The sequence below is a fragment of the Nostoc sp. UIC 10630 genome (assembly GCF_010747425.1).
Taxonomy (GTDB): Bacteria; Cyanobacteriota; Cyanobacteriia; order Cyanobacteriales; family Nostocaceae; genus Nostoc.
Genome location: NZ_JAAGOG010000001.1, coordinates 1 through 114,002, shown reverse-complemented (window position 1 = coordinate 114,002; position 114,002 = coordinate 1). Strand labels below are relative to the sequence as shown.

Annotated in this window: 128 protein-coding genes and 3 tRNA genes (1 of these 131 running past the window's edge); 71 read left to right on the top strand and 60 right to left on the bottom strand. The window is 42.1% G+C overall.

Annotated elements, in window-relative coordinates; translation table 11 throughout:
- Window positions 1-1,850 carry the 3' portion of a DUF4157 domain-containing protein gene (locus tag G1O98_RS00650; protein ID WP_163926698.1) on the top strand. It extends 196 nt beyond the left edge of the window, so only the last 1,850 of its 2,046 coding nucleotides appear in the window; the start codon falls outside the window, past its left edge; it ends in the stop codon at window positions 1,848-1,850.
- A gap of 41 nt (window positions 1,851-1,891) precedes the next feature.
- Here G1O98_RS00650 and G1O98_RS00645 read toward each other — a convergent pair whose 3' ends face one another.
- The 6 genes from G1O98_RS00645 to G1O98_RS00620 all read right to left on the bottom strand — a co-directional run bounded on the left by G1O98_RS00645 (window position 1,892) and on the right by G1O98_RS00620 (window position 7,858).
- On the bottom strand, window positions 1,892-2,815 hold the full coding sequence (locus G1O98_RS00645; RefSeq protein ID WP_243458307.1) for a TolC family protein: 924 nt from the start codon (window positions 2,813-2,815) through the stop codon (window positions 1,892-1,894).
- 13 nt (window positions 2,816-2,828) lie between these two features.
- Window positions 2,829-4,034: a hypothetical protein gene (locus G1O98_RS00640; protein ID WP_163926696.1), complete on the bottom strand. Its 1,206-nt coding sequence runs from the start codon at window positions 4,032-4,034 to the stop codon at window positions 2,829-2,831.
- The gene (locus G1O98_RS00635) at window positions 4,021-5,106 is read right to left on the bottom strand and encodes a DUF87 domain-containing protein (protein ID WP_163926695.1); all 1,086 of its coding nucleotides are present in this window, start codon (window positions 5,104-5,106) and stop codon (window positions 4,021-4,023) included. Before G1O98_RS00635 ends, G1O98_RS00640 begins: the two co-directional genes overlap by 14 nt.
- 138 nt (window positions 5,107-5,244) lie before the next feature.
- Window positions 5,245-6,288: a metal-dependent hydrolase gene (locus tag G1O98_RS00630; RefSeq protein WP_163926694.1), complete on the bottom strand. Its 1,044-nt coding sequence runs from the start codon at window positions 6,286-6,288 to the stop codon at window positions 5,245-5,247.
- Window positions 6,288-7,259 (bottom strand): AAA family ATPase, encoded by a 972-nt coding sequence (locus G1O98_RS00625; protein WP_163926693.1) that lies wholly within the window; start codon window positions 7,257-7,259, stop codon window positions 6,288-6,290. Before G1O98_RS00625 ends, G1O98_RS00630 begins: the two co-directional genes overlap by 1 nt.
- An 11-nt stretch (window positions 7,260-7,270) precedes the next feature.
- The gene (locus tag G1O98_RS00620) at window positions 7,271-7,858 is read right to left on the bottom strand and encodes a hypothetical protein (protein WP_175586446.1); all 588 of its coding nucleotides are present in this window, start codon (window positions 7,856-7,858) and stop codon (window positions 7,271-7,273) included.
- Window positions 7,859-8,228: 370 nt separating this feature from the next.
- Between G1O98_RS00620 and G1O98_RS00615 the strand changes: the two genes are divergently transcribed.
- From G1O98_RS00615 to G1O98_RS39580, 5 genes are all read left to right on the top strand, one after another.
- Window positions 8,229-9,470 carry a hypothetical protein gene (locus G1O98_RS00615; protein ID WP_163926692.1) on the top strand — a complete coding sequence of 414 codons (1,242 nt, stop codon included), beginning with the start codon at window positions 8,229-8,231 and terminating at the stop codon, window positions 9,468-9,470.
- A gap of 66 nt (window positions 9,471-9,536) precedes the next feature.
- Window positions 9,537-9,923 carry a hypothetical protein gene (locus G1O98_RS00610; protein WP_163926691.1) on the top strand — a complete coding sequence of 129 codons (387 nt, stop codon included), beginning with the start codon at window positions 9,537-9,539 and terminating at the stop codon, window positions 9,921-9,923.
- A gap of 255 nt (window positions 9,924-10,178) precedes the next feature.
- A complete protein-coding gene (locus G1O98_RS00605) occupies window positions 10,179-10,823 on the top strand; it encodes an AAA family ATPase (RefSeq protein ID WP_163926690.1) in 645 nt (214 codons plus the stop codon).
- Window positions 10,820-11,224, top strand: a complete 405-nt coding sequence (locus tag G1O98_RS00600; protein WP_163926689.1) for a CopG family transcriptional regulator — start codon at window positions 10,820-10,822, stop codon at window positions 11,222-11,224. Before G1O98_RS00605 ends, G1O98_RS00600 begins: the two co-directional genes overlap by 4 nt.
- A gap of 651 nt (window positions 11,225-11,875) precedes the next feature.
- Entirely contained in the window at window positions 11,876-12,367 is a 492-nt protein-coding gene (locus G1O98_RS39580; RefSeq protein WP_243458306.1) for a hypothetical protein, read from the top strand.
- Between the two features lie 511 nt (window positions 12,368-12,878).
- On the opposite strand, the gene G1O98_RS00590 is transcribed toward G1O98_RS39580, so the two are convergent.
- The 7 genes from G1O98_RS00590 to G1O98_RS00560 form a co-directional block, all read right to left on the bottom strand.
- Window positions 12,879-13,025: a hypothetical protein gene (locus G1O98_RS00590; protein ID WP_163926688.1), complete on the bottom strand. Its 147-nt coding sequence runs from the start codon at window positions 13,023-13,025 to the stop codon at window positions 12,879-12,881.
- Window positions 13,026-13,270: 245 nt separating this feature from the next.
- Window positions 13,271-13,447 carry a hypothetical protein gene (locus G1O98_RS00585; RefSeq protein ID WP_163926687.1) on the bottom strand — a complete coding sequence of 59 codons (177 nt, stop codon included), beginning with the start codon at window positions 13,445-13,447 and terminating at the stop codon, window positions 13,271-13,273.
- Window positions 13,435-13,620 carry a hypothetical protein gene (locus G1O98_RS00580; RefSeq protein ID WP_163926686.1) on the bottom strand — a complete coding sequence of 62 codons (186 nt, stop codon included), beginning with the start codon at window positions 13,618-13,620 and terminating at the stop codon, window positions 13,435-13,437. The genes G1O98_RS00585 and G1O98_RS00580 overlap by 13 nt, the downstream gene beginning before the upstream one ends.
- Window positions 13,621-13,709: 89 nt before the next feature.
- Window positions 13,710-13,919 (bottom strand): hypothetical protein, encoded by a 210-nt coding sequence (locus G1O98_RS00575; protein ID WP_163926685.1) that lies wholly within the window; start codon window positions 13,917-13,919, stop codon window positions 13,710-13,712.
- 53 nt (window positions 13,920-13,972) lie between these two features.
- On the bottom strand, window positions 13,973-14,155 hold the full coding sequence (locus G1O98_RS00570; protein ID WP_163926684.1) for a hypothetical protein: 183 nt from the start codon (window positions 14,153-14,155) through the stop codon (window positions 13,973-13,975).
- A gap of 1 nt (window position 14,156) precedes the next feature.
- The gene (locus G1O98_RS00565) at window positions 14,157-14,486 is read right to left on the bottom strand and encodes a hypothetical protein (protein WP_163926683.1); all 330 of its coding nucleotides are present in this window, start codon (window positions 14,484-14,486) and stop codon (window positions 14,157-14,159) included.
- A gap of 1 nt (window position 14,487) precedes the next feature.
- Complete coding sequence (locus G1O98_RS00560; protein ID WP_163926682.1) at window positions 14,488-15,006, bottom strand: transposase; 519 nt, start codon at window positions 15,004-15,006, stop codon at window positions 14,488-14,490.
- Between the two features lie 107 nt (window positions 15,007-15,113).
- Here G1O98_RS00560 and G1O98_RS00555 point away from each other — a divergent pair, with 107 nt between their 5' ends.
- The 11 genes from G1O98_RS00555 to G1O98_RS00505 all read left to right on the top strand — a co-directional run bounded on the left by G1O98_RS00555 (window position 15,114) and on the right by G1O98_RS00505 (window position 22,565).
- Window positions 15,114-15,395, top strand: a complete 282-nt coding sequence (locus tag G1O98_RS00555; protein WP_207794489.1) for a hypothetical protein — start codon at window positions 15,114-15,116, stop codon at window positions 15,393-15,395.
- Window positions 15,396-15,672: 277 nt separating this feature from the next.
- The gene (locus G1O98_RS00550; protein WP_163926680.1) at window positions 15,673-16,131 is read left to right on the top strand and encodes a hypothetical protein; all 459 of its coding nucleotides are present in this window, start codon (window positions 15,673-15,675) and stop codon (window positions 16,129-16,131) included.
- A complete protein-coding gene (locus G1O98_RS00545) occupies window positions 16,124-16,825 on the top strand; it encodes a hypothetical protein (protein WP_163926679.1) in 702 nt (233 codons plus the stop codon). Before G1O98_RS00550 ends, G1O98_RS00545 begins: the two co-directional genes overlap by 8 nt.
- Window positions 16,826-16,959: 134 nt before the next feature.
- The gene (locus tag G1O98_RS00540) at window positions 16,960-17,610 is read left to right on the top strand and encodes a hypothetical protein (protein ID WP_163926678.1); all 651 of its coding nucleotides are present in this window, start codon (window positions 16,960-16,962) and stop codon (window positions 17,608-17,610) included.
- A gap of 125 nt (window positions 17,611-17,735) precedes the next feature.
- Complete coding sequence (locus G1O98_RS00535) at window positions 17,736-18,314, top strand: hypothetical protein (protein WP_163926677.1); 579 nt, start codon at window positions 17,736-17,738, stop codon at window positions 18,312-18,314.
- Between the two features lie 3 nt (window positions 18,315-18,317).
- Window positions 18,318-19,946 carry an ATP-binding protein gene (locus tag G1O98_RS00530; RefSeq protein ID WP_163926676.1) on the top strand — a complete coding sequence of 543 codons (1,629 nt, stop codon included), beginning with the start codon at window positions 18,318-18,320 and terminating at the stop codon, window positions 19,944-19,946.
- A complete protein-coding gene (locus G1O98_RS00525; protein ID WP_163926675.1) occupies window positions 19,874-20,257 on the top strand; it encodes a hypothetical protein in 384 nt (127 codons plus the stop codon). The genes G1O98_RS00530 and G1O98_RS00525 overlap by 73 nt, the downstream gene beginning before the upstream one ends.
- A 115-nt stretch (window positions 20,258-20,372) precedes the next feature.
- A complete protein-coding gene (locus G1O98_RS00520; RefSeq protein ID WP_163926674.1) occupies window positions 20,373-20,669 on the top strand; it encodes a hypothetical protein in 297 nt (98 codons plus the stop codon).
- Window positions 20,670-20,745: 76 nt separating this feature from the next.
- A complete protein-coding gene (locus tag G1O98_RS00515) occupies window positions 20,746-20,931 on the top strand; it encodes a hypothetical protein (protein WP_163926673.1) in 186 nt (61 codons plus the stop codon).
- A 107-nt stretch (window positions 20,932-21,038) separates the two neighbouring features.
- A complete protein-coding gene (locus G1O98_RS00510) occupies window positions 21,039-21,437 on the top strand; it encodes a hypothetical protein (RefSeq protein WP_163926672.1) in 399 nt (132 codons plus the stop codon).
- A 765-nt stretch (window positions 21,438-22,202) separates the two neighbouring features.
- Window positions 22,203-22,565 (top strand): hypothetical protein, encoded by a 363-nt coding sequence (locus G1O98_RS00505; protein ID WP_163926671.1) that lies wholly within the window; start codon window positions 22,203-22,205, stop codon window positions 22,563-22,565.
- A 109-nt stretch (window positions 22,566-22,674) separates the two neighbouring features.
- Here the strand turns inward: G1O98_RS00505 and G1O98_RS38895 are convergent, their stop codons facing one another.
- Entirely contained in the window at window positions 22,675-23,760 is a 1,086-nt protein-coding gene (locus G1O98_RS38895) for a site-specific integrase (protein ID WP_175586445.1), read from the bottom strand.
- On the bottom strand, window positions 23,747-23,995 hold the full coding sequence (locus tag G1O98_RS00495) for a hypothetical protein (protein ID WP_163926670.1): 249 nt from the start codon (window positions 23,993-23,995) through the stop codon (window positions 23,747-23,749). Before G1O98_RS00495 ends, G1O98_RS38895 begins: the two co-directional genes overlap by 14 nt.
- A gap of 49 nt (window positions 23,996-24,044) precedes the next feature.
- Here G1O98_RS00495 and G1O98_RS00490 point away from each other — a divergent pair, with 49 nt between their 5' ends.
- Together G1O98_RS00490 and G1O98_RS00485 are read left to right on the top strand one after the other, a co-directional pair.
- A complete protein-coding gene (locus G1O98_RS00490) occupies window positions 24,045-24,647 on the top strand; it encodes a hypothetical protein (RefSeq protein WP_163926669.1) in 603 nt (200 codons plus the stop codon).
- A 226-nt stretch (window positions 24,648-24,873) separates the two neighbouring features.
- Window positions 24,874-25,743, top strand: a complete 870-nt coding sequence (locus G1O98_RS00485) for a DNA/RNA non-specific endonuclease (RefSeq protein WP_163926668.1) — start codon at window positions 24,874-24,876, stop codon at window positions 25,741-25,743.
- Between the two features lie 5 nt (window positions 25,744-25,748).
- Here G1O98_RS00485 and G1O98_RS00480 read toward each other — a convergent pair whose 3' ends face one another.
- On the bottom strand, window positions 25,749-26,153 hold the full coding sequence (locus tag G1O98_RS00480) for a nuclease A inhibitor family protein (protein ID WP_163926667.1): 405 nt from the start codon (window positions 26,151-26,153) through the stop codon (window positions 25,749-25,751).
- A 175-nt stretch (window positions 26,154-26,328) separates the two neighbouring features.
- Between G1O98_RS00480 and G1O98_RS00475 the strand changes: the two genes are divergently transcribed.
- A complete protein-coding gene (locus G1O98_RS00475; RefSeq protein WP_163926666.1) occupies window positions 26,329-26,733 on the top strand; it encodes a DUF4112 domain-containing protein in 405 nt (134 codons plus the stop codon).
- A 23-nt stretch (window positions 26,734-26,756) separates the two neighbouring features.
- On the opposite strand, the gene G1O98_RS00470 is transcribed toward G1O98_RS00475, so the two are convergent.
- A complete protein-coding gene (locus G1O98_RS00470; RefSeq protein WP_163926665.1) occupies window positions 26,757-27,107 on the bottom strand; it encodes a hydrogenase maturation nickel metallochaperone HypA in 351 nt (116 codons plus the stop codon).
- 205 nt (window positions 27,108-27,312) lie between these two features.
- Between G1O98_RS00470 and G1O98_RS00465 the strand changes: the two genes are divergently transcribed.
- A complete protein-coding gene (locus G1O98_RS00465; RefSeq protein ID WP_163926664.1) occupies window positions 27,313-27,585 on the top strand; it encodes a hypothetical protein in 273 nt (90 codons plus the stop codon).
- Between the two features lie 186 nt (window positions 27,586-27,771).
- Window positions 27,772-28,194 (top strand): hypothetical protein, encoded by a 423-nt coding sequence (locus G1O98_RS00460; protein ID WP_163926663.1) that lies wholly within the window; start codon window positions 27,772-27,774, stop codon window positions 28,192-28,194.
- Window positions 28,195-28,474: 280 nt separating this feature from the next.
- On the opposite strand, the gene G1O98_RS00455 is transcribed toward G1O98_RS00460, so the two are convergent.
- The 3 genes from G1O98_RS00455 to G1O98_RS00445 form a co-directional block, all read right to left on the bottom strand.
- Window positions 28,475-29,437 carry a S1/P1 nuclease gene (locus G1O98_RS00455; protein ID WP_163926662.1) on the bottom strand — a complete coding sequence of 321 codons (963 nt, stop codon included), beginning with the start codon at window positions 29,435-29,437 and terminating at the stop codon, window positions 28,475-28,477.
- Between the two features lie 251 nt (window positions 29,438-29,688).
- Window positions 29,689-30,177 carry a DUF4174 domain-containing protein gene (locus G1O98_RS00450; protein ID WP_163926661.1) on the bottom strand — a complete coding sequence of 163 codons (489 nt, stop codon included), beginning with the start codon at window positions 30,175-30,177 and terminating at the stop codon, window positions 29,689-29,691.
- A gap of 234 nt (window positions 30,178-30,411) precedes the next feature.
- Entirely contained in the window at window positions 30,412-30,684 is a 273-nt protein-coding gene (locus tag G1O98_RS00445) for a GlsB/YeaQ/YmgE family stress response membrane protein (protein WP_163926660.1), read from the bottom strand.
- A gap of 335 nt (window positions 30,685-31,019) precedes the next feature.
- On the opposite strand from G1O98_RS00445, the gene G1O98_RS00440 reads away from it, so the two are divergent.
- Complete coding sequence (locus G1O98_RS00440; protein ID WP_163926659.1) at window positions 31,020-31,388, top strand: S-layer homology domain-containing protein; 369 nt, start codon at window positions 31,020-31,022, stop codon at window positions 31,386-31,388.
- Window positions 31,389-31,474: 86 nt separating this feature from the next.
- Here the strand turns inward: G1O98_RS00440 and G1O98_RS00435 are convergent, their stop codons facing one another.
- The 4 genes from G1O98_RS00435 to G1O98_RS00420 all read right to left on the bottom strand — a co-directional run bounded on the left by G1O98_RS00435 (window position 31,475) and on the right by G1O98_RS00420 (window position 34,338).
- Window positions 31,475-31,921 carry a hypothetical protein gene (locus tag G1O98_RS00435; RefSeq protein WP_243458304.1) on the bottom strand — a complete coding sequence of 149 codons (447 nt, stop codon included), beginning with the start codon at window positions 31,919-31,921 and terminating at the stop codon, window positions 31,475-31,477.
- 127 nt (window positions 31,922-32,048) lie between these two features.
- The gene (locus G1O98_RS00430) at window positions 32,049-32,486 is read right to left on the bottom strand and encodes a low molecular weight phosphatase family protein (RefSeq protein ID WP_163926658.1); all 438 of its coding nucleotides are present in this window, start codon (window positions 32,484-32,486) and stop codon (window positions 32,049-32,051) included.
- 451 nt (window positions 32,487-32,937) lie between these two features.
- Window positions 32,938-33,951 carry a transposase gene (locus tag G1O98_RS00425; RefSeq protein WP_163926657.1) on the bottom strand — a complete coding sequence of 338 codons (1,014 nt, stop codon included), beginning with the start codon at window positions 33,949-33,951 and terminating at the stop codon, window positions 32,938-32,940.
- A gap of 135 nt (window positions 33,952-34,086) precedes the next feature.
- Window positions 34,087-34,338 carry a hypothetical protein gene (locus tag G1O98_RS00420; protein ID WP_163926656.1) on the bottom strand — a complete coding sequence of 84 codons (252 nt, stop codon included), beginning with the start codon at window positions 34,336-34,338 and terminating at the stop codon, window positions 34,087-34,089.
- Between the two features lie 97 nt (window positions 34,339-34,435).
- Between G1O98_RS00420 and G1O98_RS00415 the strand changes: the two genes are divergently transcribed.
- The 5 genes from G1O98_RS00415 to G1O98_RS00395 all read left to right on the top strand — a co-directional run bounded on the left by G1O98_RS00415 (window position 34,436) and on the right by G1O98_RS00395 (window position 41,745).
- Window positions 34,436-34,927, top strand: coding sequence for a hypothetical protein (locus G1O98_RS00415; RefSeq protein WP_163926655.1), 492 nt, complete (start codon window positions 34,436-34,438; stop codon window positions 34,925-34,927).
- A gap of 331 nt (window positions 34,928-35,258) precedes the next feature.
- Window positions 35,259-35,507, top strand: coding sequence for a helix-turn-helix transcriptional regulator (locus tag G1O98_RS00410; protein ID WP_163926654.1), 249 nt, complete (start codon window positions 35,259-35,261; stop codon window positions 35,505-35,507).
- A 146-nt stretch (window positions 35,508-35,653) separates the two neighbouring features.
- Window positions 35,654-39,781 (top strand): AAA domain-containing protein, encoded by a 4,128-nt coding sequence (locus G1O98_RS00405; protein ID WP_202985772.1) that lies wholly within the window; start codon window positions 35,654-35,656, stop codon window positions 39,779-39,781.
- Entirely contained in the window at window positions 39,762-39,908 is a 147-nt protein-coding gene (locus G1O98_RS00400; RefSeq protein WP_163926591.1) for a hypothetical protein, read from the top strand. The genes G1O98_RS00405 and G1O98_RS00400 overlap by 20 nt, the downstream gene beginning before the upstream one ends.
- A gap of 7 nt (window positions 39,909-39,915) precedes the next feature.
- Window positions 39,916-41,745 carry a 3'-5' exonuclease gene (locus tag G1O98_RS00395; protein WP_243458303.1) on the top strand — a complete coding sequence of 610 codons (1,830 nt, stop codon included), beginning with the start codon at window positions 39,916-39,918 and terminating at the stop codon, window positions 41,743-41,745.
- Window positions 41,746-41,934: 189 nt separating this feature from the next.
- Here the strand turns inward: G1O98_RS00395 and G1O98_RS00390 are convergent, their stop codons facing one another.
- Window positions 41,935-42,252 carry a YciI family protein gene (locus G1O98_RS00390; RefSeq protein ID WP_163926652.1) on the bottom strand — a complete coding sequence of 106 codons (318 nt, stop codon included), beginning with the start codon at window positions 42,250-42,252 and terminating at the stop codon, window positions 41,935-41,937.
- 53 nt (window positions 42,253-42,305) lie between these two features.
- Between G1O98_RS00390 and G1O98_RS00385 the strand changes: the two genes are divergently transcribed.
- The 4 genes from G1O98_RS00385 (at window position 42,306) to G1O98_RS00370 (ending at window position 44,455) form a co-directional block, all read left to right on the top strand.
- A complete protein-coding gene (locus G1O98_RS00385; RefSeq protein WP_163926651.1) occupies window positions 42,306-42,485 on the top strand; it encodes a hypothetical protein in 180 nt (59 codons plus the stop codon).
- A gap of 149 nt (window positions 42,486-42,634) precedes the next feature.
- The gene (locus tag G1O98_RS00380; protein WP_163926650.1) at window positions 42,635-43,237 is read left to right on the top strand and encodes a CDP-alcohol phosphatidyltransferase family protein; all 603 of its coding nucleotides are present in this window, start codon (window positions 42,635-42,637) and stop codon (window positions 43,235-43,237) included.
- Window positions 43,238-43,241: 4 nt separating this feature from the next.
- On the top strand, window positions 43,242-43,904 hold the full coding sequence (locus G1O98_RS00375; protein ID WP_163926649.1) for a TVP38/TMEM64 family protein: 663 nt from the start codon (window positions 43,242-43,244) through the stop codon (window positions 43,902-43,904).
- On the top strand, window positions 43,889-44,455 hold the full coding sequence (locus tag G1O98_RS00370; protein ID WP_345940512.1) for a hypothetical protein: 567 nt from the start codon (window positions 43,889-43,891) through the stop codon (window positions 44,453-44,455). Before G1O98_RS00375 ends, G1O98_RS00370 begins: the two co-directional genes overlap by 16 nt.
- 91 nt (window positions 44,456-44,546) lie before the next feature.
- Here the strand turns inward: G1O98_RS00370 and G1O98_RS00365 are convergent, their stop codons facing one another.
- The 6 genes from G1O98_RS00365 to G1O98_RS00340 form a co-directional block, all read right to left on the bottom strand.
- A complete protein-coding gene (locus tag G1O98_RS00365) occupies window positions 44,547-44,888 on the bottom strand; it encodes a hypothetical protein (protein WP_163926648.1) in 342 nt (113 codons plus the stop codon).
- A gap of 4 nt (window positions 44,889-44,892) precedes the next feature.
- A complete protein-coding gene (locus G1O98_RS00360) occupies window positions 44,893-45,978 on the bottom strand; it encodes a DUF3696 domain-containing protein (protein ID WP_163926647.1) in 1,086 nt (361 codons plus the stop codon).
- 79 nt (window positions 45,979-46,057) lie between these two features.
- Window positions 46,058-46,444 (bottom strand): hypothetical protein, encoded by a 387-nt coding sequence (locus G1O98_RS00355; RefSeq protein ID WP_167306165.1) that lies wholly within the window; start codon window positions 46,442-46,444, stop codon window positions 46,058-46,060.
- Window positions 46,445-46,448: 4 nt separating this feature from the next.
- The gene (locus tag G1O98_RS00350) at window positions 46,449-46,748 is read right to left on the bottom strand and encodes a hypothetical protein (RefSeq protein WP_163926645.1); all 300 of its coding nucleotides are present in this window, start codon (window positions 46,746-46,748) and stop codon (window positions 46,449-46,451) included.
- Window positions 46,723-46,989: a hypothetical protein gene (locus G1O98_RS00345; RefSeq protein ID WP_163926590.1), complete on the bottom strand. Its 267-nt coding sequence runs from the start codon at window positions 46,987-46,989 to the stop codon at window positions 46,723-46,725. Before G1O98_RS00345 ends, G1O98_RS00350 begins: the two co-directional genes overlap by 26 nt.
- Window positions 46,990-46,997: 8 nt before the next feature.
- Window positions 46,998-48,035 carry an HNH endonuclease domain-containing protein gene (locus G1O98_RS00340; protein ID WP_163926644.1) on the bottom strand — a complete coding sequence of 346 codons (1,038 nt, stop codon included), beginning with the start codon at window positions 48,033-48,035 and terminating at the stop codon, window positions 46,998-47,000.
- A 42-nt stretch (window positions 48,036-48,077) separates the two neighbouring features.
- Here G1O98_RS00340 and G1O98_RS00335 point away from each other — a divergent pair, with 42 nt between their 5' ends.
- The 11 genes from G1O98_RS00335 to G1O98_RS00285 all read left to right on the top strand — a co-directional run bounded on the left by G1O98_RS00335 (window position 48,078) and on the right by G1O98_RS00285 (window position 53,885).
- Window positions 48,078-48,614, top strand: a complete 537-nt coding sequence (locus G1O98_RS00335; protein WP_163926643.1) for a hypothetical protein — start codon at window positions 48,078-48,080, stop codon at window positions 48,612-48,614.
- A gap of 52 nt (window positions 48,615-48,666) precedes the next feature.
- The gene (locus tag G1O98_RS00330; protein ID WP_163926642.1) at window positions 48,667-49,617 is read left to right on the top strand and encodes an HNH endonuclease; all 951 of its coding nucleotides are present in this window, start codon (window positions 48,667-48,669) and stop codon (window positions 49,615-49,617) included.
- On the top strand, window positions 49,614-50,474 hold the full coding sequence (locus tag G1O98_RS00325) for a hypothetical protein (protein ID WP_163926641.1): 861 nt from the start codon (window positions 49,614-49,616) through the stop codon (window positions 50,472-50,474). Before G1O98_RS00330 ends, G1O98_RS00325 begins: the two co-directional genes overlap by 4 nt.
- Window positions 50,471-50,965: a DUF262 domain-containing protein gene (locus G1O98_RS00320; protein ID WP_163926640.1), complete on the top strand. Its 495-nt coding sequence runs from the start codon at window positions 50,471-50,473 to the stop codon at window positions 50,963-50,965. The genes G1O98_RS00325 and G1O98_RS00320 overlap by 4 nt, the downstream gene beginning before the upstream one ends.
- Before the next feature lie 171 nt (window positions 50,966-51,136).
- The gene (locus G1O98_RS00315; RefSeq protein WP_163926639.1) at window positions 51,137-51,517 is read left to right on the top strand and encodes a hypothetical protein; all 381 of its coding nucleotides are present in this window, start codon (window positions 51,137-51,139) and stop codon (window positions 51,515-51,517) included.
- Window positions 51,518-51,528: 11 nt separating this feature from the next.
- On the top strand, window positions 51,529-51,828 hold the full coding sequence (locus G1O98_RS00310; RefSeq protein ID WP_163926638.1) for a hypothetical protein: 300 nt from the start codon (window positions 51,529-51,531) through the stop codon (window positions 51,826-51,828).
- 9 nt (window positions 51,829-51,837) lie between these two features.
- Window positions 51,838-52,281 carry a hypothetical protein gene (locus tag G1O98_RS00305; protein ID WP_163926637.1) on the top strand — a complete coding sequence of 148 codons (444 nt, stop codon included), beginning with the start codon at window positions 51,838-51,840 and terminating at the stop codon, window positions 52,279-52,281.
- Window positions 52,282-52,316: 35 nt separating this feature from the next.
- Complete coding sequence (locus G1O98_RS00300) at window positions 52,317-52,532, top strand: hypothetical protein (RefSeq protein ID WP_163926636.1); 216 nt, start codon at window positions 52,317-52,319, stop codon at window positions 52,530-52,532.
- 35 nt (window positions 52,533-52,567) lie between these two features.
- The gene (locus G1O98_RS00295) at window positions 52,568-53,038 is read left to right on the top strand and encodes a hypothetical protein (protein WP_163926635.1); all 471 of its coding nucleotides are present in this window, start codon (window positions 52,568-52,570) and stop codon (window positions 53,036-53,038) included.
- A gap of 4 nt (window positions 53,039-53,042) precedes the next feature.
- Window positions 53,043-53,339 carry a hypothetical protein gene (locus G1O98_RS00290; RefSeq protein ID WP_163926634.1) on the top strand — a complete coding sequence of 99 codons (297 nt, stop codon included), beginning with the start codon at window positions 53,043-53,045 and terminating at the stop codon, window positions 53,337-53,339.
- A 45-nt stretch (window positions 53,340-53,384) separates the two neighbouring features.
- Window positions 53,385-53,885 (top strand): hypothetical protein, encoded by a 501-nt coding sequence (locus G1O98_RS00285; RefSeq protein WP_163926633.1) that lies wholly within the window; start codon window positions 53,385-53,387, stop codon window positions 53,883-53,885.
- 136 nt (window positions 53,886-54,021) lie between these two features.
- Here the strand turns inward: G1O98_RS00285 and G1O98_RS00280 are convergent, their stop codons facing one another.
- From G1O98_RS00280 to G1O98_RS00260, 5 genes are all read right to left on the bottom strand, one after another.
- Complete coding sequence (locus tag G1O98_RS00280; RefSeq protein ID WP_163926632.1) at window positions 54,022-55,149, bottom strand: hypothetical protein; 1,128 nt, start codon at window positions 55,147-55,149, stop codon at window positions 54,022-54,024.
- 279 nt (window positions 55,150-55,428) lie between these two features.
- Entirely contained in the window at window positions 55,429-55,881 is a 453-nt protein-coding gene (locus G1O98_RS00275) for an Hsp20/alpha crystallin family protein (RefSeq protein WP_163926631.1), read from the bottom strand.
- 338 nt (window positions 55,882-56,219) lie between these two features.
- On the bottom strand, window positions 56,220-56,423 hold the full coding sequence (locus tag G1O98_RS00270; protein WP_163926630.1) for a hypothetical protein: 204 nt from the start codon (window positions 56,421-56,423) through the stop codon (window positions 56,220-56,222).
- 20 nt (window positions 56,424-56,443) lie between these two features.
- Window positions 56,444-57,013, bottom strand: a complete 570-nt coding sequence (locus G1O98_RS00265; protein ID WP_345940511.1) for a GIY-YIG nuclease family protein — start codon at window positions 57,011-57,013, stop codon at window positions 56,444-56,446.
- Window positions 57,014-57,055: 42 nt separating this feature from the next.
- Entirely contained in the window at window positions 57,056-57,733 is a 678-nt protein-coding gene (locus G1O98_RS00260; RefSeq protein WP_163926746.1) for a class I SAM-dependent methyltransferase, read from the bottom strand.
- A gap of 216 nt (window positions 57,734-57,949) precedes the next feature.
- Between G1O98_RS00260 and G1O98_RS00255 the strand changes: the two genes are divergently transcribed.
- Window positions 57,950-58,882: a GIY-YIG nuclease family protein gene (locus tag G1O98_RS00255; protein WP_163926629.1), complete on the top strand. Its 933-nt coding sequence runs from the start codon at window positions 57,950-57,952 to the stop codon at window positions 58,880-58,882.
- A 265-nt stretch (window positions 58,883-59,147) separates the two neighbouring features.
- On the opposite strand, the gene psbA is transcribed toward G1O98_RS00255, so the two are convergent.
- From psbA to G1O98_RS00235, 4 genes are all read right to left on the bottom strand, one after another.
- Window positions 59,148-60,230, bottom strand: coding sequence for a photosystem II q(b) protein (gene psbA / locus G1O98_RS00250; RefSeq protein WP_159402515.1), 1,083 nt, complete (start codon window positions 60,228-60,230; stop codon window positions 59,148-59,150).
- 735 nt (window positions 60,231-60,965) lie between these two features.
- Window positions 60,966-61,643, bottom strand: a complete 678-nt coding sequence (locus G1O98_RS00245; RefSeq protein WP_163926628.1) for a DUF2834 domain-containing protein — start codon at window positions 61,641-61,643, stop codon at window positions 60,966-60,968.
- A 113-nt stretch (window positions 61,644-61,756) separates the two neighbouring features.
- On the bottom strand, window positions 61,757-62,887 hold the full coding sequence (gene hrcA, locus G1O98_RS00240; protein ID WP_163926627.1) for a heat-inducible transcriptional repressor HrcA: 1,131 nt from the start codon (window positions 62,885-62,887) through the stop codon (window positions 61,757-61,759).
- Window positions 62,888-63,333: 446 nt separating this feature from the next.
- Complete coding sequence (locus G1O98_RS00235; protein ID WP_012411996.1) at window positions 63,334-63,666, bottom strand: rhodanese-like domain-containing protein; 333 nt, start codon at window positions 63,664-63,666, stop codon at window positions 63,334-63,336.
- Between the two features lie 157 nt (window positions 63,667-63,823).
- On the opposite strand from G1O98_RS00235, the gene G1O98_RS00230 reads away from it, so the two are divergent.
- The 3 genes from G1O98_RS00230 to cysE all read left to right on the top strand — a co-directional run bounded on the left by G1O98_RS00230 (window position 63,824) and on the right by cysE (window position 67,247).
- The gene (locus G1O98_RS00230; protein ID WP_163926626.1) at window positions 63,824-65,482 is read left to right on the top strand and encodes a DUF3352 domain-containing protein; all 1,659 of its coding nucleotides are present in this window, start codon (window positions 63,824-63,826) and stop codon (window positions 65,480-65,482) included.
- A 356-nt stretch (window positions 65,483-65,838) separates the two neighbouring features.
- Complete coding sequence (locus G1O98_RS00225) at window positions 65,839-66,333, top strand: hypothetical protein (protein ID WP_163926625.1); 495 nt, start codon at window positions 65,839-65,841, stop codon at window positions 66,331-66,333.
- 149 nt (window positions 66,334-66,482) lie between these two features.
- Window positions 66,483-67,247, top strand: coding sequence for a serine O-acetyltransferase (gene cysE, locus G1O98_RS00220; protein ID WP_163926624.1), 765 nt, complete (start codon window positions 66,483-66,485; stop codon window positions 67,245-67,247).
- Window positions 67,248-67,292: 45 nt separating this feature from the next.
- Here the strand turns inward: cysE and G1O98_RS00215 are convergent, their stop codons facing one another.
- A complete protein-coding gene (locus tag G1O98_RS00215) occupies window positions 67,293-67,877 on the bottom strand; it encodes an Npun_F5749 family FMN-dependent PPOX-type flavoprotein (RefSeq protein ID WP_163926623.1) in 585 nt (194 codons plus the stop codon).
- A gap of 206 nt (window positions 67,878-68,083) precedes the next feature.
- Between G1O98_RS00215 and G1O98_RS00210 the strand changes: the two genes are divergently transcribed.
- From G1O98_RS00210 to G1O98_RS00195, 4 genes are all read left to right on the top strand, one after another.
- Complete coding sequence (locus G1O98_RS00210; RefSeq protein ID WP_163926622.1) at window positions 68,084-68,410, top strand: hypothetical protein; 327 nt, start codon at window positions 68,084-68,086, stop codon at window positions 68,408-68,410.
- Window position 68,411: 1 nt separating this feature from the next.
- A complete protein-coding gene (locus G1O98_RS00205; protein WP_163926621.1) occupies window positions 68,412-71,468 on the top strand; it encodes a tetratricopeptide repeat protein in 3,057 nt (1,018 codons plus the stop codon).
- Window positions 71,443-72,003: a tetratricopeptide repeat protein gene (locus G1O98_RS41025; RefSeq protein WP_345940510.1), complete on the top strand. Its 561-nt coding sequence runs from the start codon at window positions 71,443-71,445 to the stop codon at window positions 72,001-72,003. The genes G1O98_RS00205 and G1O98_RS41025 overlap by 26 nt, the downstream gene beginning before the upstream one ends.
- Window positions 72,004-72,253: 250 nt before the next feature.
- A complete protein-coding gene (locus tag G1O98_RS00195; RefSeq protein WP_163926620.1) occupies window positions 72,254-72,619 on the top strand; it encodes a hypothetical protein in 366 nt (121 codons plus the stop codon).
- Between the two features lie 118 nt (window positions 72,620-72,737).
- On the opposite strand, the gene G1O98_RS00190 is transcribed toward G1O98_RS00195, so the two are convergent.
- The 3 genes from G1O98_RS00190 to G1O98_RS00180 form a co-directional block, all read right to left on the bottom strand.
- A complete protein-coding gene (locus G1O98_RS00190) occupies window positions 72,738-73,439 on the bottom strand; it encodes a Uma2 family endonuclease (protein WP_163926619.1) in 702 nt (233 codons plus the stop codon).
- A 191-nt stretch (window positions 73,440-73,630) separates the two neighbouring features.
- A complete protein-coding gene (locus G1O98_RS00185; RefSeq protein ID WP_163926618.1) occupies window positions 73,631-74,473 on the bottom strand; it encodes a tetratricopeptide repeat protein in 843 nt (280 codons plus the stop codon).
- A 368-nt stretch (window positions 74,474-74,841) separates the two neighbouring features.
- Window positions 74,842-75,762 carry a ribonuclease D gene (locus G1O98_RS00180; RefSeq protein ID WP_163926617.1) on the bottom strand — a complete coding sequence of 307 codons (921 nt, stop codon included), beginning with the start codon at window positions 75,760-75,762 and terminating at the stop codon, window positions 74,842-74,844.
- A gap of 465 nt (window positions 75,763-76,227) precedes the next feature.
- Between G1O98_RS00180 and G1O98_RS00175 the strand changes: the two genes are divergently transcribed.
- The 5 genes from G1O98_RS00175 to G1O98_RS00155 all read left to right on the top strand — a co-directional run bounded on the left by G1O98_RS00175 (window position 76,228) and on the right by G1O98_RS00155 (window position 84,793).
- Window positions 76,228-76,686, top strand: a complete 459-nt coding sequence (locus tag G1O98_RS00175; RefSeq protein WP_163926616.1) for a BON domain-containing protein — start codon at window positions 76,228-76,230, stop codon at window positions 76,684-76,686.
- Between the two features lie 334 nt (window positions 76,687-77,020).
- A complete protein-coding gene (gene smc / locus G1O98_RS00170) occupies window positions 77,021-80,680 on the top strand; it encodes a chromosome segregation protein SMC (RefSeq protein WP_163926615.1) in 3,660 nt (1,219 codons plus the stop codon).
- Between the two features lie 58 nt (window positions 80,681-80,738).
- Entirely contained in the window at window positions 80,739-81,734 is a 996-nt protein-coding gene (locus G1O98_RS00165) for a PRC-barrel domain-containing protein (RefSeq protein ID WP_163926614.1), read from the top strand.
- 529 nt (window positions 81,735-82,263) lie between these two features.
- The gene (locus tag G1O98_RS00160; RefSeq protein WP_163926613.1) at window positions 82,264-83,988 is read left to right on the top strand and encodes an ABC transporter ATP-binding protein; all 1,725 of its coding nucleotides are present in this window, start codon (window positions 82,264-82,266) and stop codon (window positions 83,986-83,988) included.
- Window positions 83,989-84,154: 166 nt separating this feature from the next.
- On the top strand, window positions 84,155-84,793 hold the full coding sequence (locus tag G1O98_RS00155) for a histidine phosphatase family protein (RefSeq protein WP_163926612.1): 639 nt from the start codon (window positions 84,155-84,157) through the stop codon (window positions 84,791-84,793).
- Window positions 84,794-85,030: 237 nt separating this feature from the next.
- Here the strand turns inward: G1O98_RS00155 and G1O98_RS00150 are convergent, their stop codons facing one another.
- On the bottom strand, window positions 85,031-85,861 hold the full coding sequence (locus G1O98_RS00150) for a toll/interleukin-1 receptor domain-containing protein (protein WP_243458302.1): 831 nt from the start codon (window positions 85,859-85,861) through the stop codon (window positions 85,031-85,033).
- 405 nt (window positions 85,862-86,266) lie between these two features.
- Window positions 86,267-87,724, bottom strand: coding sequence for a YdiU family protein (locus G1O98_RS00145; protein WP_163926610.1), 1,458 nt, complete (start codon window positions 87,722-87,724; stop codon window positions 86,267-86,269).
- 122 nt (window positions 87,725-87,846) lie between these two features.
- Between G1O98_RS00145 and G1O98_RS00140 the strand changes: the two genes are divergently transcribed.
- Window positions 87,847-88,506: an SMI1/KNR4 family protein gene (locus G1O98_RS00140; protein WP_163926609.1), complete on the top strand. Its 660-nt coding sequence runs from the start codon at window positions 87,847-87,849 to the stop codon at window positions 88,504-88,506.
- A gap of 25 nt (window positions 88,507-88,531) precedes the next feature.
- Here G1O98_RS00140 and G1O98_RS00135 read toward each other — a convergent pair whose 3' ends face one another.
- Window positions 88,532-89,017, bottom strand: coding sequence for a hypothetical protein (locus G1O98_RS00135; protein ID WP_163926608.1), 486 nt, complete (start codon window positions 89,015-89,017; stop codon window positions 88,532-88,534).
- 244 nt (window positions 89,018-89,261) lie between these two features.
- Window positions 89,262-89,837 (bottom strand): GNAT family N-acetyltransferase, encoded by a 576-nt coding sequence (locus G1O98_RS00130; RefSeq protein WP_163926607.1) that lies wholly within the window; start codon window positions 89,835-89,837, stop codon window positions 89,262-89,264.
- Window positions 89,838-90,187: 350 nt separating this feature from the next.
- Between G1O98_RS00130 and bioB the strand changes: the two genes are divergently transcribed.
- Complete coding sequence (gene bioB / locus G1O98_RS00125; protein ID WP_194144442.1) at window positions 90,188-91,195, top strand: biotin synthase BioB; 1,008 nt, start codon at window positions 90,188-90,190, stop codon at window positions 91,193-91,195.
- Between the two features lie 77 nt (window positions 91,196-91,272).
- Here the strand turns inward: bioB and G1O98_RS00120 are convergent, their stop codons facing one another.
- Window positions 91,273-91,368, bottom strand: a complete 96-nt coding sequence (locus tag G1O98_RS00120) for a cytochrome b6-f complex subunit PetL (RefSeq protein WP_094332720.1) — start codon at window positions 91,366-91,368, stop codon at window positions 91,273-91,275.
- A gap of 164 nt (window positions 91,369-91,532) precedes the next feature.
- Between G1O98_RS00120 and aroB the strand changes: the two genes are divergently transcribed.
- Entirely contained in the window at window positions 91,533-92,624 is a 1,092-nt protein-coding gene (gene aroB / locus G1O98_RS00115; protein ID WP_163926606.1) for a 3-dehydroquinate synthase, read from the top strand.
- Between the two features lie 87 nt (window positions 92,625-92,711).
- Window positions 92,712-93,290, top strand: a complete 579-nt coding sequence (locus G1O98_RS00110) for a Uma2 family endonuclease (RefSeq protein WP_163926605.1) — start codon at window positions 92,712-92,714, stop codon at window positions 93,288-93,290.
- Here G1O98_RS00110 and G1O98_RS00105 read toward each other — a convergent pair.
- From G1O98_RS00105 to G1O98_RS38675, 3 genes are all read right to left on the bottom strand, one after another.
- Window positions 93,276-93,797: an NUDIX domain-containing protein gene (locus G1O98_RS00105; protein ID WP_163926604.1), complete on the bottom strand. Its 522-nt coding sequence runs from the start codon at window positions 93,795-93,797 to the stop codon at window positions 93,276-93,278. The genes G1O98_RS00110 and G1O98_RS00105 overlap by 15 nt on opposite strands.
- Before the next feature lie 43 nt (window positions 93,798-93,840).
- Window positions 93,841-94,155 (bottom strand): S-layer protein, encoded by a 315-nt coding sequence (locus tag G1O98_RS00100; protein WP_163926603.1) that lies wholly within the window; start codon window positions 94,153-94,155, stop codon window positions 93,841-93,843.
- Window positions 94,156-94,227: 72 nt separating this feature from the next.
- Entirely contained in the window at window positions 94,228-94,365 is a 138-nt protein-coding gene (locus G1O98_RS38675) for a hypothetical protein (protein WP_167306164.1), read from the bottom strand.
- 430 nt (window positions 94,366-94,795) lie between these two features.
- Here G1O98_RS38675 and G1O98_RS00095 point away from each other — a divergent pair, with 430 nt between their 5' ends.
- Window positions 94,796-95,035: a hypothetical protein gene (locus G1O98_RS00095; RefSeq protein WP_163926602.1), complete on the top strand. Its 240-nt coding sequence runs from the start codon at window positions 94,796-94,798 to the stop codon at window positions 95,033-95,035.
- A gap of 92 nt (window positions 95,036-95,127) precedes the next feature.
- On the top strand, window positions 95,128-96,531 hold the full coding sequence (locus tag G1O98_RS00090) for a tyrosine phenol-lyase (RefSeq protein ID WP_163926601.1): 1,404 nt from the start codon (window positions 95,128-95,130) through the stop codon (window positions 96,529-96,531).
- Between the two features lie 73 nt (window positions 96,532-96,604).
- On the opposite strand, the gene G1O98_RS00085 is transcribed toward G1O98_RS00090, so the two are convergent.
- Window positions 96,605-97,456 carry a CmcJ/NvfI family oxidoreductase gene (locus G1O98_RS00085; protein ID WP_163926600.1) on the bottom strand — a complete coding sequence of 284 codons (852 nt, stop codon included), beginning with the start codon at window positions 97,454-97,456 and terminating at the stop codon, window positions 96,605-96,607.
- Window positions 97,457-97,522: 66 nt separating this feature from the next.
- Window positions 97,523-98,206 carry a glutathione S-transferase family protein gene (locus G1O98_RS00080; protein ID WP_163926599.1) on the bottom strand — a complete coding sequence of 228 codons (684 nt, stop codon included), beginning with the start codon at window positions 98,204-98,206 and terminating at the stop codon, window positions 97,523-97,525.
- A 53-nt stretch (window positions 98,207-98,259) separates the two neighbouring features.
- Between G1O98_RS00080 and G1O98_RS41020 the strand changes: the two genes are divergently transcribed.
- A complete protein-coding gene (locus tag G1O98_RS41020) occupies window positions 98,260-98,802 on the top strand; it encodes a hypothetical protein (protein ID WP_345940509.1) in 543 nt (180 codons plus the stop codon).
- Between the two features lie 24 nt (window positions 98,803-98,826).
- On the opposite strand, the gene G1O98_RS00070 is transcribed toward G1O98_RS41020, so the two are convergent.
- Window positions 98,827-99,615, bottom strand: coding sequence for an RNA methyltransferase (locus G1O98_RS00070; RefSeq protein ID WP_163926598.1), 789 nt, complete (start codon window positions 99,613-99,615; stop codon window positions 98,827-98,829).
- A 79-nt stretch (window positions 99,616-99,694) separates the two neighbouring features.
- Window positions 99,695-99,776, bottom strand: a tRNA-Leu gene (locus G1O98_RS00065).
- Between the two features lie 410 nt (window positions 99,777-100,186).
- Here G1O98_RS00065 and murA point away from each other — a divergent pair.
- The 7 genes from murA to G1O98_RS00030 all read left to right on the top strand — a co-directional run bounded on the left by murA (window position 100,187) and on the right by G1O98_RS00030 (window position 106,495).
- Window positions 100,187-101,554 (top strand): UDP-N-acetylglucosamine 1-carboxyvinyltransferase, encoded by a 1,368-nt coding sequence (gene murA / locus G1O98_RS00060; RefSeq protein WP_114084512.1) that lies wholly within the window; start codon window positions 100,187-100,189, stop codon window positions 101,552-101,554.
- Between the two features lie 581 nt (window positions 101,555-102,135).
- Window positions 102,136-103,014: a M48 family metallopeptidase gene (locus G1O98_RS00055; RefSeq protein ID WP_163926597.1), complete on the top strand. Its 879-nt coding sequence runs from the start codon at window positions 102,136-102,138 to the stop codon at window positions 103,012-103,014.
- Between the two features lie 115 nt (window positions 103,015-103,129).
- Window positions 103,130-104,251 carry an alpha-hydroxy acid oxidase gene (locus G1O98_RS00050; protein ID WP_163926596.1) on the top strand — a complete coding sequence of 374 codons (1,122 nt, stop codon included), beginning with the start codon at window positions 103,130-103,132 and terminating at the stop codon, window positions 104,249-104,251.
- A gap of 110 nt (window positions 104,252-104,361) precedes the next feature.
- Window positions 104,362-104,445 (top strand) — tRNA-Leu (locus tag G1O98_RS00045).
- A 39-nt stretch (window positions 104,446-104,484) separates the two neighbouring features.
- Window positions 104,485-104,754, top strand: a complete 270-nt coding sequence (locus tag G1O98_RS00040) for a hypothetical protein (protein WP_243458301.1) — start codon at window positions 104,485-104,487, stop codon at window positions 104,752-104,754.
- Window positions 104,755-105,104: 350 nt separating this feature from the next.
- Window positions 105,105-105,902, top strand: coding sequence for a WecB/TagA/CpsF family glycosyltransferase (locus G1O98_RS00035; RefSeq protein ID WP_163926595.1), 798 nt, complete (start codon window positions 105,105-105,107; stop codon window positions 105,900-105,902).
- 521 nt (window positions 105,903-106,423) lie between these two features.
- A tRNA-Gln gene (locus tag G1O98_RS00030) sits at window positions 106,424-106,495 on the top strand.
- A 90-nt stretch (window positions 106,496-106,585) separates the two neighbouring features.
- Here G1O98_RS00030 and G1O98_RS00025 read toward each other — a convergent pair.
- The gene (locus G1O98_RS00025; protein WP_012411525.1) at window positions 106,586-107,065 is read right to left on the bottom strand and encodes a hypothetical protein; all 480 of its coding nucleotides are present in this window, start codon (window positions 107,063-107,065) and stop codon (window positions 106,586-106,588) included.
- Between the two features lie 216 nt (window positions 107,066-107,281).
- Between G1O98_RS00025 and G1O98_RS00020 the strand changes: the two genes are divergently transcribed.
- Entirely contained in the window at window positions 107,282-108,580 is a 1,299-nt protein-coding gene (locus tag G1O98_RS00020) for a hypothetical protein (protein WP_163926594.1), read from the top strand.
- Between the two features lie 83 nt (window positions 108,581-108,663).
- Here G1O98_RS00020 and G1O98_RS00015 read toward each other — a convergent pair whose 3' ends face one another.
- The 3 genes from G1O98_RS00015 to G1O98_RS00005 all read right to left on the bottom strand — a co-directional run bounded on the left by G1O98_RS00015 (window position 108,664) and on the right by G1O98_RS00005 (window position 113,775).
- Window positions 108,664-109,809: a SpoIID/LytB domain-containing protein gene (locus tag G1O98_RS00015; RefSeq protein ID WP_163926593.1), complete on the bottom strand. Its 1,146-nt coding sequence runs from the start codon at window positions 109,807-109,809 to the stop codon at window positions 108,664-108,666.
- A gap of 228 nt (window positions 109,810-110,037) precedes the next feature.
- Window positions 110,038-112,254: a polysaccharide biosynthesis tyrosine autokinase gene (locus G1O98_RS00010; RefSeq protein WP_345940508.1), complete on the bottom strand. Its 2,217-nt coding sequence runs from the start codon at window positions 112,252-112,254 to the stop codon at window positions 110,038-110,040.
- 561 nt (window positions 112,255-112,815) lie between these two features.
- Window positions 112,816-113,775, bottom strand: coding sequence for a ribonuclease Z (locus tag G1O98_RS00005; protein WP_163926592.1), 960 nt, complete (start codon window positions 113,773-113,775; stop codon window positions 112,816-112,818).
- Between the last annotated feature and the right edge of the window lie 227 nt (window positions 113,776-114,002).

Here is a 114,002-nt window from a genome sequence, read left to right as displayed (position 1 = left end):
TATTACAAGCCCTTGAGCAACCGTCTTTTGGTCATGATATTAGCCGCATAGCATTGCGTCGTCCCCAAGCAAAATTGACGGTGGGAGAACCAGGGGACAAATATGAGCAGGAAGCGGATTGGATGGCAAATCAGGTAATGCGGATGGTTGTGCCAGATAAAGTTAACGCTCAAAGTGTACAGTCTGTACAAGATTCCTTGCAGCGCAAATGTGCAGCCTGTGAACAGGAAGAAGACAAAGTACAAACTAAACCATCCATACAAACGGCTACTGATGGTGGCTTACAGGCAGGGAGTAATATTGAAAGTCGGCTCAATAGCAGTAAAGGTGGGGGCAGCCCGCTACCGGATGAGGTGCGATCGTTCATGGAACCCCGCTTTGGCGCTGATTTCAGCCAGGTGCGGGTGCATACAGGCAGCGAAGCCGTGCAGATGAACCAGGATTTGAATGCTCAAGCATTTACCCACAAGCAGGATGTTTACTTTGGTGCGGGGAAGGCTCCTGCGAAGGATGCTTTGACTGCTCATGAGTTGACCCATGTGGTGCAGCAAACGGGTGCAGTTCAGACAAAACAAATTTCTGAACAGCCAATTGTTCAGTTAAAGTGTTCAGCTTGCGAAAACGAGGAAGCGGAAGTACAAAGGTCTCCCAATGTATCAGCAATTTCTGAGCCTGGGATACAAAGGTGGTCACTTTTTGAAGATGACGAAGAAAAGAAAGAATTAGAAGGTAGTTCAGGCGGGGGTGTTTTAGACTGGGCGAAAGAGAAAGCCAGTGGAGCGGTTGATTCTGTTAGCCAAGCTGGAGGTGATGCCGTTGATTGGGCGAAAGAGAAAGGTGGTGCAGCCGTAGATACCGTTACTCAAGCTGGAGGTGATGCCGTTGATTGGGCGAAGCAGAAAGGTGGTGCAGTAGTAGATACTGTCACCCAAGCGGGTAGTGATGCCGTTGATTGGGCGAAGCAGAAAGGTGGTGCAGCCGTCGATACTGTCACTCAAGCGGGTAGTGATATTTATAACTGGGCAAAAGAGAAAGCCAGCGCACTTGTGCAGATTAGTGGAGCAATTCAGAAAATTTCTGGGCAAGAGTTCCTCTCTTTAACAGACAACCAAATAGCAACTTTAAATGGGTATTTTGCAACATTGCGTGAAAAATCACAAGGTTCAATAAACCTGCCTGGAATTGTTGCACAAACAGATTCCGTACTTTCCGCAACTACTCCCGGAAGAAACTTAGTTTCGGTATCTACCATCGAATCTATTTTGCTAAATTTGCAGTCATCAATCTCTGCTCCTTTTTTGTCTCCTGATCCAGTCTCTAGCGCTTCTGATTCAGGGATTGCTCAAGATAGCATTCAACGAACCGTCCTCGCTCCGCCACTTGTAGGTGCAGGAATAGGTGCAGGAGTAGGTGGGCCTCCAGGTGCAGTTATTGGATTTGTCATAGGTATTATAGTTTTAATTATTATGATAATCGTGGCCGCGCCCTTGATAGCGAAAAAGATAGAAGACGATAAAGATAAAGAAAAGGAAAAGGAAAAAGAGAAAGAGGAAAAGAAAAAGAAGAGTCAAAAGTGTTCGGACGAAGTTGTTACCACTCTTAATCAGGAATTGCACGAATCGTGCGATAAAAAAAGAAGCTGTTCACTTCAAGGTGATGACTGTACTTCTGCCACAGCCAAGGTTTCAGCAGGCATGGGTTGTGTTGCTGGACGGACAGCGCTTCAGCAAAAGTGCTTCTCAAAAGACGATCCAGGTTTTGGAGATCACATGAAACAGATAGCTGAGGCTAGTGCTTCCCTTCGGAACTGCATAGAAGTAATGCATGAGAAGTGTGGCGATCGCAAATGAAAAACGGAGGGAGGTGGTGGGCATATTTTCGTCCATCCCCCTCAAATCTCCGCATCCTTGACACTCAGCACAAGCAACTTGATTTCAAATAAACTACGTCTCATCTTCGCCCAGGCTCTATAAGTTTGGGCTTTTGTATTGTCTAAAGAATTCTGTCTCGTCAGGTAACTTTCAGTATCACTATTACCTCTTACATAGCGTAGTTCAAACACTTTGAACTGATCAACTGCCCTACTTGCTACTACCTGGGCGGTTTGAAAGTCTGTCCTTGCCTCATCAAAGCTGATAAGTGATTGGGCTACTTTATCCCTGATAGTATCTGCCAATTGTGCGCGGCTGCGTTGAAGTTCTGCTACCTTTACCTGTAAATCAGAAATTTGAATTGCTCGACTTTGTGCTTGATCATTGCCACCTTGAATACCTTGAAAAAGGGGTATACCAATCACATTCAACAACCCATTAATTAAGTTTGTTTTACCACTAAATATCCCGGCCAAATTATCAATTAATCCTGTACCTGCCGCTTGTGGTTGCCCTGCTGTGGGAGTAGGGCCTAAAAGATATTGCAGCGCCGGAGTAAGAATTGCTAGCCGGATAGATTTTTGATTTCCCGCTTTCGCCTCATTAATCCGGTCATTAGCTTCGGTGATGCGGGTATCAATTTCTTTTAGTAGGGGACTTTGTGCGATCGCTTTCTCCTGAAGTTGCTGTAAGCACACAGCCGACGTTTCAAGACACGGCAACCCCCCGCGTAGTAGCCGCCACATATCATCATTCATTTCCCTCTCAAGAATCACATCAATGCTGGGCTTATTAAAAGGATTTTGCTCAGGTTTTGGAAGTTTAGAATCAGCATCCTGATCAGCCTGCTGTGCCTCCTCTGGCGTTAATTCCTCCTGTGGCTGAACTTCAGGGGTTGTCTTGTCCGGTGTCTCGGAATTTTCCCCACTTGGCGCTGTTGGCAAGGTTTTCGGGCTTTTAGTGGCTGGTACTTTGATTGGGACTGGTGGGGGTGACTGTGCTTGTACTTCCCCCATTCTTAGAGGAAACAGTAGCAGCGCTAATAGTAATAGTTGTGGTGTACTTGCCATTTACCCCAGTCCACGGTTTTATGCGCTTAATGTAACCATTACGGGGCGATCGCAACATCGGGATTTGTGCTAGTTTATCCTCGATTGTGGCTAGGGAAATATTGAGTTGAGCTAGTTGGTAATCCCTATCTCTTACAGACTGAGCATATTGCTGCTGTTGCCGTGAATATTCTTGCTGTGTCTGATTCTCTTGCTGTTGCCGTCTCGCCTCGTTGAGATTTGCATCATATTCTGTTAATTGACGACGGTTTTGGGCAGCAACTAAGCGAGACTCTGCAACCTCCAAATCAGACTGCGCCAATCTTACATTTATCTGAAGCTGTTGTAATTCCTGCTGCTGGAGGATAGCAGAAGCGTTGAGCTTGGCTTTGCTCTGGTCAAGCGCGGAGTTAGCCTGATCCATTTCCGATTGCAACTGCTTTAATTTAGCCTCCTCATGTTGCAGAATTTCAGTTGAAAGTTTCATATCACGCATCGACTGAATCATTTGCTCTTGTTCTGCAACCTTTTGGGATGCAATCTGAAATCCCGCTTCAGCATTTTCAGATTCAGCCCGTCGCTCTGGATTATCAGTTTTTAATAGCTCTGTACGTGCTTCCAGTAAGGATTGAGCCTGGGATAACTTCATTTTAGATTGTGCGATCGCTGCACTTTCCTCTGAGAAAATAGCTGGTGGTAACGGCTTTAGCCCTAGTGCTTGGGTAGGTTTGAAGGGTTCAGGAATGACCTTGCTTTTAAGATTATCAATTTGCAACTTGACAGATTTTTTCTGTTTATCCAAGCGATCGCGCTCTGTGGAGTTATCAGATATTACATCACCTTTTTTAATTTCTTGATTAAGTTTGACCTTGAAAAATGAGGGATTATCAACACTAATACTCATTCTTAAAGGGCGGTTCTGCTGAAGGATTGAAATAGCAGAATCGTCTACTTCTTCCTCTACTGCATCAGGCTTAGTAGTTTCAACAACAGCCTTTTTATTAGATTCTGCAACTGCTGTTTGATTCTGGGGATAATATTTAGTTGTAAAAATTAGTCCAGCTAGCCCAATGCAAAGATAAGTAATTAAATTATTGATATTAAATTCTTTCATAATATGGTTTTATATTAACTTGGTATCCATCCTTGCCCATTCTCACCAAGGCTTGAAGTGGTTGCAAATTACCTACTAAACTATCAGAAAAGCGAAAACATGATGCAACCGCCTTAACTTCTGTCTGATCGACAGGTAAAACAATCTTAGTTGCACTATTTGCAATAATTTCTTTACTCATTTGCTCTTTTAGCTGAGAAGCCACTCCAGCACAAAGCCCATATTTACGGCCATCTCCAAAAACAATATTTAAAGTTCTAGATGACTTAAGTTCTTTGACTTCATCAATAAATGTGTACGTCCTGGGAATTTTTCCTTCAATTTCCCCCATGATGCGGTGAGCATCCATTACTTGTTTGATAATGGCTTCAGATGCGATCGCACCTAATCCAGGAACCTTACCCAATGCTGACAAATCAAACCTGATAATCTGAGCATCTAGCGACGGTTGCGGACGAGTGAAGATACCATACTCAAACATCGCCGCTAGCTTAAGGGCAAGTTTAGAAGATTCTTTGCAGCCGTCCTCAATTCTATTTTCTATCTCCTCTCGCACATCAGCGAATGTTGGAGGTTCACGCCTCCAGGTGGCGGGTTCATCTTGAATAATTCCCCTTTGTTTGTAACAAGTGGTCAGGATGTCGATGATTAGCCCTTCCTGGTTCACGCCCATTGTGAGCGCTTTTTTGAGGATGGCTGCAACTGCGATCGCTTGTAGTGATGGCCCCCCGCCTTTAGTATCTAAATCAATTATTAAAGGGTTGATGCCATAGGGTGATTCCATGTTGAGGGGATAGCATACCTCATTTGGTAGCCCTAAATCCCCATGAAAATCTATGCTTATGCAGCGTACACTCGGATAGAAGCGCGGGAGTTCATAAGCGATCGCTTTCAGAGTTTGGGTTTTCCCAGAGCCAGAAGCGCCAATGATAGCAAAGTGACCATTAGGTAAATTCGCAGGATTCCAGTAAACTTTGTCACCCAACAAAATACCGTCTGTTGCTGATTCTGTAGTACTTTTCTTAGATTGATTAGGCTTTAAGGTGGCTGCTGGTAGTGGTTTAGGGGGCATCGGGTTATTAAGTTAGGAGTAGGGAATAGAGAATGGGGAATTAGGATTTAGATTTTAGATTTTAGATTTTGGAGTTAGACATTAGGCATTGGGCATTGGGCATAAGGTATGAGTAAAAAGGGAAGTGGGGAGTGGGGACTATTGACTACTGCTATTAATCACCCTTATTTGTAGCTGGCCTGTTGCGAATTCCTCACCTAGCTTACTTTGGACAATTGCAAGGGGTGCAGCTTCTAGAGTGATGCTGGTATCAGTGGCCTTAATAACAGGGAATTGATACGGGTCGCGTGGTAAACCTGAAGTTTCCAGCCCATCAACCGTTAGCTGTCCAGTTACAAAAACCATTGCCCCAGTGCGGTTGAATTGTGCGATCGCACTCCCAATCGGCTCATCTTCCAAGGTCAACGCCTCAATATTAGTAATGGCAGGTCGTCCCACATCGGCGGTGATTTCCTCTAAGAAAATCTGTGCGTCCGGTTCAGTTGAAGCTTTGTAAATCCTCCCGTCGTCACTCTGTACCAAAAATCCAGTTCCCTGCACCTGGATAATTAGATATTGCCCATTTACCTTAGAGCGATCGCCCGTCCGCACCCCGCGAATATTTGCTTTAATCAAATGAGTTGAACCCGATTCATTAAAAATGTGCTGTACACCAGAGGGGGAAGCGATTAAGCGGTTAAATTGGGTTAAAATTCCGCCTGAGTTATTTACGTTAAAAACTGCCAGAGCGATCGCAACCAACATCACTAAAATGAAGTACTCAGCATTGCTCCCAGTCCTCAGCCTCAAGTTCCTGTTACCTGGGCAGACGCACCGCACAGGGCTAGGCCAAAACATCTCAACCCCGCCACGGGTGAAAACATCCGCGAACCACCCGAAGAAGTACCCGATACTTAAGGCATGAATGAGATTAAAAAAAGAAGGATTAAACAGCGCTGCACCATATCCAACAACTGCGATCGCACCACTGGCAACCAAACTATGAGTGCAGCTGCGGTGGGGCATTCTGCTCTCAAAGAAGCTACTCACCCACGGGAGAACACGACCAGCCGGGGATGTGGAAATGTCAATGTCTGGGAGAAGACCTGCGATCGCACCCACAGCAATCATCGTCGGGCTAGCTGTTCCCAGTAATAGGCTTGTGGCAGTACCACTAATTAATAGATGCGAAATGCCTAGCATTACCGTATCCTCCTGTCTTCTGGTGGCAGATTATACAGAAGGCGAGAAAGTCCGAGGAATACCGCCGCCGCGATACCTCCAAAAATGTACAAGGCTTGATCGCCGGTTCCCAACCCGATGAACCTCATAATCACAAAGGCAATTCCCGCCAGGAGTATTAAAGGTGTGATGTCAAAATAGCGACGATGGTCGCCTGATTCGACATCTAACCCTAGATATTCCTCGTCCACTGCACGAGCCGCCAGCATGGGATTACCCCCAGCGCGTTCTTGGAGCTTGGCAAGTTCGGAGGGTTTGAGGGCGATCGCTCTTTCCGCCGCAGCCTGAATCATAATCTCCCGAATTGCGTACTCTGGCAGGGGCCGCAGTTCAATTCGGGGAATATTTATAAAAATGTCGGTACGTGGAGGGTCGGTGGCTAAAAGCAGCATAGGAGCGCCACCCCGTCGCAACTGCTTAAGCCACATTCTAAATTTGGCATCGCAACAGTGAGCGTCATCGAGGATTAGGAAAGCTGTGTTTTCCTCTAAGAAACTGGCGATCGCCCTTTTGAGTTTGTCAGCCGTCAGTGACTTACCCTCTAAATCTTCAGTGGGTATCTCGAACTGATGGGCAATCTCCAAAAGCATCTGCTTAGGCGTAGCCGGTTCAACATACGCCACCATAAACCCGTCAGCTTGTAGCTTCTCCACAACAGCACTGGCTAGTACAGACTTACCACTACCATCTTCACCAGCAATGAGGATAGCCCCATCTGCTAGCAGTGAGGCTGTTGTGCGGTTGAGTTCGGCTTGTCTGTAGATTTTGAATTCCCCCGGTATTATTTCTGGTTCAGTTGGTGCTGCCTCATTCTTAGAGGAAACTTTGGGGGTGAGTTTAGGGGTGATCGCTAATATTCCCCCTATACCCAATGTCAGCATTGATAAGGGATTTAGCCCGTTAACAGCAACAATTACCCCAGTTGTCACCATACCGAGAAATTTTAGGCCGCGGTGATAAAACCCATTGCGATATTGATCAATGAGTCCGCGTATGCGAAAGGGTCAATACCTGGCATCTGTGCAGATTCTTTAATCTTGGTTTTTAGCTCGTCTGGTAACAGGTCTGGGTTTTGAATGAAGTGTTGAGCCAATACATTCTCAGCTATTAAAGTCCCAGCCGCTTTGTTTTGTGCGCTGTTGACTATGGCTGCTACATCATCTTGTGGTGAAGACTGCGATCGCTTCTGTTTGGGTGTGTAATTTGGGGCTGTAACTTGCTGAGTCTCGGCGACTGCCAAGGTAGTTGTAGTTGCTGGCTGCTCGTCTTCGATTGGCCCAGATGCTGGCGGTACTGGGTAGCCTTCCATACGTCCAGTTGATTTGATATGGTCGTGTAGTGCATCCATGTGAGCTACTTGATCGGCATACAAGTAAGCCTTACCTGACAGCTTCCAAGTCTTTATCTGCAAGTATCTCATTCGAGCGTACAAAGGATCTCGACCAATTCCATATTTTTCTTGCAATTCTAATATGGAAATTTTGGAATTTTCTACATCATTTTGAGTGGTATCTGGTTGGTTGTCTGCCATAGTCCGCTTGTTGTCTGCCAGTTTTTATACCATTGTCGGGCATACAATCCGGCAGACTGTACGGTAAACTTACTGATTGTATTGTGAAGTTTTGGCAGACAACTTTACCAATCATAATCACCGCATTTATAACTAGCTTCCTTTGCCTGTTGATAAGCAGCGTTGATTGCAGCCATTCGATCAGTAAAACTGCCGTTATCTGGATGATGCTCACTCACCACTAAGTCTTTTGATAGAAACTCTTATCTACAGATAGAAAGATAAATATTTTATAGAAAACAGCGTTAATAGTGATGTGTAGATATTGAGAGGGTACTAGACGGGAATATAGCTCGGTTCGGCTACTAATCAACAGAAGGAAGGTGTCACCATGCAAACGTTTAAGCACAAGGAACCGCGACCATGGCCTGCTGCTGTGCGTGAGTTTGTGCAGGAAGAGCAGGAGGATGCATACCGTCTCTTGGCCATCGATCTGGGACTAGGCCAAGACCCTGCGAAGGCATTTGCTCATCTGAATAAAGATTTGCCCCCGGGCCCCGATATTTTACCGCAGACATGGAAGAACCAGCTCGGCATCTTCGATGCCCTCACGCCTGAAGAGTGGGCGCAGTTTGATGAGGAGGTGGCGCAAGTCTACGAGTACTACGCCGCGCTCCCGCCACCTACATATTTCGAGACGCGCAGCAGCTACTTGACGATGGCCATGCTGTTCGATACGGTGGGAGATGCTTTCGGTAAGGCGCTCCGCGAACTGCCATTCCCTGCCACGCTACCTTCCGGCGACGTGAACGCGCGGATCGTGCTTGAACCGAAGACAAAAGCCCCTGTGATGTTCTTCGAGCAAGGCTTGTTTCGGTTCTTCATGGACATGGCGCAGCTGATCGCTTGGGCTACACCTCCCCTCTGCCCCGCCCAGTTGAACGATGACTTCGCTCTCACTCAACTCGTCCGCCATTATACTATGCCGTTTCAGGCCTCTGAATCCTGGGCCGGTTCCCTGTATACCTATGTGGCTTCCGGTTCTCCCATCGCCAATCCGACTCCCCTTCCTCGCCCGAATCACAACCTCTTCGTGGCGATTTTGTTGCTTGGGTACATGGAGCGGTTCGTAATGGCTCATGAGCTTGCCCACATCACACTTGGCCACTTGGGCAAGAAGCCAAAAAACGTGCTGGAGGCGTGGGAGCAGGAATACGAAGCCGACGAGCAGAGCTTAGTCGTGCTGAGTGAGCTTGCCCGCCGGAGTGGCATCAGTTGGGCGACGTGTTTTTGGGGGTGTAACCTAGCTCTCACCTGCTTCGATATTCTGGATCGCGCTCTGGGTCTGATGGCATTCGGTTCTTACAAATTGACCTGGACGAGCTGCACCCATCCCGATGGGCTTTCTCGCCGGAATCGTTTGCGCGGCAAAGCAACCTCTCTCGCGCCACATGTGACACCGCTGGAAGTTGCCGCCGCGGAGGAGCTGTGCGGCATGACAGACGCACTGCTTCCAAAGGTCTATGAGCTTGGCTCTTTCCCCCTTGTGCTCTCTCACCAGCAAGGTGTCCGGCCGTCGCCCCTGTGGAAGGGCTACATTGCCCGCAGTTTTCAACTGGCAAGCTGTACTTAGTCGAAGGCGATACGTGTCATCGGTGACAGTGACCAACTTACTCTTTAAGAATACGGAGGGATGCACATGAATCAGGATCAACTGAAGGTTAAGGTTTCTTTTGACGATGAACCTACGCAAGACGTGCTTGCTGCTCTTCAAGAGGTTGGGGCGGCCGACGTGGAGGAGCTCGAGCAACACGGCGTTCTGGGGATTGGAACGGTTATTCTGGCTATTCTTGTTGGCAACGCGTTTTACCGCCTTGTCGCCAGCCTGCTGCGCTTGTGGAAGTGCGGGGTCATCGTCGATGCCCGCGGTTCGAGGGTTGTGGTCAAGAAGGATTGCGATCTACCGCCTGGCAGCGTCCTAATTATCAAATTGGACGGAACGAAAGTGACGTTGAACGAGCCTTCCGCTCCACAAATCGAAGTCGGGGTCGGCGGTCTCGTAGGGGGACAGAACATCGGTAGATAAGCATTTTCCGAATAATCTGGCTCACGCGATCGCCCCAACTGGCACATCTCACATTTCCTCGCTTGTATTTGGCAAGCTTAACGGAGTGATCGCTAGAAAGTTTATACTTAATGCAGTAATCAATGCAGTAATCAATGCAGTAAATACTTGTGATATTGGTTGAATTCCTCGGTTGTAATAACCCTTAAATACACACTTTCAAGTTATACTTACTGCATCAATTCAGTAATGCAGTAATTAATGCAGTAATGCACTATGTCAGTAATTGCCCTTGTCAATCAAAAAGGGGGCTGCTCAAAATCTACGTCTGCCGTTCATCTAGCGTGCTGGTTATCCCGTAAAGGTCACAAAGTCCATTTGCTAGATGCTGACGCTCAACGTAGCAGCTCAATTTGGCTTCAGTCGATGGATGATATCAAAATTCCTACAACTGTGCTGCAATCACCTGATGATCTCTTAGAGCAAATCCCAGAGTTAGCAGCGCAATGTGACCATCTAATAATAGATGGACCAGCCGGTTTGTCTGAAGCCAGCAGAGCAATATTATTTAGAGCCGATCTAGCTGTAGTTCCCTGTCAGCCCACAGGGTTAGATTTACAGTCAGCAAGTGACGCTGTGCGATTAATCAGACAAGCTCAGTCTGTGCGAGGTGGTGCGCCCCAAGCCGCTATATTCATCAGTCGTGCTGTTAAGGGTACAAAATTATTAGGTGAAGCGATCGCACTGTTATCTAAATCCAAAGAAGCGACGGTGTTAAAAACTGTGATTCACCAGAAACAAGCGATCGCAGATACTTTTGGTCAAGCTGCAACAATTTGGGATTTACCTGGCCGTCAAGCGGCAGAGTCAGCACGGGAGTATGAGCGGTTATTTAAAGAAATTTTGGGGATGGTGAAATGAGTACTAAAAAACCTCGGAAGTCCCTAAATGATGCCCTTGCTCATGAGTTTGTGTACGGTGAATCAGCGTTGCGGGAGGATTCCTCAATCCAAGCAACGGAGGATAAAGAAACGGAAAGTGCGGTCTTAGAGTCTCCCCAAGAGGAGCATCTTTCTAAGAAAGAGACACTGCCAGAGCCAGAGCCAGAGTCTAATCCAAGCAAGAAAGTACAATCAACTAAGCCTAGCTTAATGTCTCAACTTCAACCCGAAAGCCCTAAAGAAGCAACAATTAGATTAACTGTGGATTTACCAGAATCCATGCACCAAAAACTGTCTATGCTAGCGGCAAGGACTAGAAGAAAAAAGGCTGAAATTGTGCGGTTTCTTTTGGATGAAGCACTTAAGGATGTAGAAGAGTAATGCAGTAATTAATGCAGTAATGCAGTATTTAAGTATTTATATATGAGGCGATGCAGTACATACAACACTGCATCGCCTATTTTTACTGCAATATGGGGTAAATATAGCGTAGCTGACACTAGAGGCAAGATAGGCTGAAAGTATTATTGCATAAGCTTTTTAGCCATCGCTTCTTGATAAATCAACCAAGCCTTATTTGCTTTTTATTAGACAAGGCTGTAACGAAATCACAAGGGTTTCAGTCCTGTCATTGGCATACTACAAACCTCGGTTTTAGGTAAATTTGTACTATCTTGCCCCTTATAACACGCTCGCTAGATTTACCCCAAATACCATGTAAAAAGAAAAAACTGTTTGCAATGAACAGTTTAGCGTTCAATTTTAGTAAGAAACTAGAATTAAGTACTTATAAGGCGATTCTGGTTGTAATGACTGCGATCGCCTACTTTTTATGGCTTAAGTTGCTGAACTATCAGCGTAGCAGGATAAAGCCAACCAGCTAAAAAGAGTTATGCAGGGAACTCTATTGATGGGCAGTTTTGATACCTCAACAAAAACGTCCACTAACTCTTCTGAGAGTGGGAATCACAAACTCAGCAAGGTTGACAAAGTAGGTTTATAACCTGGTGACATTATCTGCAAGGAGGTTATTTGCTGAAAAATCAAAAAACGAAAACGCCTACTTTGTACCAGTTACAAGTTGGTATGACAGTTAAAGCTAGTCTGGCGGCCACCAAACTAGCACCAAACAATAAACTTTATGGAGTTAATTCAATGGTTAATAAAACCAACCCCACACAATCTAATAATACTCTCGTCCGCTCACTGATGAATATTGCCCTTTCACTGGGAGTAATGCTTGGTTCAGGTCTAGCGTATGGTTTTGTTCAAACTGCTTTTTACTCCAAGCAGCATGAACAATCTGCCCAAACTGAACTCGGTCGGTTCGGTCGTGCAGATTACGAACAGCTAAAACCAGGAATGTCCTTAACGGAAGTGCGGTCAATCTTGTATCGAGGTGTCGAGGTTAGCCGATCTGCAACAATAGCAACATTTGTCTGGGAAAATCCTGATAGTTCTAAAATCACCGTAACTTTTGAGCATGACAAGCTCAAGAGTAAAGCACAGTCTGGATTGAAGTAAGAAACCAGAGGCAGGCGATCTGGTTGTAATGACTGCGATCGCTCTCAACAAATAAAGGCGATGCTTACGGCGGTAAACTACGCACTGGGTCGCTTTTTCCTTTAAGAAATTGATCTCTTCCCTCCCCTGACTCTTTGACCCAGCTTGTGGTTCTGGTGCTGTTTTGGAAGAATCACTTTTTCTAGACTCAAAAGCAAAGGTAGATGTAAAGCTATATTAAAAATAGTAAATTTTAATGAATGTAAACTTTAGTAAAGAAAATAGATAAATTTATATACAAATTCTGGCGTACTTGTATTAAAGTATACCAAACCTTAAATACAAAAAAATTAAGATTGATTTATAGCAGGAATTTTATCTAAAATCTTACTAGTACTTTTAAGTACTAACAATATCTTTGGTTTTCAGTATTTCTAAAAAAGTATAAAACTTTCAATCTTAGCAGGTTTCATGTTCTATTAGTTGAAAATTGTAGATTTAAATGTATTACTATAAAAACAGCGATCAACTTTCAAAACTCTGTCCCGGTTAAAATATCTTTAGCGGGGCGAGATTTGCCTAAGATTAAGCAAATTTGCAAAGCTGCCCCCTCCACAAGGGCAGCTTTGCTGTAAGAAACAGATTTAGGACGGAGTTCTGAAAGTTGATCGCTGTTCAACTTTTCCTTCTACTGGACTTTTCTCTACAAGTCTCGCTAGTCCAACTAGAATCAAAAACTATGAACCTGCTAAAATTCTTTAGCTCTTTGCAACGCAATTCTAAGCCAGTGCAAAGAGGAATTTTGCTCACTCGGAGAACCATCATTATCGGTTCTACCTGCATCTTGTCATTAGGTGCTGGAGGGGGAGTTGTTTACAAAGGATGGCAAAGTCAGAGCCAGAAGCAAATCCAAATTAATAACTGCTATCTAGCTCCTACTCCATCCGCAACACCCACAGCTACAGTAAAACCTATGCCTAAGACGGTGACTTTACCGGAATCTGCATAGGAATTAAGAAGGCGATCTGCTTGAACTGCGATCGCTTTTTCTGCATCAAAAACAAAGGCGATCGCACTGGTCGCCTTTCCTATTTCTTCCACACAGCTGACCACTGCTCACCAGAGCCAAAGCATTGCTCACAGCCTGCTGTCGCCTGTTCTCCATTAGGATGTTTCCAGGCTAGATAGTACCAGCCTTGCCCATCACAATTGTCACACGGCACTCGAATTAATTTTTCTAGGTTCTCGTTAGGTTGTTTTTTGGGTTTTGTCATTTGGCTATCCTCTAAGAATGAAAGCGATGTCTGTGGCTGGCTTTGCCTACGTACTTCCAACTAGCGATCGCCTTTATCCTCTTAGAAATTTACTCTTGCGTTCTTACCTGCTCTAGAAAATCTGGTAGTAATAATTTTAGTGAATCATCTACCTTAATTTCATCATTATTTATCTTATGAAAGATAACTTTACCTACTTCACAAGCTTCAGTAAATGAGCATCCCTCATCTATTAAATTGACACGAATTTTAGTAACTAATTCTGTCATTGTGTCTAATTCTTCAATGCTGTAATTCATATACCTCCATAAAATGATGCGATCGCAGGTTGGTATGCGATCGCCATTTTCCTCTAAGAAATTGCCTGTTCTACTACATCAAGTAGCTTTCTTGATAGCTCTAACCAACGCTTTACCCTTGGATTTGTTTCGGCTGCTAAGTGAATTGTGGAGGGGTCAACTTCCCAATTTTCATAGGCTGCAAGTCTAACAACGAATTCCTTTTCTAATTGGTGACGTTGTTCTGAAGTGTACATTTTAGTTAAGTGCAGAAGCGATCGCAGCCCCTAACTGCTTCAATGTCCTTTCCTTAGCAACCTCGGCTGCTGCCCGTGCTGATTCAGCCAGAATTGTGTCAGTATTTGGGGTCAACTTGAGGGCCCCACCCAAATACCCCAGTGACTTGCAATAATTGTCTGATAAGTTGGTAGAGGCCAACCGTTTTACAGTTTGGTAATCGTTTTTGTGGAATGCTGACAGAGCATCAATTTGTACATTAGTTTCTGGAGTTCCCAAAACGTCTATGATTGCGTTGATTGCTTCTGTCACTTGTCCTATTGTCAGTTCTGTAGATACTGCTTGCACCATTTTATTTATCTCCTTTTAACCAATAATTAGAAGTTTCAGCAGCGACTTGAGGAGCATACAGTAATTCCCAATTTCGCTGTATGTGTTCATAGACGACTCTAGAAAGATACTGAGCAATTTTTGAACCATCGTAATAAATGGCTGTTCTCAGTAATATATAGTTCTGCTTGGTCAGAAAAATGTAGTTGATATCTCTCTTGGTCATTTTTGCAGGCAAGATGATATGCCCCAAGGGATTCGGGGGAATTTCACCATCTGAAATTGAATTTTTGTAATCAGGTAAAGCTTCAAAGCCTTGCTCAACAACTATTTTTACCCAATCATCTATATCAATTTCCCTTTTGGTAACATCCAGTTTCGCCAAGGTTTCATAGTATCGACGATTGCGGCCTAACCATCCCCGTACATATTGATTAATTAAATCCTGCCTGGAATCGCCTGATGCTTCGCTGAAAACATCAAGTTGTTTGTCGTGCTGTTCTGTAATGTAATAGTACGAAAGCGAAAACTGATAGGCCATTATCTCCAAACTTAGAACTTGCGATTTGTCTACAAGTTTATCTTAAAGTGCCACAGATTTACCTTAAATATTCATAGTTGTGATACGATTCAAAAAAAGCGCCCCCGGTGTCGTTACCACCGGAGGACTTCTCACCCACCACAGATCAGCCTATGGAGGGCAACTTTATTATGAGTCCAGAGCAGGAAAAAAGGGAATACGTGCTTAATGCGATCGCAAGTTACCCAACTCAGCAAGAAGCAGCGATCGCTTTAGGGACAAGTCCTAGAGTGGTTTCGCAGTGGAACACAAACAAAGCTCAACCTAGAGAACTGGCAGTTAGAGTGATTCAATTATTGGATGCTTTAAAAAATGCAGGGGTTGACATACCGCCACCACTAAGTTTTTAGGTTAGTTGATTTTAATCATTGCCCCTCTATCTAGAGGGGTTTTTAATTGAGTTAGATGTTTTTTGCACCAAAACTTAAGGCTCACAATCCTTGTAGGCAAAGCAAAAACGCTGATTATTTGCAGCATTAGTCAGGTATAGGAGACAAACAATTTACTCCGAAAACCCAGCTTAAACAAACAGTTTGGTGCAAAAGATTAATCAATTTGGTGTCAAAAAGTGGTAAGTTTCCCGCCAAGTTTCGCAAATATTTGATGCAAATTAGGAGGTAAAGAAAATTGGTATGCACATTGCAGAAAATACTTAACCGAGAGTTGAGGCAGGTTTATGAGGCTTTCATAGGAGATAGAGTTGCAGATACTACATGGCGAACTGTAAAGTGTTTTATTACAGAAACAGGGTTAGACCTAAACTCAAATAATCTTCACGAATACGCACTTCTTAGAAAGCGATACCCCAAGCTATCACTAACACCACTGGAATTTAGAGCTTTATTAGTGGCAGTTGATAAAGCTAGAAATTTACTACCTCAGTTTATAACTGGTGAAGAATTTATCAGATTACTGATTACTCAGGGAATTAGACCAGACATCTCGACAATTTATAGATGGTTTAAACAAGCTGGTTCTAAATACAACAAATCAACCTCTTATTCAACTGAGATAATGTTTGCTGTGATTTATCGAGCAGTTGTTTGGAAATTCATTGATACAAGGAAGAATAGAAACAATGGCTAGTTTACCATCTGGAGTAAGGCGAGTTTACAACTCTCTCTACAAGCGTAGAGTTACTAGCGGTAATTCTTATACTCCTACTCCTACACAGATTAAAGAGTATTTTGATTCTCAAGGTTTCAATGTTGAGAATATTACTGATGAACAATTCAATCAGGCTGTTAACCATTTTTCTAAAGGTGAATTGTCTTTAACAACTCAGCAAGAGTCCACCCTATTAGAGAGCCAGTCTGTTGCCGAAGTTTCCCCGGTTGTAGAAACTGGCGTTTTGAATCAGGATGATATGAACGAAAGCGATAATATACCTGAGTTTGGTCTTGTTCTGACTGAGCAGCAGTTAAAAGACATAGTGACTACTAAAGCCGTGGAAATGTCACTTCAGTTATCCACTTCTGATATTGAGTATGTAGCTGGCCAAATTGATAGTATTGACACCACATTAGATGATGTTCTCACTCAAACTGAAAACTTATTGTGTGCCTACGCTGACCATAAAAAGCAAGAAGGTATACAAAAAATCGATGCAATGTTTGGGCGGGTTTATAACCATGTTCAGTCTAACAATGAGGATACATCGCAGTATATCTCTAGAGGATTGCAGCAGTTTGGGCGTGATGTAGAGCAATCACAACAAGACTTTAAAAGCTCAGTCTTTAATACTCTCGAACGCCTTAAAGTTTCAAGCAATTCAGCGTAGAGTTGCACTGCTAATCGTTGCATTTCTCTGGCTAATGATTGGGTGCAGTTGGAGCGTAAAAATGATGAGCGATCGCTACTCCTATCGTCAAATCCAACAGTTGAAAAAATATCACAGACAAACTGAGGTATGGAATGAATATAAAAAACCACATGAAAACTAAAGGTAGACGCATCCAATCCAGGATGCAACGTACCTTTGGAATTGACCCAGCTTTTTTAATTAAGTGCTGTGAAGGGGACGAAACATCACTAAAAAAATTAGGGCAGATGGGGCGTGAGGGGGCATTGATTACTAAACTCATGCCTAAAGTTCAAGCAGCCGCGCTTTCAACAATTCAGGGAACGCAGGATTTAAATGTTGGTATTTCTCAAGTTATTAAGCAAGCTGCTACCTCATCAATCGCAATTGATAGAGCCTCGGCTGATGTGATGCTTGCTAATCAGCGTTATGGAAACGATCGCAAAGAACTAGCAGCATCTTTTGCTACATCTAAGCAAACTGAAGTAATCCGCCACAGTCAAACAATTGACTACATCAAGCTTAATGCTTATATTGACCAACACATGATGCACGTTGATGGCAATACTCGTCTGTTGGAAGCAAGTAATAAACCAGAGTTCCGGCAAATTGACGCTGATTTAGCAAGAAAAGATAGAGTTGCTGACCACCTACTGAAATATGGCGACATATCCCAACCTGAATTAATACCTCAGAAAAACTATCTAGGGGAAGGGTTTGTAGAATCACTAGCCAAAATTAAACGGGCAATTCTCGGATTCTAGTGAGGCAGTCGGAGTCTTCTCTGCGAGACGCTCCGCGAAGGCGGCTTCCGTCGAGTCCGAACTGCCGTTAGCGTAGCAGTAGCGACGTAGGAGCGTCACCCAAAGGGTAAAAATATAGTGTCACTATGCTGTCAGAGGAATTAGAAGAACTGAGTGAAAGTGATGAAGGTGCTGTGTATGCGTCAGATACAGCGCTTCCTAAAGACTTAGCAGAGGTTTTGCAACAAGAATTGCAACGCAGAGAAGAAACTTTACTCGTCAGAAAAAAGATTTTTACTTTTTTTGTGAGTTGGACTTTCCACGCCACAGGAGTAGCGATCGCTAAGTGGTGTTTAGTCATTGGTGGTAGTGGTGCTTTGTGGACAGCTGCAACACTGTGCTTCACTGTTGCATTTGTCCCAACCTCGTTTTTAATTTCTGGTATCAACATCAATTACATAGATGGTCAACTTCAGGTTTCAAATATGCAAAAAGCAGGTAACTTACTGGTTGGGGGAGTAACTGCTAGCATTACAACTTACTTAGCAGTTAAGGATTATCAAATACTCTACGATTTGTCCAATCAAACCATAGTTCAGATTTCAGAAGATATTAGGACAATTCAAAAACAGTACCCTCAAACTGATCCGTGGCTGTCAATTGTTATTGCTGGGGTTTTATTCTTTGGAGCAATATTTGCTCAAGGCATAGCTAATCGGAGGTAAACAGTGAGCAAGGGTGTAGGTGCAGCTGTAGAACTGGGTACGATTGGGGTTTTATTTGTAGCTGCTGTATTTTGCACCCTCTTTTCTCTTTCTAAACAGCCCTACGACCTAGTAGAGGTGAGATTCTGTCCCCCTTCTGCTAATGGGTATAACACGCCAGAACAGAAAAAACTTGATTTGGAGTATTGCTCAGTTCCTCGGTTCATTCTCCGCGAGGAATGGGACATGAGGGGGTTATTTGGTAGCCGTATTCCCGAACGTGAAGACGTGCAATTTAAGCGCTTGCTACCTACTGATAACCCTAATCAGCATTGGGCGCTAACTGGAACAGCTATAAGTCTTGGCGGGATAAGTTTGGTAATTTATACTCGTAACTCTTTGCTGCAATCCAAATATTACAGCTGGTTAGAGGACATTAAGACTACCAACTTTGAACTGTGGCAAGACAAGAAATCACAGCGAGATTTAAAAACAGTTGCTACTCAATTAAATACTCAGTTTAAGGCTGATATTTACTCGGCTGTGGACAATCAAAATAGGGTTGAGGCTGGGCTAATTTCTACTGAGAGATTAGCCCAGCAACAGCAAATGCAAGACAATCTGGGCATGACTCAGTATGAGTTGATGATTGCCGAATTCAAGAAAAAAATTGCTGAGGAGGAATTAGCTAAAGCTAAGGCCGATAAAGAAAAACAGAAAGTTCTGGGGGATAAGGAACAGAACTCAGTTTCTAATTCCAAATCAAACAAGCTTGAACTAGAAGAACAGTATCAATGGATTAACAAACTTTTGAAGTTGCCTTTTAGAGTCTTGAGTGGTGAGCAGGGTTCGGGTAAATCCACGCTTGAACGCTTAATGATTCGACTCCTCAAGGATGATGGCTGGCATATTGTCATCATTAACCCTGAAACTAATCCTGATATTTGGTCAGGTGTTCAAGTATTAGCTGATGTTGATCAGATAAACGAATTTTTTGAGGCATTTCCACAAACTATTAGAGAGCGTCAGCAACAGGCTAGGAGGCTCGGAATTGATGAGGATGATTATTTAGACCACATCAAAGATAAGAGCGGGCTAGAGGGGAAAGTGGCTATCTTTCTGATGGAAAGCAATACATACGAGGTTCACGGTGTAGATGCTGATTTATGGGCTGATTTATTAAAGCAGTCATTAACAAATATTAGAAAGTGGGGTTACACAGTATGTTTGACTGCCCATAGCGACAATCAAACAAGTATCTCTACTAAGCTGAAAGGCTTTTCCGGGATGATTGACGATGCTCCTAGAGTTGATTGCATTGCTAAAGCGGGTGTTAATGGTGAAGCAACTTCTACAGGAAAAGCACTACTCAAAATGAAAGGGGTAAGGGATAAAGAACCTCTAGAAGTTGACCTTTACAACTATCCAAAAAGTAAAAACTTTGGTACTGAACCATTAGGACAACCACCCCCATCTGCAACTAAACAAGAAGCAACAGCTACTAGTGGAGATTGGCATGAGGAGATGAAGAAATGGGTAAGCGAAACCGGAAGTCCATCATCAGTAAACGTAAAAGCAAAGTGGGAATCACTCACAGGTCACAGACTCAACGACGAGGGGCTAAGAGAATTAATGAAATATCTGGGACTTTAAACTGGGATGCTCGTTATGGAGATATTAAGAAGTACAAAAAACAATGTGCGATCGCTCATCAATCTGCAAAGGGCTTGTGCTGTGTGTGCCTCGTTCGTCCCTCAGAACAGTTACATCATGCTAAATATGGGTGCGATGAAATTGGTTTAACAGTATTTCCAGTCTGCTCTACTTGTCACGATAATGTGTGTCATTCCTCTTTGAATTGGAACAAAGATAAAAGTAATCCTGTTTGGGGCAATCAAAATACATCGGATTTTACTGAGCGCTTAAAACTTGGTTATCGGCTTTTATATGGTGGGATTGAATGAAACTTCTCTGTAACTTTCTCTGTTCACTTGGGAAAAATATAACTAGCTTTCAATTTCCTTTTTTATGACAACTACATTAGACCTATCAAAATTCCTGTACTGCCGTAATTGCGAAATGAAAACTCATCATTACAGAGATTTAAAATATGATTGGGGCTATAGTTGTCGCATCTGCCAAACTTGGCAGCATCAAAGCCAACTGATATCTATTCAGCAGGGTTATGCAGCTAAGGCAATTATTGAGGCGATAGGCAGTGAATATATTAGTTATTGTGATGGCACATTAGAACAGTTTATCGAAGCGGCTGAAGCTCTAGATATGGAATATGATTATCAAAAAACTGATGATGGATATGATTTTAAAGCATGGTATCCAGGCGATGAAGATAATGAAGCCAAGATACAGCTGTAAGCAAGACGGCAGCTAGAGCAATACCTACGGCGGGAAACTCGCTTGTGATGATTGGTATCTATTATCCTCTAAGAAAATGAAAACTAGAACCATAACAGCTAAATTTAGATACTGCAACTCTGGTAGAGAAGAAGAAGAAACTGTAAATATCATATTTAGTGATGAGGATGATAAATATGTAATTTGCAAGCCCTATGTGGTGGAGAAAGGGCAAAGATTAGTCTTTGACAAAGAAACAAATGAATTCTTAGTGAATGACTAGGCGTAGTTTATCGGCACAGGCGATCGCTCCTTATCCTCTAAGAAAATGAAGGAGTATTCACATACCTTGTAAAGGTATAATATAAAAACTGCAAGTACTTAAAAACGATGCAAACACTACCACTAGAACTTGAACTAGCAGTATCTCAAATTGCTGCACAGTACTATCCACACAGGCGGTTCAAGCTAATTTATAAAATCGTAAATAATTTTATTGATATCGAATTCCAAGGATACTATACAGAGGAATTTGTTAGCTCACGCAACCGCCCATCAAATCCAACTGATGATTTTTACCGTAATAAAAAAATAGATTTCACAGTTGGTTATGGAAACAATCGGCTTTCCCTATCTGCATGGTGGCGAGGAGCGATATTAACTTTTGATTACAATACTAAATATTGGAGCAATGAAGATGGAGAAAAAATTGCTTGTCCCTATCCAGATGGTGAACAATTCGAGCAAATTGCAGCAGCACTCTACCCCTTGCTACAGCATCATTACTAATTAAAAGAATAAGCCGATACCTGCGGGGGGCTGCGCTTACGCTAACTTTTTCTGGTGCAGACACACACTACTCGCGTTCGCTTGTAAATTGCTCCTTGGTGATAGGTGAAAGAGTGTTGCGCGTCTATGAAAAGGTTCTAGTTTTCTGGAATTCGCTATCTAGGCGGTGTAGTCCTTATTAGAACAGCGACTTATGAATAACTTCTATTAATAGCCCTTGGGGAATATAACCCCATCAAAAGCCCAGTCATCGTAACTGGGTTTTTGGTTTAAGTGCGATCGCTCTTAAGTGATCGGATCGCACCCCCAACTTACGTATAATTAAACTGCGGCTTGACCAATTGTAATACGAATAGCAGTGCAAAAGCCTATTCTTCATCATTGCCGTATGTCACACAAGGACTATCAATTACAATTGCACTTTGGAATGAATTACAGAAAATGGCGGTTGAACAATTAACCCCAAACTCGTCAGGGTGAATGCACTGTATGGCTCCTTCTACGTTGATATGAAAAGCACAGTCATTGCAAATAGTTTTAAATAGCAATGGTTGACAGTCGATTGAGTCGGACATCAGCTAAGGAATGAGTTCGCTATCGGGGATGATAATATTTTAAATTTGCAGCATAACTTAATATATAGCGTTGGGCAATCGTCTGGTGGAGCAAGCTTATCGCCCTCATTAATCGAACTCTCCAAAAAAGTTAACCAAGAGAAAGCAACAAGGTGAAACAATAGTGTGAAACTCTTCATCCTACTTATCAATGCTCAAATTTACGCGCTTTCACTTCGCCATTATTAGCAGTGCGTTGCTTTCATTTACAATAAGTGCTGGTGTACCTGCTGCCAATGCCCAATCCCAACAATGTGAAGCTGAATCCGTTTCAATTTCCCGCAGTGGAAAAATAGCCACGGAAATTACATTTGTCAACCAGCGAAGCACACCAGTAAGATTATATTGGCTTGATTACTCTGGTCAACGGAAGTTTTACGCCTTAATTCCTCCAAATAAGAGAATTACTCAAAGCACCTATGTAACTCATCCTTGGGTAATTACTGGTACTAAAAATAACTGTCTGGGTGTTTATTATCCTGATGGACAACCGCGCATAGTAGAAATTCTCTAACGCCCCAAAGCGATGCAAAAGGCGGCAAGCTACGCACTCCCTCTACTCATCATCATCTGGCAAATACAAAGCGCTGCTATCAGTTGGTCTAGCATGGAGATACATTTCCTCAAAACCTCGGCAGCACTGTACCGGTTCCTGCATCCTTCTTCACTCTTACATACCCCTTGGTAGTATCGCTCTTGCTATGTCCCAACTGGTCTTGCACCTGAAAAAGCGGTTTACTCTCCACCGCCCTCGTTGCATGAGAATGCCTTAGCCAGTGACACGAAAACTTCACCTTCGCCACCTCAGATATATCCTGAATCAACTTTTTAATTGCCCGATCGCTCAACGGCAATCCCCTTTTTGCTGGGTCAGGTGAGATATTGGCAAACACGGGCATCTTATCACTAGCCATCCCCCGGTACTTTTTGAAAACGAGCGAAGTCTGATGGTCTAAGCCAATCTCCCGGTACTTGCCACCTTTGCCTCGGAACTTAATCGTATAGTATCCCCGGTTTCTATCCTCTGGTGTCGCGTCGGGATACCACTGGAAATTATGCCAATATAACCCCGGATAATCTTCCTTGGGTTGGCCCGGTTCATCACCCGGAACCGTCACGCGACCCACTTCACCAACCCGCATCCCACTGTAAAAAATCAAACTAAAAACTAGCCAATACTTACCCCCCAACTGCTTGGCTGCATCAGCTAGCTTCTTCATCTCGAAATCTTCTAGATACCGCTCTGCCTTCGGTAAATCACTGAAATTATCGTAATTTATAGTACTTGCAATATTCCGCAAAAAATAGCCAATACTCTCCCCGCTCCCATAGCTCCACAGCGATCGCAATATCAGCACTCGGTTACTTTTAGTATAAGGGGAAACCTCACCCCAGGAAGCAATAAACTCAAGTAATAATGGTTGCTGTAGCAATCTTAAATCAGGTATACCTGATTTACGTACCCAATCGAGTAATTTTTGACCAAATCGATAGTATTTTCGCTTGGTTTGTTCACGGTTTTGACTTCCAGCCCAAGCCAAAATTAATTCCTCATCATTACCCACCGCAGGCGTGCGGTAATAATATTGCCGAATTATCTCCTCTACCAATTCTGGAGTTACTTGAGCCTTCGTGTTTTTAATTACACTTGGTTGGGGAGTAGGAGGCAGAATTTCGACCTGCGCCACCTCAATATTAGTAATATCCATCTAGGAAATAAGAATTACACGATGATAAACATATAGCTTCCTGGAAGCGCCGTTTCAGGAAGCTTTTATATTCTACGACAGCGCCGTGGATATACTGCCCGCTCTCTGCGTCAATAATTCCCGAAGCCTGCACAAAAGTAGCAAGCTCTCCTCCTGGGTGAAAGCCCAAAACACGGCGGACGATTCCCGAACTCTTTTGTGCTTGAATCACCAATCCCTGATATGTTGATAGCATTGCTATCTACTTGATATCGATAGCTGTTGCTATCAATTGCGATATCACTATGCCTGACGAGAACAAACCCAGCGAGATGATCCGTGTACCCACTCCCCTGATTCCAGCAGTTAGGGAGTTATCCCGGCTGCACCGACAAGGACGAACAAGCGAGTTGCTTCACTCATTGGATGAATTAATACTGGCGTTGGACAGTAACAGTAGAAGCGCCAACCCTACTTTCCAAACGATATTAGCTATTTGCTCACGACTGGATAAGCTGGAATCACAGAACTTCGGTGAATCTAATAGCAACGAAACTGGAGCAATCCATAATCTCGCCGATTTAGAACAAAAAATTGAGGGGATAACAGCCCGAATGACACAGTTTACCGAGGCGATTATTAAAATTCAAAATCATCTCAACAACCAACCAAGGCGGCAGAAGAAATCGTACAACAACAATTCATCCTATCAAGGGCATACTCCGCGAATGCAACCATTAACCGAAGAAGGTTTGGCTTCAAGACTTGGTGTTAGTCAAGAAACTGTACGCAAGGAGCGAATTAATCTGCCACCACCGCTTTTTGTGGCATGGTGTAAGGGCAAAGATAGAGCAGGGTTAGGGTGGGAATTTAACGAAAATACAGGGTTATATCATCCGGTAAGTTAGTATTTTGATTAATTTCAAGAATTTCTGAATTTACACTGATTCGTTCGTCTTTTTGCGATGTCTGCGACGGGCTGCGCCTACGCCCTCTTCAATTTCAAGGGAACGCGAGTAGTGTCCGCACCAGAGGAAAGTAGGACGGCAGCAAGCTACGCTCTTGTAGTCAAAAACTGGAAATCGCCTCAAAAATGATGATGATTAAATTAATCTCCGATAGTATCTAAAATTTATGCGTTTAATCAAACGTTTTCAGGCTTTGGCTGTTGCCACTGGGCTAATTGCTCTATTGGGGTGTTCGCCAGCACCAAGCCAGGTGCCAACATCAACAATAGAAAAACCATTGCAGGCAACGCCGATTGTACCTACTAAACCCTCAATAAGCGCTAACCTGCTTTTGGGAAATCCCAGCAATGCGATCGCTCTGGTGGATACTCCTGATAATTATCTGCTGGTTAAAACACAATATGTAGTCTCTTACAACCGAAGCAAGGGAACTCCCAACTGGGCAAGCTGGCAGTTAAATAAGTCATGGCTAGGGAAAGCAGAGCGTCAAGATAACTTTCGCCCTGATAATACTTTGCCTGCGGGTTGGGTGCGGATAACTCCTTCTATGTACTCTGGTTCAGGATATGACCGAGGACATATTGTACCTTCGGCAGACCGCTCTCTGACGGTAGAGGATAATTCCTCAACTTTCCTCATGACCAACATGATGCCGCAGACACCGGACAACAACCGGAACACTTGGGGGAATTTAGAAGACTATTGCCGAGAACTGGTAAGCCAGGGAAAAGAACTGTATATCGTAGCTGGGCCTTTTGGCAGTCTTGGCGAACCCCTTAAAGGTAAGGTGACAGTTCCCAAATCAACTTGGAAGATAGTTGTCGTACTAGATAATCCTGGCTCTGGACTTGATGGTATTACTGCAAGCACCCGTGTCATCGCGGTGAACATACCCAACGAGCAAGAAATCAACAACGATTGGAGAGCTTACAAAGTAAGTATTGATGAATTAGAAAAATTCACAGGATATGATTTTCTCTCTAATGTTTCGCCAAACATTCAAGAAGTTATTGAAAGTAAAGTAGATAATTCGTAAACAGGTCAAGTTTCAACAACTTTTGTGGACAGTCCGATACTGTCTCCCGATAGAGCTTGACCAATAACATAGACATCAATCTCTATTTCCCCAAGGCGATATACCTGCAAATTGCTCAGGTTTTCTTTGAGTGTTTGCACAAGAGTTTGAAATCGTTTTACGGTTGCTTTCTCTTCTTCCTCATGCCAATCTTCTTCTGTCGTTGCCACTTGAAAAAAATCGTCAATCCCCACAATTTTAATGGGTGTATCTTGAGGATGATTTGTTTGTTGTACAACTTTTTGGGGTGTCGCAAGTGCAATACCTTCCCACAAAAAAACTTCAAACGGGTACTCAGACTCACTCATCATGAGTAAACCATTCGTTGCTGTACGAAGCTGATCTAGGATTTCTGAATTAGTTTTGGTCATAAGCACTTAATAGAGCGTAGTTTACTACCGCAGGCATCGCAATAAACTATATCATCCATCTATCTGCTTTTTTAGGCAGTATTGGTGGATTTTTACTCATACTTTTTACTTCTATCGGTACAAGACAAATAACTAAAAATGGTGCAATTTAATAATAGTGCAAATATAGGAAATTATGGACGCTGCTAAACGCCTTGCTACTCTAAATCGCATCCGCAAACTCAGCCGCTTGATGGACACATCAATACGTATCCCTTTAACGGGTTTTCATATTGGAATAGACCCAATTATCGGTTTGATTCCCGGTGCAGGTGATTTAATCAGTACAGCGTTTTCAGCTTACATCATATTTTTAGCAACCCGCTTTGGCATCCCACAGCGAGATTTAGCCAAAATGATTTTTAATGTAGGTTTAGAAACAGTCGTTGGTACTGTGCCTTTAGTAGGTGATTTATTTGATGCTTTCTATAAGTCCAACATTAGGAATTTAACAATTTTGGAGCAACATTTGACAGTGGTTGAACCAGAACTTAAAGAAGTATCTGATGAACTTTACTCTGGTAAGTTCAGCCAAGTCTGAGGAGGCATATTTAAAGAAATTGCTCACACGCTATCATCCATCCACCCACATTCAGGGCAATCCCAATGCACCCGCGCCGTGTAGTCGCGGTCAAACTCATATCCGCATTGAGGGCATTTGCCAGTAAACATAGGATGGGTATCTAGCAGCTCTAGCTGTTGCTGTTGAGTCAAGCGCTGTTGTGGTTGCAGTATTAATTCACCGTTGTAGTAGCTTGCCCCCTCCGGTTCCCACAGTTCTGCTGGTTCGGCGTTGGGGTCTTCTCGAAAGTCTAGGCAGCTATCACCGTCTACCCCATCAGGGTGAACGACACAGACTATGTGGGGATTGTGTGAGTAGAGGAGACAGCGATCGCACTCTAGTAATTTCGGCATAGTACCAGTGTACTGCTTTGAAAAAGCGATCGCTCATTTGCGCTTTTCCTCTAAGAATTTTTTATGGGCGATCGCAAGAGAAGTGCAACTTTTCCTCTTTGAATACGGTATTTACTTATAGTTTTCCTCTAAAAGAGCGCCGTAGGCATCGCTTGAATTGCTGCAATTCGATGTTGTACTCTGTTTTTAGAGTTCGGGCTTGCAGATGAACATAGGAATAATCGAGCCAAAAAGTAGCGGGTTTTTAGAAGTGATGCCGGAGGGTGAAGGCAGCGACTATTGGCAGATTGCCGCCGTACACATCAATGGTAAAGCTTTCTGCCCTAGCCCGAAGCTTTACCGTTCAGGACAGGTGGCATTAGCAGTGGCTGCACAAATTTATGATTGGATAGCTGAACACGAACACCAAATCAATGATGAGGCTTGCTACTGCTCTGTTTTGAAGCTGACCCTGTGGCAGCAACCGAAAGTATCTTAATAACTACCCCACACAGTTTAATTCCTCCCACGAGTGCGATCGCCACTCATCAGCATTTACAAGTGTTCAGGTAGTGTGGATAACAGAGGAAACACAGCAAAATACCAGCATCACAAGTAATTGATTATACATTGTATAATAGAGGTATTATTTTTACATTATTTGTGAGGAACTGAAAAAGGTTGTATGAAACTAGTTAAAAAAATTTTAGCAATATGTTTTCTATTATTTGGTATTCCATTTTCTGCTGTGATGATTCTAGAAATTCTCAATCCCAAAACTCCCGCTCAAGAAAAAGAAAATGATATTGCTGCTTTAACTATTCTTACTATTCCATCAACCATTTTAGGAGGCTGGTTGAGTTGGTCTTTAGTACAGCAGAATCGAAAGGAAAAAGAATTCCTTCTAGAATCAGAACAAAAGCGTCTTCAGTTAGTATTCTTAGAATTAATTGAGCAAAATACTGGCAGAATAACGGTATTGCAACTGGCGAAAAATGCGGAAATATCAACCCAGTTAGCTAAACAATATTTAGATGAGAAAGCCAAAGAACTTAATGCTTCTTTTGAAGTAAATGAAGAGGGAAATGTTTTGTATCATTTCTCTTGATAACCAGTGTACTGCTTTGAAGCAAGTGATAGCGTAGCGTAAAGCCTGCGGCATAGCAACTCTTAGAGACGCTACTCGCGTTCGCTTAGAGCGAGTATTCGAGCGTCTACCTGCGGTTCAAGAAGCCTACGCTCCAGGGGTGCAACGTTTCGGTTCCAAACAAGAGTGAGCGCTTTCATCTGTATTTATTCTGCTGCAAGGGTTCTTGGGCGATCGCAGTCTGGAATTTTATAACAACAGCTTAACAGCAGGCGATACAAAAGAGATTGTATATCTTTTATCACTTGCCGAACAGTTTATTAAGCACATCAGCTAGACGGTAGCCTGCCAAGCTCATCCGACGTTCTGCTATTGGTTTGGCGGTAGCAGCATAATTTGGCGGTAACGGCTTTCCATCATTTTTATCACTACTGCCAGAAAGCTTGCCATTAAGATATGCTTTTTGTTTAGCGATATTAAAACTCTCTAATTTTGCCCAATTATTAAATTGAGTTTCTCTTAATTCTGGCAATTTACTGCGTTGATAGTCGGCTCTTATCTTGGTTGCGGTGTTGCGAACAGTTTGAAAATTTTCTGAGCCTAGTATGAGGTCATCCCAGAATTTATGCAAACTAATTGTTTGACTATCTGGTTTAACTCTAATATAAAAACGTGTACCGCCTCTATCACCTTCTGGTTCTGGATACTGATCAGTTATTAATTTGGTGGTATGTAGTGGCTGATGCACATCTCCTAATAAATGGAATAGCCAGCATATTGCAACTGCTTTTTCGCTGTTACTAGTAGCACTACTTTGAACAATATCAAGATTTTTTTGAAAAGCATAGATAATATTTTCTTCACCGGGAATTTGACGAGGAATTGAATTTGAAGAACTGCCTGGTTGATAAGGAAAATTTATGTAGTGCCAAGTAGGGTGATCAAATGTTTGATTGCCACGAGCTTCATCTGGCCATTTTGCCGCCCACATAAACAAGTACAAGTTTTTATTTTCAGCAGAAATATTAGATTGTTTGAGGGAATTCCACTGCTGCTCAAATTTAGAGTATTCAGGGTGTTCTTTTAAAATGGCAACCATTTTCTCAATTACTTCTTGATGATTCTGCCAGAGTTCACTGTAGGCGATCGCTCCTGAAACAATGTGTCCAGCCTTATTCCAAGCAAAAGCTGGGTACTGCCAAATCAGAATTGTTGATAATACTGTTAATAAAGAAAACTTAGCGAAAGAGTGTAACTTCAGCATAAAATTCTTTGTTAGAAAATACAGCTAAAGTATAGGTTGCATTCAGGTAAGTTAGGGTTAAATTTGCATGAAAAAAATAAATCACCCTACACAATACTCATATATTTCAATAAACAGAGCTGTACATTAACGAGTTTAAGGGTGCGATGCCACCGGCTCATGATGGGTACGCCATCGCACTCTTTGATTTTCGGTGCATAGCAAGTGTACTGCTTTGTCACAAGCGATCGCTTCCTCTAATAATTTTTAAGTTACTTTCTTTTTCGCTCTTGCATTTCTTGCTGGCGCATGGGCATAGCGTCAATTTGCTCAAAAATTGCTGCTGCCTTGACTGGTGTAGTATCACTGCGCTTAACACCACCATCTTTGCCTACCAAAATGACCTGAAAATTTTCTTTATCAACCCCAAAGCAATTTCGCAACTTGACAGCAGAAGATTCATCTATTGGCTGTCCGTTGGCATAGCTTTTATCTGTTGCCAAAACCTGAACGAGAACTAAATCCCGGTCTGTAAAACCGTTTTGGTGCTGGTTAAATAACTGCATCTGTTGCTGATAGCTATGGTTATGAAGCGTCGGTGCAAACACTAGTAACACGCGGTTTTGCCATTTTTGGGAACTAAGGTTAAATGAAGACATTTTGATGGCATGGGTTGAACTTGGGACAGTACCAGCAATGCTGACTGGTGACACGGCTGTACAGGCGGTGAGGGTCAGGGCGATTAATAGTGACTTTTTCACTTCGGGGGTTGAGATGAGCGTTCCATCATCTCAAACTATCATTAATTTTCCTTCTCTGACTCTATCCGGTGATGGTGATTGAATAAGTGTGATGCCTACCCGCAAGAGCAATCGCTATAAGAATAGCGCCAACCTAAATCCAGGCAGGCGCTATTCTTTTATTTAAATTCAGGGAGAAAATATAGTGAAATGAATTCCCTGATTTTTACGATTAATTAATTCCAATTTAATTGATTACACAGCACTGCGACGATTTAGCAAGTTCCACAAAAATACAGCGACAATTGCACCAAGAACTGCTACTGCAATACCGGGAATGCTAAGACTAGGAGCTGCTAGAGCTAAGGTTCCCGTACTAAAGAATACACCTAAACTACCGCCAACAAAAGCACCGATGATTCCTAACAAAATCGTTCCTAGAATCCCACCACCTTGATGACCGGGGTAGATAGCTTTTGCAATAGCACCAGCAATTAGACCTAAAACAATCCAAGCAAGAATATTCATTGTTTTAATTTGATAAACGTTTTTTATGCAACAAATACACAATAGCAATCCCAACATTGATATTGAATCTACCAGCAGAATCAACTATTAATAGCCTTGAGGATGAATGCTGTTACTTCTAGTGATATACCCCCTAATTGAGATGGATAATAAATAAAAAAGCTCCTAGTAGGTCTAAAACTGGGAGCTAATAAATTCATTGCTTGATAATTGCAGTATATATATTTTTAATGATTTATCTCATCTACTTTAAGAATTAAGCTAAGTTTGAAAGTCGAATATTAATTTGATAAGGTGAAGGAGTAAATGGCCTGTAGCTGCGACCAATGTTTAAGATGTCATCAATTGCTGGCTTGCTCCCATTCGCCACCGTTACAACTACCTTGGCACTAGCAACAATTATTTTCTATCCATCAAAAAGTCTGTCACAAATACCAAACGACGGGCGCAACACAGTTCCCCAGGCAGGTTGTCTATCTGGGTATCCTGATGGCACATATCAAGGTTCGCGCCCGGTTACGCGCAATGAATTCGCTGCTGGATTGAATACGTGCCTAAATCAGCTAAATCAACTTATTCCCGCTAACAGGGCGGATTTAGCAACGAAGCAAGATTTGGAAATTTTGCTCAAACGACAAAGGGAATTAAACCAACAACTTCGAGAACTCAACGAGCGAGTTGATACCCCACCTGCTACAAAATAAGTATTCGACAGCAGTTAGTTTATGCGATGGCGGAAGCGCCCTTTCTGGTGGCATCGCTCCCACTTGGGCCAGAACTGAAAAACTTATCACTCCCCATCCTTAAGCTCTAACTGATAAATCCGCATTGATGGATGTTCGTCCATCATCCGCCAGTAATACCCAGTAGGCGGCGACGATACCCTACTACCACAGCGATACAAGAAAACTGGTTCACAGGAGCGCATAGCTTTTTTTATCATCTGCTCTCTTGCGGGATCTGGGTTCTCGCTGTTGTACCAAATTAGGTGTGACTTTCCAGAATATCCAGCATTCAGCAAACTAGCAAATAGCCATTCCATCAGTGATTGAATTTGCTCTTGAGGGACACCGCAGGCTTGTTGCCCGTAGTTATCAATTGTTGGCTGGGCTGGTTTGGGTTTGAGGAAGTTTAAGAATTTCATGGTGGTGATAAACGCAACTATTACCAGGGTTCCCATTTGTTGAGGTGCGTTGCCTAGCTTGGGCAAGAAAGTGCGATCACTATTGAGGTACAACTTTTCCTCTAAGAATTTTGGGCATCGCTGGAATGTTTTTTCATAACATCAACTTTTTGCCATTGCTCCGTGTCATTGCTTTCCCATTTTCACAAGAGGAAAGGAGCGATCGCCTATAGCCTTGCTACTAACTTTGAGCTAATTGTTCTATCAGTTGCAGTAGGTTTTTTTCAATTTGCCCAAGGGCAACGGTTGCAGAGGTTTTATCTATATCGTGAACTAACCAGTATTCAATCACATCTGCCCAGTGGGGAAAGCGTTCATTCATTAGTGGACGGTGTTCTAATTCATCTAGGGCTATAACTCTAGTGGCTGACTGAAAATCCTGCTCACTGGCTGGCAGTGGAAACCGTTCATCATCTGGTAGGTTCACCAAGCGCACTGCTAAAGCTTCAAGCGCATACTGGGAAATTGCCCCCACATTGTTGATACCCCGCTCAAGTGCTAACCCTCTGGAATCAGCTTGCCAATCTAACCCCTGCTTAGTAGCTAACCAATTAAATAGATGTTCAGCATAGCGGCTGCGGTAGTAGTTGCCTGTACAAAGGAACAAGATTTTATTCATTGAGTTGACCAAATGATTTTCAGTAAGCCTACGGGCTTTGTACTGGTAAATAGGGTAATTTGCAAGATATCCAGGCTACTTTTCACTCTCATTAGATGGGTGCGATGGGGCGATGCCGAAGGTGGGCGGGTACGCCATCGCAATTACAATGACACTCAAATGGCTTTTGTTTACTGCATCGGTATGAAAATTAGAATAATTAACATCAATATTACAAACCCATTAAACAAAAAAATTATGGAATTATCTTTAAGAAAATTTCTTCTATATTTACCAAATGGTATTTGAATATTAATATTCTGACTATTTTCTAGATATGTATTTTGTATATACTCTAGGATGTTGGTAGAGCGTTCAACATGATTGAGTTGAACCTTTCTGTATAAGTCAGAACTTACGCAACTGGCACAAATAGCGGGCAGGGCGTAGCCCTGCCACATGACAATTTAAATCAAACCAAGCACATAGGAATACTTGGGCGTTTTAGTTGCTGAATTAAATAATTAGAAAGCAAATTATGCTTGATTTGATAAACAGTTTGACCAGTTTGATAGGCTAAATTCTTTAATCTAACCCAAACTAACATTGCACAAGCAATATGATTTCTTTGGAGCCTAGCTTTACGGCACTGACAAGATTCAATGCCAGTTAATTGTTTAATTTCTCTGTGAAACTCCTCGATTTTCCAACGAATTTTACACACCTCTTGTACAACATCCGTGGAACTTTGCGATAAATCGTTAGTGGCGATATAATCCGTTCTGTTGGTAGAAACAGTAACCCGGAATAGTTTCACTTTTTTCTGCGCGGGAAATCCTTTAATTTTTATGATTTTACCACATTCTAACTCTTCATGACTCCATTCTAATAATTCAATACGCTTATATTTTTCTTTGGCAAATGTATCATCAACTAACCGATTATTTTTTAAAGGGCAATAATAAATTTTTTCTAAACTATCAATATAAAGCATTAAACTATGTACGGCATACCATGTATCCATCAAAACAGTATCAAATGGTAAAAGCTTATGATATTCAAGGTTTTGCAGCATATCTTTCACATGGTCTATCTTGGTTTTACCATCGACATCAGGATTAAAAATGCGGTAATCTATTACCCAAAATCTTTGAATAGTAGGGTTGACATACACGCAACTAACTACACCAATACCTTTGAGGACACCATGCTCATTACCACTATATTGTCTCCTAACTATTTCTATTTCTTCAGAATATCTTTTATCTAAAACGCTATCATCAAATATTATGTAACCATTGGTATCAGGCTCAACTACCTCTTTCACGTTATCCCATAGTAACCGAGGTGTTAACTTTTCTCTTTTCAAATAATAGTTAATTGCATCATGGCTAATAGTCTCTAAATGCTCTGCCAAATTGGTCATCGTATAATTAATTTGACTACTTAATAAGTATTGGCAGTAATTAAGTTTAGTAAATCTCATTACCGTAAGCAAAATTTATCTCATACAACCTCTACCTATTTTCTCATGAATATTTCATGCTTTACTTCCAATACACCGACTTTTATTACGAATACAAGGCTTTCGGAATCAGATTTAAATAATACCTATGTACTATCAATTAGTGATCGCTCTGTGCCAGTTGCGTAAGTCCTGTAAGTAATCAAGGATTCCAAAAAGTATAGTGGCAACTATTCCAATATATAAAAATGCTTTGTTTTTGTATTGAAATGTAAAACCAACAAGAAGAGATACTAAAGTAATAGACCAACCTTTAATGGTAAATTGAGTAGAATCAAGATTACTAATTCTACTTTGGTCTACTTCCAGAGTCTTAATTAAAATTTCATAAACCTCATTTGATTTCATAGTTTCAACACTCAAATAACTAAGTTTTAAAAAGTAAAATTACCCTTAATAGTGAAATAATAAACTAATATGCCTTGCTGGTACAGGAGATACAGCGATGACCTACACCATGCACGAAGCTCAAGAAGTGGCAAAGCTGGCTGCTGCTGACATCGAGGCTTGGCTTTACTCCAAACCAGAAACTATTAGCGTTGTTAATGTTGAAAATGACCCAGAGTTTCAACGCAGAGATATTGACCTCATCTGGAAAACGCACAGTGGCGAAATTTTGATTGAGATTAAGGGCGATAGGTGGAATAAAACTCGTAACTTTTTCTTTGAAACCCACAGCAACCTAGAGAAAGGAACCCCCGGCTGCTTAATGTACACTGAGGCAGACTGGCTATTTTATTACTTTGTCAACACTCGCCAACTGTATAAGCTACCTATGCCAAAAACGCGAGAGTGGTTTTTGATTACCATGAAGCGGTTTCGGGAGCGCTCAACTACAACACCCGTAGGAAGCAGTCACTACACAACTGTGGGGCGGCTTGTGCCGATTACTACGGTGATGATGGAAGTGGCGGGGATTAAGATGGAGCAGCTGTAGGGTGGGAGGGGGCGATGCCTACGGCGGCAAGCTACACCTGTCTACTACATTTCCTCTAAGAATTTTGGGCGATCGCTCTGGCAATAGAAGTGATAGTATGCGTTGCTGGTACTGGAGATGGAGCAGATGTAGGGGTGCGATCCGCGCAGCTTAACGAAGTTATGGCATTCTATACCTTACCTTTTCAGTTGAACAAAACTGCGTTGAATCTTGTTGAGCCAAAAAAATTTCCGAGTATTCGCGGAGAGCGCACCAGTCTTGATGTAGTTAAAATATGTCAGATGATATATCAAGTGTTACATCAAGTTTATTATTTGAGTTCAGAAGCTAGATGGTCACAAAAAAGCCCCTAGTCATCACCCAGCCAGAAGTTGGCAAGCTCATTCGTGAACTCAGGCTTTTGACTGGACTAACACAAGAACAGTTTGCAGCTACTTTAGGTGTCACTTACCCAACAATCAACCGTTGGGAAAATGGGCGCTCTAAACCGTCGCCTTTGGCAATGGAAAAGATTGAGGCGCAACTGCACGAGATGGGCGATCAAGGTAAGGATTTGTTGGAGAAGTATTTGGCAAATTAACCTATATCCCCAGAATCTTTGGAATTTGTAATGTTAAAAGCGGTAATTTTGTAAGGATGATTATCTATTTTCTGGAATGTTGTGAACGTTTTTTGCAGCAAAAATAATTCTATAAGACAAAGAATATACAAATAATTACTATTATTATGTCAACAGAAAAACCATCAATTAAAGTAACCGATATTGCCGAATATATTCGTTATAAATCTTGTGATCGCCGATTTAAGTTAAAGTTAAATAAATACGAAATTGCTAAACAAATTCCCTTTTCGGAGTTAATTTTTGCTACTTCTTTAGACCCAATTTTAAAGGAAGAAGGTTACAGAAGAGAGAAAGAATGGGAAACTTCACTTCAAAAAATGGGGTTATTTAACTTAACTCAAGTTAGTCAAAATTCAAATTCAAATCAACCAACTGATTGGAATGACTTTGTTGAAGAGTTAAAAAAATTGTCAGTTGGACAAAAAGCTTATGGACGAGAAATCTCCATAAACGGAAATTTAGGTGAATTTAATATCGGTGGACAAATAGATTTTGCAATTATTTTCTGGGAACAAGATGAACCAAAATTGCGATTAGTTGAGTGTAAGGCATCTCGAAAAGATAGAACTTATCATCAAGTGCAGGTTTCTGTATATCGATTGATTGTACGTCAGTTGATAAAAGATAACCCCATCATTATTAATAAAGTAGAACTGAAGCCTGAAAATATTGAATGTGTTGTTGTTAGAATTGATGAAAATAATAAAAGTCAAGAAATTCTTCAATCTAAACCTCTAAACCTGGATATTATAGAATCTGATATTAACCGTTTATTAGCTCTTGATGGTTCATTATATCGAATTGTACAAGTTAACTTAGCTGACTTAGATTATCAGTTAGATCAAAAATGTAGTGATTGTACATTGAGTGTTCATTGTTTGGCTGAAAGTGCTAGAGAACGCCGTTTAGAATTATTAGGAATAGACTCATCAATTGTCAATTCTTTACATAAGGCAGGTATTAATACTATTGATGATTTAGCTAATATTGATTTAACAGGAAATCAATCTATTCAAATTCAACAAGATATAAGTTTTACAGATAATTTAGAGCTACTTAAATTAAAGGCAGAAACTCGTAGACATACCCTTCCTGATGGAGATTATGATCCAAATACTTATGAAGTACAAGCACTACCAAATTATTCAGGGGGTCAGAGTCAACTTCCAGAACATATAATCAATGAAGAACGTCTGATCCGTATTTATCTTTCTGTTGAGTATGATTATGTAGAAAATAGAATAGGTGCGTTAGCTGCTCATATCACTAAAAGTAAAGGAAAATTAGATCCGAAATTTTTACAAAATGAAGATGGTAAATGGCAACCAGATCCCAATATTAAAGAATATATAGAAGAAAAACATGATGAAAATAAGTATAAAGAAAAAGAACTTGAAGGTGAAGATTTAATTGAATTCCAAACATCTGCATGGACAGGAGATTATAAAGTAGATAACGGTTCTGAAAAACAGCTAATACAGGGGTTTTTATCAAAATTAGTTGGTAAAATTGCAAAAGTAGCTAGAACAGAAAAAGCACCAATTCATTTTTATGTTTGGTCACGCCAGGAAATGACTCAACTCGTTGAGGGGTGTTCTCGCGTTGACTCTCAACTTCTAAGTCATTTGCGAGAATTACTTGGTTGTCGTGAAAGTTTGGAACAATTGATTTACTCTTGTCTTTATGATGAAGTAGATCGTCGTTATGCTTTGGGATGGACAGGAAGAGATTTAGCAGTTGTAACCTCCCTCAAGTGGTTTGGGAGACGTTACCACTGGAGACGGGAGATTAATGGACAACAGATTAATTTAGATCAGGCTTTTTCTCAAGATGTCTTTGACTTTAAAACTAATTTAGAAATAGATAATAAGCATCAATGGGCAACACCAAATTCTCAAAGTACCCGTAAACATCAGTTTGAGGTTAGGCTAAGATACTTTAATTCTTTGAGTGCAGCTTATTGGCGTGCCTTATGGAATAAACTTCCTAAACCAAACGATCCAAAGCTTACGCCAAAATTGAAGAACTCCATTGAAGGCTACAACGAAGCAAAGAAACCTAATTACTTAGAAGAATATTTTAAAGCTCGTACTCATGCTATAAGATGGATTGAAGAAGGAATTAGGTTTAAGAATTCAGATATAACTAAAGAATCTTTAATAATTGCTGATTTACCTGATTTCAGCTTAGGTATAGATGATGCTGCTCAAGCAGCTATAGATTTTTTACGTTTAGATCAGCATGTTAAAGTAACAGATTGGATTGCAAGTCATTTAATACCACCTATATATCGGATTTCTTCGGGGCGAACAATCCCCGTGAAAAATGTCAGATGGTACAGTAACAATAGGCTAAAGGCAGAAATTAATCTTGATAGATACAATATTACTGCTGAAGTTTTGCAAGCTAACTGCACCATTGATGCAGGTTCTTTCATTAGGCTCAGTCCTAGTTCTGAAAATTCACATCACGGTCAAACAATTAATCAACTTTTTAGTGGTGGAAGTACCTGCGTTGTAGAAACAATTGATTGGCATACTGGAGAAATTGAACTTGCAGTTAGACAAACAAACAGCCCAGATCGTTATCAACTCCGTGGTCGTTTTTTTGCAACTGGAGAATATATTTATGATTATGCCACTATTGATGAAAGTCCCTCAGATTTTGTAGCTGGTAAAGTTGATCAGAAACTACAAAACAGTCAAGGAAATCATGTTTGTCAATGGTTAGCTCCACAAAATCCGCAAATTCCAGCACAAACTCCTATTTCATCGAATGACCTAGAACAATATGAAAATCTACTTCAGACTTTACCACTACCAAACAGTAAAAGATTAGACGATAAGCAAATCAAAGCAGTTATCAATGGACTAAATACAAGAATTCAACTTTTGCAAGGCCCACCAGGAACTGGGAAAACAGAAACAACTGCGATCGCAACTTTTATGAGAATTATGGCACGTTGTTCTGCTGGTGATATTGTTATTATTACGGCTCATACCCATACGGCGGTGGATAATCTACTATTACGTTTAGATAGTCTTTTACCTATTTTAAACCAGCACACCACTAAATCTGGACTTACCACCCCAGCTATTCAGTTGAGTAAAGTACATTCTTCAGAAATTGAGGTTACAGGTGGAACTATACAAGACTTTTCCTCTAAATCTTGTGTTAGAAAAGTTACTCAAATGGTATCTAATAATGTATTGGTTATTGGTGGTACAACCAGTGCAATTTTGAAAATGGTAGATGAATTAAATAGTAAACCGACGTTTACTAATAAATATCCTCAACGTTTTCAAACAACTACTCTAATTGTTGATGAAGCAAGTATGATGGTATTTCCTCACTTTCTGGCTTTAGCTACATTAGTTAGAAATGATGGTGAAATTATGTTAGCAGGAGATCACCGACAACTTGCTCCTATTGTTACCCATGACTGGGAAAATGAAGATCGTCCTCCTGTTGTATTTTACCAACCCTATGTCAGTGCCTACCAAGCAATTCAAAATTTAAAAGAAAATTCAGAAACTCCAGTAGCTGATGAAGCAATTTTACGTTCTCCTTTAGATAATACTTTTCGTCTACCTTATGAAATTCGTAAACTAATTGAACCTGTATATCAAAAAGATGATATTCAACTAAAAGGCAAAGAAAAAGAGCAAAATATAGAAGAGAAAGAGATTGCAGGAACTTGGGAACAGCTTTTACAAGGAACGAAAGGACTTTATCTTGTTTTGCATTCTGAACGTGAATCAAAACGTAGTAATCAAATTGAAGTAGAAATAATCAAACAGATTCTTGATGCAGGAGGAGAACTTCCTGATAATTCTACTGCAATTCTCACGCCACATCGTGCTCAAAGATCATTGCTAAAAACAGAATTGGAAACTGATTACGGAAAGGCTGTAGATGTTATTGATACTGTCGAAAAAGTTCAGGGTGGTGAACGTGATAATGTCATTGTCTCTGCAACAGCAAGTAATCAATCAGCAATTAGTAAAAATGTGGAGTTTATTCTTAGTCTAAACCGCTCAAATGTTGCATTTTCAAGAGCTAAAAAACGCTTAATAATAGTTTGCTCTAAAACACTATTGGATTATATTCCAACAGAACTTGAAAACTATGAAGAAGCAATTCTTTGGAAAACTTTGCGTTCACAATGTTCTGAACTGATTTTTACAGAACAAATCGCTGGACACACAGTTGATGTGTTTACAAATCCTTGAAATGGGAGATAGAAGAGATAATAGTACAGCGATCGCTCTTAGTCCTGTATGCGATCGCCCCCTCCTATTCTTAGAGGAAACCCCAAATCATACTTGCTATGGCCACACTAATTCCCTCATTCAATAGCTGCTCAATGCAGATGACCCCTGGCGAGAAGAGGTTAGCGCAGCGCTTAGAGGAAAAATTAGAGGATGACTATTTACTTTGGTATGACGTGCCACTAGGTAAAAAGCAGCTGCACCCAGATTTTATCGTGCTGCACCCCAGCCGGGGTTTGTTCATCCTTGAGGTGAAAGACTGGAAGTTAGACACTATTCAAAGTATCAACCCCTCCACAGTCACACTACTTACTGAAGATGGGGTAAAGGAAGTTAAACACCCACTACAACAAGCCAGAGGTTATGCCCTAGCAGTCAACAAAATGCTAGAAAAAGACCGCGCCCTGGTGCAGCAAGAAGGTAAATATCAAGGTAAGCTGATTATCGCTTACGGTTATGGGGTCGTGTTCACCAACATCACCCGCAAAGATTTTAACAACAGTGAACTACCAGCAGTGTTTGAAGAACATTTAGTTATCTGCAAAGATGAAATGCTACCTAGCACAGATGCAGGGGAATTTCAGCAGCGAATTTGGGATTTATCGGCATATCAATTTGGCAAGACCCTTACTAGCAGCCAAATAGACAGAATACGTTGGCACATCTTCCCAGAATTACGCATTAGTGCCAAGCAGTTATCTTTATTTGATGTAGACACCACCGAAGAATCACCACAGTTGCAAATCCCCGACATTCTCAAAATTATGGACTTGCAGCAAGAACAATTAGCAAGGAGTCTAGGAGATGGACATCGGGTAATTCATGGTGTGGCTGGTTCCGGCAAAACGATGATTTTAGCCTACCGTTGTCAGCACCTTGCTCAAGTCAGCAATAAACCAATTTTGGTACTGTGTTTCAACGTTTCCTTAGCTGCCAAACTAAGGCAGGTGGTTCAAGAAGACCCAAACAAAATCAGTCGCATCAAGGTACGGCATTTTCATGGCTGGTGCATGGATTTACTAAAAAAATACAACATCCCCAGACCCGACTCTAGGGAGTATCAAGGTGAAGATTATGTAGACGAATTGGTTAACAGAGTAATTACCGCCGTCGATGCCAAATTAATACCGGCTGGCACTTATGGCGCTGTCATGCTCGATGAAGGACACGACTTTAAACCAGAGTGGTTAAAGTTGATTGCCCAGATGGTCAATCCCGAAACCAATTCATTGCTTATCCTCTACGACGATGCCCAAAACCTCTACGGTGAAAAACGCGACAAGAAATTTAGCTTTAAGAGCGTAGGCATCCAGGCACAGGGACGCACCACCATATTTAAACTCAACTACCGCAACACAGAGCAGGTGTTAAAGGTAGCCTACGAATTTGCGAAGAAAGTAATGCAACCGACCACCGGGGATGATGACCAAGTGGTATTGGTAGAACCTGCTAGTGCCGGACGGCAAGGCCCCAAACCAGACCTCATCCGTTTACCCAGTTTTCAGCATGAGGTAGATTACCTAGCCGACAGAGTGCAACAATTACACGAGCGAAATATCCCTTGGAACGAAATAGCAATTATCTACCGCTCCAAGTTTATGGGCGATCGCATCTATAACCACTTCCAACAAGCCCAAATCCCAATAGAGTGGGTAAATGCCAATAGTGACAGCCGCAACTATCACCCGGACGAACAAAGCATCAAACTCATAACCATGTACTCATCTAAAGGGTTAGAATTTCCCGTGGCTTGCATCCCAGGCATTGGTTATATGCCTGACCAGTACGGACACGGCACACCAGAAGAAGAAGCACGGCTATTGTATGTGGCGATGACACGGGCGATTGAGCAGTTGATTATGACCTGCGATCGCTCCTCAGAATTTACCAACCGTTTAGAGACAGCATTAGGTAAAGTAATTTGATTGCGATCGCTCTCCCAATTCTTAGAGGAAAAGGGAAAGCGTAGGCGTAGCCCGTCGCAGACATCGCTCATCGGAATTTACCACTCGTCTTGAGAAAGCTTTGGGTACAGTCAGTAGGAAAGCAGTTTAATTGGTAGTTACATAGCTAGCTCCACTTGATTTGAGCCGTTAGGTAACGGGACATCGCTTCTATCTATTTACACTTTCAAAACGCTCATGTCCAATGTGAACCTGCCACTCCACAACTCTAGCAGAGTCCGCTAACATCCCATCCCGCACACGGGGGCTACTGTTGACAATTGCTTGAGCCGCTTCTAAATTCTCCGCCTGAATGACCCACAGCCCCGTTCCATCATGGGGAAAAAACGGGCCACAGCACAGTAGTGTTCCTTTGTCATACTGCTCACGAAACCAAGCCAGTTGATTAAGGTCATGTTCTGGGTGAGCGTTTTTATAGTCGTAATACTCTGGAACAGTTGCGACAACAACGGCAAAAAGTTGAGACATATCCTCTTGTTTACTGAGTGATTTGGGATGATGTTCAGATTTTATAAGTATAGTTGAAGCGCGTTTACCATTGCAGTCGCATAACCCTTGCTTTCAGAGCGATCGCTTCTTTGCGGGGCGTAGCCCATCTCCCTTCAGAATTTACCACTCGTTTGGAGACAGTATTAGAGAAGGTGACAAGCAAAACAAATTCAAGCGAGGAAACCTCAAGTGATGCCTACGGTGGTCACTGAGCTTTGTCGAAGTGTGGTAAACGCGGTAGCGTTGCATAGCAAACAAAAGCCATCGCTCTTGAACTGCTGTATTGTTATACTTGTAGCAAATTTGTCAATGTCATTACAGTTTTTATACTAATTTAATTAACGTCAGGAAAGTGGGAACGATGATAAAACTATCACATCTTCCGAGTATTTTAGTGGGGATGCGCTTCGCTCTAGCTCCTTTACTAGTTTTCGATGCTTTAGACCATAAAACCAGTTTTTGGTTCATCATCGCTTACGTTATTGCCGTACTTTCAGACATTTTTGATGGTATCATTGCCCGTCGCTTAAAGGTTAGTACAGCCCAACTTCGTCAAGCAGATAGCTGGGCTGATATTTGTTTATATTTGTGTGTGGCGATTAGCACTTGGTTAGTATATCCCCAAGTAATCATCGATTTTCGAGTACCTTTATTATCCGCGATCGCTATCCAACTAATATTATTCGCGATTAGTTTAATCAAGTTTCAGAAATTCCCCAGTTTCCATACTTACACTGCTAAAGCATGGGGATTAGCCCTACTTGCGGCGACAGTGGGGCTATTTGGTTTTGGTTACGTGAACACCCTTTGGTTTGTGATCGCGCTTTGTTGGCTCAATAGTTTAGAAGAAATTGCTATGACGCTGTTGTTACCAACTTGGCAATGTGATATTTTGAGTATCTTTCATGCAGTAGAGTTACGTAAAGCATTGATGCACTCGTCAACTAGTCAGGACGGAGTGTAGCTCCGTGAGATTAAAGCATTTACTACGCAAAAATTTCCAGATTTTACTACTGCTGGGTGCAATATTACTCTTTTTCACAACTCCCTTACGGAATTTACTCAATCAAGAGATTCTCTCATTTTGGTTGCAAAGATTAGGTATTTGGGCTGTTCCCTTATTTATCTGCACCTACGTATTGGTCACAGTCTTAGGTTTGCCGATAACAATTCATACATTAACTGGAGGCATGGTTTTTGGTTTGGGATGGGGAAGCATTTTGTCTACATTAGCCGCAACATTGGGAGCAGTAGGAGCATTTTGTCTAACTCGATACCTATTTCGAGATTGGGCAACAGCAAAATTCGGTCAACATAAACTGCTGAAAAAATGGCATCAAGCACTCGAACAGAATCCCTTTTCCTTAGTTCTATCCCTACGCTTTGCCCCGATTGCTCCGTTTAATATTATTAACTTTTTGTTGGCACTAACCACAATCAACCTGAAGATTTATACCCTTGGAACCTTAATTGGAGTGATTCCAGGCACGATTGCTTATACTTGGTTGGGTGCTTCTGGAAAAACAGCTTTACAAGGAAGCGATGCCTCTTCGTTTATACTTGCGTCGATTTTTTTGGTATTTTTATCGGTGTCACCATTGTTATTTAAGTGCTGGTGGAAAATGAAATAGAAGCGATCGCCTCCAATCACTCAATCCCCCCAAACCCTGCTAAAATCCTTGTATTGAATACATCAACTACCATGTCTGGCAAAGGATTTGGACAACGCCAACCCACAAAAATCGATAAACTTGTTGAATCTGCGGTGTGTTATTGCCAACAGCGACACCCAGAAGCATTAGACCAAATTTTTGACAACCTGCCTGTTAAGCTCAACCAGCAAGTGTTAAATGGTACGGTTGCAGCTTTAAAAAAAGACATTGATAGCCTCAGTTGGCTGTGTGGTTATTTTGCATCGGAAATTAACAGCACTTCAGACAACGATAAACCCTACCATCCCATTACCTTGTTATCAAAACTGTTGATTAAATCGGGAATGCAGCCATTCATTGATTTTATGCCCTACATTGGTTGCCGCATTTCCATACTCAACAACGAGAAATTTGAAGCACTACCGCCCAGAGTGCAAGCAGCAGTCAAAGAAGCTTTTGATGTGGTAGAAACTAGTGGGGAAGAGGCACAAAGGATAAATGAGGCGCTGCTACGAGAGTTGGAAGTGTAATAGAACTGCCGGATGAGCGTAGGCATCGCTACACACATTTACGTGTTTATTGATATTAGGTGTTAATGTGCATCTCTATTTATTAAATATATTAGTTGGATTGGAATATTGTGATAAGGGTATCATGCCAAATAGTAATTTCTTGAATAGTCTGATTGATTTTATCTGTATCACTGGTGATTGTTTCTAAATCTAACAGACAATTCACTAAGAATCTAACTAAATAAGTCAATTTCAAAGCATTATCAAATGCTAGATTTGGCATTATGTTTTCAATAAGACATATTGATTCTTTAATAATATTCTCTATTCTTGGGCTTTGACCTTCTTGTAATAAAGTTTGTATTGTTTGTAAATTGTTAACTAAATTATCTAAATTCGCTTGAGCTTCTTGTCTAAGCAAAAATGTTTGCGTTTGTGTAAAATCGTTCATAAAGTTATATTTTTGCAGGTTCTAATAAAACTGTTAAACTATTTTCCCATTCATCGAAGAACCCATCAGGCCATCGGTCAATTCTGCCGTCTTTATCAATGCGTGGTGACACAACTTTAATAAAAGCTTGACCTTGGTTTTCTTGACGTTGAAAGTAATGTAATTGCACATCTTCTGACTCAATTTTACCACCATGTACCGCAAGACGAATGCCGTTTAAAATCTGGTCGCTATGAGTTTCTACCACAACTTGAACGCCGCAGTTAGCAGCCAGGGCTAACAATTTACCCAGCTTTGTTTGTGCTTGGGGGTGGAGTCCGGTTTCTGGGTGTTCAATCAGAATTAATGCACCTGGACTTGATGCTAGAATTGCCACGATAATTGGTAAAACGTAGGTAATGCCGTACCCGGTAGGGTCACTAAATTTTAAGTTAACCAAATCCATATCTAGATATGCGTCAACTTGGATATGTAGGTCAGAAATTATTTCTCCCATCCATGCTTCAACTTGGTCTAGCAAATTTGTTGATTTTGCTTGCGGGTGAGCGAGTTCGGCGATAGGAATTGGTTGATTACCATAAGTGTAGAGAAAATGTGCTGTATATTCGCCAAGCGCACCAATTTGTCTAAGTTTTCGCCTTTGGTAATTTAATATTCCTGATGTAGTTGTTGCACGTTCTGATTGAAGGTGATAAAGTTGCCCGTTGAAAATGCTTGACTGATAAACATCGGCATCAACAGATTGGAATCCACTCTCTAAAAAATCTGCTTCTCTCTCTAAGGAGTTGTAGTTAAAGTGCCAAATTCCCTTAGTTTCGTTTTTAAAACTAAGCCCAAATCCTACATAGTCTTGTTTGGCATTTTCATACAAAGCGTCCTTTGCTGTGCCAATATTTACCAAGTTTCCATTGAGCAATAAACCAGTGCTTTGTAGTAAATTTTGCTGGTAAGATTGATGCAGCAGTGATAATGCTTGCAACACAGAGGATTTACCAGTGCTATTGTAACCAGAGAGTAGGGTAAGCGATTTGAATTCAACTAATTGATTCTCAAATGCTTTAAAATTTAGCAGCCGTAATGAGCTAATCATTATAGTTAAAATGTTTTTTTATTTATTCAATTTTACTATAGTTAATTGGCTTAGTTAAAAAACTTAAACACAATAAAATTTAAAGTACTTCATCTTGCTGAAATTTTTCCCAATCAAACTCAAGAGTCAGGATTTCAAAAAGTGTTGGTGATAACACATCTAACTCTATAGGTTCACCAGTATAAATAACATCTGGAAAGTCTTGAGGGTGAAAGATTCCGTGAGGAATACCCTCTCCTTTTAACCACATCTTAGCTCGATAATCGATGCGTTCTCCACTTGGTAAATCAATCCAAAAATGCGGCTCAATGTGTTGATGATGTTGAGTCAAAACCCCAAACATTGGCTGATGCTCAATGCTGTGATTAGTTAGTACAGTGTGACAGATGCGGGTCATACCATCGCACTCTGTTTGAGAAGAATCATAGGGGTTAAGGAGTTGTTTAATTATTTCCCTTTGTGTCACTTTATTACTCCTCAATTAGTTCCAACCCAGTCTCTCTAGCCACCCGTTGAGCTACAGATTCTCTAAAGGGGCGAGGATTAGCTTGCAACCACCGAGAAAATTCATGTATTAAAATCTCGTTATAAATATCAAGATGTTCCTCTAACCAATCTGCTTGTAATTCAAAACCAAGGTCTTGAAGGGTGATGATAACGCAGGCATAATTGAACATATTGCACAGTCCGCTAGCCCTAACCTCAGCCAATGCTTCCATTAAAAGCGGAGGGCGATCGCTCAAGTTACTCAATAATGTTTCCTTCGTCATCCCGTTTCACCTCGACTACCTTAACATCAAACCCTTCCCACTCCTCCACAGTAAACCCTTCTGTGGTTTCTTCTGGATACCGCAGTGCCATTTCTTGCCATGCAGCTTCTTCGTTGATTGCCCAGATGTAATGTCCCTGTCGTTCTCTAATGTCATTACGCCCAGTGCAGTCATGAGCATAGAGGACATTACGGGTGCAGCGATATTCGCGCATATTTTTTTTGGAAACCAGACGTTGCACCTGCTATTTTAGAACGTTGCTGAATATTCAAACTCTGATTGCCAAGTTTTATCTTGAGGACAACCCAACTTCGATTGTGCAGTATGATACATTGACAGTAAAAATTTCCGTCGAGCAGGTTCTGTAACTCCTGTTTGCCAAATTAGAGTTTCTTTAAGAGGATGATTACTTTTAATTAAGTATTCATTTCGAGTATGCAACCGTTCCAAATATCTAATGTGGGGCAGTCGGTCAAACTTGCCTCGCTCCCCTCGGTTGCAATTTTGGGATGATAATACCAAATTCCACACGCCATCAAGGTTTTGAATACCATATTTTCCTAACGTGTGTGGTAAAAAATGGTCTACATCTGTTAAATTTACCTGCGTAGGCTTAATCGAAATATCCGCAAAGGAATAAAAACACTTGCCCTTCTGATAGCCGTTGAGTGCATCTCTACATGAGGTTACATCTGTGCGACGGTTGCAATCGCTTATTGTAAACAACAACTTTAACTCTGGGTCATAGCTGACAGCAATCAAATTGCGAGAAATGTTTAACTCCCATGCCGTCTCTACTAATCGCCACCGCGCCTCTACTTCTTGGGTGAAATTCTGGAATTGCTCAGTTTGTGCTAATCGAAATAGTTCATCCGTTACGGTAATACCACCTCTTGTCTTGTCAAAAAAGCGAACCGATAGCGGTTGTGAATTTACGTTATGAAACTTATCAAGCACGACTTTAAAAGCCTCTTGAGCAGTTGTTGCAATCAATTTGTCTTTGGTAATTTCACCTTTGTTAAATTGTCGGCAGGCTTGAATAAAAGGATATGGTTTCTCACTGGCTTGATTTTGGGTATCGCACTGTTGTAAATGCTCAACGACATGCCGCGAGAATGGTTCGGCGAGTTCGTCTAGGGTAATTATTGTCTTTCCCATCGTTGCAAGCTCTAGCAGAGACTTTCCCAACGCAAATTTGTAACAGGCAACGTTTTTACCAAACAAAATAGCTGCCCGCCAGTAATCTTCCAGTGTCGGGTCAATCGCAAAAAACTTTGACTCGCTCATTGTATTTTTAGATACTCATTGCTTTCGGCTACAGCCTAACTTTTGAGTATCGAAAAACACATCAGTTCCATTACGGTTATCAGTATTATTCAGCTAATATTTGCTGTAGAATATGCGGGTTGTAGCTGCACGCTCATCATGACTCATCGGTATCCATTCAGCACAATTCACCCAGCCGCATATTACGGTCAGCGTGTAGCAGTTTACTTCAACCTGCATTACCACGTCTTTTCACTCAAGCAAGGGGGAAAAAGCGGGTTGTTGTTAACTCATGCTGGGGTGTGTGCCTTGACTGATGCCGTGTTTGAGGTTGAGCGCAAGGGACGAGAACGTACGATCACTCAAGAGCGCAAAAATGTCCACGCCTATGTTGTGGGTATTTTGCAGTCGTTAGGGTGGGAGCAGCTGAGTGATAACGCAGTGCGATCGCTCATAGGATTAGGCTACCAGCGAGTTACATATAACTTGCATCCCGACCACCCACTGTTTTATTGCAAAGATGTAATGCCTTATACACCAATAACTACTGCTAAAGCAGTTATTTTAAATGACAAAATTGCTCTAGCTCTAGTTGAGTAAATCAGTAAGAATTTGTGGCAGATGGCAAACGACCTATACAGTTATGTGAATAATGACGAAAAATCTCGCTTACTACATCAATAAGTTTGCCAATCTCAGGGTATCCCGTTCTAATGGGGTTGCACCGAATAAACCCATTTTGCTGCTGTCAATTATTGAGCTAATAAGCCAAGGGGAGATTAGGCGAAACCAAATTCCTTTATCGGCTGAACTCATTGCCACATTTCTTAAACTTTGGAGTCACCTGGAGCCAGTACGCAAACCAGATATTGGGCAACCCTTTTTTTACCTTAGAAGCGATGGCTTTTGGCATTTCCAACCCAATCTCGGATTTGAATTAACGGTTACATCTAAAGCAAAAATTGTTACTCCTGGGGCTATTCGGCAGGCAGTTGAGTACGCCCACCTTGATGATGAACTCTGGTCACTGCTGCAAAACGAGAGCGAACGCACTGTACTAACCCACACACTCATTAATTCCTGGTTTAACGAGCGTACACAGGATATTGAGCCATTATTGCAAGTCAATGCCTTTGCAGAGTTGCAAGACCAATTGCAGCGCACTGGTGGCAAGGTCTATCAACCAGAGGAATTAGAAGATGAGCAAGCTGTAATTGTGCGAGATGGTGCTTTTCGTAAAATTGTTGTCTCAACTTACAACCACACTTGCGCTTTCTGCGGGTTACAAATACTTGACTCACTTGGTCAAAACATTGTGGACGGGTCGCACATCAAACCATTCTCCCAGTTCTACGATGACCGCATTGATAACGGGCTGTCACTATGCAAAAATCATCACTGGGCATTTGACCGCTTCTGGTTTACTATCAACGACGATTACACTATCATCGTCTCTGACAACCTGCGGGAAGATTCACCCAACGCTAGACCAATGCGAGAATTTAGGGGCGATCGCATTATCTTACCAAGCCAACAACAGTATTATCCTAGACAAGATTCTCTACAATGGCATCGTGAAGAGTTTTCAAGGCGTGCTGCATGAGCAAAAAACCTAGAGGTTGGTTTAATGAAATTGCTATTCGTCCCGTTGTTCATGTAGACGGTTACGAAAGCTATGAGAAAATTTGCGGTATTGTTGCTGATGCGTATTTTTCTGCTACCGAAAAATTATTGCTTTCATCACTCAGAAGCAACCCCAAGGATTCAAGGTATATTAGCCTTTACACACTTTTTAAAGTAGGGCAAGCCAAATGCCCCGCTTACTGGGTAAATAATGATTTGTTGAGCGCATTGATGCAATCAAATTTAGATGTTGAAGTTGAAAATTTGCAATGGGCAATGAAAACAGGATTTTTTATGCTGCCCAAGGGTATAGTTTTTTCCCCAGAAAAACGTAGTATTGATGCAATTTTTTGGCATTATGATACATCTGATGACTTGCTTTATTGGGCTGCAATCGATGGAGATAGTGTTTTCTGCCGCAGATTCAAAGTTAGTGATAATTTAAAAAAGTTCAGATATACCGATGTTAAAGATTTTAATCCGCAGGTAGTTGTAGAATTTAATGAATATTTGCACTCAATTTTACTACGATTAATTTTGATTATGGAGTGCCGCCCTGAACTTGTAGATACAACAAGCGAACTAGTTAGGGTGAATAGAGGTTTTGGCAAAGCGCAAGCGCAAGATTTTTATCAACCACTTTGGCTAGGACTTGGATATCGACTCAAACGTGAAGGGACGCAAAGCAGTGAAGGCAGTAGCGGTACACATGGTACTAAAAGCGTTCATTGGAGACGCGGATTCTTACGCAATCAGCCTTACGGGGAAGGCAGACAGCAAAGAAAACTAGTTTGGATTGAGCCAGTTTTAGTAATGAGTGGAAAAGAATCATCATGATGACAGACGATGAAGTTAATGGCAAATATGAATCTGGTCAATATAAATTAATTCAAGAAATTAACAGGATAAAGCTACCAGCCTTAGTTGACAATATCAGGTTTAATCCTAATTACATGGTGATTGATAATGAGAGTCAATCTGCTGTGAATTGGGATGATGTTAAAAAATCCAAGCTAATTGAATCTTTTATTATTAATTTCCCTGTAATGCCAATTGTTCTCTATGAAAGGTCAGATCATACACACGAAGTTATTGATGGCAAGCAAAGGTTAAAAGCAATTGTCGATTTTTACAGTAATCAATTAGTTTTGAGCGGGCTAGAAGTTAAGACAGAACTAAATGGATGCACTTATGCTACTCTTCCATATCATGCAAAGAGAGTGCTGAATCGCCATTCTCTATCTTTGATATCGATTATCCCTTCAGAGGATGCCAGCCCCGAAGAAATAGCAAAAATCATAGAGATTATTGCAGAACACCTTAATTAAAGAGCTGCGATGGCGTACCAGATCATCAATAGGAAAAAGGAAGCTTTGGGCTAGCGAAAATGTGTTGGCAGCTATCAGTTAGCTAAACGCACAGATTGTAAATTCATAGTAAACTATGTACAATAAAAGAGTAAGCGATCGCACATTCTGACTATCCCCATTAAAACAATCATGAAGCTGCAACGTATCGAGGCAGGTGAATATCTTACTCGTGATGGTAGGTTTTATGTCCGAAATACCTATTACTCTAACGGTATACCCGGACGGAGTAACACAAGTTCGGGGTGGTTGATTGAAGATAGAAGCGGGGCAACTCCGTTTCAAGTAAGCAGCAGTCAAAAGACTAAGCTACGGCGGGTGGATACACTTGCACAGGCCAGAGAAATTATGGCACGGATTATTCAACGTGACGCTGAAGCAAAAAAGCTACGTGATGCCGGATGGTGTAAGGAAGACAACCCACAACAGCCGGGGGTTTGTTGGCGATCGCCGTACACAGACAGATTGTTAACACAAACTGAGGCATTACTGGAATTAAGTTTGATGTTATGAGCAATAATTCTATGACTAATGAAGAGAGAGCATCTCTAGAAAATGCCATCAAAATTTATGTAGCGATGGGTGTACTAAATCGAGTTTCACAATCAACAAAAACATTTTTAGCTCGTGTTCCAGGTATAGATACTCGGAGACTACAAACTCTCATTAAAAACCAAAATCAAGAAATTGCAGCAATGGCTGGGGCTAAAGATGTGATTTATAAAACTGGAGACTACCTTCCATCTGGTCGTGGTGCTTTCGGTCTTAGAGGTGGTGGTGAACGTGCAGTAAATATTTCACCATCAATTGAGTTTATTTTTTAATAAAAAAATATGAACACATTAGAACTAAAATCAGGGGATAAAATCGGAGTATTTTTCTATGATGACAAGCGTGGCACTAAAGCCGTAATTGAAGAAGTTATACATATTTCATCTAGTGGTACAATTACTCTCAAAAATGGCACTCGCTACAACCGAAATGGAAGAGAAGTAGGTGCTTTGGGCGAGGGAACTTATTTGTGTACTGTAGAAAAAGCTCAAGCTGTTATAGAGAAGGCGGCACAACGTCAGCAACAAAAAGAAGAATATAAGGCATACTTAGCATCACCTGAAGGTAGATGTGATAAAGCTGCGGCATTAGCGGTAAATGCTGCTATTAAAGCACTTAATCAATACGGCTGGTATGCTGATGTTGATGGTCGCATGGATGTGATGGAATTAGAAATTGAGCAAATTATCAAAAAATATGTCAGCGAACACGAACCTACAAGCTAAAAGTTCAGTTATTTAATCAATTGAGGTTAAGTTTTATGTTTGAGCCAAATGAAGAGGGAAAAGTCAGATTGTACTTTACAGAAGATAAAATTTGCATTAGTTCCTACAAAGAAGTAGAAAAATACGAGCGAAAAACCAAAAACAGCTATTGGGCATCTGAGTTTTTTAAACTGCCACCAGACTATAACCCAATTGGTAAAACAGCAGATGAAATTAAGTTAGCTGTTAGAGAAGTACTTTTATCAAAATAGCTGAAAAAAAGCTTAGGTCTGTGATTTAACCTTATATGTACTACGGATACCGTTGTTATACTAAAGAAGATAAGCCTTTAGGTTGGCTATACACATTTAGCTGTGATAGTGAATATGCTTTTACCAATACAGATTTACATTGGTGCAAGCGTTGGAAAACTGAACGAGGGGCAAAAAAACATTTTGAACATTACAATAGTCGCTGGCAATTCAAAAGTCAAGGAGGCTATCTCAAAATTGAAGTTATGCCAGAGTTTTCACAAAGCAAATCTTCTGCTAAGTCTAATCAGCAGCGATGGAATGAAGCCAACCGTGATGCACTTTACCAAGCTCAAGAAAATTACAACCAGAAGCGCCCTATAATGTCATTTCGTCCAAAAGCCGAACTGTTGGAATGGCTGAAAGAGGAACGTACAGCAGATGACAATGGTGAACCAGAAACTGATGCCTCACTCCTAAATCGCAAGTTAGAAAAACTCAGACAGTTAGAACAACAGGGATTTTAAGACAGTGAAAGCAGAAGAATTAAAAAATTTAATTATTAGTATTCTTCAAGAAAAGCCTAGATTCTTTGACCATGTTTGTACTAAAGATATCAAAGCTTTACTATTAGAACATTATAATATTTCTGTAACTGAGAAAATGATTATTAAAGTGATGATGCAAGTAGTAGAAGAGGGGGTAAGTAAATTTGGTGGGGATGGTTACGAGTGTGGGGATGGTAGTACACTAACATGGGCTGATGAACACGCAGTAGCTGGGTCAAAACTGACAGGAGTTCATAAGTATTGGTGGTTTAATATTTAGTTAAAATTAATTCAATTAATATTAAATAAGGAATTTAATAATGAAATGAATAATCTAGACCGTCTGCTAGCAATATTAAAAGAACAAGCAGACTTAATTGATAAACTTAACACACGTTCTGATTTCCGCTACAAAAGTACACAAAGGCTAGTTTTGGATTATGGTAAACCTTTTGTAACTCAGGTTAAATCACCATTTAAAGGTGAACGTAAAGCTTGCTTTGAAAATTGCTTAAAAGGATTGTTGAGGTATCCAAACCTAAACTACTGTGAAGGATTTGCTATTAGTGAGGATATTGATATAGCTGTATCCCATGCTTGGCTGGTCAATAATGATGGAGAATTAATTGATCCAACTTGGATAGATGAGCGATTTAAAGGTAGTGCTTATTTTGGAGTAGTCTTCACCGATGATTTTGTAAGGGAAATAGCCCAAAAGACTAAATGCTATGGAATCCTAGACAACGATTTCATGAATGAACACCAGCTATTACGAGAAGGTTTTCCACCTCACGCACTACTCACTGAGGTGATAGACGCTCAATGATTAGTGCGTAGGCGCAGCCCGCCGTTAGGCATCGCTCCCCCAATTCTTAGAGGAAAAAAGAGCGATCGCCCGACCCCCAAGCGTGACGGACGCTGACGAACCTCAAAGTCCGCAGCCCACGGCGACCAGTCAACCGTCAGACCATCGTGAACGTCGGCAGCTGACCAGTGTTGTCAAAGAGGCCAACGCTGTAGCTGCCTCCATAGGGCGCAACCATCGCATTTGATCGCACGGCGGCCCGCGCCCAGTCTGCGTTCCCAACTGCCGATGCTGCAAGGGCCGCCAGCCCAGTAGCCTGTATGCACTGCAAGAAGTACGCGCTGGTCACGAGGAGCAGGTCATACGTGGGCTGGTCGTAGTTCGCTATTGCAAGGAACACGTTCTGGGGCTGCCACGTTGCCTTGCCCCGCACAACCCCGGACGACTGGATTGCCAGGAGTGAGTCGGCACCACCTGCACCGTTGACAATCTCAGCATAGCGACTGCCCGGCCGACTTGCGGCTTGCTCGGTGTGTCGCCGCCAATCATCGAGCGGGCGGATCTCCTCGACAGCATAAGTACCGTCGAAGAGTAAGGTGTCGCGGTAGATGAAATAGCCCACAGGAGCCATCGCATTCGTCGGCTTTGAACCAGTGAGAATTTGGTCGAGGTAGCCCGCGTTGTACCCGTAGCTATCGGTGAGTCCCTGGAGCGACGCACCCCGAAGACTCCCCTCGGCGTAAGCGATCGCTCCGGCATCGTTGCCGTTGAATGCTGTGAGCACGGCGTTAATGCGCGTCACAATCGCGTTAAAGCTATTGGCGGTCGGCGCAAATCCGGGCCGTGGGTTCGGTGAACCCGGCACCGGGAAGCGGATGAAAGCGTCGCGCAACCACACGCCGCCAAAATACCCGGCAAGGTGCATCAGCCACAGCAACGTCGAAAGCGACGGGTCGCCGGGTTCGGACGGTCGGAGTGTCTGCTCGAACACGTACACCGGGACGTAGCGTGAGAGGAAGTCAATCGGATCGTGACCTCCAAGCGGGGTTGTGCGTGCGTAGGCGCTCACGAGTTGGTCGAGGAGGTCTATATCTTCGGTCATGACAGTTCGAAGGTTGTCGAAGAATGGGTATGGGGGCAGGTTGAGCCGCAGCCGAGGTTGGCTTTGTGCAACGGCGATGCTGCCGAGAAGTCCGGTTCTTGAGAGGGACGTGGCGGCAAGTCCGGTCGCTCCCGCTCTCACCGCGCCAATGAAGAACGCACGGCGCGAGATGTGGTTGTGCATAATGATTCCCTCTGCTACTGAATTAAAATACAGTAAATTTAATAAATCTCCAATTTCAAGAATTTTCTATATAAATTAATGGGCTTATTTATCAATAAGCAACTATCAAGTAAATATCAGGTATAGAGGATAGCGGCTAAGAGCGACACCAAGCAGTCCGTCATAGACATCGCTCACATTCTTAGAGTAAAAAAAGCTATCCCATACAAAAAAGCCCAGTCATCTCATAACTGGGCTTTTAACTATCTCAATCAATTATTGGAGGTGAGTAGTTTCACACTATGCAGCAGGTTGTTCAAGATTAACCTTGACAACTTTGTTCTTTTCTTGCTCAGTTTTTGGCAGTGTCAAATTCAAAATGCCATCTTTATAATCTGCGGTGACATTGGTATTTTGAATCCGAGCAGATAGAGGAATTACACGTTGGAATTTACCATAGTAGAATTCACTTCTTGTAGTGCCATTATTTTCGGTTTTAGTTTCGGATTTACGTTCACCGCTAATGTGAACAGCGTCTTGGGTAACTTGAATATCCAGGTCTTTAGCTTCGAGTCCTGGCAGTTCTAATTTGAGAAGAATCGCATCATCAGTTTCTTGCAACTCAGCCGCCGGAACTCTGATAAAGCCTTTTTCAAGCCGTGCAGATGGTACTCTGGTATCTCCAAATAAGCCGTTGATGTGACGTTCTAAAGTGTTCAATTCTTGCCAGGGGTTGTAACGAACTAGTACCATAACTCTTTCTCGGAAAAATTCAGCTATTGTTTAATGGTTTTTGCACTTGGTTTTGTGCTTATGTATTTATAATAAGTATGGTTAAAACTCGTGTAGATTCGGCTATTATCACCTAATAAAATGATGATTACCGTACAGAATTAAGCAGTAAAAAAGATTACGTTTACTCGAATTTTGAGGTTCGGTAAACCCGAATAATAACTATTAATACCAATAATAATCAACTAATTATTCTGCTGTTGAAGGGGATAGTGCAGTCAGGCAGCTTATATTCTCAAAACAACAATCACACTCGCTTTACTCGCTTTGCCATCGCACTATTCAATGAGCATTTTGATTTAATCATCTGGAAACTGCCAAGATGAAATACTTTCTACATCTTTGCTACTGCATTTAATACAAGTAACATCAAATGCTGAATCCATCCACTCATAATCGCAAGTACGACAATGACAGAAAATATTATTGCGGTTGGCATCTTTTATACCCTGATGCCATTGCTGTAGTTGGTCTGGATGTTGAAAAGGTAAATTATCAGACATTTTAATCACCACGAAACACCCTACTTAAACGGTTGCCCCCAACGTTCCCAATTCTCCTTGTTAAATGGCGATCGCCACTTTTGAATCAGCCTCAACTCTAGCGCCTGCCGTGTGCGTCGCTCTACCGGAGCATCCCACCAAAAACCAATATTAACCGCCGTCTCTATCTGATAGCGATAATGTAAGTCTCGGTAACTGCTGATGTAATCTTTACAGCCATGAGTCCCACGCCAGCGTTTGTTACTACGACAGGTTTCGCCAACATAAAGTAGCAATTCAGCAGCAGAATCAATCACAAAATACAAAGCTGCTTGCCCAAAATCATCTGGCATCCGGTAAAAAGCCATTGGTTGTAAATGCAGCGTAAACGGGTCTATCATCTCTGGGTCACAATGTACTGGAGCTAGGTCAAATAACGTCGCCTGCTGCACTGGCTTGGTTTCCCTCACCCGTTGCTGATAGTCCAAAATTTGCGCTTTCCACTTCAGCAGGGCATCAGCACTCATCACCAGCCCCTCTGCTCTACGTGCTGGTGTGGGTTTCACTTCTGGAAATAGGTTTAGTTGATTGGGTTCTACCAAGGTCATCATTGGGAGTTACGAACCTGTAGATTATCCCTCAGAACTGAAAAATTATGTATGCCTTTGATATTCAATCCGCACTTGCTTAACGTCAAGCTCAGATTCTAAAAACACGAGTTTTTCTACTTGCTGTAATCCCACATTTTCAAACTGTTTGAGTTCCGACTCTGATAATGGCCAAGGTGGGCCATCCGGTTCAGCTTCTGTATCTCGAACACGAGTAATCAGCAAAAGTGTACCACCAGGAGCAACGACGGCGGCAACTGAAGAAATCACTGAAGAACGCACATTCAACGGCAAAGCTTGAATATTACGACATTCAAAAACTTTGTCAAAAGCTTGATGCCATTGTGACGGAATTGCCAACAAATCTGCAACTACATAGCTGACAGTCGAATCTGGGAATCGCTCTTGACACCAAGCGATCGCTGTCGGTGAAATATCAAAGGCAGTTACTTCAAACCCTCGATAAGCTAAAGCTTCTGCATCATCTCCCAAACCACAACCAATGACTAGCGCCTTTTGCCTAGAAGCGAACGGTTGATGATTCGTCAACCAATCTTGCAGATAAGGGTGAGGAGCTAACTTTGCCCAAGGAATTTTTGCTGTATCACCTTTAGCTTCGGTATATAACACTTCAAACCATGCCGATGGTTCTGATTTTTGTACAGCAACGCTTGCTAGCTGTTTAACATAAAATCGTAAATCTTCAGGTTGCTGTTCAAACATAAAAACTGACATTATTAACAATTGTGCAAAATTTCCGAATACCCTAAGTATTGTAGATGAAGAAAAGCGATACCTACGGTTCAAAAAGCCTACGCTTTACTCTATGACACTTAGATTTTTCAACCCAACATTACCTACTCCAGAAGATAGAGACATTTTTAAAAAGTTGAAGCACACTTGTAAGAGCAAATTCAACTATTTAATAATGGTGTGGCAATGTGGCTAAAATTTGGTGTAAATGAAGAAGGTATCTTGATATGTATTGAAGATATCAACAGGGGGAAGACTTCACTTAAGTGTCCTTACTGTAATGGTGAGTTAACTGCTAAAAAAGGCAAGGTGAAAGAGCATCATTTTGCTCATAATGACCAAACCTGCCGCCCCATAGCTAAACAAGAATTTCCAACGCTGCCACTCTATGATAATTTCAACGTTCAATTATCAGGCAAGGATTTGGCACAGTTAAAACTGCTTTGGCAAGAGTACGGAGCCAAAAATTACCCTATTAGTTCCTACTTAGTTACTCCTGGGTTGATAAAAGCAGGAATGTTAAGAAAAAATGTCTACATTAAACCACCTGAATATGAATTTAGTGATTTGGGAAAAATCCCCATTGGAGCGCTAGAGTTAACGCGATTCAACGATGTGCAAGAGCCGCTATTACTTAAAAAACTGCTGAAACTTGAGCTAGCTTTGAAACACGCTGAGTACAAAAATGCCCCAGATTTGGCATATCGACTTACTGATTTAAAACTCTACCGCGCTCAACTTCAACGTATTTTATCCTCTAGTCTATATTTTTTAGAGATTGAAACGAATATTGAAATTATCTACAAAATAGGAGTAACCCAAAGACCCGTTATCAAGCGAGTAGGAGAAGTAAAAATGGATTTACTTGCTCATTATTCGAGTGCTGCTATTAAAGTATTAGGAACTTGGGAGCATAGAGGTAATGTTGAACTGTATTTCAAACACCGCTATCAAGGATTTAATTATCCCATCGGCAGTTTAACTGAGTACTATAAGTTTAATACTGAGGATGTTAAAATCGTCCTGAGTGACTTGCAACAAATGCAACCTAAAGTACTATCTCTTGATGAAATAGATATTCTTGAGGAGAATACTAACTGGCAGCAAATTGCTGTGTAGTATTTCACGCGATCGCCCTGTGCTTTTTCTTGCATAGGAAATCGGTGGTATGCGATGTCTACTTTTCTACTTTAAGGGGCTGCGCCTACGCCATTTTCCTAGCTTGAAACTGGAACTGATATGAGGGGCGTAGTTTACCGCCAACTCTTGGAGACGCTCCGCGAACGGCATCGCCTCCCTCCTACCTCTGCACCCCCAATCATCGACACTAAAAAGCGCCCCCCTTTATGGAGAGCGCTTTTTGTTTTATTTGACGTACTGCTAATTAACCGTTGATAGCAGGAGCAGAAAGAGCAACAGGAGCAGATTCAGCAGATGCCAAATCTAGAGGGAAGTTGTGAGCGTTACGCTCGTGCATTACTTCCATACCCAGGTTAGCGCGGTTGATTACATCCGCCCAAGTTGCAATCACACGACCTTCAGAGTCAATGATTGATTGGTTGAAGTTGAAACCGTTCAAGTTGAACGCCATTGTGCTTACACCCAAGGCGGTGAACCAGATGCCGATTACAGGCCATGCTGCGAGGAAGAAGTGCAGTGAACGGCTGTTGTTGAAGGAAGCGTATTGGAAGATTAGACGACCGAAGTAGCCGTGAGCTGCAACGATGTTGTAGGTTTCTTCTTCTTGACCGAATTTGTAACCGTAGTTTTGTGACTCGGTTTCAGTGGTTTCACGAACCAAGGAAGAAGTTACTAGTGAACCGTGCATTGCAGAGAACAAGCTTCCGCCGAATACACCAGCTACACCTAGTTGGTGGAAGGGGTGCATCAAGATGTTGTGTTCTGCTTGGAACACGATCATGAAGTTGAATGTTCCTGAGATACCTAAAGGCATACCGTCAGAGAATGAACCTTGTCCGATGGGGTATACCAAGAAGACTGCGGTTGCTGCTGCAACAGGTGCAGAATATGCGATCGCAATCCAAGGACGCATACCTAAGCGGTAGGATAGTTCCCATTCACGACCTAAGTAGCAGAATACGCCAATCAGGAAGTGGAAAATTACCAATTGGTAAGGACCGCCGTTATACAACCACTCATCTAAGGAAGCTGCTTCCCAAATTGGGTAGAAGTGCAAGCCGATAGCGTTGGAGGAAGGTACAACTGCACCAGAAATGATGTTGTTTCCGTAGATCAAGGAACCTGCAACTGGTTCACGGATACCATCAATGTCTACTGGAGGTGCGGCGATGAAGGCGATTACGAAGCAAGCGGTAGCTGCTAGCAAGGTGGGGATCATGACTACGCCGAACCAGCCGATGTAGATACGGTTGTTGGTGCTGGTGATCCACTCACAGAATCGATCCCATACGTTGGCGCTTGAGCGCTGTTGTAAGGTTGTTGTCATTGTTTTATAAATGCGATTATTTGCGGATGAATTAGGTAGGTTTGACTACCTGTTACACATCTTAAAGAATTTATTGCGTTTTGTAAAGTACTTTCAGAAGAAACTTTCTCTTGGAATTAGGACCAACGCAAAATTCACGTAATTGCGTCATTACAAGCGATAGCGACGTATTCACCTAAAACTCTGGCATTGCTTCCCACAATACGTTTCGGTCGCAATGACAAATTTTGCTTGCGTAAGTCCTGAGAATTTACGCGCCCTGCGTGGAAAATCCCTAACTCATTGAAAAATAGCTTGCTTAAAATATTAAGTAAGTTAACGTAAATAATTGTCGTTGGGATAAGGCAATAGGTATAAGGGTTTTAGGCTAGTTCATTTTTCTTTACATATTTTGATTTTATTGTGCCAACTTACTTAACGCCCTGTGCAACTTTGTCTCAAACCTAACCCCCAACGCCTTGACTTGTGTGTACACCGTAGCCCTGTGGGCGAGAGGAATGGAAATGGGGTTCTAAAAATAAGTTGCACATTGCGTTACTTAGATTAGTCAAAACTAGGCGTAAGCGCCATTGAGAGATTAAGGCTTACACCCAACAAATATGGGCTTTATCTTCTTAAGTTGACACTAATGGACAATGCCTACCCCTACGAGAAATCTATATGTATCAGGATTTTCGTGAGAATTGGTCTAAATCTCCGGCTGAAACTTTCTTTAATTACGAATTAAAAAGTGGTTTAATTTGCAGCTTGCTGCTGACTGGGTATTGCCTCTATGCCCACTTCTGGTAAAGGTGGACGCACACACAAATAAATCAATGGCCCGAATAGCGGTATCAACGCTATTAACCAGAATATCTGTGGATTTTTCCAACTGCGACGCGCCATATCATCCCCTAGTAATGCAGGAAATAAGAGACAAAGCAGGGAAAAATCTAAACTCATTACATTGATAAAGCGGTTGGTGTGCCACTCTTGCACAAAACTGCCCCAATCTCCTCCTCTTAAACCGTAGGCAATTAGAAGAACTGTGGCTACAGTCAACACAATCCCAGTCACACGAGAATCTAGCAGCTTGAGTAAGATATTCTTTTTACCAACAAACTGATTATTTGGTTCTCTAAGGGCTAAGTAGGGTAACAAGGCAAATATCCCGACTCCGAAAGAGGCAGTAGAAAATAACCAAGCAGGTATTTTTTGCCCTCTACCATCAATAAATACTACTGCACTGTAGATGAGAGGCCAGATACCCATGAGGTTGAATAGTGCTATTACTAATGGGTTAACGCCTTGCCACTGTCCAGTAGAAAGGTTTTTAATTAACTCGAATGTACCAGGTTGCTCAGGAGGTGCGAGGAAAAAAGCATAAATAACGAATCCTAACCACAGGAAGCCAAAGGCAATTTTTCTAACCATGAAATATTTAAGTAGGATTAATTATTAATTTTGCCACTACAAATTGGGCTATCTACCTGCGATCGCATTATTCATTCGTCTAGACTCGTTGCAGCTGATCTCTAAACCTTACCTTAAGGGTTGAAATAACTGAAGGCTTCTGAGAGGTAATCAGCAGCAGATGCTACAACTGCGATCGCACTTTCATAATCTAAGCGCGTTGGCCCCAAAACTCCCACACTTCCTACTGGTATTGAACCTCGGCGATAGTTCGAAGAAATCAAAGTACAGGTGCGTATCGGTTCTAATGGATTTTCTGCGCCAATGCGAACCGTTACCCTTGACTTACCAATATCTTCTGGTTCTGGTTCCTCAAATATTAATCGCCATAGTTGGTCTTGTTCTTCTTCCAGCAGGTGGATAATCGTTTGTACCTGCTGTAACTGGGAAAATTCTGGCTGGCGCAAAACTTCTGACACACCTCGAACCATAATTTGTGTGGTAGTCGGCGCAAGAGTGCGACGAGTCAATTCGGCAACTGAATTTTTCAAGAATTCTCCGTAGCGTTGGAATTCCTGATCTAGTTCGCTCCAGTTGAGGTTGGCTAATTCCAACAGACTTCGCCCCCGCAAGTGGGTGTTCAAAAAGTTAGAAACAATCTGCAACTCGCGATCGACTACCTCTGAATCTCGTTGTGTCTCTTCTGGTATTGGCGACAAATCCATTAACTTGGAATGTGTCTCATAACCATCGGTAACAACAATTAACATAATCCGCCCAGCTTCAATTTGCACTAATTGCAGATGTCGCAATAGTGCTGTTGTAGTTTGCGGCATAGTTATCAAGCTAATGCAACCACTCAAGGTTGCTAAAATTTGCGCGGCTCCTTGCAGTAGGGTTTCTAAACTCCGATCTTCCCACTGGAGATGCTTTTGTAATGCCACCTCTATTTCTCGCCCTAAAGTTTCTGTCCGCGTAGCGTCTGTCTGCGACACGCTGCGCGAACGCAGAGAAGGTGTAATTAGCTGGTCAACATAAATGCGATAGCCTGAATCTGAAGGTACACGTCCAGCAGAAGCGTGTGGTTGGTAGAGTAATCCAGATTTTTCTAAAACGCCCATCACATTGCGAATTGTGGCTGAACTTACACCCAGGTCGTACTCTTCGCCCAAAGCCTTTGAACCAACAGGCTCTGCCGTAGCAATGTAGTGACGTACCGTTGCCCAAAGTATATGCTGTTGCCGATTTGTTAACTGGACTTCCATAGGATATGTTTTGCTAGAGGCAAATTTTAATCAAAGTCTGGAAAAATTTCTGGATTTGATTTAAACAAGGAATATTAATAATTTATTAAGATAACAAATTATACAATTATATTGTGATAATTAATTTTAAGGTTCGTGTACACCATTCTTGAAAAGTGCGCTTTCAATAGAATCTAGGCTTTGCATCAAAAGCTAAGAGTTTGAATTTACAAGATTCTTTTCTGCCTTATTTTTGCATAATTCTACACTTAGAAAAGTATTGTTGTATACGTATTTTTGCGGCTATTGCAGCTAAGATTAGGGTCGAAAATTTGCGTAAGTTGTGTAGCCATTGGAGAAAGTTACAAACTTTTCTGGCGAGTCCCTAAACTAATTTAGTGCTATTTTCACAATAGCAAAAGCCAGATGGAATTAAGTTCCATCTGAGTAATGCACCCAAACACAAGCTAATATTGGGGAATTGAATGGTCTACTAAGATGGAGTAAGCATCAATACCACCCGAAATATTTTGCACATTTGTAAAACCTTGAGCAATTAACCACTGACACATCTGGGCAGATCGAATACCGTGATGGCATAGCACAAGGGTTTCAGCTTGAGGATTGAAGAGGGTAGGTATTTCATGTCCCCATTCGGCAAATTGACTCAAGGGTAGGTTGACAAAGCCCTCAATGTTAGCGATCGCCAATTCTTCTGGTTCTCGGACATCTACTAGCTGTATACTTCCATCACCAGAGGAAAGACGTTGTGCCAGTTCTTCTACACTAATCTGGTTCATGGGTTGACTAAAAGAATTCCCTATAAACAGTCCTAATCTTATTTATGGTGACAGAAAATCTCTGCCTTTGCATGAGTATCGATTCTCAAGAAGGCTGATAAATTCTGGTAGGCTTTCTGCTTAAATGGCTGTAAACCGTCTTTTTTAAAGGTTTAATGTGAATAGGCAACGTTCATTTATTGGTTTTATCGTAGCAGGTGCGATCGCACTGCTAATTGCGATCGCTGGCTTTTACTGGTTTTTCGCCAAAAGTCCGGCTAACCTCATTGCTTCTACCTCTGAGCCTGGTGCAGCCATATTCGTATCAAAACTTTCGCCAGCAATGGTTTCACTGCTGACGAATCCCGATCGGTTACAGGCGTTGGAACGTGAAAGGGAACTATCTAAACTCAAAACCAGTTTATTCGCCAAAAGCGGCATAGATTATAAACAAGACGTTCAACCCTGGTTAGGGAATGAAATTACATTAGCTATCACCACCTTAGATATCGATCGCGATCCAGAAAACGGACAGCAGCCAGGGTATCTGTTAGCACTAGCAACTAAGCAACCTGAGAAAAGCCGCGAGTTTGTTGAATTGTTGTTTTCCAAACGGGCCTTATCTGGGGCAACTTTAGATGTTGAAGAATATAAAGGCGTAAAGCTGATTTATGACAATTCTCAACCAGAGAAGGATTTACTTGCAGGTGCGGTTGTTGGTGAAGGCTTTGTGTTGTTTGCCAACGATCCGAAAGTCTTGAAAGACGCGATTAATAACGTCCAAGCGCCCGATCTGAATTTGACTAGCTCCCCCGAATACCAAAAAGCTACTAAAGAACTGCCCAAAGGGGGTTTAGCTGTAGCGTTCTTAAATCTTCCTGTTGTAGCAAAATGGCAAGGCTTAGAGTTGTCAGAACAACTTTATAACAGTGAAATTATTTCTCTGGCGTTGAATCCCAAAGGATTGCTAGCAGAAACTACATTTTTGACTTCATCAGAAATTCTCACTCCATCTACAACACTATCTAAACCTGTGGAAGCATTGCAGTATGTTCCAGCATCGGCAGGTTTGGTAATTTCTGGCTCAAATTTGAGTAATTTGGGTGAGAGCGATTTAGCCAAACTCTGGAAACAAGCAACAGCTACTATATATGGTTCTGGGGAAGATGTAGTTTCTCGGTTAGCCAAACCTTTAGTAGATGTTCAAAAACGGTGGGGTATAAACTTACCAGAGGATATTTTTAGTTGGGTACAGGGAGAATATGCGATCGCATTGTTACCTGAGAAAGAGCAAACAACCCCTCATTGGATTTTTGTGGTGGAAAAATCTGAGAGTGTAGAACAAGGTATTGCGCGTTTAGATGCGATCGCATCATCCAATGGACTCAGCATTAATCCTCTGACTATAGATAAGCAAAAAGTCTCTGCTTGGACAGAGTTAACTACGGCGGCTAAAAAAAGTGATGCTAAAGAAGGAGCATCTTTCAGTATTGAAACAAAAGTGCGGGGATTGCATACAACTTTAGGAAATTACGAAATTTTCACTTCTGACTTAGAAACGATAAATGAAATTCTCACAACTAAGGATAATTCCTTAATTGACAATCCCAATTTTCAAGATAGTATTGCTGCAATTCCCTTACCAAACCAAGGCTATATATATCTTGACTGGACAAAGAGTCAGAATTTGTTAGAGCGTCAAGTACCGATTCTCAAACTAGTGGAAGTTTTAGGGAAACCATTTTTTGATAATCTGCGATCGCTCACAGTTAGCAGTTATGGAACTGACACGCGATCGCTCAAAGGTGGCGTTTTCTTCCAACTCAAGAATTCATGAAATTTTCATAAAAGCTCAAGTGCAGAAGGTGAAAAATTATTTTATCTTCTGCCTTTTTCTGTTAAGTAAGATTTTCGTAAATTTACTGTATTATTTGCTATTTAAATCGTCCGTTAAGGGTTTTCTTTAAGAGATAAGATCCTGCGTTCAACAGAGGTAATCACATCCAAATCATCAGTTGAAGAATGGTCGCTGCTGCTTATATCAATAGACAGCCTAGCAATTAGCTGTTTGCTTTAAAAACCTTTTATTGTGGCACATTTTAATGTGGCACAACCAACTGAAATTTCACTGGAATTTTTTCATTAGAATATGTATATATCATTACTAATTTAACAGCCTGTTGGAGGGCTACTATGAAATTTTGTCGCCCCCGACTTGAGTTTAGCGGCGGCTGGTTGTTGGCTATACTTGCCACCATCACAGCTACACCTGTAATAGCAGAGACAGCAGCGAATTTTGGTACTTTTACCGTGTCAACAAACTCTAATCCAGCACCAGGAACAGTGCAGGGGTTTACAGGTGGTTCTTACTCATTGTCTGCCATAAGTAACCGCGATCGCGATCAAAAAGCCTGTATTGGTTTTGCCGATCCTAATCCAGATCACATTATGGTTTTGGAAAATGACTTTTCTCAGCTAACAATCAAAGTCGATAGCAACAATACCGACACGACTTTACTCATTCAAGGCCCAGATCAAAATACGATTCGCTGCGGCGATGATACTGGCAAAAGAAAAGATGCTAGCGTTAGCGATCGCAACTGGAAAAGAGGTACTTATCGGATTTGGGTAGGTACATTTAATTCTGGGGTCAAGCGTGATTATACTCTGGCAGTAGAGCAGCAGTGAAGTTAGGAGTTAGGTATTGGGAAGAATTTATGCCTAATGCCCAATTCCCCATTACCCATTCCCCATTCCCCATTCCCAATTTTTATGTGTAACACCTGAGACGATAATATGGGAGAGTAGCTTGTTGTGCTTTCCGAGGGTGCTATCTCGTGCTATCTATACTGCGTGCTGACTTTCGTATCATATTTGAACGTGACCCAGCTGCCCGTAACTGGTTGGAAGTTTTATTTTGTTACCCTGGTTTGCAAGCCCTGCTATTCCATAGGCTGGCTCACTGGCTGTATACGCTTGGTCTTCCTTTTATTCCTCGCCTGATTTCTCACTTGGCTCGGTTTTTGACTGGAATTGAAATCCACCCTGGTGCAGTAATTGGAAAAAGTGTGTTTATTGACCACGGGATGGGTGTAGTAATTGGTGAAACTGCGATCGTGGGAGACTATGCCCTAATTTATCAAGGTGTTACCCTTGGGGGTACTGGTAAAGAATGTGGTAAACGGCATCCAACTGTGGGTGAAAACGTCGTAGTCGGGGCTGGAGCAAAGGTACTGGGTAATATCCAAATTGGTAATAATGTTCGTATTGGCGCTGGGTCTGTTGTTCTAAGGGATGTACCTTCAGACTGTACTGTGGTAGGGGTGCCTGGGCGCATCATGTATCGTTCTGGAGTTCGGGTTTCACCTCTTGAACACAATAACTTACCAGATTCGGAAGCTCAAGTAATTCGTGCTTTAGTAGACCGGATTGAGGCGTTGGAAGAACAAATACAAACTCTTCAGCGCACCAATTCTTCAGAAAAAACTCCTGTTTTAGTGGGTTGTTTAGCCACCAAAGAGGATGAGCCAACCCACGATTCTCGCTGGTGCAACCTCAAAGATAAGACCATCCAGCAATTTCTAGATGGTGCTGGCATTTAGTTAAAAGTCAAGGGTTAAGGGTCAATCTTTTGACTCTTGACTAAATCACGGATTAATTGCTTCGCTAGACCACTCTTGCTGTTGATTACGGTGGTAAAGCCATCGATTTTGTGGTTCGCCGCGTAATTCTAAATGGTCTACTTGCACCGGATCGAGTAGCAGGAGACAAAAATTAGGGAGTGGCTCAATAGGATCGGCTGGTGATGGCTCAAAAGCTCCTGCTTCTGTGATTCTGGGTTTACCAGGATAGGGCCAACCAAACTGTAAACGCGCCGCATCACTTAATTCTTGCCACATTGCGATCCGGGCTGGTTGTAAATCTTGGTGAGAATCATCACTGCTGATTAGGGTCAAATCGCCAGCGATGCGGAATTGTTCTCGTGTATTGGGGAAGTACCAGCAAACTTCTGCCCAAGGTTGTTGCTGTATCTGGTCGGCTTTGGCGCTACGAGTATCGGTGATAAATCTTAGCTGGTTTGTATCTTCTAGGAAGCCGCGAAAGACTAGGGTACGATTAGCGGGGCGGCCATTGGGTTGCACTGTTGCTAGTTGCAGGTAACGGGCATAAACAAGGCTGCGATTGCGATGGAGTGCATGAGCGATCGCGCCTCGCCAAGGAGCAAGAGACATATCAATTAAAAATTAAAAATTAAAAGTTAAAAATGAAGAAAGTCAGATTAAATCTGGGTTTCCAGGTTGGGGTCTGTTGCCTTATTTTAGACAATTGTTACAACACTAAGTAAATAAGTTTGCAATTGTCTCTGTGTCTTTGCGTGAATATTATCCTCAATTCAACGCAGAATATACAGTATGTTGTATAAATTCGCAGATGAGCTATGGCAGGAATTCAAGTTGGAATTGAAGGGGAAGGCGCACCAGCCGCAGCCGAGGCTTTGCTAGAAATTCCTGGAATATCGGGAAGCTATGAAGTTCCGACGCAGAGAGAGGGAACTTTGGCGGCTGTTGCTACCATTGTTGGCATTGTGGGTGGTGTTGCGACTTTAGCGGAGCAAATCCGCAAATGGTATCAAGAATGGCATAAATCCCATCCAGGAAAACAATTGGATGCGATCATATACGATCCTGAGACTGGCGGCCGGATTTTTATCGAAGAAGCTACCATAGAGGAAATCACTGAAATCCTCAAATCTCTGAGCAAATAAAGTGGAAACTATCCGCATTCAACTTCGAGAAAGTACGCAGGAAACAGTTGAAATCAGGTATTGGCTACCTCAAAAAAGTCACTATGAATCACGTCGCCTGAAATTAGCAGAAATCGCTAATTTTCTCAACCAAGGAGAACGAGATTACTATAAACTGCTGCCCAATTTACCAGGAATCGGGCGGCAGTTATTTTTTTGGTTGGATGGAGATGGACGGTGGTTGAGTCGGGGAATTGCTAACTGTCACGGTGAGGGGTTGGTAATCGCCATTGATACCGATCAAAAACTGGCACATCTACCTTGGGAAGTGCTGCATGATGGTCAGGATTTTTTAGTCAAGCGGGTTAATCCAGTGGTGTTACCTCTGCGCTGGATTGAGAAAGAAACGGAAGGGTTTTCTGTGGAAGCACGACAATTGCGAGTATTGTTTATGGCAACCGACCCGGAAGATGTGGAACCAAAGTTAGAGTTTGAACAGGAAGAGGCGAGAATTCTGGCTGATACGCGAGATTTTGCTGTAGATTTGCGGGTGGAAGAAAGCGGTTGCGTTAGCGAGTTGGGTAAGGTGTGGAGTCGCTATTTTAATGACTTTGATGTGTTTCACCTCACAGGACACGCCTCAATTAAAGATGAAGCACCTTACACGCCTTACTTTATCACTGAGACGGAAATTGGCGATCGCCACGAAACCACAGCCGCAGAACTTGCCGAAGTCTTCCGGTTTCGCTTTCCCAAATTGGTGTTTTTATCTGGGTGTCGGACTGGACAAGCACCTGATAAAGGGGCTGTCCCTTCAATGGCTGAGGCGCTAATTGCCCAAGGGGCGAGGGCGGTTTTAAGTTGGGGGCGGCCTGTGGAAGATCGGACAGCTACAGCCGCCGCCGCGCACCTCTACGGCAAATTGGCAGCCGGATATCAATTAGCTGAAGCACTCGCTAGCACTTACCAGCAGTTGTTTAAACAGAATGTGCGTGACTGGCATTTGTTGCGGTTATATGTTCAGGGAGAATGTCCCGGTGCGTTGGTGGATGTGTTGGGAGATTTTCTAGCCTCAGTGCCGGAACCTGCTTATGAACAGTTTTTAGATCCCGATACCCAACAGGTGCGGGTGGCGAAACCCTCTGAGTTTGTTGGGAGACGGCGGACTTTGCAACGTTGTCTCAAAGCAATTCGCACTTCATTAGGGGTACTAATTCACGGACTGGGGGGTGTGGGTAAGAGTACTGTGACGGCGCGACTTCTGGAAAGGATGGTTGGCTATCACAGGCTGGTGAATTTTCGGCAACTGGATGAGGACAAACTGCTCAAAACCCTTGCTGAACAATGTACCTCGGAACGGGGGCATGAAATTCTCAATGGCAAGTTACCGTTGATGCAGCGCCTCACCAAGTTTTTCACTGAAGGACTGAATACCAAAGAACAGCGCTTTGCCTTTGTGCTGGATGACTTTGAGGCTAATTTGGATTTACGAAATGGGGTTTATGTCTTGCAACCACAAGTTGTGGATGTACTGCTGGCGTTGCTGAAGGCGATGCAAAATTCCCAACTTCCCCACAAGGTAATTATTACCTGTCGCTACAATTTCCAATTGTCGGAACTGAATCATCGTCTGTACCGCGAACCTTTGGGTGCTTTGGGTGGGGCAGATTTAATTAAAAAGTATAATCGTCTGGATTCGTTTAATGGCAGTTGGCAATTTCAGCCAGATTTGCCCGAACGTGCCAAAACAGCAGCAGATGGAAATCCTCGGCTGTTGGAATGGTTAGATAAGATTTTGCAAAATTCCCCAAAGTCGCTAGAAGCGGAGAGGGGAGTTGAGATGATTCTGCAAAAGATGGCAGATAAGGAAAAGGAATTTCGTGAGGATATTTTGGCTGAGGAATTGCTGAAGCAGCAAACTCCAGCTTTGCATCAAATGCTGGGGAAGTTGTTGGTGTATGAGTTACCTGTTCCTCTAGCTGCTATTTCCCCGATTTCTGAGGATATCTCAACTTGGGAAAGTCATAAGCAACGCGCTGAAATTTTGGGTTTGTTGGAAGTTACGCTTACCAACAACGGAGACAGGTTGTATCGTGTTCCCCGGATTTTGTCACCGTTGCTAGAGTTTCCAGAAAACCCCAAGGGTGAAGAGTTGTATAAACAAGCTGCACAAATTTTATATCGCCTATGGTGGGAAGAGGCGGAAACTTCGACGGAAGCACAAGAGTTAGAAATTCATCGCTTGGCTTTGCTGGGGAAGGATGAAGAAATTGCGGGAAACCTAGCTAGTTCATTGGCGAACCGCTTGTGGCATGAAAGTCGATTTCGGGAAGCAATACATCTGTGCAAATCAACCTTAGAAATTACTAAAAACCATATTGTTCTCAAAGAAATTGCTTATTGTGAACACCAACTAGGTGAGGTTGATCAAGCATTAAACTATTACCAACAAGCTTTAAATCTTTGTCCCGCAGAAGACGAACAAGAATTAGCATCAATTTATCATTATTTAGGGATGCTAAAAGCCAACAAAGGGGAAGTGGAGCAAGCGATCAAACTCTACAATCAGTCTTTGGAAATAACTGAACGCATTAGTAATGTCCAAACCAAAGCGGCGACGTTGCACGAACTGGGAGGTATCTACGCCAACAAAGGAGAAGTGGATGAAGCGATCGCACTCTACAATCAAGTCCTTGAAATTGATGAACGCATTGGAAATGTCCAAGGCAAAGCGGCGACGTTGCACCAACTGGGAGGTATCTACGCCAACAAAGGGGAAGTGGATGAAGCAATCGCACTCTACAATCAGTCTTTGGAAATAACAGAACGCATTGGTGATGTCCAAACCAAAGCGGCGACGTTGCACCAACTGGGAATTCTCTACGCCAACAAAGGGGAAGTGGATGAAGCGATCGCACTCTACAATCAGTCTTTGGAAATAAATGAACGCATTGGTAATGTCCAAGGCAAAGCGGCGACGTTGCACAATCTGGCAGGTATCTACGCCAACAAAGGGGAAGTGGAGCAAGCGATCGCACTCTACAATCAGTTCTTTGGAAATAACAGAACGCATTGGTGATGTCCAAACCAAAGCGGCGACGTTGCACCAACTGGGAATGATCTACGCCGACAAAGGGAAAGTGGAGCAAGCGATCGCACTTTACAATCAAGTCCTTAAAATTGATGAACGCATTAGTAATGTCCAAACCAAAGCGGCGACGTTGCACGAACTGGGAAGAATCTACGCCAACAAAGGAGAAGTGGATGAAGCGATCGCACTCTACAATCAGTCTTTGGAAATATTTGAACGCATTGGTGATGTCCAACACAAAGCGGCGACGTTGAACAATCTGGGAATGATCTACGCCAACAAAGGGGAAGTGGATGAAGCGATCGCACTTTTGAACCAATCTTTGGAAATAACTGAACGCATTGGTAATGTCCAACACAAAGCGGCGACGTTGCACTGTTTGGGAATACTCTATACCAATAAAGGAAAAGCCGAGGAAGCGATCGCACTTTTCAATCAGTCTTTGGAATTAAGTGAACGTCTTGGTGATGTCCAAGGCAAAGCAATGAATCTATGGTACTTAGGACATTTGGCAGAACAGTAGGGTAAATACACTAAAGCGATATCCTATTTGCAACCAGCTTTAGAGATTTTACAGCGATTGAAGTCACCGGATGCTGAAGGTGTGCGTGCAAGTCTTGATAGGATAATTCGTAATTCGTAATTACAGCACTGAAAGTTTTTTGTCTCACGCAGAGGCGCAGAGGCGCAAAGAAGAAGGCAAGAGTGTGGTTTAAGTAAATGAAAACTGGTGTAATGAGTCTTGGATACTCGTTAACGAGTATTTGAACTGGATGAATCCACCTCTGAACTCCGTTAATGAGTATTTGAACTGGATGAATCCACCTCTGAACTCCGTTAACGAGTATTTGAACTGGATGAATCCACCTCTGAACTCCGTTAACGAGTATTTGAACTGGATGAATCCACCTCTGAACTCCGTTAACGAGTATTTGAACTGGATGAATCCACCTCTGAACTCCGTTAACGAGTATTTGAACTGGATGAATCCACCTCTGAACTCCGTTAACGAGTATTTGAACTGGATGAATCCACCTCTGAACTCCGTTAACGAGTATTTGAACTGGATGAATCCATCTCCGAACTCCGTTAATGAATATTTAATACTCGTTCACGAGTTTTTACGAACTTCAAAGTAATAGAATATCTTAATATTTCTTGTGGGATGGGCGTCTCGCCCGTCCTGTAAACTAAGCGGGCAAGATGCCCACCCCACAAGTAGTAGTAATTTATTTGTTGGAGTTTCCTTACAGGAATTCAGGTGAGAGAATCTGGATCTATGCCGAGCGATCTTAATCTTTGGGCTAGCAATTCGGCACGTTGCTGGACTTCCTGGGCTTGTTGTTGAGCAAATTTTGCTTGCTCTTCTGGTGTTAAAAGCCTTTGCCCTTGGCGATCGTACCAATACAACCACTCGCGGGGAATGCCCAGATAAGTTCCTCGTTCCATGCCAATTCCTAAACCAATCTCTGGTAGCCAAACCGGACTACCATCTTCTAGTGCAGTGTAATCACCATTAATTAATTTGTATACTTCCAACCGTGGCTTTCGGCGACGAAATGGATTGTAGACTACATAATATAAAATCCCTAGTTTTGCATACTCCGCTTTCTTAGTTGAGTATTCGCCACGGTAGTTTTGAGATATTACTTCCAACGCTAATATCGGTACTTTTCTCTCTTCCCAAAGCACATAACTGGGGCGGAGGTTTTCATCATAAAATCGCTCTACGCCCAGACTCAAAAACCCATCTGGTACTATTGGCGGTAAGTCTGGATCGTAATAAATACCCATATCTACGCCAAAAAACCAATCCATACGTTCTGGCCAAGCCATTGCCAAAAGCGTTTTCAGTAAGCCGGGAATCAAATCTTGTAATTCATTATCCACGGGGGTATCGTCAGAGTCTGGTAGTTCCTCTGATGAAGGCAAACAAGCTAATGGATCGTAATTTAGCATGATTGATTTCCCGTTCCTCAATTATGACTACATCTTTAATTCTATTAATGAATTCTGATAGCAATTTAAATGAGAGAATCAGGATCTACGCCGAGCGATCGCAACACGTTGTTTGCCTTGCTGGAGTTGTTGAGTGTATTTCATCTTTGCTTCTGGTGTTAAAAACCTACACCTGCCCCCTGTCCCTTTGCCTACTGTCTCAGTTCTTTGATATTTTTCATCACTTGTTGGTATAAGTCGTTGTTACCCTGACTTTGAAAAATGCTCGCTGCTTTTTCTAAATCCTTGAGTGCCCCCTGTCTATCTCCATTGGTGGCGCGGGCATTTCCTCGGTTATTGTAGGCAGGGGCAAAGTTAGGGTTGAGGCGAATGGCTTGATTGTAATCTGCGATCGCACCCGTTGGATCTCCATTGGCAGCACGGGCATTTCCTCGGTTATTATAGGCGATCGCATATCTGGGATTAAGGCGAATCGCTTGACCGAGATCGTCTATTGCCCCTTTTCTGTCTCCATTGGCGGCGCGGGCATTTCCCCGGTTGTTGTAGGCTTCGGCGTAGTTGGGATTAAGGCGAATCGCTTCACTATAATCTTTAACTGCTTCTCTGTTACCTTCTAGTGAGGCGCGGGCATTGCCCAGGTTATTGTAAGCTTCAGCGTCGTTAGGGTTGATGCGGAGGGCTTGATTGTAATCTGCGATCGCTTTTTCCTTGTCCCCCAAATCAAAGTAGGCTAATCCCCGACCGTTGTAGGCTGCGCCATATTGAGAGTTTTGACTAATTGCCTTACTATAGGAAGCGATCGCAGCTTGTAAATCGCCGTTTAAATGCTGATTCTTTCCCTGAAGATAGAATTCCCCACCTCTGGATGCTGTAGCTGAACGACGGCTAGGTGTACTAACTCCTATTTCTGTCACCAAAACACTGTCATTCTTGCTACAAGAAACACTGCTAATTGCTGTCAATGTAGTAAAAATAGCTATAGTAAATACTTGATTTACCCTTGTTCGCTTTTGTCTAAATAAACGCCGTCTCATAATTTAATATAAACTGCCATAACACCTGAACGTAATTAGTAACCAAAATCTAGATTTTAATTCTTTAACTCAATGGTTATTCTAACTTTGGATAGACGTTTCAAGTCAATTAACAAATTTACCAGATATTCAATATATTTATTTAATAGTTATATTAAGGGAAAAACATGAATTATAAAGTATAAAAATTGTCAATTCGGCTCTTTGTTTTTGTCATCTCTTTACTTCTTGACAATGGATTTCTGAGCAGAAAGCTACTGTAGCTCATGTTTTTTAAGATACTTTTTGAAAAAAATATATTTGAAATCTTAAGATTTGCTATAAACAATAACTCCATAAATTCTGACATTGGTAGCCTTATGGACAATTTACTCATCTTCTTTTTCACTCTCTTGAGCTTTCGGAGTTAGCCGCCAAGAGGTAGTTTTTTCAATATCTACAGACAGTTGTTCTAGATTTGGGCCTAAATCTTTTTGGAGTTTCTGAGTTAGTGTGATGGGAAAATCTAAATCAATATCTTGGGTTTGTGCTAGCCTGGCCAATTCTGAAAAAGTAGCTTTGACTGTAGTGCGATCGTAACTAGTCAGCTTATGATAATAAGTTTCAGATATATTCTGAGCTTGCATCGCTTTTTTCATACGTTCTTGCAAATGCTCAAATTCTGAATTCAACAACTTCCATTGTTGCTCAAGTTGTGAGTATCTAGTACTTAGTGATATTAAATCTTCCGTTGTGGGTTCTGGGTTGGCTTTGGCTTGTAAACCTAATAAATTTGAGTGGATTTGAGCAAGATAAATACAATCTAGATAAGCATACTCTATCTGTTCTTCAGTCAGGGGGCGTTTTCCCCAATCGCTGGTTTGCTCTTGTTTATCGATATTGTTAAAGCTACAAAGTGCTGTAGCTATGGTTTTGAGTTGATAGTTAGGTAATGGCAAAATATGGTAGGGAATTTTTTTTGCCATTTCTAAAGTGCAAGTAATATTTTTAGCTTTCTTGTTACCGAGAAATTTTAGATCATAACTGGCATTGTGAAAAACTTTTTCAATGGCAGAATTTATCATAATTTTTTCAATAAACTCAGCTATGATATTAGGTTTATCTAGCACATCTAAAAGATAGACGCGATCGCCACTCATATCTTGGGGATTATCTAACACCTGAATCAGCGATAATCTAGGATTACGACTTTTATAGTCAGCTACTTCTGTATCTATCCACAGTGTTTTGACATTGGTGTATTCAGCGACAATAGCACTAATTTCGCTGGCAGAAGTGAGGTAGGGCATTGGCTGATATTTCCTGAATATTTAGGGCATTTTAAGTAAGCCATAGTTTTCTAAAGTAACATTTTGTTGGTAATTTTGCTGGCACAGTATTGCAAAAAGATGAAGTTTTGAGCTGCATAGGCGTAGACATCGCCAAACTGACCCAAATCTGATAACATCGATTCACTACTTTAAGGCTGCATAGTTTATCATTGGAAAAGTTCCTCAGCATCTACATTAAATTCATAGGAGCTACAGGCCGTATATAGAGGTATCTTGGTAAGCAACCGTCAATAAAATTGAATTGGTGCTTCTCAAAATGGCTGCAAAATCTTAGCCTAAACAAATCGTTCAAGTTCCAATTTCCAGTAACCTGAGTAATTGCTTGGACACTTTTGCTACTTCACATTTAATTGCTTTTTAACATCTGCTCCTCACCATGACACACAAATTAATTGCTTCCAGTAATCAATTCGGAGATAGATAATGAAAAAGCTAATTCTATTAATCGTTAGTAGCATTTTGGTAGTTGGTACTTTTGGCTGCCAAGAGGCTCCTAAAACTGGTTCGGAAACTCCTAGCACTACTAATGAAGCTGCTCAAGTACCAGCAAAACCTGCTTCTCAGACAAATGAAACTGCCAAAGTTCCAGGAATACAAACAACTCCTTTAGCAACTAGCACAGATACTAAAGTTAAAACCGATTCTGAAAAAACGGCAGCAACAAAAGTTAAAAGCGACTTAAAAACTGAAGTTAGCGCCAAGTTGAACAAAGGCTTACCAGGCAATAAGTTACAGGTTGAGAACAAAGAGGGTGAAATTATCCTCAAAGGCACAGCGACTTCTGCTGAAGAACTCAAGAAAGCTGAAACTTTGGCTAAGGAAGTTCAAGGTGTGAAGACTGTGAAGGTGGAAGCAAAAGTTGAAACTGTGAAAAAGCCATAAAAGAATAACTGGAGTTCTCAGTTAACATCGGCATGAAAGCCAAACAGGGACTTACATTTGTGTAAGTCCCTGTTTTTTATTTGCTCAATTTTAAGTCACACCACTCTATTAGTTTGTCAAGGAAGTTCGTAGTAAAGACTAAACTCCTTCGAATATTGTGCTTTTCTTTGAAATAAGATTTTCCTTACCCCCTCTGCGTTCTTTGCGGCTCTGTGGTAGCCTTGCAACAAGCTGTTACGCGTCTACGATAATCCTGAATTCTCTCCCCTACCCTCTTGCGAATTTTTAATTAGTTGATACACTTGTTCTTCATTAGCCCAGTTAACCAGCGCCTATGGTTCATATCAAGCGCGTGGAACTTACCAACTTCAAATCCTTCGGCGGTACTACTTCAGTCCCTTTGCTGCCGGGGTGTACTGTCATATCTGGGCCAAATGGTTCAGGTAAATCTAATATTCTCGATGCACTGCTATTTTGCCTCGGACTCTCCAGTTCTAAGGGAATGCGAGCCGATCGCTTACCAGATTTGGTAAATAACACCCAAACGTCTAAAGGACGCGCTTCTATTGAAGCTAGTGTCACTGTGACGTTTGATTTGTCAGATGAAATCTCACACAAAGACACAAAGGCGCAAAGGGAGGAAGTAGAGGAGGCAGGGGAGGCAGAGGGAGCAGGGGAAGCAGGGGAAGCAGGGGAAGAAAATCCAAAATCCAAAATCCAAAATCCAAAATCGGCAGAGTGGAGTGTTACTAGAAGGCTGCGAGTCACCCACCAAGGAAGTTACACGTCGAATTACTATATCAATGGTGAAGCTTGCACATTGACAGAATTACATCAGCAACTAAGTAACCTGCGGGTTTATCCTGAAGGCTACAACGTGGTGCTGCAAGGGGATGTCACCAGTATTATCTCGATGAATGCGCGGGAACGGCGGGAAATTATTGATGAATTGGCTGGGGTGGCGGCGTTCGATCGCAAAATCATTCAAGCCAAATCAACTTTAGATGAGGTGAAGGAGAAGGAAGATAGCTGTCGGATTATTGAGACAGAATTAACTGCACAACGCGATCGCCTTTCCCAAGATCGTGCTAAAGCTGAGAAATATCAAAAACTCCGCACGGAATTTCTGGCTAAACAATCCTGGGAAGCGGTTTTATCATGGCGATCGCTACAAGCACAACAAGAAAAGTTAGTTCACGAAATTCAAACAGGCGATCGCAATTCTAGTGAACTCTCAACTCAACTCACAAATCTAAATTCCGAAATCGTCCAAAAAACTGCTGAACTTGAACAACTCAATGCCCATGTCAAAGCATTGGGAGAAGATGAACTTCTGGCGGTACAATCTACCCTTGCCACCCAAGAAGCCGAACGAAAACAACTCCAGCGCCAGCTAACGGAATTAGAAACAGCTTCTCAAGAAACTACCAAACGTCTCACTCAAACTCAGCAAGAAATTCAAAAACACCGACATTCCCTAGAAGAAATTGCCGAAACACACATTGTAGAGACGCGATTCATCGCGTCTTCCCAACACCAAAGGAATGAAGCCCACCAATCTCTAGAAACCTCCCGCGAAGCCGCCGCAGAAATCGCCTCAGCTTCGGAAGCCTGGGTGCAGCAACAAACGGCATTCAACCGTCAAATTGAAACTCTGTTGCATACTCTAGAACCGCAACGTACAGAAAAAGCACAACTCACAGAACGCAATAATCAGTTACAGCAATTAATTTCCGAGCAAACCCAGCTAATTGAACGCGACGAACCACTATTAGCCCAAAAACAAACTGAATGTAGTCAAATTGAAACGGAATTTAACGCCTCTAGCGAACCCATCCAGAATTTAGCCCAAAATCTCTCAGCCACAGAACAAGAATTGCAAATCCAACAGGAAACCCAAAAGCGGTTACTTTTTGAACAACGGGAAAAACAACGCCAGTTGGATAAAATCGAGGCGCAAACGCAAGCACAGCAAGAAGTCCAAGGAACCCAAGCAAGTAAAGTTATTTTACAATCGGGAATGCCTGGACTTTGTGGCTTAGTTGTGCAGTTAGGAAAGGTGGAACCCCGCCATCAGCTAGCTTTAGAAATGGCCGCCGGTGGACGCTTGGGACATATTGTGGTGGAAGATGATAGTGTAGCCGCAGCCGGGATTGAATTGCTCAAACAGAAACGTGCCGGGAGAGCGACTTTTTTACCACTAAATAAAATTCATGCTCCTAAATTTACTCAAGATGCAACGCTGCGTTTCGCTAGTGGCTTCGTTAACTATGCTGTTAACTTAGTCGATTGCGATCGCCGTTACAAAGATGTATTTAGCTATGTTTTTGGTAACACGGTAGTATTTGCCAGCCTTGAGGCGGCGCGGAAAAATTTAGGTTTATATCGCATCGTCACCTTAGATGGGGAGTTGTTAGAAACTAGCGGTGCAATGACTGGTGGTAGTAACAGCAATCGTTCAGCGTTGCGGTTTGGTACGGGTGAAGCGGCAGAATCTGATGAAGCGATCGCTTTGAGAAGTCGCTTGGTGGATATTGAGCGAGTTTTAGAGCGTTGTACTGAAGCGATCGCTACTTTGTCAGCTAGAGCCAAAAAACTGACGCAAGAATTAACAGAAGCGCGTCAGGCGCGGCGCGAACAGCAGTTGCAATTAGAACAGTTGCAGAAAGATATTAAGAATTTGACAGTGCAATTAGAGGGGACGCGATCGCAACTCGCCCAAAACAGCGAAAAGTTAGCCACTGCTCAATCCCGATTAGAAATCTTGGAGCGGGAATTACCGGGACAAGAAACTCAACTGCAACAATTGCGACACGCCCTAGCAGAGTTAGAAGCATCCCAAACCCCCAGTGAATGGCAACAAATCCAGGCAACCATTAAAATTCAAGAGCAACAATTGCAACAGCGTGAAACAGCGTTACGGGAAGCTGAACAAAGATTAAAAAATTTAGAAAATCAGCAACAACGTTTGCAAGAAAAAATCCAAGAAGCAGAAACGCGAATTACCGAATACGAAACCCAACAAATCTCTTGTAGAGACGCGATTCATCGCGTCTCCACACAAATCACAACGATAAACGACCAAATCACCCAAACCCGTTTATCGTTGAGCCAAATGGAACAGAATTTGGGAGAAGAGAAACAAAAACGCGACACTACAGAATTGGAAGTGCGATCGCACCTTTTGCGCCAACAACAATTGCAATGGGAAATCGAAAAACTCAAAGAAACCCAAGAGAAGCGGCGGGAGGAACTAATTGCACTGCAAAGCCAGTTGCGGGATATGGGAGCAGAATTACCAAATCCCCTGCCGGAAGTTCCAGATAAGGTAGATTTGGAAGAATTGCAGAAAGAATTGCGATCGCTTACCAAACGCTTACAGGCAATGGAACCGGTTAATATGCTGGCGTTGGAAGAATACGAACGCACTCAAAACCGTCTTCAAGAACTGACCCAAAAATTAGAGACGCTTGAAGGGGAACGCACCGAATTACTTTTGCGGATTGAAAACTTTACCACATTGCGGCAACTTGCTTTTAAAGAAGCGTTCGATGCTGTCAACGAAAACTTTCAATCAATTTTTGCCATTCTTTCCGACGGCGACGGCTTCTTGCAACTTGAGAATCCCGAAGATCCCTTTAGTAGTGGATTAAATTTAGTCGCGCACCCCAAAGGCAAACCCGTACAGCGCCTGGCTTCCATGTCTGGGGGAGAAAAATCACTTACAGCTTTGAGCTTTATCTTTGCTCTTCAACGCTACCGCCCATCACCCTTTTACGCCTTTGACGAAGTGGATATGTTCTTAGATGGGGCAAACGTAGAACGATTAGCTAAAATGATTAAGCAACAGTCACAACAAGCCCAATTTATAGTTGTGAGTTTGCGTCGTCCGATGATAGAATCAGCCGAACGCACAATTGGCGTTACTCAAGCACGAGGAGCCTACACTCAAGTTTTGGGGATTAAATTACAATCATCCAATACATCTGCTTGAGTTTTTGTTAATAATAGTGTATAGACAAACCGGATTCGAGATCAGGACTCGGTATAGAATGACCTCCGAACAGATAATTAGACGTTCCGATATATTAAACACCCAGGTGATTACCCGCGACAATGGCAAGCGGCTAGGCATCATCAGTCAAGTATGGGTTGATATTGATCAACGAGAGGTTGTGGCTCTTGGTTTGCGAGACAGCCTGATCTCCATTTCGGGCATACCGCGCTACATGTACCTCAACAACATCAGCCAGATTGGTGATGTCATCTTAGTTGATAACGAAGATGTAATAGAAGATATCGAAGTTGAATCTCTCAGCAATCTGATTAACTGGGAAGTAATTACAGAAACAGGTGAAGTATTAGGCAAAGTCCGGGGCTTCAAGTTCAACGGCGAAACCGGGAAGCTTAACTCTATAGTCATCGCTTCTTTAGGATTACCCCAAATTCCCGACCAATTTTTGAGTACTTACGAGTTCTCAGTAGATGAAATTGTCAGTACTGGCCCCAATCGGTTGATTGTGTTTGAGGGAGTTGAAGAACGGGTGAATCAGTTGACAACTGGTTTACTAGAGCGTTTAGGTATCGGCAAAGCGCCGTGGGAGAGGGATGCAGAAGAAGAATACGGCTATACCCCACCACGCCAAGTTGCACCAGGTAATCAACTCCCTAGTGGTGTGCCATTGCAGCCACCCAAGCAGAGAGTTCGCGCCCCCGAACCCGTAGCGCGGGAAGAAGAATGGAATGAAGACTATGTGGAAGAAGAAAGGCCACAGCGTCAGGTAATGAAGGCGCGGCAGTATGAATCTATTCAATACGAAGAAGACGAGGAAGAAGATAACTGGAGTGAAGCAACAGGCAACGACAGGTATCAACAACCGCAGCCGCTAAAGTATGAAGCCAAGCCTTACAGCAAGCCTTATGTTGATGAATACGATGATTATGACGACGTAGACGGCGATGCTTGGGAAGATGAGCCGAAGCCTGTGAATATTCCCAAGAAAGTTAAGGAAAGACAGCCAGAATACGAAGAAGAAGGCGGATATTAATTAATTCGTAATTCGTAATGACGCGACGCTCCTGCGTCGCTAACGCTTCACTATCGCGGACTCGCTACCGCTACGCTAACGTAGTTCGTAATTCAACAGGAAAATTACGAATTATTTCTCAGATAAGTTTAGCCCTCTCCTTGTAAGTAAGGAGGGGGCTAATTTTTTAGGATAAGTGAGGTGTGGAAGCAATACTTGGTTCGGTTAAGGTTTTTTGATGAAAATTCTAGATCGCAAAGACGCGACGCGATGAATGATCATAAAGACGCGATAAATCGCCGTCTCTTGTCTTAACCTATTGGCTTAGAGGTAGATATTCAATTCGATCCTGGTATTCATCCTCAAACGAATCTTCAACAATTTGTCCAATGCTTTAGTTTGCATCTATGGTGAAAATTCCAGGAATATGGCGACCTGAAGCTAAATGGTGAGCCAAATGTCTAGGCATCGACTTACGGTTATTGTTCAGAAACTCCCCAAAAGCTGCTAGCGTCAAACAAAGGAAAAATATCGTTGTGGACTTTCGAGCTTGAAAACGCGTTCTAATTACTGGCAACTACTGCCTTATATCCGACTCCAGTGGAAAACCATCGCCAAGGGACTTATTGGTATCTTGGGATACGTGCTGGCGACATTAGTGTTGATAAATCTTGCCGGTAAATTGGCAATTCCCTTTGCACAGGGTAATGTAGTAGCGATCGCTCAAATAACTGGCAGTTGTGCCTTAGTCTTTCTTGTCAGAGGCTTGTTTCAGTCTATACAAGATATGTACATGGCGAAAGCTTCTTTGAGAGTTGCTTTTTATCTCCGTCAGCAAGTCTACGCCCATCTGCAAAAGCTAAATCTCAGCTATTTTGAAACTGCAAAAGCAGGTGATTTATCTTACCGCCTCACGGAAGATGTTGACCGCATTGGCGAAGTGGTAAATAAAGGATTTCACGACTTTATCCCCTGCATTTTGCAGTTGTTGGCAATTCCGATTTACATGATTTATCTGAATTGGCAACTGACATTAGCAACGGTGATAGTTGCGCCGTTAATGGGTATTTTAGTTGGCTGGTTTGGTGAACGTTTACGCAAGTATTCCTTAAAAAGTCAAAATCGCGTGTCGGGTTTATCAGCCATTCTCGCGGAAGTTTTCAACGGTATTCGTTTGGTACAGGCTTTTGCAGCCGAAAATTACGAAATCGCCCGCTTTGGCCATGAAGCAGAACGCAGTCTCAAAGCTAAATATTCAGCCGAACGCCTGAAAGCGATTCAGATTCCCATTGTGGGATTTCTGGAAGCTTTAAGTGCGTTATCGTTACTGATTGTGGGAGCGTGGCAAATTTCCCAGAATAACTTAACAGTGGCGAATTTTTTCAGCTATCTGGCGGCGGCGGCGCTGTTAATTGATCCCATTGGTCATACTACTAACAACTACAACGAATTTAAGCAGGGTGAAGCATCTGTTGACCGCGTTTTTGAATTGATGGCAATTCAGCCGACGGTGATAGAAAAGATCAATGCGATCGCTCTCCCCCCAGTCAAAGGCAAAATAGAATATCGTCATATTTCCTTTGCCTATAAGCCAGGTGAACCCGTATTAAAAGATATCAGTTTATTGGTATCACCAGGTGAAGCGATCGCTCTTGTGGGTGCTTCGGGTGCTGGTAAAACCACATTTGTCAATCTCCTCCCCCGTTTTTACGACCCGGAAGTTGGTCAAATTTTCATTGACGATGTTGATATTCGGGATGTGAAGCTGCATAGTCTGCGGCGACAAATTGGGATTGTTCCGCAAGAAACCATCATGTTTTCGGGGACAATTGCCCAAAATATCGCTTTTGGACAAGATGTTTTTGACATGGAAGCAGTGAAAGAGGCGGCGAAAATTGCTAATGCTCATCAGTTCATTAGCCAACTACCAGAGGGTTATCAGACCTGGGTAGGCGAACGTGGGGTAAACTTATCAGGAGGACAAAGACAAAGAATTGCGATCGCTCGTGCGGTTCTCCTCAATCCCCAAATCTTGATTCTTGATGAGGCGACATCAGCATTAGACTCTGAATCAGAAGCACTGGTACAGGAAGCGCTGGAAAGACTGATGCAAAAACGCACAGTATTTATTATTGCTCACCGTTTATCAACCGTGAGACGGTGCGATCGTATTTTAGTTCTCGAACAGGGACAAATTGTTGAATCAGGAACCCATGAAGAATTATTAGCTCTAGAGCATCGCTACGCGCGGTTTTATGCCCAGCAATTTAGTTAGCAGTACAGAATACACAGAGGCTTAGAGAAAAGTAGAACTTTTTAAAAGTTTGTGTTGGATTGACTTTTTTGGTTGATTACTTTGTCCTGGTGTCACATAATCGATTCCGAGATTGATGGTACTTTGTTTTTGCACCAACTCCTTTATCCCAATCGCGATATAAGCCATGACACTCAATTTATATTTACTGCGACATGGAGAAACTACTTTTAGTCAAAGTGGTAATTTCTGCGGTGAAACTGATGCGGAGTTGACAACAGAAGGGATGCAGATGGCATCCGGTTTTGCCGATGTTTATCAAAAATTGAAGTGGGAAGCTGTTTATGTTAGCCCGATGAAGCGCACAATTGCAACTGCCAAGCCATTTTGTGATGCTATCGGTATGGATATGCAGTTGCGTGACGGACTTAGAGAAGGTAGTTACGGCGAATGGGAAAGGAAGAGTAAATCGTTTGCTCAAGAGAATTACGCAGAAAACTATGTAAAATGGTTGACAGAACCCGCTTGGAATGCACCACTAGGTGGAGAAACTGCGGTAGATATTGCTAACCGTTCTATGCCTGTAATTGCTGAAATTCAAGAAAAACATCACCAAGGTAATGTTTTAGTGGTTTCCCATAAAGCCACGATTCGGATTATGCTTTGCAGTTTACTGGGAATTGATTTGGGGCGCTATCGCTATCGGGTGAATATTTTGGTCGCGTCGGTAAGTATGGTTAAATTTGACGTTAATGGCCCTTTGTTAGAAATATTAGGCGATCGCCATCATATACCCGATCATATTCGCTCTCGTCCGGGAACATAAACTTGAGAATCCTAGTTTTGTAGGTTGGGTGCAGCGATAGCGTAACCCAACATAAAATTTGGTGGTAATGTTGGGTTGCGTTTCACTCCACCCAACCTACATAAATATATCTTTTAAAAAACTCTAGGTTTCAACATAAATGAGGTTTAATTAGCAAAAACTTTTGTTATGAGTGGGATGCAAGCCGGGTTTGACATGACTTGTCAAGAAGGGATAGCAGCCTTTCAAAATACCAAATTAGATGAGCTTACCCTGGGTATTTAGCATAGTTTTTGCAAAAATAATTTCGTTAACGATGTCCATAACATCATTGACTACATCTTCTGCTGTTGAAGGGTCATTGATATATTGATTTAGTGACTTAAATTTTTCCGGTGAGATATTTCCCATTAATTTACTATCCCAATTTGCCAGCATTTCATCGAATACTTTTTTGGCATCGCCATCAAAAAATCCTGTTCCTGCAACTAAAATACTCTTTTTGCTTCTGAGTTTAACAGCATCATTTTTAATAGCATCAGTAAGCTGATTGATAAATCCATTAAAGTTTTGAGACGGATCAATGCTTAATTTATCCGAGATAAAAAACATGAATTCATCAATCTTCTGGGAAATTTCCATAATTTTTTCAGCAACATTATACATTGCAGAATCTTCATGAGCAGATAGTTCTGAACCCATAAGTTGTTTTAGTGTTTCACTCTGTTGCTTCCAATATTTTATATACTCAGTCTTACCTTCTTTGGTATAAACATTAGCATCCTGTAAAACCACAGGAAAAACTTTTTGTTCATAATCCTTGCGCTTCATGATTTCAACAGCTTCAAACATACAGTATTCAGAGCGCAAATATTTGTCGCTGACAACGACAATTACATAGTTTCCGCGCCCGATTTCCTGCATGAAGTCGTGTATACTCTTACCTAGCGTTAAATAGTTGCGATCGCGAATTAAGTTGTAACGTTCAGAAATAAGTGCAGTGCAAATTTTATCCACTAATTCTTCGCGTTGACTACTTAATTCACTCTTGTTATCTTTCCATGCATAAGATATATATATCTGATTCATTTTTTTAAGGTTTTCTAATATGCGATAGAGAAATTTAGAACTAATAAGTGAATAAAATTCGCTACTACATAAACTATTGTCCATCTACGTGGACTGAAAAAATAACCAACGCAGGCAAAAATAATTCTGAGGTAGGTTTTAGAGCATCAGAACTTTGGAGTTTAGTCTGTATAGCCGTGATTTCTAATCACTAAGGCTGAATAAAATTTTACTTTTATATTTGATAACCGACCTACGTATTTTCTCGCAATTTAATTAGGATTGCTATGTCTATACAATTTAGTTAAAAATTTTTGTAGAGACGTTGCATTGCAACGTCTCTTATCAGATTATTAGTCGTGTAAATTACACCAGATATAATCTCAATCAGCTGTCCAGATTAAAAAGAAAATAGGTGTGATTTTACTATTTTCTAGACTGAATTGCCTGGATTAACTCATAAAAAGGTTGCCAATTATCTTCTTGAGCAATTGCTTCCCAAGTAGACTCAATCACAGGTCTTAATAGTGCCGTTTTAGGATTATGAACAGCTAGTGTTTGGCCAATTACATCGGTGCGATCGCTATCAAAATCATTCAACATTTTATGGTATAGTATGCACCAATCATCAAAAATTCCCGACGCACCCGGTACTGGCACAATATCTGAATTATTCATCACAAAACCTGGCTCATCTCGCCATTTTGATGAAAAAGTCCGAGCCATCTCATAAAAAAACTGGTGATAACCAACTTGGCTATCTTTCAAGAATTCAACCGTTAGATTCAACAATTCCGCAGCTTGTGGGTGTGACAATTCCACAAAACCTAACTTTTTCAACATCAAAGAACTGTATTCAGCTTGATAATACTCATCAAACCTTTCTAATGCCGCTTCCATTTCCTCCTTATCAAGAATCGCCTTTAAAGGTTCTTGGAGCATTTGTAAATTCAACTGACAAATACTTGGTTGATTGCCGTAACAATAGCGTCCATAATAATCAAAATATGCAGCTATAAAGGATGGGTTATAAGTTGGGATAAACGCGTAAGGGCCATAGTCAAAACTCTCTCCAGTGATTGACATATTGTCAGTATTTAGGACTGCATGACAAAAGCCAGCCGCCATCCACTGCGCTACTAGTTCTGCAACTCGTTTCACTAATTCGGCGTAAAACAAGACATATTTATCTTGTTCAGCGCTTAAGTGTCGATAATATTGCTCAATTACGTGGTCTAACAGCTTCTTAGTTAAATCTGGACGCTGAAAATAGTGCAGTCGCTCAAAAGTGCCAAACCGAATATGAGAACTGCTCATTCTAATCATCACAGATGAGCGGGTAGGTGAAGGTTCATCGCCCCGCCAGAGGGGTAAACCTGTTTCAATCATGCTCAAACAGCGCGAGGTACGTACACCCAAGTGGTGCAGTGCTTCCGCAGCCAGAACTTCCCGCACCCCACCTTTGAGCGTGAGCATCCCATCGCCTCCACGGGAGTAGGGCGTTCTCCCAGAGCCTTTTGTACCAAAATCGTATAATTCGCCATCAGTGGCGCGGACTTGTCCATAGAGAAAGCCTCTACCATCACCCAGCTGTCCGTTATATTCACCAAATTGATAGCCGTGGTAACGTAGTGCTAACAAGGGTTTGCGCCCCTGAAACTGGCCAAAAGCTGTGATGAAATCTTCGTCTTTAACTACTTGAGGGTCTAAACCCAAACGAGGTAGTAGTGCATCGTTACGCCAACGCAAGAGGTGTTGGGGAAATTCTGCTGCTGCCACCTCATCATAGTAGTCATCACCTAGAGATTCTAAGGCGCTTTCGTAGTTGAGGGAGAGAAGAGGATTGCTAGAATTTTTGTAGTTTGGAGTTTCAGCCAGAGTCATTACAAGCAAAGCTTAATTCATTCTTCCCTTAATACTACCTCTGGCTTCAACATCAGCATAGACACAAAAAGCGACCCATATCTAAAATATGGCAGCGCCACCATTAAAATCTAGAGTGCATAATGAATAAAGTTTTGCAATTAAAGAAAAAATTAACTCAATTAGCTATTTTAGACGCTACATTTGAGGTTTTTGGCTCAGAATCACACCAATATCAATTAAAACCTTGCTTGAGTAACAAAGATATTCAACTGTTTGAATCCAGATGCAATATTAGTTTACCAAGTGAATATAAAAACTTTCTGTTAGAAATTGGCAATGGTGGTGCGGGGCCAGGATACGGCTTATCTGGACTATCGGGAATTGAATATGAAGATGTCATCGCAGAAAAACTATACCAAGAGAAGTACGAAATTCTCTCTAAACCATTTCCTTTAACAGAAGCGTGGAATGATTTAGATTTGATTGTCAACAATAGAAATGATGCTTACTTTGACAATAAGTTTATCCAGGGTACTCTCACCATTACAACTTATGGTTGTGGAATTGATGCGATATTAGTCATTACCGGGGAGCAGTCAGGAAAAATCTGGATAGATGACCGTACTAATGATAATGGAATATATCCTGCTTCTTTGGATTTTTGTAGTTTTTTCCATGATACCGACCCTGATGATTCTCATCCAAATAGCGACCAGGGGCAGCCTTTAAGTTTTTATGATTGGTATGAAGACTGGCTTAACCGAAGTTTGCATCAAATCCGCCAGTCTTCGGAAACTTAAGCTTAATTAAATCAAACTGAGTTTTTTACTTTTTAATTGGTTGCGATACTGGTTGAGTAGTTCCTACTGGATTTGATGTTGGTGAAGTAATTCCTACTGAGTTTGATGTTGGTTGTGATGCCTGTGAAGATAGAATTTGTCTTACTTGTTGGTTATAAGTTTGCAAAATTGATTGAACCTGTTTTTGTTGATCTTGATTCAGATCCAAAGATTTTAACACTATTCTAATTCTCTGACGGGATTGCAACGCTGCCTTAAATTTAGTGGCTTGAGACGGGTTTAATAGAGTTTCAATATTCTTATCTCTTTGCTGGCGAGCAAGCTGGATTTGTAAGCGCTGTTGCTTTGTAATATTAAGTTTTTGGTGTGCTGTAGGACTATTCTGAGTTGTTAAACCTTTTGTAGTGTGGGAAGTTGGAACTGGTGCTGCCAAAACAACTCCGTGCAATATGGTAGTAAAAGCGAAGATAGTAGAAAATACAGATAAACGCTTTATAGAATTAATAGACATTTTGAAAAACTCCTCAATCATCTAAAAGAAATTCGTCCATTGGCTCATTAGCCAGATGGTGAACAAATATTACTCTTGCATTTTCTTGTGGAGTTGTTGTGTATTTATTATGGATTTACTATGAATTTATAGATATTGCAAGCTAATGTCTCAATGTTGTTAATTAGCTGTGTATAAAGATAATACAGAAATACTGAACTTATTTAATAAGCTCGGTATCTCTACACTACTAGAAAATAGCTGTTTAAAATTTTGGTGCTTGCCAATTAGTATTTGTAAGACTTGTCATAATATGATCTTCCCATTGTCCATTAATTAACAAATAGTCTCTAGCGTATCCTTCAATGACAAATCCGAGTCTTTTTAAGACATTGCCACTGCGCCGATTATGAGGCATATAATTAGCCATAACTCGGTGAAAGTTTAACTCTTGAAAGAGATATTGATTTGCGGCTTTTAGCCCTTCTGTCATATATCCTTTACCTTGTTTACTTTCAGCAAGGCTATATCCCACGTAGCAAAAATGAGCGGCTCCTCTTACAAAATTGCTAAAATTTACGGTTCCAATAACTACAGTAGGATTTTTTTTTGTAAAAATAAATAGCTTTAATGATTGCCCATTAATAAATTCGAGAAAACTATTCTCTATCTGATATTGCCAATATTCTTCAGTGAAAAAACCATCAGCCCATAGAGGGTAGAATGGGGTGAGATAAGTTTTGTTATAAATAAAGTATTTAAGAATTTGGGGTATATCTTCATGAATCGCCGCTCGTAATAATAGGCGATCGCTAGTAATTAGTGGTAGTTCTGATATCATAATCGACGGGATCTCTTCCCAGCACATTCTCTAAATTTTATAAATTCTCTCATACCTACGGTTTAGCAGCAGCAGTTAGAGAGGAATCTCACTTCTTTACTCAGAACAGCTTTACACAATGCCCTTTACAACAGATAGGGTGAGTATTTTTGCTGGTAATCTGCCATTCCACCAAAATCTTGATAAGCTGATGTCTAATATCTAGAGCGCAAGGATTGAGAGCCAATGGGTGATAAAGCACAGTGCGGGGCATAACTTCGATAAAATCGCTTTGCCCAAACGCTGTACCGCAGGAAATTCAACCAAAAGACAGCTCAAGATTCAACCCAGTCTACAAGAAGGATAGTGATGTGGTGGGAATACGCTACGATTGGCAGGAATTAGAGATTCGGGCGATATACAATATGCCATTGCTAGAGCTTATTTATCAAGCTGCTAGCGTGCATCGCCAATATCATGACCCAACAAAAATACAAGTTTGTAAGCTTATATCTATTAAAACGGGAGGTTGTCCAGAAGATTGTAGCTACTGCGCCCAATCTTCGCGCTATAAAACAGAGGTAAAGGCGCAAGCACTTCTGGAAAAGGAAACCGTTGTTAACATCGCCCAGAAAGCTAAAGAAACTGGTGTTAGTCGCATCTGCATGGGTGCTGCTTGGCGCGAAGTCCGGGATAACTCACAATTTGAGGAAGTCCTGGAAATGGTCAAGGATGTAACCGCAATGGGTTTAGAAGTGTGCTGCACTCTGGGTATGTTGACGGCGAATCAGGCCAGAAAATTAGAAGAAGCGGGACTTTACGCCTACAACCATAACTTAGATACCTCGCAGGAATATTACAACACAATTATTACCACGAGAACTTATAGCGATCGCTTGAATACAATTGAGAATGTCCGTCAGACAAATGTTACTGTATGTTCTGGCGGTATCCTGGGTTTAGGCGAAACTGTCGATGACCGAGTTGGGATGTTACAAACTCTGGCAAATTTACATCCGCATCCAGAGTCAGTGCCAATTAATATTCTTTCACAAGTACCGGGCACACCCTTAGAAAATCAACCTGATGTCCCCATTTGGGATATTGTGCGAATGATTGCCACAGCCAGAATTTTAATGCCAGGTTCCGATGTGCGTCTGAGTGCTGGTAGGGCTAGACTTTCTCAAGTTGAACAAGCTTTCTGCTTTATGGCAGGAGCCAATTCTATCTTTTCTAGCGACGACAACAAAATGTTGACGGTGACAACTCCCTGTCCAGATTACGATACTGACCGAGAAATGCTCAATTTACTTGGTTTGGGGATGCGTCCACCTTCCCAAAGACAGGAGAAGGTAGCAAGTCCAGCAGTTGTAGGATAAATATCTTCTTGTGGGATGGGTGTCTCACCCGTCCCTAACTAAGGGCAGGCAAGATGCCAGCCCCACAAGAGTTTTAGTTAAATTATCTTCGCAGTCCGCAGACCGAACAACAGACCGACAGATAAACCGAAGAACAAAGCTAAAAAGCCGATGTAAGCTGCAATTGCAAACATTTATTTTTCTCCACAATACTTCCTAAATATATTGAATCATTAGTTATTAGTCATTTGTCATTTGTCATTTGTCATTGGGGCATGGTTATTCTTGTCTGCCTCATCTCCCCCACTCCCAGATTGCGATAGAATACAGCCCACGGGCGCTTGTTTGGGGTTGAGCAATGACTTCTTTAATTAATGTAAATTTACCAGAGCAGTCTTATGAGATTGCGATCGCACCTTCGAGTTTAGATCAACTGGGTCAACAGATGGCCAATCTGAAGCTAGGCAAGAAAGTACTGCTAGTTTCTAATCCGACGATTTTTAAGCATTATGGGGAAAGAGCAATTACATCCCTGACATCTGCGGGATTTGAAGTCGCTAGCTGCACCCTACCGCCTGGTGAACGCTACAAAACCCTTAATTCTATCCAAAAACTCTATGATGTCGCCTTAGAAAACCGCCTAGAACGTTCTGCGACGATGGTGGCTTTGGGCGGAGGTGTGATTGGCGATATGACTGGCTTTGCCGCCGCAACTTGGCTGCGCGGTATTAATGTTGTCCAAGTGCCTACAACTCTTTTGGCAATGGTAGATTCGGCAATTGGTGGCAAAACTGGCGTAAATCATCCCCACGGTAAAAACTTGATTGGGGCATTCCATCAGCCGCGTTTGGTTTTGATTGACCCAGATGTTTTAAAAACTCTTCCGATGCGCGAGTTTCGGGCAGGGATGGCAGAAGTTATTAAGTACGGTGTAATTTGGGATGCTGAATTGTTTGCCCAGCTGGAAGCAAGTAAACGGCTCGACCAACTCCGCTATGTAAAACCTGAGCTAATAAGCAGCATATTAACGCGCTCTTGTCAAGCTAAAGCTGACGTTGTTAGCAAAGATGAGAAAGAAGGCGGATTACGCGCAATTCTCAACTATGGGCATACCATCGGCCATGCAGTGGAAAGCTTGACTGGTTATCGTTTAGTGAATCACGGTGAAGCAGTGGCTATTGGTATGGTAGCAGCCGGTCAAATTGCTGTGGAATTGGGAATGTGGCAAAAGGAAGACACAGAACGTCAAAATGCTTTAATTCAAAAAACAGGTTTACCGACTCAGTTACCATCTGGGTTGGATATTGAAGGAATTATAGAGGCGTTGCAACTAGATAAAAAAGTTAAAGCAGGAAAAGTGCGGTTTGTTTTACCAACGCAGATTGGTGTAGTTACAGTTACCGATGAAGTGCCATCTGATATTATTCGGCAAGTTTTGCGGGGAATGTGAACAGTTTGCAGAAGAATTCAGGAGTCAGAATAAAAATTAGTTACTCTATCCTTCAATTACGAATTACGAATTACGAATTAATGAGCCATGATACTCCAAGCCAAGAATCAATTAACTTTGCAAGAGTTCCTAAATCTTCCACCCGGCGAGGGAGATATCACCTATGAATTTGTTGATGGTCATGCAAGTCCTAAAATGTCACCAAAAAAATTTCACTCTAAACTTACCCGTGCCCTCCTCAATTTGATTGAGCAATGCTGTCAAGGTAAAGGAGAAGTTTGTCCAGAATTAGCTATCGCCTTAACCCGTCGAGGGCAAGATTGGATGCCAATACCGGATATTTTGTATATTTCCAATGAACGTTTACCCCCGGATTGGGAACAAGAAGGAGTATGTTCTGTTCCTCCCGATTTGGTAATTGAAATTATTTCACCCGGACAAACCTTTGGACAAATGGCAGCTAAAGCCAAAGACTATTTGGATGCTAAGGTGCTGCGAGTGTGGGTGGTAGATAGTAAAGCCAGAAGTATTACTGTTTTTTATCCAGATGCAGCACCACAAACTTATATGGGAGACGAATTACTTACAGATTCCCTATTTGAGGGACTCGAATTTACTGTTGAGCAGGTGTTTCAAAAGGCGAAAATACCATTAAATGTTGAATAGCACACTTTTTGCGTCTAGCACAATTTGACGCATATCATTTTTATTACCTGCTTGATATTGAGAAATGAATTCATCAATATCTATAATGTTTCTTCCCATACTTTCATGTGTACATAAGCTTAGACAGTCGTAGCCATTGTTAGAGATTATTTCCTCAACAAATCCAGTCATGACCACAAGGTATGTAAGCTGCTCAGGTTGACTACCGTAAAAATCAGACTGGATAAATTTCACAAGTTTTAATTCTCCTAGAGTTACTTTTACCTCCTCCATAACTTCTCGTCTTGCAGTTTCCTCACAAGTAGATTCGCCTATCTGCACATGTCCCCCAGGGAGGTCAATACCACGGTCAAGGAGAGCGCATACAATTAAACCATCCTTGGTAAAAGGTACGACTAGAACACTCGTTATCTTTTCAAAGGCAGGCAAAAATGAACTGCCAATATCTACAAAATTGACTTTTTGGCCTGTTTGGATGACAGTCTTTCTGCAATCCTTCTCACTCATTGGCTTCATTTCTGCTATTTAATATAGTTATAAGACTCCTATTTTATTTTTCAAACTGCGATTCTTTCTGCGGTTGCTGCTGGCTATTTGTTGGTTGCAATTTATTAAATAAAGCTGGTGGCGTAGCTTTACGGAATGCACCGCAATAGTGCATAGTCATAACTGCTTTAAAAGCCCAATGGTCTTTTGGCACATCACTAAAGGGATTCGGCAAAGTTTCTGCTTGATTTTGGATACAAGCATTCAAAACTTGATTCGATTTTGCTGGTGTGTCGGTAGTAGGTTCTTGAGATTTAACAGGAGTAACAAAGCTAGTAGTAGCTAGCACTACGACTGTTACCAAAAGTTTGCAGTTCATAACTTTAGTTTTCTAGGGATGAAAGTCTCCCAGATGTTAGTTCCTGGGCTGTTGCCCAGAAACTAGAATAACCTAAGCGTTAGAAAACATGGTAAGCATTACTAATAGAACAACTAATCCACTGATCCAAAGAGCTAACGAACCCCAACTAACTGAATCTTGTTGTACTCTTTGCCAGAAATTGTTAACTAAGTTATTTCGAATTGCCATTTTATAACCTCCAATTTTTATTAAACTTGCAATTACTCAAGGTATGAAGCCTGTATTGAGCAAAGAAAAGTTCATTTTTAGGAATATCAGCCTTGATTTGCTAATTCCCAAAGACTAATCAACAGAGATTTAAATTAATCCGTTTAGGGATGTTTACGATAAAGCGTGTGTCTTAACGCATTACCGATCTAATAAACAAAAATTTACAAAAAGATATTTGTTGATGCTTAACTTTATTTTCCCATACGTAACTGTTTACACTTAGAAATTTGGCAATTTTGAGAGAATTCTTAACGTTGCCTTAACCATGTGTAAAAACTAGTATTTTTTTAACCAAAAACTACTTAAATACTGATTATGTTTCACTTTCACTCGTGATTTATTTAGACTTTAAAATAGATACAACTAATAGTGAAATGGTAGGTAAATAATGGTGCAACAAATAAGACATAATGAACCGCAATATATCTGTGTTATTCCAGTTGAGAAAATTACAGCTAACCAAGACGAAGAAATTATGACCTTTGGTATATCAGCCGAGGATGCCAAAAAACAAGGTGAGGAATTATTAACATCTACCTATAGTTGTAATAAATCACAAGTTTTGGAATTGATCCAGCAAGCACGAATTGAACCAATAGCTCAGTGGTGTGCCCCTAAAGAACGCTAAAAGTACTTATGACGGTCTTGGCAACAGCAACTATTAGCACCCAAAATGGTATGCAAATATTTGCCTTACCTGCATGAAGGAGCAATGAATCTATGACCGATGCCAAGCAAACTTCTCCGCGCCGCCGTCGCTCTTGGGCAGAGCCATATAAAATTAAGGTAGTTGAGCCATTAAAAATCACTACTCGCGCTGAACGCGAACAAGCGATCGCACAAGCGGGTTACAATACTTTTCTACTACGTTCTGAAGATGTCTATATTGATTTGCTCACTGATAGCGGCACTTCCGCCATGAGTGATTATCAGTGGGCAGGGATGATGCTGGGTGATGAAGCTTATGCCGGCAGCAAAAATTTTTACAATTTAGAAGCAAGTATCCAAAAGTATTACGGCTATCGCCATATTGTACCCACTCATCAAGGGCGTGGTGCGGAAAACATTCTTTCTCAAATACTGATTAAACCAGGTGACTACGTACCTGGCAATATGTATTTCACCACAACCAGGCTGCATCAGGAGTTGGCTGGCGGCACTTTTGTAGATGTGATTATTGATGAAGCCCACGATGCCCAATCACTGCATCCATTCAAGGGCAATGTAGACTTACAAAAGCTCACAAACCTAATTGAGCGAGTTGGGGCAGAACGTATTCCCTATATTAGCGTTGCCGGAACCGTGAATATGGCTGGCGGACAGCCGATTTCTATGGCTAACCTGCGGGCGGTACATCAGTTAGCTCAAACCCACGGTATCCGCATTATTCTTGATGCCACCCGCGCTGTGGAAAACGCTTACTTTATCCAGCAGAGGGAAGAGGATTATTCCAATCAGGCGATCGCTACCATCTTACGCGAATTTTGCTCCTATACCGACGGTTGCACCATGAGCGGCAAGAAAGATGCACTAGTTAACATTGGCGGTTGGCTGGCTCTCAATGACTATAATCTTTACGAAGAAGCACGTAATCTAATAGTCATTTATGAAGGTCTGCATACTTACGGTGGTATGGCTGGCCGGGATATGGAAGCTATGGCACGGGGTATAGAAGAATCAGTTCAAGACGATCATATTCGTGCCCGTGTCGGTCAGATTGAGTATCTCGGACAAAAGCTTTTAGATTGGGATATTCCAATTGTTGTGCCGATTGGCGGTCATGCCATTTATTTAGATGCCAAACGCTTTTTACCACAAATTCCCCAAGACCAATTTCCGGCACAACGTCTAGCAGCAGAACTGTATCTAGAGGCAGGCATTCGGGCAATGGAACGGGGCATCGTTTCCGCAGGGCGCAATAAAGAAACAGGCGATAATTATTATCCAGAGTTAGAGTTAGTCCGTTTAACTATTCCACGCCGGGTTTACACCCAGGCTCACATGGATTTGACTGCTGAAGCAGTTGAAGAAGTTTATCATAATCGCGATCGCCTACGCGGACTCAAAATGATTTATGAGCCGAAGTATCTCCGCTTCTTTCAAGCAAGGTTTGAATTGCAGTAATAGGAGGATTGGGCTGAAGAGGCAGGGGTGCAGAGGAGAGGAATTTTCCCCTTGCTCCCTGCTCCCCTGCTCCTTATGCGGCATAAAAAACCAACGTCCGCAACTCGATACTCTCACGTGGTGGGGCATCTGGCTGGCTTGTTGGATCGTCGAATGCGGTGTGGGCGGCGAACCGCGCCAAACCTTCTTCCTCTGAGTCAAAACACTTGATAAGTAGCGCTTCGTCCCGTTGCATTTGTGGAAAGTAGAACCACCGATGTTTTGGATTGTACGTGACTGCGTAGGTTTCGCCAACGCGATCGCGATATACAAGATCGGTAGCCACGAGATCATTCGGTGCGATACTTTGGGCATCACACACCGCTAATGGAGACTCTTGAACTGGTCCTGCGATCGGTCGCCAGAGGTTAACTACACTAAATCTGTGCCGCAGAAGCTCATCAGGATGTTCAGTACCGATTGCTTCCAACACGGTACGGGCGCGACTATAACCAGACTTGGCGGTGAAGTCGTTGTGTACGCCCCTGACTGGTGTCTTTATGCCTTGTTCGCCCTGCTTCGCTCGTTCGGCATTACGCAGGTTGTGATCGAACACTATCACCCTTTGGGCACCTGTCAAATCCTTGAGAAATTCCTCGGCTTCAGGGTAGTAAACACGGCGCACCTCATCGCGATCGTAAAAGTCTTTAACAGTGCTGTGCTGTTCGACCAAGGCGAATCCCTGCTGATCTAAGGACACATTTTCTGCGATCGTCCGAGCATCGTAGATTGGGAGTGTATGTACCTCATACTTCCCACTTCGCTGTGGAATACCTGGCGGTGGTTCGTAGGTGTAGTTAACAGGTTTTTCTGCTGTCGGGGTGAGGTAATGGAGTTCTCCCTCAACGTGCGGTATATCTTTGAATAATTGACTGTTTAAGCTCATGGGTTAATCTCCCAGTGAATTCAACAATGTTTTAGTGATGGCGGATAGGGGACTGTAACCTATTAACTATTTTTGAGCAGAAGCAACGGGAGTGGGCGCACCAAGAATCTTGGCAAATCTTTCTAAATAGAAGCTTGTAGGATTTTCCACAGCCCGAATTGACTCGCGATTGTGCAGGGTATTCCACCATTTCTGCAAGCGAGGGGTTTCTGTTGGTAAAGTGAAATTGCGGAAGTGTTCTAGGAGAGGCAAGCGTTCAAACCAAGGATAGAAGCTAATATCAATTAAACTCAATTGCTCCCCTAACCAGTAAGGGCCATTACCAGAAAGCTTACCTAGTCCTTCTTGCTCAATGTACAATAACGCTTCCAAAAACTCTCTTTGTCCTTGTCCCTGTTCTTGAGCATCTTTACCACGGAGAAATTTGTTAAAGGCGGGTACAAAGCGAGTGTTGGCATAATCGATCCAGATCCGAGCGATCGCTTTAGCTCCTGGATCGCGGGGTAATAAAGGTGGTTCTGGAAAGACTTCATCAAGATATTCGTTGATGATGGCAGACTCATAAATTTCGATATCCCCATGTTTGATCGCAGGGACTTTGCCGTAGCGCGAAATCTGTGTATAGCCATCTGGTTTGTTTTGTAAGTCAATTTCAGTGCTGCTAAAGTCAATTCCTTTTTCTAGTAAAACCACACGGGTTCTTTGGGAAAAGGTGGAGGCTTTGGCAAAGTAAAGTTGTATGTTGCTCATAAAATACTTTCCTTGTAAATGCGTAGACGCGCAGTACTACTAAATACCAACTATTGGGGACGCAAGAGTGCAATCGCATACTGAATATTATACTACGGTTTATCGGTCGAATTAAAGTACAAATTTCTGGGATTATCCACAGTCTTTACAAAAATACAAGTACTAACAATTGGAGACGACTTGGCAAAAGTGACCAAAGCCAAGTATCGATATTATTGATAACCACTGCTAAAGTTGATACAGCACACAACTATGATGTTATAAGTGCAAAATTTAAATCTGTAGAAACTGCAATCACAATTAGGTCAGTAAATCAGGATTTTCAAGTCAATATTATGGAGCCAATTCAGCCACAACAGCGCCGCGTCGCCGATCAAGTGTTTCAGCAATCCCTCGATCAGTTGGAGGATATCTTACAAGAAATTTCAACTGAGGAAGAAGAAATTCCACAACTCCCGCAACTGCATACTACTAATCTCAGTGAAGTCGAAGTCGATCAAGATTTGATCGCTATTGATTTAGCGGCCCTTGAGGACGCAGTTGCTGATATTGAACAATATCTTGAAGAAAAGACAAAAACTCAAGAAAAGTTATGAGTTTTAATTCCTGTACAGAGGCGATTAATCGCGTCTCTGACTCATTTGCCGCCGAGCTTCGTACAACATTAAAGCAGCTGCGATCGCTACATTCAAAGATTCTACCCCAGGACTCAAAGGAATTCTGACTTGTTGATCTGCGATCGCTGCTAAATCTGCCGACAATCCAGCCCCCTCATTTCCCAATAAAATCAGACTGGGTTTGCGCCAGTCCACATCCCAATAAGTTAAAGTCGCACTGGGCAAGGTTGCCACTACCTGCATTCCTGCTTGCTGACTTTGTTTAACTGTAGCTTTTAAATCTTCGGTTACGGACATTGCTAGGCGAAACCATTGCCCTGCTGAAGCCCGGAGAACTTTTGGGCTGTCTAAATCTACACTATCTTCACTTACCCACAAACCTGATGCTCCCACCGCCGCCGCAGTGCGAATCATCGTACCCAGGTTTCCTGGATCTTGTACTGTTTCTAAAGCTAAAACTAAACCAGTCAATGGTAGTTGAGTTTGGCTATCCCTTCGTTTTGCCGTTGCTACCACACCATCCGGTTGGACTGTAGTAGCGATCGCATTTAATACTTCTTCGCTGACAATCTCGGCGCGATCGCTTTTACTACAAGCCTCTTCCCAGAGTGATGAGTGCGCTGCTTGCCAATCTGGAGTACAACACACTGTTTCTAGTGGGTAATTTACCGCACAAGCCTCTTCCAACAGGTGCGTCCCTTCCAGTAAAAATAACTGCTGCTTGTGCCGCTCCTTGGTGGAGTGGAGTTTGCGAATTTGCTTAACTAAGGAATTTTGTAAACTGGTCAACATTTTTTAGTAGTGAGTGCTGAGTAGTGAGTGCTGAGTTTTTCCTTCTCAGCACTCACTACTCGGCACTCAGCACTGGTTATGCGGAACCCGGGACTTGAACCCGGAAGCCTTGCGGCACTAGAACCTGAATCTAGCGCGTCTGCCAATTCCGCCAGTTCCGCTGGCACTTGTCTTTATCGACAATTTCCTATTATTGCGTTATGTTTTACCTTTGTCAAGTGAAAACATAAATCTCTTCTTTAAAAGGCTCAGACTGGAAACGAATTTTTCAAGGGATTAGGTCGAATCCAAATATTAACTGAACAGTAGAGCATTGATTTTTAGAGAATACTTAAGTCATTTTACTGAGTATTTATTTTTGCTTAAAACTACTACTTATTCATTCTTTTTTATTAAATTTTTTAAAAGCTCAAAATACTTGCTATTGCTTGCTTTGAGCCATTATTTTTCACCAAAAAACAATTTTTTTATGCAATATGCTGTTCTAAAATGTGGACAATTTGAATCTTTACTGTAGAATCAAAACCAACTTCAAACATATAAAATACGTATTACTTTTGGAGGTAGGCTTATCAATCCTTCTACCAGCTTACCAGATGCCAAAATTGCTCCAGAAGCAGACTCCTCAGTCTTGCAAATTTGGGGTGGGCATCCTTTGCGAGGTCATGTGAAAATTAGCGGGGCAAAAAATGCAGCACTGGTAATCATGGCTGGAGCCTTGCTGTGTCCGGGCGATTGTCGTATCCGCAATGTCCCCTTATTGGCGGACGTAGACCGGATGGGTCAGGTGTTATCAGCTTTGGGTGTAAGCTTAACGCGGCAAGGCGATATTTTAGACATCAACGCCAGCGAAATTAAAACATCAAAAGCTCCCTACGAACTAGTTACCCAGCTAAGAGCAAGTTTTTTTGCCATTGGTGCCATTCTTGCAAGATTGGGAGTAGCACAGATGCCTTTACCAGGCGGTTGTGCTATTGGGGCAAGACCAGTTGACTTGCATGTGCGAGGACTGCAAGCAATGGGGGCTGAGGTGCAGATTGAGCATGGCATTTGTAATGCCTACGTCCCTGGCAGCAGCCGGAGATTAAAAGGTGCGAAGATTTACTTAGATATCGCCAGCGTTGGAGCGACGGAAAACTTGATGATGGCGGCTACCCTGGCAGAGGGCGAAACCATCATCGAAAATGCTGCCAGAGAACCGGAAGTAGTTGATTTAGCTAACTTCTGTAACGCGATGGGAGCCAAGATTAAGGGGGCGGGTACTAGCAGGATTATTGTTGAAGGAGTGCCCAAATTGCATTCTGTTGACTACAGTATCATTCCCGATCGCATTGAGGCCGGAACGTTTTTGCTGGCAGCAGCAATTACCCGTTCCGAACTTCTTCTCTCGCCAGTGGCTCCAGAACATCTCATACCAGTGATTGCCAAGCTGCGGGATATTGGGGTGACGATAATTGAGGACAAGCCTGAACACTTACGCATTCTGCCGGCAGAAACTCTCAAGGCAACGGATATTGAAACTCAATACCATCCGGGTTTCCCTACAGATATGCAAGCGCCGTTCATGTCTTTGCTGACATTGGCCGAAGGCGACAGCGTGATTAACGAATCCGTCTTTGAAAATCGCTTGCGTCATGCCTCAGAGTTGAATCGCTTGGGGGCAGACATTCGTGTTAAAGGCAACGCTGCTTTCGTTCGGGGAGTGCCAAAATTGTCTGGCGCACCAGTATTAGGCACAGACCTACGAGCATCAGCAGCGTTAGTCATCGCAGGACTGGCAGCAGAAGGAAAAACGACCATTCAAGGATTACAGCACCTTGATCGCGGCTATGATCGGCTCGATATGAAGTTGCAGCAATTGGGAGCTAAAATCCTTCGTGTGGGCGAAACATCAGCAGATGCCGAAATCGCTCCCAGCATCAGTAGCCTTTCAAGTTGAAATTGATAGGTTGAATAAGAGGAATTGCCGCAGGGGGCGGGGGACAAAGGGAAAGACTTGTTGCAAGTTCTCCCCATGCTCCCTCCCCCCTGCCTCTTCGTTGAGACTGAGGGAGACAAGCAAGCTAAAATTTTCTCCCCCCTGCTTTCCCTGCCCACCCTGGTTAACAAATTTCGCGGAATTCCCCATCCGTCTTACGGTGGGCATAGATTGCGAGTGAGGTGACGATTCTACCCCTGAACAAATTGATATGAGGAGATATCAACCGTCATGGAGTGGATGAGGAAAAGAACTCTCTTCCATTAGAATAGAGATATCTTGACCATCAATGCCATAAGCGAAAACCAAGCTAATAGGTATATGTTGCAAGGAAAAGTATGGGTCTTGGGAACCAGGACTCCTGCCCTTGGAGGGAATGTAAGACCAATAGAACTACGCAGTTTTGGAGGCAGTTCCCGTTGAATTGGGAAGCCCCATCCGCATAAGCGGTGGGGTAGTTCACATCGTTATACTAACTGTAGGTGACTGGTTTAAATGAACAGCCAGATTCCATAGTTGTGTTTTTTATAGCTTGCTGTACTATGTCTTTCTTCAAAACCCCTCTGATTGGTTTAAAAGCTGACTCATTTCGTCATCCATTAGACCTGGAAGCTACTAAAACGCTCAAGCAAATACCAGGCATAGATATGTTGGTGCGAAATTGGCTTGGGCCAATGGCAGAGCAGGTTTTCTATGTAGAAAATATTGCTTCCAGCATTCTGGTGGGTGAAAAACAACTACCTGATTTATACAAGCTGTTGTTAGATGCTTGTGAAATTCTGGATATCGAGCCTCCCCAGTTATACGTCCGGCAACATCCGGCTCCCAACGCCTATACTTTTGCTGTGCGCGGTAAGCAGCCCTTTGTGGTGATACATACATCCCTAATTGATATCCTCACACCAGAGGAAATACAGGCAGTAATTGCCCACGAGTTGGGGCATCTCAAGTGTGACCATAGCGTTTACTTGACCCCAGTAAATTTACTAATATTAGCTGCGGCAATTGTGCCCAATGTCGGAACCTTTGTTGCTCAAGCGATACAGGCACAACTTTTAGAATGGGTACGCTGTGCTGAGTTTACCTGCGATCGCGCCGCGTTACTAGCAACCCAAGATCCCAAAGTTGTCATGTCAGTGTTAATGAAGCTGGCGGGTGGTTCCCCAATTTTAGCGCCACAACTGAATCTCGATGCTTTTGTTGCCCAAGCCCGCGCTTATGATGACATTAGCAAGACCGAATTAGGCGAAATGGTCAAAACCGCCCGCACAGCCCAATTAACCCATCCAGTGCCAGTGTTGCGGGCGCGAGAAATTGACCGTTGGGCAAGCAGCACAGAATACCAATCTTTAATTCAAAGTCATGGATTGAAATCTACAAGTAATGAAGTTGCATCCAAAGGCGGCTGGCGAAACTGGTAGAGTTACTAATGCGATCGCACTGTGAGTTCCTTTAAAAGAACTCAGTTACTAAAAAAATCGTTTAATCAGACAATCGGATTAAAAACATCCTATTGGTTAACCCACAGCCGCTACCATGACAGTTGTATCCAACGACCATCCCTTTCAACCCATAAATCTCTTTGAGTACGAAAAGCTAGCAAAAGAGCATCTGTCTCAAATGACCCTTGATTACTACAGCAGTGGTGCTTGGGACGAAATCACATTACGAGATAATTGTGCTGCCTTTGAGCGAGTCAAGTTAAGACCTCGGATATTAGTCAATGTTAGCGATCGCAATTTAACTACCTCTATTTTAGGACAACCCCTGAAACTACCTTTGTTAATTGCGCCAATGGCTTTTCAATGTCTAGCCCATCCAGATGGAGAAGTGGCTACGGCTCTAGCTGCCGCATCAGCTGGTGTGGGGATGGTATTAAGTACAATGGCCACCAAGAGCATTGAAGAAGTAGCGACTGCATCTGATAAATTTCCAGATTCTCTGCGATGGTTCCAGCTTTATATCCATAAAGACCGGGGATTAACTCGTGCTTTAGTAGAAAAAGCTTATAAAGCAGGCTATAAAGCACTTTGTCTGACTGTAGATGCACCTGTTCTCGGACAACGCGAAAGAGATAAACGTAACGAGTTCGCCTTACCCACAGACTTACATCTGGCTAATCTGGCCACCATCTCAGGACTAGATATTTCCCACGAAAAAGGTGAATCTGGATTATTTACCTATTTTGCCCAACAGCTAAATCCAGCAGTAACTTGGGACGATTTGGCATGGTTGCAATCCTTATCTCCATTACCTTTAGTCATCAAAGGAGTTTTACGGGGAGATGATGCTGTGCGGGCTGTAGAATATGGGGCAAAAGCAATTGTTGTTTCCAATCATGGTGGCAGACAACTCGATGGTGCGATCGCTTCAATAGAAGCCCTAGTTGAAATAGTAGCAGCAGTGGATGGTAAAATAGAAGTGCTGCTGGATGGAGGCATTCGTAGGGGCACAGACATTCTCAAAGCTCTGGCATTAGGAGCAAAAGCGGTACTGATTGGACGACCTATTTTGTGGGGACTAGCAGTCGCAGGACAAGTTGGTGTATCTCATGTTATCTCACTGCTACAAGATGAGCTAAATGTGGGGATGGCACTTAGTGGCTGTGCAAACCTACAGGATATTAACCCTAGTTTATTGACCTTGCCACGCTTTTAAGCCTTAGATAATAGTTTAGACATCATTAATTCCAGAAAAACTTTCATAATTAATTTTCAAACCTGTTACAAAATCGCTCATATATAGTAGAATAGTTAAGTTGGATATAAGGGCGGGTGGCGAAATTGGTAGACGCACCACACTCAAAATGTGGCGACCTTGCGGTCATAGGAGTTCGATTCTCCTCCTGCCCACTACTAAATAAGTAAATAGAATAGAGAGGTTGAAAACTCATGCGCCTGAAAAGATGGGAATCTCCCCGTAAAGAAGGTAGGAATGACAAAGGTAGAGGCGGCTCTGCGAGGAAGCGGCAACTCAAAAAGCAACGCCAAATGTTACGTCAAAAACTCAAAGAAGCTAACAAGCCAGACAATAACAAAAATAATCGAACAGGGGAAGATAAACTTATCTTCCCCTTATTTTTTGGGCTTTTATCTTTTAAGCATATAATTACATATCAAAATCGGCAGACTGAGTGTCTGGTATTTCGTTTTTCTATGTAAACTAATTACGTAAAAAATACTACCTAGTAATAAAGTTTCTACTAGGAATTTATCGTAATTGTAATGCTTGCATGAACCAATCAAAAATTAATTATGAAGAAAGTATGAATTTTGTCAAGCAGCATCTAAAACCCCTATCTTAAAACAGTAAGCTAGGACACAATACCAAATACTTATAATATTACCGATTAAGCTAAAAGCATACTAAAAAAGCAATTGCACCTCCATGTGTTAACTTCCAACGATGACACAAGCCTATAAAAAGTCAGGAGTCATCCAATCCGAATTATTCAATATTCGGAATGGTCTAAGCAATCTATGGATTTTTTTCTTGGACATAGGAGTTATTGATGGTGGCAAGAGTGCTTCTACCTACTAAAAAAGTGCTTGATTTCCCTATTACTGCTTTACGTTTTGACGAGCAGATACAAACAATACTGAAGTGGGCGGGTAAGCGTGAGAGTAAAACTGTATACGTAGCTAATGTACACATGCTCATTGAAGCTCATTGGCATCCACAGTTTGCTACAGTATTACGAAATGCAGATATAGTTACTCCTGATGGTATGCCTCTTGTATGGATGATGCGAAAAATGGGGGCTATTTACCAAGACCGTGTGGCAGGGATGGATATTTTTTTAGCATTGTGTCAGCGAACTCAAACACAAAATCTCAGTATTTTCTTTTTAGGTTCCCAAACAGAAATTCTTTCTAGGATGCGAAAAAGGTTAGAGCAGGAATTTCCCCAAATGAAGATTGCGGCGATGGAACCTCTACCCTTTCGTCCCCTGACTGAAACTGAAGACGAAGCCTTGGTTCGAAAGATTAATTCTAGTGGTGCTAGCGCCGTCCTTGTATCTCTAGGATGTCCTAAGCAAGAAAATTGGATAGCTCAACATAAAGGTAAGATACAAGCTGTAATGATTGGACTGGGTGGAGTTTTCCCAGTTTATGCAGGAATTCACAAGCGGGCACCCCGCATAGTTAGAGACTTAGGACTTGAATGGCTGTATCGATGGATTCAAGAACCACGCCGACTTTGCGGCCGCTATGCTAAGACCATTCCACTATTTATATGGCTGGCTACCAAGCAACTACTATCATCAAGTCGGATTGCAGCAGTTTTTCTTCACGAGACTGGGGATTAAGGAAAAGGAAATAGGGCAAGATTGACTGGCGTGGGAAGAAATAATCTAGATGCTTCTGAAGGAATAGTTGGAACGATATTGGCGACATCAAGGAAATGTCGGGCATGAAACAGTTAAAAATTCTCCTTTGTGCGTATGCTTGTGAAGCAGGAAAGGGTTCTAGCTAAATATGCTCCTGAAGCTAATTATCAGCAGTTGATGGCAATTTACAAACAAGTCATTAACAAGAAGAAATAGTGTCTCACTTGTAAGCAGGAACAGATGATAAACCGTTCATAATCAAGTGAAGCAGATTTTAGATGCAAAAGGAATCGCGATCGCAATTCCTTTGCTCTTAAAGTGAGTTCGACGATACAGCCAAGTATCGATTCAAGGGTTCACCCCAAAGCCATGAAAAAGTCTAAGTGTAAGGATTTCGACCAATCAATGTCCTGCCGTAAAAATCCATTATCTGAAATAAACCATTAAAGTACTTGACACAAACCTAGGATTAACTGCTATATTAACTAGAGTAAAGTCGTTGGGGCGTAGCCAAGTGGTAAGGCAGCGGGTTTTGGTCCCGCCATCCCTAGGTTCGAATCCTAGCGCCCCAGTATATCTAAAGACAGGTTGTTAAGCCTGTCTTTTAGAGTTTTTATGCAATTAGCTAAAAATTCGACTCAATCTATCTGATTCTGTAGAGCTTACTTATCAGGCGATTTAAGAGCTTGGTCTAGAGTTTGCCGAGCCTGTTCTGCTTTAGATCGTGCTTCTTGATAACGTACATTAGCTTGGGCAAAATTTTTCAGGACTTTAAAACCTTCCTTGAGTCGAGTAATTTCCTCTTCAGTCACCGAATCGTCAGTGAAAAGAACATCAACCGCTTTGCGAATTTCTAACGCTTCAGCTCGTGACTCCTGAACTTTCAGCTTGAGTGTGGCCAGGTTACTTAAAACCTGGACAGCTTGTGTAATAGTATCCTCACCGCTAGCAGTGTCAATAGTTGACTCTTTAACCTCAATTAATTGTTGAGGGCCAAATCCTTCTTCCAGTTCCGTGGGTAGCTTACCTGCATCCATCAGTTCCATCAGCTGATCCATTGCTTTATCACGGGCTTTGGCTGAATCTTTTCCAGAAACAGTAAGGATAATTTCTGGACTTTGAGCGAGAGTATATTGAACCATATTTGAGCAGAAAATTTGCTGATTAACCAAGCTGAGGGAAATAATTATAACATGTTGTGTGTCAGGTCTTTTGTTGGTTTATCTATTTCACTTCTGGGTTGCTAAATTGATGTAATTTCCATAATTTCATTCTTCATTCTTAACCCTGCTAAATCGCTCAAAATAAAACTTTATACTTAATAAAACGGGAATAAGTTTCAACAGGAGGGGAGAGCAATGGCTCCCAATCCCACCATCATGCAAGCTGTCGAAAAACTGGGCTACCGTGTCACCGTTGGTGATGTGGCAACCCAGGCAGGATTGAACGTCGCTGAAGCTAATCAAAGCTTGTTAGCCCTGGCATCTGATGCTGGAGGACATTTGCAGGTAGCGGATTCAGGTGATATAGTTTTCCTTTTTCCACAAAACTTTCGAGCAATTTTGCGTAATAAATACTTCCGGCTACGATTGCAGGAATGGTGGAAAAAAATCTGGAGTGTTCTGTTTTACCTGATTCGGATTTCTTTTGGAATTTTCTTAACTGTTTCCATCGCCCTGATAACTGTTACCATCTTCCTAATTATTACTGCTGCCAATTCCGATCGCGACGGCGACAATCGGGGAAGTAATTCCGGCGGTGGGGGTTTCTTTTATTTTCCAAATTTATTCTGGTATCTTAGCCCAAATTATGACACCTACTACCAGGAACGGCGACGTGAAACCAGAGAAGAAAGCAATCTGAATTTCTTTGAAGCTGTCTTTTCGTTTTTGTTTGGTGATGGGAATCCTAACGCCAACTTAGACGAACGTCGCTGGCAAGAAATTGCTACGGTGATTCGGAGCAATCGTGGCGCAGTGGTAGCAGAACAAATTGCCCCATACTTGGATGATATCGGCGAGGGATATACAAGAGAGTACGAAGATTACATGCTGCCCGTTCTGACGCGATTTAATGGGCAACCGGCGGTAAGTCCAGAAGGTCAAATTGTTTATTACTTCCCAGAGTTACAGGTGAGTGCGGTTAAAAAGCGCCGTCATTCAATATCATCTTACTTAGAGGAATTGCCTTGGCGTTTTAGTGTCGCAAGCTCAGGGCAAATTATGTTGAGTGCGGGGTTGGGGGCACTAAATTTTGTTGGTGCTTTAGTACTAGGAAGTTTGTTGAGAGATGGCACTGTTGCTGCCCAATTAGGTGGACTAGTAGCTTTTGTGCAAGGAATTTATTGGCTGCTATTGGCTTACGGAGCAGGTTTCTTAGGCATACCGTTATTGCGTTACTTCTGGATTCGGTGGCGTAATCGCAAAATAGGCGATCGCAATCGCGATCGCCTTTCCCGATCGAGGCTATTGGCAAGCCCTGATGCACCTTTGCAACAAAAAATCGATTATGCTCAACAATTTGCCCAAGAAAAAGTCATTAGCAAGGAAGATTTAGTGTACTCTAGCGAAACTGACTTACTTGACCAGGAAGTTGAGCGTTCTGCACAAATTGATGCTGAATGGCAACGGCGCTTGGAACGTGGGAGTGAGGAATAGGAAGCAGAGGGGCAGAGGGGCAGGGGAGCAGAGGGAGAAGAATTAATAATCAAGTCCCCAATGCCCAATGCCCAATGCCCAAATTACTTCGCCTGAATTGGTGTTAGGGCTACACCTTGATAATAATGTCCCAAAATTTGCAGGTGGTTTACTCCTTGCCGAGCCAGATTGTACGCCCCCCACTGACTCATACCTAAAGCATGACCGTAGCCAAGCCCTTGGAGTACAAAACTACCATCGGCTCCCTTAGTAACGGTAAAGCGGGTACTTTTTAGCTTGAGGGCTGTTCGCACTTGCTCGCCCTGTAGCACCTTCGTACCCCTATTCCCAACAATTTTCAAGACTTTAACACTGCGAAAAGGTGAGTATGTCTCTGGAATCATGGCCGTCACACTGCCCATCTCAGGAAATTTGGCGCTAATTTCATTGGGTGAGAAGGTTTTCACCCAATTACACTCGCGGATATTTTGATCGTAGTCTTGAACAGCACGCAGGTAGGGTAAGGTATTTCCCCAAACATCTTCTACATTTTCGGTGTGTCCCCCAGAACAAGCATGGAAGACTGAGAGAATAATCCGGTTTTTGTAAGTTAATACCTGCCCTAGTGTGGAATCCACTGCGGCGTAAGTAGCGGGGGCTTCACTGATGACACCTTTGTAAATTTGCCAACGATCTGGGGTATTCCCTAAATCGTAAACTGGATTATTCCGTTGTTTTTCACGTTCGTAGAGAGCGTAGGTGCGAGCTGCGATCGCTTGGGCTTTTAAAGCTTCTTGGGGCCAGCTAGCATCCATTTCGCCACCAAGAACGCTGTAGAGATATTCTTGGTCATCAACCCAATTAACAGCCGTTAAGCCTTTTTCTGTGGGGACAACCAGAGTTCTACCCCGATACCAGCGATCGCCAATATAAACAAATCCTTTACCCGTTGGCTCAATCCAAAATAAACCAGACTGCCACTTATCTAAAGCAACTCCGCCAGGAATGGCTTGGGCATAATATGCACTCATCGCTGGTAACTGTCCGAGAGTGCGTCCGGTACTATCCTTGACGATCCCAGTGGTAGAACTGCCCACTTTTACCTGATTAACGCCCCTCTCAATTGCCACGCGCAGAATTACAGACGCTTGGGCTGGGGCAACCAAAGCAATCCATAAGAGGACACTCACCCACCAATGACGTACTTTAATCTGGGAAAATAAAAAGCCTAAGTAAAGTTGGAATTTCATGCTGGCCATCTAATCACACTAGTATCTAATTGACGCTCTGGATTATCACGTCTACTACTTTAAGATGAGACACTTCTCCAACGCAGGAGGTTGCCACCTCCTACTAATTATGCATTTTGCTTTAGCTATCAGCTAGAAATCAGGTGAAGAAGCCAGAAGGTAGTGAGACAATTCCTCTTTTCTATCTATTTCCAATACCCAATTTCCAATACCCAATGCTTCTTCAGCCTACGATGCCAATACCTTTTGAGAATTACTCACTTCATTAGCGATAATTCCAATTAAATTCAACTGACTCAAAATTTCTGTAGCTTGAGTCAGTTCAGTTCGGGTTACTTTGCCCATGCGCTCCACCATCACAATAGCATTGCAAAAAGATGCCACAATTCTGGCATCAACCGTACCTAAAATAGGTGGAGCATCTATCAGTACTAAGTCGTAACTTTGCTCAAATAACTCTATTAGTTCTTTCATTCGTTGAGAACTGAGCAACTTCACCGTGTCTTCTGGTTCCGGTCCAGCAGTCAAAATATCAATGGAAGGATGAATAGGCTGGATATAATCTTGAAAATGAGTAGTTGTCTCATCAACTAATAACAAAGATAGTCCCCAATCATTAGATAGTCCCAGGATTTTATGCAAGCTAGGATTGTGCAAATTAGCATCAATAACTAATACCCGTCGGTGCATCCGGGTAGCGCTAGCTACAAGCCCTAATACCAAGGTTGTCTTCCCTTCCCCTGGTAGCGCTGAAGTAAACATCAGCGACTTGAAAGGTAAGGGATATTTTAATATCTGAATATTTTGGTAGATCATATCCAGGTTCTCATGGACGGGCAATCTAGTAGTAGCTTCTATTACAGAGTTATTTGATCTGTGCCGCCCCTTCCAAGGCAGTCCCAGCCACCGTTTTTTCGCACTATGCGACGGCAATTGTGGTACTGAGCCCAGTATACGTAGATTCGTCAGTTTCTTTAAATCTCCCGCACAATAAATAGCGTCATTAAACTTTTCTAAAATCAAGGCTGTTAAAATACCTAAAATCGGTCCAATCAGAGTTCCTCCAACCAAAAGGAATAATCTGTTATTCCCCATATAAGTTCCTAGAGCAGGTTCTGTTAAAACTTGCCAATTATATCCTTCCTGAGCAATTTTTAGCCCTAAAGACTGTTGTACTTGAAGGAGTTGTTCAAGGGTTTTATGACTAGTTTCTACCTTTGGCAGTAAACGATTGTACTCTGCTATTAAGCTTGGGTATTGGTTTAGTTCAGAACGGAGTCGCTGTTCTGATTCAGCTAGATTTTTTTCATTGGCAGTTAGTCCTAAAACAGTTGTCTGCACCAGAATAAACTCATCTATTAGCGTTGGATCAACCCCTATTATTTGCCCTTTTGAAAGCGGTTCTCCCTTACTGCTATTAGTGATAGATTTTACCTCTTGTCGTAATAGCGACAATTGACTCTGGCGTTGTTGCTTTAGCTTTTGTACCGATGGATAATCATCTGTATAGCGCAGTCGCTCTTTAGCCAATGCTAGTTCGGTCTTTTGAATTTCACTCAATAATGTTTGATAGCGGCTTGACTGATTTAAACGAGAAGAAATTAGTTCATTCTGCTGGGATGAAGACGCTATTTGTTGCTCTAGGTTATCATAGCGAGCGTTTGCATCTTGAAGGTTGGCACGAGTCGTTTGTAGCTGATTTTGAATATCGGCTAGAGATTCTAACAAGATTTTACTTTGAACTTCGGGATCTAGTAATTTATGTTTTTTGCGAAATTGTTCCAAATTTTTATCAGCTTTACTTACCTCTTTTTTGATCTCCGGTAAGCGAGCATTTACAAAAGCTAGCCCATGATTCAGGCGTTCTTTTTGTTGTTCTTTATTGTAATTTTGATAAACTTTTTGTAAAGCTTGCAGTAATTTTTGTGCTTTAACTGGATCTTCATCATTGAAAGAAACTTTAAATACTTGACTAAAAACTTTATTAGCTCCTATACCTCCCTCTTCTGGAGTTACTTCTAGAGGTGCCTTTTTGTTCTGTTTTGTTTGACCATTGATATCCGCTAAGGTAATATCAGGATAATCAGAATGAACTAAATCTACGGCTTTCTGGAGAAGCTTAGAGCTCAGCATAAGTTTCATCTGAGTAGTGGAATCAACAACTTGATAATTAGAATTCGTAACCTGAGTATCTGCCACGACTGGAATATTATTTGACTGTGCCCCTTGAGATAAATTGGAATTCACCAGTATCTGCATACTGCTCTGGTAAGTAGGTTTGGCAATAACAGCTAAGAGGCTAGCAGCAGACATAACTACACAGGAAACCCCCAAGATCAAAAAGCGTCGGCGAAGCAAAATAGTAGATAGTTGTCTGATGTCAACTGCGCCTTGTGCTGAAGTAGTAGTAATTTGTTGCTCTTGATTCAGACTAATCTTAGCCACTATCAAACTCCTCTAATATCGAAACAATATATTTATTTGGAAGATTTATGAGAAATCTGAAATGTTTTTTACACCTATAGCCGCAATAGCACACTTAATTATTCTTCCAACAATGACAAGCTCACTTGGCACAATATTATGCCAACTCGTGCTTTCATGTTCATCAATTCATCCATATAAATTCTTAATCAGTGTTGGAATAATAAATTTTCAATAAATATTTTATTGATAGGATAAAAATCTTGACCAAAAATTAATTATTTTGTCTAAGTATTGAAGTAGAAAATCATCTAATTTACAACAATACTATAGAAATTAAAGTTCTTTTGATAACTTGTAGTATAAAAAACATTGAGAAAAATATTTAACCCATACTCTTTGGAGATTTTTTCTCCACTTAGATAACCATAAATTGTTGGTTAACTAGTTGACTTACTTATAAAATTAAACTGCTGTTTATTTGCTGGACGTTATGATTTGGAGTAGTAAACTCCAAAATAGAGCCTGGTTAATTTTAGATTGTAAATTAGAAGGGTTCAATAGAAAATCTAAAACCTAAAATTAAATGCCTACCTTGCTTAACTCTACTTCTCGCCGTCTGGGTACTTCATGAATCATGAAATCATAAGCCATGTCAGTGCGGGGAAAAATAGCACGGGCTTCTTTAAGGAGATCCTTCAACTCCAAGGTATTGCCAGGAGCATAACGCGGGCTGAAATGACTCATAATCAGTCGATGTGCCCCAGCAGCTAAAGCTGTTTGCGCTGCCATTGTGGTTGTGGAATGCAAGCGCTGAAAAGCCATATCTGCATCTTGATGGGCAAAGGTTGCCTCGTGAATTAATACATCTGCATCATGAGCTAATTCCACTGCACCATCACAATAAATTGTGTCTGTGCAATAGGCAATTTTCCGGCCAATTTCTGTAGGACCGCATAATTGGGTGCCATCAATCACCCGGCCGTCATCGAGAGTAACAGTTTCACCGCGTTTGAGTTGACCGTAAATACGGCCAGAAGGAATTTCCAACGCTTTGGCTTTTTCTACATCAAAGCGTCCTGTCCGGTCTTTTTCGGCTACGCGGTAGCCGAAAGCTGTAATTCTGTGATGCAAATTACCGCAGCTAACGGTGAAGTCATCGTCTTCATAAATTACCCCTGGACGGATGGCGTGAACTTTAATTGGGTAAGAAAAGTGTGTGTAGGAGTAACGTGAGGCGGATTGAATATAATCATTTAATCCAGGTGGTCCATAAATATCAATTCTTTCCACATTGCCAGCCAAGCCGCAAGTAGCAAGAAGTCCCATCAAGCCAAAGATGTGGTCGCCGTGCATGTGGGTGATAAAAATTCGGGAGAGTTGACTGATTTTCAGTTCACTCCGCATAATTTGATGCTGGGTGCCTTCACCACAATCGAATAACCACAGTTCTGCCCTTTGGGGTAATCTCAGGGCGACACTGGAAACATTACGCGATCGTGTGGGTACACCGGAACTCGTCCCTAAGAATGTTATCTGCACAGTGCTTTAGCCTTCCTATTGCTCAATATTGCAGCTCTATTTTCTATAGTGACACGGTTATTGACTTATTTTTTGATAGCCTTAATCAGAAAAACCAAAAACCCGATAGCTATTGAATAAGCTAGCGGGTTTTGTTTGTTAAGTATTATTCCTGGCACCGAGCTATTTTTGCGTAGGGCGACCCCTAAACTATCGTTGCCGCAACAGCGTTTCACCTCTGAGTTCGG

Coding starts and splice junctions, on each gene's coding strand:
- G1O98_RS00640 (WP_163926696.1), bottom strand. CDS start 4,034: ATGAAAGAATTTAATATCAATAATTTAATTACTTATCTTTGCATTGGG.
- G1O98_RS00635 (WP_163926695.1), bottom strand. CDS start 5,106: ATGCCCCCTAAACCACTACCAGCAGCCACCTTAAAGCCTAATCAATCT.
- G1O98_RS00630 (WP_163926694.1), bottom strand. CDS start 6,288: ATGCTAGGCATTTCGCATCTATTAATTAGTGGTACTGCCACAAGCCTA.
- G1O98_RS00625 (WP_163926693.1), bottom strand. CDS start 7,259: ATGGTGACAACTGGGGTAATTGTTGCTGTTAACGGGCTAAATCCCTTA.
- G1O98_RS00620 (WP_175586446.1), bottom strand. CDS start 7,858: ATGGCAGACAACCAACCAGATACCACTCAAAATGATGTAGAAAATTCC.
- G1O98_RS00615 (WP_163926692.1), top strand. CDS start 8,229: ATGCAAACGTTTAAGCACAAGGAACCGCGACCATGGCCTGCTGCTGTG.
- G1O98_RS00610 (WP_163926691.1), top strand. CDS start 9,537: ATGAATCAGGATCAACTGAAGGTTAAGGTTTCTTTTGACGATGAACCT.
- G1O98_RS00605 (WP_163926690.1), top strand. CDS start 10,179: ATGTCAGTAATTGCCCTTGTCAATCAAAAAGGGGGCTGCTCAAAATCT.
- G1O98_RS00600 (WP_163926689.1), top strand. CDS start 10,820: ATGAGTACTAAAAAACCTCGGAAGTCCCTAAATGATGCCCTTGCTCAT.
- G1O98_RS00580 (WP_163926686.1), bottom strand. CDS start 13,620: ATGACAAAACCCAAAAAACAACCTAACGAGAACCTAGAAAAATTAATT.
- G1O98_RS00575 (WP_163926685.1), bottom strand. CDS start 13,919: ATGAATTACAGCATTGAAGAATTAGACACAATGACAGAATTAGTTACT.
- G1O98_RS00570 (WP_163926684.1), bottom strand. CDS start 14,155: ATGTACACTTCAGAACAACGTCACCAATTAGAAAAGGAATTCGTTGTT.
- G1O98_RS00565 (WP_163926683.1), bottom strand. CDS start 14,486: ATGGTGCAAGCAGTATCTACAGAACTGACAATAGGACAAGTGACAGAA.
- G1O98_RS00560 (WP_163926682.1), bottom strand. CDS start 15,006: ATGGCCTATCAGTTTTCGCTTTCGTACTATTACATTACAGAACAGCAC.
- G1O98_RS00545 (WP_163926679.1), top strand. CDS start 16,124: ATGGCTAGTTTACCATCTGGAGTAAGGCGAGTTTACAACTCTCTCTAC.
- G1O98_RS00540 (WP_163926678.1), top strand. CDS start 16,960: ATGAATATAAAAAACCACATGAAAACTAAAGGTAGACGCATCCAATCC.
- G1O98_RS00535 (WP_163926677.1), top strand. CDS start 17,736: ATGCTGTCAGAGGAATTAGAAGAACTGAGTGAAAGTGATGAAGGTGCT.
- G1O98_RS00520 (WP_163926674.1), top strand. CDS start 20,373: ATGAAAACTCATCATTACAGAGATTTAAAATATGATTGGGGCTATAGT.
- G1O98_RS00515 (WP_163926673.1), top strand. CDS start 20,746: ATGAAAACTAGAACCATAACAGCTAAATTTAGATACTGCAACTCTGGT.
- G1O98_RS00510 (WP_163926672.1), top strand. CDS start 21,039: ATGCAAACACTACCACTAGAACTTGAACTAGCAGTATCTCAAATTGCT.
- G1O98_RS00505 (WP_163926671.1), top strand. CDS start 22,203: ATGCTCAAATTTACGCGCTTTCACTTCGCCATTATTAGCAGTGCGTTG.
- G1O98_RS38895 (WP_175586445.1), bottom strand. CDS start 23,760: ATGGATATTACTAATATTGAGGTGGCGCAGGTCGAAATTCTGCCTCCT.
- G1O98_RS00495 (WP_163926670.1), bottom strand. CDS start 23,995: ATGCTATCAACATATCAGGGATTGGTGATTCAAGCACAAAAGAGTTCG.
- G1O98_RS00490 (WP_163926669.1), top strand. CDS start 24,045: ATGCCTGACGAGAACAAACCCAGCGAGATGATCCGTGTACCCACTCCC.
- G1O98_RS00485 (WP_163926668.1), top strand. CDS start 24,874: ATGCGTTTAATCAAACGTTTTCAGGCTTTGGCTGTTGCCACTGGGCTA.
- G1O98_RS00480 (WP_163926667.1), bottom strand. CDS start 26,153: ATGACCAAAACTAATTCAGAAATCCTAGATCAGCTTCGTACAGCAACG.
- G1O98_RS00475 (WP_163926666.1), top strand. CDS start 26,329: ATGGACGCTGCTAAACGCCTTGCTACTCTAAATCGCATCCGCAAACTC.
- G1O98_RS00470 (WP_163926665.1), bottom strand. CDS start 27,107: ATGCCGAAATTACTAGAGTGCGATCGCTGTCTCCTCTACTCACACAAT.
- G1O98_RS00465 (WP_163926664.1), top strand. CDS start 27,313: ATGAACATAGGAATAATCGAGCCAAAAAGTAGCGGGTTTTTAGAAGTG.
- G1O98_RS00460 (WP_163926663.1), top strand. CDS start 27,772: ATGAAACTAGTTAAAAAAATTTTAGCAATATGTTTTCTATTATTTGGT.
- G1O98_RS00455 (WP_163926662.1), bottom strand. CDS start 29,437: ATGCTGAAGTTACACTCTTTCGCTAAGTTTTCTTTATTAACAGTATTA.
- G1O98_RS00445 (WP_163926660.1), bottom strand. CDS start 30,684: ATGAATATTCTTGCTTGGATTGTTTTAGGTCTAATTGCTGGTGCTATT.
- G1O98_RS00440 (WP_163926659.1), top strand. CDS start 31,020: ATGTCATCAATTGCTGGCTTGCTCCCATTCGCCACCGTTACAACTACC.
- G1O98_RS00430 (WP_163926658.1), bottom strand. CDS start 32,486: ATGAATAAAATCTTGTTCCTTTGTACAGGCAACTACTACCGCAGCCGC.
- G1O98_RS00425 (WP_163926657.1), bottom strand. CDS start 33,951: ATGAGATTTACTAAACTTAATTACTGCCAATACTTATTAAGTAGTCAA.
- G1O98_RS00420 (WP_163926656.1), bottom strand. CDS start 34,338: ATGAAATCAAATGAGGTTTATGAAATTTTAATTAAGACTCTGGAAGTA.
- G1O98_RS00415 (WP_163926655.1), top strand. CDS start 34,436: ATGACCTACACCATGCACGAAGCTCAAGAAGTGGCAAAGCTGGCTGCT.
- G1O98_RS00410 (WP_163926654.1), top strand. CDS start 35,259: ATGGTCACAAAAAAGCCCCTAGTCATCACCCAGCCAGAAGTTGGCAAG.
- G1O98_RS00405 (WP_202985772.1), top strand. CDS start 35,654: ATGTCAACAGAAAAACCATCAATTAAAGTAACCGATATTGCCGAATAT.
- G1O98_RS00400 (WP_163926591.1), top strand. CDS start 39,762: ATGTGTTTACAAATCCTTGAAATGGGAGATAGAAGAGATAATAGTACA.
- G1O98_RS00395 (WP_243458303.1), top strand. CDS start 39,916: ATGCAGATGACCCCTGGCGAGAAGAGGTTAGCGCAGCGCTTAGAGGAA.
- G1O98_RS00390 (WP_163926652.1), bottom strand. CDS start 42,252: ATGTCTCAACTTTTTGCCGTTGTTGTCGCAACTGTTCCAGAGTATTAC.
- G1O98_RS00380 (WP_163926650.1), top strand. CDS start 42,635: ATGATAAAACTATCACATCTTCCGAGTATTTTAGTGGGGATGCGCTTC.
- G1O98_RS00365 (WP_163926648.1), bottom strand. CDS start 44,888: ATGAACGATTTTACACAAACGCAAACATTTTTGCTTAGACAAGAAGCT.
- G1O98_RS00360 (WP_163926647.1), bottom strand. CDS start 45,978: ATGATTAGCTCATTACGGCTGCTAAATTTTAAAGCATTTGAGAATCAA.
- G1O98_RS00350 (WP_163926645.1), bottom strand. CDS start 46,748: ATGACGAAGGAAACATTATTGAGTAACTTGAGCGATCGCCCTCCGCTT.
- G1O98_RS00340 (WP_163926644.1), bottom strand. CDS start 48,035: ATGAGCGAGTCAAAGTTTTTTGCGATTGACCCGACACTGGAAGATTAC.
- G1O98_RS00330 (WP_163926642.1), top strand. CDS start 48,667: ATGACGAAAAATCTCGCTTACTACATCAATAAGTTTGCCAATCTCAGG.
- G1O98_RS00325 (WP_163926641.1), top strand. CDS start 49,614: ATGAGCAAAAAACCTAGAGGTTGGTTTAATGAAATTGCTATTCGTCCC.
- G1O98_RS00320 (WP_163926640.1), top strand. CDS start 50,471: ATGATGACAGACGATGAAGTTAATGGCAAATATGAATCTGGTCAATAT.
- G1O98_RS00315 (WP_163926639.1), top strand. CDS start 51,137: ATGAAGCTGCAACGTATCGAGGCAGGTGAATATCTTACTCGTGATGGT.
- G1O98_RS00310 (WP_163926638.1), top strand. CDS start 51,529: ATGACTAATGAAGAGAGAGCATCTCTAGAAAATGCCATCAAAATTTAT.
- G1O98_RS00305 (WP_163926637.1), top strand. CDS start 51,838: ATGAACACATTAGAACTAAAATCAGGGGATAAAATCGGAGTATTTTTC.
- G1O98_RS00300 (WP_163926636.1), top strand. CDS start 52,317: ATGTTTGAGCCAAATGAAGAGGGAAAAGTCAGATTGTACTTTACAGAA.
- G1O98_RS00295 (WP_163926635.1), top strand. CDS start 52,568: ATGTACTACGGATACCGTTGTTATACTAAAGAAGATAAGCCTTTAGGT.
- G1O98_RS00285 (WP_163926633.1), top strand. CDS start 53,385: ATGAATAATCTAGACCGTCTGCTAGCAATATTAAAAGAACAAGCAGAC.
- G1O98_RS00280 (WP_163926632.1), bottom strand. CDS start 55,149: ATGCACAACCACATCTCGCGCCGTGCGTTCTTCATTGGCGCGGTGAGA.
- G1O98_RS00275 (WP_163926631.1), bottom strand. CDS start 55,881: ATGGTACTAGTTCGTTACAACCCCTGGCAAGAATTGAACACTTTAGAA.
- G1O98_RS00270 (WP_163926630.1), bottom strand. CDS start 56,423: ATGTCTGATAATTTACCTTTTCAACATCCAGACCAACTACAGCAATGG.
- G1O98_RS00265 (WP_345940511.1), bottom strand. CDS start 57,013: ATGATGACCTTGGTAGAACCCAATCAACTAAACCTATTTCCAGAAGTG.
- G1O98_RS00260 (WP_163926746.1), bottom strand. CDS start 57,733: ATGTTTGAACAGCAACCTGAAGATTTACGATTTTATGTTAAACAGCTA.
- G1O98_RS00255 (WP_163926629.1), top strand. CDS start 57,950: ATGTGGCTAAAATTTGGTGTAAATGAAGAAGGTATCTTGATATGTATT.
- psbA (WP_159402515.1), bottom strand. CDS start 60,230: ATGACAACAACCTTACAACAGCGCTCAAGCGCCAACGTATGGGATCGA.
- G1O98_RS00245 (WP_163926628.1), bottom strand. CDS start 61,643: ATGGTTAGAAAAATTGCCTTTGGCTTCCTGTGGTTAGGATTCGTTATT.
- hrcA (WP_163926627.1), bottom strand. CDS start 62,887: ATGGAAGTCCAGTTAACAAATCGGCAACAGCATATACTTTGGGCAACG.
- G1O98_RS00235 (WP_012411996.1), bottom strand. CDS start 63,666: ATGAACCAGATTAGTGTAGAAGAACTGGCACAACGTCTTTCCTCTGGT.
- G1O98_RS00225 (WP_163926625.1), top strand. CDS start 65,839: ATGAAATTTTGTCGCCCCCGACTTGAGTTTAGCGGCGGCTGGTTGTTG.
- G1O98_RS00215 (WP_163926623.1), bottom strand. CDS start 67,877: ATGTCTCTTGCTCCTTGGCGAGGCGCGATCGCTCATGCACTCCATCGC.
- G1O98_RS00210 (WP_163926622.1), top strand. CDS start 68,084: ATGGCAGGAATTCAAGTTGGAATTGAAGGGGAAGGCGCACCAGCCGCA.
- G1O98_RS00195 (WP_163926620.1), top strand. CDS start 72,254: ATGAATCCACCTCTGAACTCCGTTAATGAGTATTTGAACTGGATGAAT.
- G1O98_RS00190 (WP_163926619.1), bottom strand. CDS start 73,439: ATGCTAAATTACGATCCATTAGCTTGTTTGCCTTCATCAGAGGAACTA.
- G1O98_RS00185 (WP_163926618.1), bottom strand. CDS start 74,473: ATGAGACGGCGTTTATTTAGACAAAAGCGAACAAGGGTAAATCAAGTA.
- G1O98_RS00180 (WP_163926617.1), bottom strand. CDS start 75,762: ATGCCCTACCTCACTTCTGCCAGCGAAATTAGTGCTATTGTCGCTGAA.
- G1O98_RS00175 (WP_163926616.1), top strand. CDS start 76,228: ATGAAAAAGCTAATTCTATTAATCGTTAGTAGCATTTTGGTAGTTGGT.
- smc (WP_163926615.1), top strand. CDS start 77,021: ATGGTTCATATCAAGCGCGTGGAACTTACCAACTTCAAATCCTTCGGC.
- G1O98_RS00165 (WP_163926614.1), top strand. CDS start 80,739: ATGACCTCCGAACAGATAATTAGACGTTCCGATATATTAAACACCCAG.
- G1O98_RS00155 (WP_163926612.1), top strand. CDS start 84,155: ATGACACTCAATTTATATTTACTGCGACATGGAGAAACTACTTTTAGT.
- G1O98_RS00150 (WP_243458302.1), bottom strand. CDS start 85,861: ATGAATCAGATATATATATCTTATGCATGGAAAGATAACAAGAGTGAA.
- G1O98_RS00145 (WP_163926610.1), bottom strand. CDS start 87,724: ATGACTCTGGCTGAAACTCCAAACTACAAAAATTCTAGCAATCCTCTT.
- G1O98_RS00140 (WP_163926609.1), top strand. CDS start 87,847: ATGAATAAAGTTTTGCAATTAAAGAAAAAATTAACTCAATTAGCTATT.
- G1O98_RS00135 (WP_163926608.1), bottom strand. CDS start 89,017: ATGTCTATTAATTCTATAAAGCGTTTATCTGTATTTTCTACTATCTTC.
- G1O98_RS00130 (WP_163926607.1), bottom strand. CDS start 89,837: ATGATATCAGAACTACCACTAATTACTAGCGATCGCCTATTATTACGA.
- G1O98_RS00120 (WP_094332720.1), bottom strand. CDS start 91,368: ATGTTTGCAATTGCAGCTTACATCGGCTTTTTAGCTTTGTTCTTCGGT.
- aroB (WP_163926606.1), top strand. CDS start 91,533: ATGACTTCTTTAATTAATGTAAATTTACCAGAGCAGTCTTATGAGATT.
- G1O98_RS00110 (WP_163926605.1), top strand. CDS start 92,712: ATGATACTCCAAGCCAAGAATCAATTAACTTTGCAAGAGTTCCTAAAT.
- G1O98_RS00105 (WP_163926604.1), bottom strand. CDS start 93,797: ATGAGTGAGAAGGATTGCAGAAAGACTGTCATCCAAACAGGCCAAAAA.
- G1O98_RS00100 (WP_163926603.1), bottom strand. CDS start 94,155: ATGAACTGCAAACTTTTGGTAACAGTCGTAGTGCTAGCTACTACTAGC.
- G1O98_RS38675 (WP_167306164.1), bottom strand. CDS start 94,365: ATGGCAATTCGAAATAACTTAGTTAACAATTTCTGGCAAAGAGTACAA.
- G1O98_RS00095 (WP_163926602.1), top strand. CDS start 94,796: ATGGTGCAACAAATAAGACATAATGAACCGCAATATATCTGTGTTATT.
- G1O98_RS00090 (WP_163926601.1), top strand. CDS start 95,128: ATGACCGATGCCAAGCAAACTTCTCCGCGCCGCCGTCGCTCTTGGGCA.
- G1O98_RS00085 (WP_163926600.1), bottom strand. CDS start 97,456: ATGAGCTTAAACAGTCAATTATTCAAAGATATACCGCACGTTGAGGGA.
- G1O98_RS00080 (WP_163926599.1), bottom strand. CDS start 98,206: ATGAGCAACATACAACTTTACTTTGCCAAAGCCTCCACCTTTTCCCAA.
- G1O98_RS00070 (WP_163926598.1), bottom strand. CDS start 99,615: ATGTTGACCAGTTTACAAAATTCCTTAGTTAAGCAAATTCGCAAACTC.
- G1O98_RS00055 (WP_163926597.1), top strand. CDS start 102,136: ATGTCTTTCTTCAAAACCCCTCTGATTGGTTTAAAAGCTGACTCATTT.
- G1O98_RS00050 (WP_163926596.1), top strand. CDS start 103,130: ATGACAGTTGTATCCAACGACCATCCCTTTCAACCCATAAATCTCTTT.
- G1O98_RS00040 (WP_243458301.1), top strand. CDS start 104,485: ATGCGCCTGAAAAGATGGGAATCTCCCCGTAAAGAAGGTAGGAATGAC.
- G1O98_RS00035 (WP_163926595.1), top strand. CDS start 105,105: ATGGTGGCAAGAGTGCTTCTACCTACTAAAAAAGTGCTTGATTTCCCT.
- G1O98_RS00025 (WP_012411525.1), bottom strand. CDS start 107,065: ATGGTTCAATATACTCTCGCTCAAAGTCCAGAAATTATCCTTACTGTT.
- G1O98_RS00020 (WP_163926594.1), top strand. CDS start 107,282: ATGGCTCCCAATCCCACCATCATGCAAGCTGTCGAAAAACTGGGCTAC.
- G1O98_RS00015 (WP_163926593.1), bottom strand. CDS start 109,809: ATGAAATTCCAACTTTACTTAGGCTTTTTATTTTCCCAGATTAAAGTA.